General features: G+C 66.3%; 101 protein-coding genes, 1 tRNA gene and 1 pseudogene (2 of these 103 cut by a window edge). 50 read left to right on the top strand and 53 right to left on the bottom strand.

Translation table 11 applies throughout. The features are described 5' to 3' along the window. From FHT98_RS11285 to FHT98_RS11255, 7 genes are all read right to left on the bottom strand, one after another. On the bottom strand, positions 1-137 hold the start of the coding sequence (locus FHT98_RS11285; RefSeq protein ID WP_142114081.1) for a sugar ABC transporter substrate-binding protein. Its footprint begins 808 nt before the window's first position; only the first 137 of its 945 coding nucleotides appear in the window; its start codon is at positions 135-137; its stop codon lies beyond the left edge, outside the window. Positions 138-177: 40 nt separating this feature from the next. Further along, entirely contained in the window at positions 178-1,134 is a 957-nt protein-coding gene (locus FHT98_RS11280) for an ABC transporter permease (RefSeq protein WP_244512128.1), read from the bottom strand. 69 nt (positions 1,135-1,203) lie between these two features. After that, positions 1,204-2,721, bottom strand: a complete 1,518-nt coding sequence (locus FHT98_RS11275; RefSeq protein ID WP_142114080.1) for a xylulokinase — start codon at positions 2,719-2,721, stop codon at positions 1,204-1,206. Positions 2,722-2,899: 178 nt separating this feature from the next. Next, positions 2,900-3,910 carry a Gfo/Idh/MocA family protein gene (locus FHT98_RS11270; protein ID WP_142114079.1) on the bottom strand — a complete coding sequence of 337 codons (1,011 nt, stop codon included), beginning with the start codon at positions 3,908-3,910 and terminating at the stop codon, positions 2,900-2,902. A gap of 13 nt (positions 3,911-3,923) precedes the next feature. Continuing rightward, on the bottom strand, positions 3,924-4,940 hold the full coding sequence (locus FHT98_RS11265) for a Gfo/Idh/MocA family protein (protein ID WP_142114078.1): 1,017 nt from the start codon (positions 4,938-4,940) through the stop codon (positions 3,924-3,926). A 2-nt stretch (positions 4,941-4,942) separates the two neighbouring features. Further along, positions 4,943-6,118, bottom strand: coding sequence for an extracellular solute-binding protein (locus tag FHT98_RS11260; protein WP_142114077.1), 1,176 nt, complete (start codon positions 6,116-6,118; stop codon positions 4,943-4,945). A 148-nt stretch (positions 6,119-6,266) separates the two neighbouring features. Next, positions 6,267-7,451, bottom strand: coding sequence for an ROK family protein (locus tag FHT98_RS11255; protein ID WP_185745130.1), 1,185 nt, complete (start codon positions 7,449-7,451; stop codon positions 6,267-6,269). 116 nt (positions 7,452-7,567) lie between these two features. Here FHT98_RS11255 and FHT98_RS11250 point away from each other — a divergent pair, with 116 nt between their 5' ends. The 3 genes from FHT98_RS11250 to FHT98_RS11240 are packed head-to-tail and all read left to right on the top strand — an operon-like array spanning position 7,568 to position 10,567. After that, entirely contained in the window at positions 7,568-8,314 is a 747-nt protein-coding gene (locus FHT98_RS11250; protein ID WP_113584121.1) for a 6-phosphogluconolactonase, read from the top strand. A 2-nt stretch (positions 8,315-8,316) separates the two neighbouring features. Continuing rightward, complete coding sequence (locus FHT98_RS11245) at positions 8,317-9,339, top strand: N-acetylglucosamine-6-phosphate deacetylase (RefSeq protein WP_142114075.1); 1,023 nt, start codon at positions 8,317-8,319, stop codon at positions 9,337-9,339. 34 nt (positions 9,340-9,373) lie between these two features. Then, positions 9,374-10,567 (top strand): extracellular solute-binding protein, encoded by a 1,194-nt coding sequence (locus FHT98_RS11240; protein ID WP_061966052.1) that lies wholly within the window; start codon positions 9,374-9,376, stop codon positions 10,565-10,567. Between the two features lie 210 nt (positions 10,568-10,777). Here the strand turns inward: FHT98_RS11240 and FHT98_RS11235 are convergent. Then, positions 10,778-12,322, bottom strand: a pseudogene (locus FHT98_RS11235) (ABC transporter substrate-binding protein). A gap of 66 nt (positions 12,323-12,388) precedes the next feature. Beyond that, positions 12,389-13,528 carry a C45 family autoproteolytic acyltransferase/hydolase gene (locus tag FHT98_RS11230; protein ID WP_142114074.1) on the bottom strand — a complete coding sequence of 380 codons (1,140 nt, stop codon included), beginning with the start codon at positions 13,526-13,528 and terminating at the stop codon, positions 12,389-12,391. Between FHT98_RS11230 and FHT98_RS11225 the strand changes: the two genes are divergently transcribed. Further along, positions 13,418-14,518, top strand: a complete 1,101-nt coding sequence (locus FHT98_RS11225; RefSeq protein WP_210244363.1) for a GntR family transcriptional regulator — start codon at positions 13,418-13,420, stop codon at positions 14,516-14,518. The two genes, FHT98_RS11230 and FHT98_RS11225, sit on opposite strands and share 111 nt — an antisense overlap. 100 nt (positions 14,519-14,618) lie before the next feature. Further along, positions 14,619-15,257 (top strand): SGNH/GDSL hydrolase family protein, encoded by a 639-nt coding sequence (locus FHT98_RS11220; RefSeq protein ID WP_142114073.1) that lies wholly within the window; start codon positions 14,619-14,621, stop codon positions 15,255-15,257. 78 nt (positions 15,258-15,335) lie between these two features. Here FHT98_RS11220 and acnA read toward each other — a convergent pair whose 3' ends face one another. The 5 genes from acnA to FHT98_RS11195 form a co-directional block, all read right to left on the bottom strand. Next, complete coding sequence (acnA, locus tag FHT98_RS11215) at positions 15,336-17,966, bottom strand: aconitate hydratase AcnA (RefSeq protein ID WP_142114072.1); 2,631 nt, start codon at positions 17,964-17,966, stop codon at positions 15,336-15,338. Between the two features lie 167 nt (positions 17,967-18,133). Next, entirely contained in the window at positions 18,134-19,048 is a 915-nt protein-coding gene (locus tag FHT98_RS11210; RefSeq protein WP_142114071.1) for a GntR family transcriptional regulator, read from the bottom strand. A gap of 144 nt (positions 19,049-19,192) precedes the next feature. Continuing rightward, positions 19,193-19,615, bottom strand: a complete 423-nt coding sequence (locus FHT98_RS11205) for a cupin domain-containing protein (RefSeq protein ID WP_142114070.1) — start codon at positions 19,613-19,615, stop codon at positions 19,193-19,195. 23 nt (positions 19,616-19,638) lie between these two features. Then, positions 19,639-20,724 carry an isocitrate/isopropylmalate dehydrogenase family protein gene (locus tag FHT98_RS11200; RefSeq protein ID WP_142114069.1) on the bottom strand — a complete coding sequence of 362 codons (1,086 nt, stop codon included), beginning with the start codon at positions 20,722-20,724 and terminating at the stop codon, positions 19,639-19,641. A 301-nt stretch (positions 20,725-21,025) separates the two neighbouring features. Next, positions 21,026-21,844: an IclR family transcriptional regulator gene (locus tag FHT98_RS11195; RefSeq protein ID WP_142114068.1), complete on the bottom strand. Its 819-nt coding sequence runs from the start codon at positions 21,842-21,844 to the stop codon at positions 21,026-21,028. A 95-nt stretch (positions 21,845-21,939) separates the two neighbouring features. Here FHT98_RS11195 and FHT98_RS11190 point away from each other — a divergent pair, with 95 nt between their 5' ends. The 11 genes from FHT98_RS11190 to FHT98_RS11140 all read left to right on the top strand — a co-directional run bounded on the left by FHT98_RS11190 (position 21,940) and on the right by FHT98_RS11140 (position 35,116). Next, entirely contained in the window at positions 21,940-22,701 is a 762-nt protein-coding gene (locus FHT98_RS11190; RefSeq protein ID WP_061965801.1) for an SDR family NAD(P)-dependent oxidoreductase, read from the top strand. Positions 22,702-22,710: 9 nt separating this feature from the next. Continuing rightward, entirely contained in the window at positions 22,711-23,655 is a 945-nt protein-coding gene (locus FHT98_RS11185) for a polysaccharide deacetylase family protein (RefSeq protein WP_142114067.1), read from the top strand. 3 nt (positions 23,656-23,658) lie between these two features. Beyond that, positions 23,659-25,704 carry a hydantoinase/oxoprolinase family protein gene (locus tag FHT98_RS11180; RefSeq protein ID WP_142114066.1) on the top strand — a complete coding sequence of 682 codons (2,046 nt, stop codon included), beginning with the start codon at positions 23,659-23,661 and terminating at the stop codon, positions 25,702-25,704. After that, a complete protein-coding gene (locus FHT98_RS11175; RefSeq protein WP_142114065.1) occupies positions 25,704-27,692 on the top strand; it encodes a hydantoinase B/oxoprolinase family protein in 1,989 nt (662 codons plus the stop codon). The genes FHT98_RS11180 and FHT98_RS11175 overlap by 1 nt, the downstream gene beginning before the upstream one ends. After that, positions 27,689-28,432, top strand: a complete 744-nt coding sequence (locus FHT98_RS11170; protein WP_142114064.1) for an SDR family NAD(P)-dependent oxidoreductase — start codon at positions 27,689-27,691, stop codon at positions 28,430-28,432. The genes FHT98_RS11175 and FHT98_RS11170 overlap by 4 nt, the downstream gene beginning before the upstream one ends. Before the next feature lie 25 nt (positions 28,433-28,457). Further along, entirely contained in the window at positions 28,458-30,026 is a 1,569-nt protein-coding gene (locus FHT98_RS11165) for an ABC transporter substrate-binding protein (RefSeq protein ID WP_091861767.1), read from the top strand. Between the two features lie 34 nt (positions 30,027-30,060). Beyond that, complete coding sequence (locus FHT98_RS11160) at positions 30,061-31,065, top strand: ABC transporter permease (protein WP_091861764.1); 1,005 nt, start codon at positions 30,061-30,063, stop codon at positions 31,063-31,065. Further along, the gene (locus FHT98_RS11155; protein WP_061965816.1) at positions 31,062-31,904 is read left to right on the top strand and encodes an ABC transporter permease; all 843 of its coding nucleotides are present in this window, start codon (positions 31,062-31,064) and stop codon (positions 31,902-31,904) included. The genes FHT98_RS11160 and FHT98_RS11155 overlap by 4 nt, the downstream gene beginning before the upstream one ends. Positions 31,905-31,906: 2 nt before the next feature. Further along, on the top strand, positions 31,907-32,911 hold the full coding sequence (locus FHT98_RS11150) for an ABC transporter ATP-binding protein (protein ID WP_210244361.1): 1,005 nt from the start codon (positions 31,907-31,909) through the stop codon (positions 32,909-32,911). Beyond that, entirely contained in the window at positions 32,904-33,890 is a 987-nt protein-coding gene (locus FHT98_RS11145; protein ID WP_142114063.1) for an ABC transporter ATP-binding protein, read from the top strand. The genes FHT98_RS11150 and FHT98_RS11145 overlap by 8 nt, the downstream gene beginning before the upstream one ends. 71 nt (positions 33,891-33,961) lie before the next feature. Continuing rightward, complete coding sequence (locus FHT98_RS11140; protein WP_185745129.1) at positions 33,962-35,116, top strand: MFS transporter; 1,155 nt, start codon at positions 33,962-33,964, stop codon at positions 35,114-35,116. Between the two features lie 117 nt (positions 35,117-35,233). Here the strand turns inward: FHT98_RS11140 and FHT98_RS11135 are convergent, their stop codons facing one another. The 5 genes from FHT98_RS11135 to FHT98_RS11115 form a co-directional block, all read right to left on the bottom strand. After that, a complete protein-coding gene (locus FHT98_RS11135) occupies positions 35,234-36,898 on the bottom strand; it encodes an ABC transporter ATP-binding protein (RefSeq protein WP_142114061.1) in 1,665 nt (554 codons plus the stop codon). Next, positions 36,895-37,713, bottom strand: coding sequence for an ABC transporter permease (locus tag FHT98_RS11130; RefSeq protein WP_091862023.1), 819 nt, complete (start codon positions 37,711-37,713; stop codon positions 36,895-36,897). The genes FHT98_RS11135 and FHT98_RS11130 overlap by 4 nt, the downstream gene beginning before the upstream one ends. A gap of 50 nt (positions 37,714-37,763) precedes the next feature. Beyond that, positions 37,764-38,708 (bottom strand): ABC transporter permease, encoded by a 945-nt coding sequence (locus FHT98_RS11125; protein ID WP_142114060.1) that lies wholly within the window; start codon positions 38,706-38,708, stop codon positions 37,764-37,766. Positions 38,709-38,824: 116 nt separating this feature from the next. After that, the gene (locus FHT98_RS11120) at positions 38,825-40,366 is read right to left on the bottom strand and encodes an ABC transporter substrate-binding protein (RefSeq protein WP_142114059.1); all 1,542 of its coding nucleotides are present in this window, start codon (positions 40,364-40,366) and stop codon (positions 38,825-38,827) included. A gap of 29 nt (positions 40,367-40,395) precedes the next feature. Then, positions 40,396-41,280: an alpha/beta hydrolase family protein gene (locus FHT98_RS11115; protein WP_248309199.1), complete on the bottom strand. Its 885-nt coding sequence runs from the start codon at positions 41,278-41,280 to the stop codon at positions 40,396-40,398. Positions 41,281-41,471: 191 nt separating this feature from the next. On the opposite strand from FHT98_RS11115, the gene FHT98_RS11110 reads away from it, so the two are divergent. Further along, on the top strand, positions 41,472-42,137 hold the full coding sequence (locus FHT98_RS11110) for a GntR family transcriptional regulator (protein ID WP_142114058.1): 666 nt from the start codon (positions 41,472-41,474) through the stop codon (positions 42,135-42,137). 13 nt (positions 42,138-42,150) lie between these two features. Here FHT98_RS11110 and FHT98_RS11105 read toward each other — a convergent pair whose 3' ends face one another. The 3 genes from FHT98_RS11105 to FHT98_RS11095 all read right to left on the bottom strand — a co-directional run bounded on the left by FHT98_RS11105 (position 42,151) and on the right by FHT98_RS11095 (position 46,525). After that, on the bottom strand, positions 42,151-43,692 hold the full coding sequence (locus FHT98_RS11105; RefSeq protein ID WP_142114057.1) for an ABC transporter substrate-binding protein: 1,542 nt from the start codon (positions 43,690-43,692) through the stop codon (positions 42,151-42,153). Positions 43,693-43,775: 83 nt separating this feature from the next. Beyond that, positions 43,776-45,329 carry an ABC transporter substrate-binding protein gene (locus FHT98_RS11100; RefSeq protein WP_142114056.1) on the bottom strand — a complete coding sequence of 518 codons (1,554 nt, stop codon included), beginning with the start codon at positions 45,327-45,329 and terminating at the stop codon, positions 43,776-43,778. Positions 45,330-45,373: 44 nt separating this feature from the next. Beyond that, positions 45,374-46,525 carry a C45 family autoproteolytic acyltransferase/hydolase gene (locus FHT98_RS11095; RefSeq protein ID WP_142114055.1) on the bottom strand — a complete coding sequence of 384 codons (1,152 nt, stop codon included), beginning with the start codon at positions 46,523-46,525 and terminating at the stop codon, positions 45,374-45,376. A gap of 74 nt (positions 46,526-46,599) precedes the next feature. Between FHT98_RS11095 and FHT98_RS11090 the strand changes: the two genes are divergently transcribed. Together FHT98_RS11090 and FHT98_RS11085 are read left to right on the top strand one after the other, a co-directional pair. Further along, positions 46,600-47,490: a GntR family transcriptional regulator gene (locus FHT98_RS11090; protein WP_142114054.1), complete on the top strand. Its 891-nt coding sequence runs from the start codon at positions 46,600-46,602 to the stop codon at positions 47,488-47,490. Positions 47,491-47,598: 108 nt separating this feature from the next. After that, positions 47,599-48,864 (top strand): aminopeptidase, encoded by a 1,266-nt coding sequence (locus FHT98_RS11085; protein WP_142114053.1) that lies wholly within the window; start codon positions 47,599-47,601, stop codon positions 48,862-48,864. A 132-nt stretch (positions 48,865-48,996) separates the two neighbouring features. On the opposite strand, the gene FHT98_RS11080 is transcribed toward FHT98_RS11085, so the two are convergent. Beyond that, complete coding sequence (locus FHT98_RS11080; protein WP_142114052.1) at positions 48,997-50,034, bottom strand: DmpA family aminopeptidase; 1,038 nt, start codon at positions 50,032-50,034, stop codon at positions 48,997-48,999. A 27-nt stretch (positions 50,035-50,061) separates the two neighbouring features. Continuing rightward, positions 50,062-51,030 carry an ornithine cyclodeaminase family protein gene (locus tag FHT98_RS11075; protein ID WP_142114051.1) on the bottom strand — a complete coding sequence of 323 codons (969 nt, stop codon included), beginning with the start codon at positions 51,028-51,030 and terminating at the stop codon, positions 50,062-50,064. 203 nt (positions 51,031-51,233) lie between these two features. Between FHT98_RS11075 and FHT98_RS11070 the strand changes: the two genes are divergently transcribed. The 4 genes from FHT98_RS11070 to FHT98_RS11055 are packed head-to-tail and all read left to right on the top strand — an operon-like array spanning position 51,234 to position 58,322. Continuing rightward, positions 51,234-52,019 carry an IclR family transcriptional regulator gene (locus tag FHT98_RS11070; RefSeq protein ID WP_061965842.1) on the top strand — a complete coding sequence of 262 codons (786 nt, stop codon included), beginning with the start codon at positions 51,234-51,236 and terminating at the stop codon, positions 52,017-52,019. After that, a complete protein-coding gene (locus tag FHT98_RS11065) occupies positions 52,016-55,864 on the top strand; it encodes a hydantoinase B/oxoprolinase family protein (protein WP_142114050.1) in 3,849 nt (1,282 codons plus the stop codon). Before FHT98_RS11070 ends, FHT98_RS11065 begins: the two co-directional genes overlap by 4 nt. A 55-nt stretch (positions 55,865-55,919) precedes the next feature. After that, complete coding sequence (locus tag FHT98_RS11060) at positions 55,920-57,590, top strand: OPT/YSL family transporter (protein ID WP_142114049.1); 1,671 nt, start codon at positions 55,920-55,922, stop codon at positions 57,588-57,590. 60 nt (positions 57,591-57,650) lie between these two features. Beyond that, on the top strand, positions 57,651-58,322 hold the full coding sequence (locus tag FHT98_RS11055) for an AroM family protein (RefSeq protein WP_142114048.1): 672 nt from the start codon (positions 57,651-57,653) through the stop codon (positions 58,320-58,322). Positions 58,323-58,475: 153 nt separating this feature from the next. Here FHT98_RS11055 and FHT98_RS11050 read toward each other — a convergent pair whose 3' ends face one another. From FHT98_RS11050 to FHT98_RS11040, 3 genes are all read right to left on the bottom strand, one after another. After that, positions 58,476-59,897, bottom strand: coding sequence for a L,D-transpeptidase family protein (locus FHT98_RS11050; protein ID WP_142114047.1), 1,422 nt, complete (start codon positions 59,895-59,897; stop codon positions 58,476-58,478). Positions 59,898-60,095: 198 nt separating this feature from the next. Then, positions 60,096-61,049 carry an acetyl-CoA carboxylase carboxyltransferase subunit alpha gene (locus tag FHT98_RS11045; RefSeq protein WP_142114046.1) on the bottom strand — a complete coding sequence of 318 codons (954 nt, stop codon included), beginning with the start codon at positions 61,047-61,049 and terminating at the stop codon, positions 60,096-60,098. A 103-nt stretch (positions 61,050-61,152) separates the two neighbouring features. Beyond that, positions 61,153-61,920, bottom strand: a complete 768-nt coding sequence (locus tag FHT98_RS11040) for a class I SAM-dependent methyltransferase (protein WP_061966063.1) — start codon at positions 61,918-61,920, stop codon at positions 61,153-61,155. Positions 61,921-62,060: 140 nt separating this feature from the next. Here FHT98_RS11040 and gloB point away from each other — a divergent pair, with 140 nt between their 5' ends. From gloB to FHT98_RS11025, 3 genes are read left to right on the top strand one after another with little or no spacing between them, the layout of a single operon-like run. Beyond that, complete coding sequence (gloB, locus tag FHT98_RS11035) at positions 62,061-62,825, top strand: hydroxyacylglutathione hydrolase (protein ID WP_142115736.1); 765 nt, start codon at positions 62,061-62,063, stop codon at positions 62,823-62,825. An 8-nt stretch (positions 62,826-62,833) separates the two neighbouring features. Continuing rightward, positions 62,834-63,289, top strand: coding sequence for a cupin domain-containing protein (locus FHT98_RS11030; RefSeq protein WP_061966066.1), 456 nt, complete (start codon positions 62,834-62,836; stop codon positions 63,287-63,289). A 1-nt stretch (position 63,290) separates the two neighbouring features. Further along, positions 63,291-64,049, top strand: coding sequence for a GNAT family N-acetyltransferase (locus tag FHT98_RS11025; RefSeq protein WP_142114045.1), 759 nt, complete (start codon positions 63,291-63,293; stop codon positions 64,047-64,049). Between the two features lie 6 nt (positions 64,050-64,055). Here the strand turns inward: FHT98_RS11025 and FHT98_RS11020 are convergent, their stop codons facing one another. Beyond that, positions 64,056-64,553, bottom strand: coding sequence for a DUF2938 domain-containing protein (locus tag FHT98_RS11020; RefSeq protein WP_465246906.1), 498 nt, complete (start codon positions 64,551-64,553; stop codon positions 64,056-64,058). Between the two features lie 169 nt (positions 64,554-64,722). Here FHT98_RS11020 and FHT98_RS11015 point away from each other — a divergent pair, with 169 nt between their 5' ends. From FHT98_RS11015 to FHT98_RS26455, 5 genes are all read left to right on the top strand, one after another. Further along, complete coding sequence (locus tag FHT98_RS11015; protein ID WP_142114043.1) at positions 64,723-65,817, top strand: ROK family protein; 1,095 nt, start codon at positions 64,723-64,725, stop codon at positions 65,815-65,817. 223 nt (positions 65,818-66,040) lie between these two features. Next, on the top strand, positions 66,041-68,629 hold the full coding sequence (locus FHT98_RS11010; protein ID WP_142114042.1) for a DUF3772 domain-containing protein: 2,589 nt from the start codon (positions 66,041-66,043) through the stop codon (positions 68,627-68,629). A gap of 4 nt (positions 68,630-68,633) precedes the next feature. Continuing rightward, positions 68,634-69,158, top strand: a complete 525-nt coding sequence (locus FHT98_RS11005; protein WP_244492739.1) for a CAP domain-containing protein — start codon at positions 68,634-68,636, stop codon at positions 69,156-69,158. A gap of 164 nt (positions 69,159-69,322) precedes the next feature. Then, positions 69,323-70,525: a winged helix-turn-helix domain-containing protein gene (locus tag FHT98_RS11000; RefSeq protein ID WP_142114041.1), complete on the top strand. Its 1,203-nt coding sequence runs from the start codon at positions 69,323-69,325 to the stop codon at positions 70,523-70,525. Between the two features lie 99 nt (positions 70,526-70,624). Beyond that, positions 70,625-71,317, top strand: coding sequence for a DUF930 domain-containing protein (locus FHT98_RS26455; protein WP_248309198.1), 693 nt, complete (start codon positions 70,625-70,627; stop codon positions 71,315-71,317). 3 nt (positions 71,318-71,320) lie between these two features. Here the strand turns inward: FHT98_RS26455 and mutT are convergent, their stop codons facing one another. Genes mutT through argJ form a run of 4 tightly spaced genes read right to left on the bottom strand, consistent with a single transcriptional unit; the run spans position 71,321 to position 74,409 of the window. After that, complete coding sequence (mutT, locus tag FHT98_RS10990) at positions 71,321-71,737, bottom strand: 8-oxo-dGTP diphosphatase MutT (protein ID WP_061965863.1); 417 nt, start codon at positions 71,735-71,737, stop codon at positions 71,321-71,323. Further along, positions 71,734-72,252 (bottom strand): peptidase associated/transthyretin-like domain-containing protein, encoded by a 519-nt coding sequence (locus FHT98_RS10985; RefSeq protein ID WP_142114040.1) that lies wholly within the window; start codon positions 72,250-72,252, stop codon positions 71,734-71,736. The genes mutT and FHT98_RS10985 overlap by 4 nt, the downstream gene beginning before the upstream one ends. Further along, positions 72,249-73,178 carry a DMT family transporter gene (locus FHT98_RS10980; RefSeq protein ID WP_185745128.1) on the bottom strand — a complete coding sequence of 310 codons (930 nt, stop codon included), beginning with the start codon at positions 73,176-73,178 and terminating at the stop codon, positions 72,249-72,251. Before FHT98_RS10980 ends, FHT98_RS10985 begins: the two co-directional genes overlap by 4 nt. After that, positions 73,159-74,409 carry a bifunctional glutamate N-acetyltransferase/amino-acid acetyltransferase ArgJ gene (gene argJ, locus FHT98_RS10975; RefSeq protein WP_142114038.1) on the bottom strand — a complete coding sequence of 417 codons (1,251 nt, stop codon included), beginning with the start codon at positions 74,407-74,409 and terminating at the stop codon, positions 73,159-73,161. The genes FHT98_RS10980 and argJ overlap by 20 nt, the downstream gene beginning before the upstream one ends. Before the next feature lie 142 nt (positions 74,410-74,551). On the opposite strand from argJ, the gene FHT98_RS10970 reads away from it, so the two are divergent. After that, positions 74,552-74,743: a hypothetical protein gene (locus tag FHT98_RS10970; protein ID WP_091861682.1), complete on the top strand. Its 192-nt coding sequence runs from the start codon at positions 74,552-74,554 to the stop codon at positions 74,741-74,743. 45 nt (positions 74,744-74,788) lie between these two features. On the opposite strand, the gene FHT98_RS10965 is transcribed toward FHT98_RS10970, so the two are convergent. Continuing rightward, a complete protein-coding gene (locus tag FHT98_RS10965) occupies positions 74,789-75,646 on the bottom strand; it encodes a peptidylprolyl isomerase (RefSeq protein WP_061965873.1) in 858 nt (285 codons plus the stop codon). Between the two features lie 360 nt (positions 75,647-76,006). On the opposite strand from FHT98_RS10965, the gene secA reads away from it, so the two are divergent. The 5 genes from secA (at position 76,007) to serA (ending at position 82,480) form a co-directional block, all read left to right on the top strand. Then, complete coding sequence (gene secA, locus FHT98_RS10960) at positions 76,007-78,781, top strand: preprotein translocase subunit SecA (RefSeq protein ID WP_142114037.1); 2,775 nt, start codon at positions 76,007-76,009, stop codon at positions 78,779-78,781. A gap of 235 nt (positions 78,782-79,016) precedes the next feature. Then, a complete protein-coding gene (locus FHT98_RS10955; RefSeq protein ID WP_061965877.1) occupies positions 79,017-79,532 on the top strand; it encodes an invasion associated locus B family protein in 516 nt (171 codons plus the stop codon). Positions 79,533-79,659: 127 nt separating this feature from the next. Continuing rightward, positions 79,660-80,643, top strand: coding sequence for an SPFH domain-containing protein (locus tag FHT98_RS10950; protein ID WP_142114036.1), 984 nt, complete (start codon positions 79,660-79,662; stop codon positions 80,641-80,643). Positions 80,644-80,655: 12 nt separating this feature from the next. Beyond that, positions 80,656-81,102: an NfeD family protein gene (locus FHT98_RS10945; protein ID WP_061965881.1), complete on the top strand. Its 447-nt coding sequence runs from the start codon at positions 80,656-80,658 to the stop codon at positions 81,100-81,102. A gap of 118 nt (positions 81,103-81,220) precedes the next feature. Then, entirely contained in the window at positions 81,221-82,480 is a 1,260-nt protein-coding gene (serA, locus tag FHT98_RS10940; protein ID WP_142114035.1) for a phosphoglycerate dehydrogenase, read from the top strand. Between the two features lie 3 nt (positions 82,481-82,483). Here serA and FHT98_RS10935 read toward each other — a convergent pair whose 3' ends face one another. Continuing rightward, positions 82,484-82,690 carry a hypothetical protein gene (locus FHT98_RS10935; protein WP_142114034.1) on the bottom strand — a complete coding sequence of 69 codons (207 nt, stop codon included), beginning with the start codon at positions 82,688-82,690 and terminating at the stop codon, positions 82,484-82,486. A 174-nt stretch (positions 82,691-82,864) separates the two neighbouring features. Between FHT98_RS10935 and FHT98_RS10930 the strand changes: the two genes are divergently transcribed. Both FHT98_RS10930 and FHT98_RS10925 read left to right on the top strand, forming a co-directional pair. Further along, on the top strand, positions 82,865-83,857 hold the full coding sequence (locus tag FHT98_RS10930; RefSeq protein ID WP_142114033.1) for an LLM class flavin-dependent oxidoreductase: 993 nt from the start codon (positions 82,865-82,867) through the stop codon (positions 83,855-83,857). A 155-nt stretch (positions 83,858-84,012) separates the two neighbouring features. Continuing rightward, the gene (locus FHT98_RS10925; RefSeq protein WP_142114032.1) at positions 84,013-84,468 is read left to right on the top strand and encodes a Fur family transcriptional regulator; all 456 of its coding nucleotides are present in this window, start codon (positions 84,013-84,015) and stop codon (positions 84,466-84,468) included. Between the two features lie 9 nt (positions 84,469-84,477). On the opposite strand, the gene FHT98_RS10920 is transcribed toward FHT98_RS10925, so the two are convergent. Continuing rightward, on the bottom strand, positions 84,478-84,750 hold the full coding sequence (locus tag FHT98_RS10920; RefSeq protein WP_061965891.1) for a GNAT family N-acetyltransferase: 273 nt from the start codon (positions 84,748-84,750) through the stop codon (positions 84,478-84,480). 31 nt (positions 84,751-84,781) lie between these two features. Further along, complete coding sequence (locus tag FHT98_RS10915) at positions 84,782-86,395, bottom strand: OpgD/OpgG family glucan biosynthesis protein (RefSeq protein ID WP_091861655.1); 1,614 nt, start codon at positions 86,393-86,395, stop codon at positions 84,782-84,784. A 274-nt stretch (positions 86,396-86,669) separates the two neighbouring features. Here FHT98_RS10915 and FHT98_RS10910 point away from each other — a divergent pair, with 274 nt between their 5' ends. From FHT98_RS10910 to FHT98_RS10895, 4 genes are all read left to right on the top strand, one after another. After that, a complete protein-coding gene (locus tag FHT98_RS10910; RefSeq protein ID WP_142114031.1) occupies positions 86,670-87,230 on the top strand; it encodes a glyoxalase superfamily protein in 561 nt (186 codons plus the stop codon). A 572-nt stretch (positions 87,231-87,802) separates the two neighbouring features. Next, positions 87,803-88,948, top strand: a complete 1,146-nt coding sequence (locus FHT98_RS10905) for a type III PLP-dependent enzyme (protein WP_142114030.1) — start codon at positions 87,803-87,805, stop codon at positions 88,946-88,948. A gap of 229 nt (positions 88,949-89,177) precedes the next feature. Next, complete coding sequence (locus FHT98_RS10900) at positions 89,178-89,714, top strand: GNAT family N-acetyltransferase (RefSeq protein WP_142114029.1); 537 nt, start codon at positions 89,178-89,180, stop codon at positions 89,712-89,714. 153 nt (positions 89,715-89,867) lie between these two features. After that, on the top strand, positions 89,868-91,304 hold the full coding sequence (locus FHT98_RS10895; RefSeq protein WP_142114028.1) for a homospermidine synthase: 1,437 nt from the start codon (positions 89,868-89,870) through the stop codon (positions 91,302-91,304). Positions 91,305-91,351: 47 nt separating this feature from the next. Here FHT98_RS10895 and FHT98_RS10890 read toward each other — a convergent pair whose 3' ends face one another. From FHT98_RS10890 to FHT98_RS10875, 4 genes are all read right to left on the bottom strand, one after another. Next, positions 91,352-92,749, bottom strand: coding sequence for an MFS transporter (locus FHT98_RS10890; protein ID WP_142114027.1), 1,398 nt, complete (start codon positions 92,747-92,749; stop codon positions 91,352-91,354). Further along, positions 92,746-93,417 (bottom strand): LON peptidase substrate-binding domain-containing protein, encoded by a 672-nt coding sequence (locus tag FHT98_RS10885; protein WP_142114026.1) that lies wholly within the window; start codon positions 93,415-93,417, stop codon positions 92,746-92,748. The genes FHT98_RS10890 and FHT98_RS10885 overlap by 4 nt, the downstream gene beginning before the upstream one ends. Positions 93,418-93,440: 23 nt before the next feature. Beyond that, positions 93,441-94,340, bottom strand: a complete 900-nt coding sequence (trxA, locus tag FHT98_RS10880; RefSeq protein WP_142114025.1) for a thioredoxin — start codon at positions 94,338-94,340, stop codon at positions 93,441-93,443. 81 nt (positions 94,341-94,421) lie between these two features. Further along, the gene (locus FHT98_RS10875) at positions 94,422-94,946 is read right to left on the bottom strand and encodes a prolyl-tRNA synthetase associated domain-containing protein (RefSeq protein ID WP_142114024.1); all 525 of its coding nucleotides are present in this window, start codon (positions 94,944-94,946) and stop codon (positions 94,422-94,424) included. A 224-nt stretch (positions 94,947-95,170) separates the two neighbouring features. On the opposite strand from FHT98_RS10875, the gene FHT98_RS10870 reads away from it, so the two are divergent. Then, positions 95,171-95,245 (top strand) — tRNA-Gly (locus FHT98_RS10870). 157 nt (positions 95,246-95,402) lie between these two features. On the opposite strand, the gene FHT98_RS10865 is transcribed toward FHT98_RS10870, so the two are convergent. Next, positions 95,403-96,632 (bottom strand): MFS transporter, encoded by a 1,230-nt coding sequence (locus FHT98_RS10865; protein WP_142114023.1) that lies wholly within the window; start codon positions 96,630-96,632, stop codon positions 95,403-95,405. Between the two features lie 373 nt (positions 96,633-97,005). Between FHT98_RS10865 and FHT98_RS10860 the strand changes: the two genes are divergently transcribed. Continuing rightward, complete coding sequence (locus FHT98_RS10860; protein WP_061965910.1) at positions 97,006-97,719, top strand: orotate phosphoribosyltransferase; 714 nt, start codon at positions 97,006-97,008, stop codon at positions 97,717-97,719. A gap of 3 nt (positions 97,720-97,722) precedes the next feature. Continuing rightward, a complete protein-coding gene (locus FHT98_RS10855; protein WP_210244359.1) occupies positions 97,723-98,361 on the top strand; it encodes a TIGR00725 family protein in 639 nt (212 codons plus the stop codon). 12 nt (positions 98,362-98,373) lie between these two features. Here FHT98_RS10855 and FHT98_RS10850 read toward each other — a convergent pair whose 3' ends face one another. Next, positions 98,374-98,886 carry a MarR family winged helix-turn-helix transcriptional regulator gene (locus FHT98_RS10850; RefSeq protein ID WP_142114022.1) on the bottom strand — a complete coding sequence of 171 codons (513 nt, stop codon included), beginning with the start codon at positions 98,884-98,886 and terminating at the stop codon, positions 98,374-98,376. Between the two features lie 246 nt (positions 98,887-99,132). Here FHT98_RS10850 and FHT98_RS10845 point away from each other — a divergent pair, with 246 nt between their 5' ends. Continuing rightward, a complete protein-coding gene (locus FHT98_RS10845; protein WP_185745127.1) occupies positions 99,133-99,813 on the top strand; it encodes an alpha/beta fold hydrolase in 681 nt (226 codons plus the stop codon). Between the two features lies 1 nt (position 99,814). Here FHT98_RS10845 and hemH read toward each other — a convergent pair whose 3' ends face one another. Beyond that, positions 99,815-100,879, bottom strand: a complete 1,065-nt coding sequence (hemH, locus tag FHT98_RS10840) for a ferrochelatase (protein WP_142114020.1) — start codon at positions 100,877-100,879, stop codon at positions 99,815-99,817. A 183-nt stretch (positions 100,880-101,062) separates the two neighbouring features. On the opposite strand from hemH, the gene FHT98_RS10835 reads away from it, so the two are divergent. After that, positions 101,063-102,583 (top strand): bifunctional metallophosphatase/5'-nucleotidase, encoded by a 1,521-nt coding sequence (locus FHT98_RS10835; protein ID WP_142114019.1) that lies wholly within the window; start codon positions 101,063-101,065, stop codon positions 102,581-102,583. Continuing rightward, positions 102,580-103,278: a uracil-DNA glycosylase gene (gene ung, locus FHT98_RS10830; protein WP_142114018.1), complete on the top strand. Its 699-nt coding sequence runs from the start codon at positions 102,580-102,582 to the stop codon at positions 103,276-103,278. The genes FHT98_RS10835 and ung overlap by 4 nt, the downstream gene beginning before the upstream one ends. Positions 103,279-103,287: 9 nt before the next feature. Here ung and FHT98_RS10825 read toward each other — a convergent pair whose 3' ends face one another. The 7 genes from FHT98_RS10825 to FHT98_RS10795 all read right to left on the bottom strand — a co-directional run bounded on the left by FHT98_RS10825 (position 103,288) and on the right by FHT98_RS10795 (position 111,886). Then, positions 103,288-104,520 carry a phenylacetate--CoA ligase family protein gene (locus FHT98_RS10825; protein ID WP_142114017.1) on the bottom strand — a complete coding sequence of 411 codons (1,233 nt, stop codon included), beginning with the start codon at positions 104,518-104,520 and terminating at the stop codon, positions 103,288-103,290. A gap of 41 nt (positions 104,521-104,561) precedes the next feature. Next, complete coding sequence (locus tag FHT98_RS10820) at positions 104,562-105,407, bottom strand: ABC transporter ATP-binding protein (RefSeq protein ID WP_091861600.1); 846 nt, start codon at positions 105,405-105,407, stop codon at positions 104,562-104,564. A gap of 70 nt (positions 105,408-105,477) precedes the next feature. Beyond that, on the bottom strand, positions 105,478-106,806 hold the full coding sequence (locus FHT98_RS10815) for an ABC transporter substrate-binding protein (protein ID WP_142114016.1): 1,329 nt from the start codon (positions 106,804-106,806) through the stop codon (positions 105,478-105,480). Between the two features lie 102 nt (positions 106,807-106,908). Next, entirely contained in the window at positions 106,909-107,988 is a 1,080-nt protein-coding gene (locus tag FHT98_RS10810) for a branched-chain amino acid ABC transporter permease (protein WP_142114015.1), read from the bottom strand. Positions 107,989-108,001: 13 nt separating this feature from the next. Next, the gene (locus FHT98_RS10805; protein ID WP_061966074.1) at positions 108,002-108,916 is read right to left on the bottom strand and encodes a branched-chain amino acid ABC transporter permease; all 915 of its coding nucleotides are present in this window, start codon (positions 108,914-108,916) and stop codon (positions 108,002-108,004) included. Between the two features lie 172 nt (positions 108,917-109,088). Further along, entirely contained in the window at positions 109,089-109,904 is an 816-nt protein-coding gene (locus FHT98_RS10800) for an ABC transporter ATP-binding protein (RefSeq protein WP_061965930.1), read from the bottom strand. Then, positions 109,901-111,886, bottom strand: coding sequence for an AMP-dependent synthetase/ligase (locus FHT98_RS10795; RefSeq protein ID WP_142114014.1), 1,986 nt, complete (start codon positions 111,884-111,886; stop codon positions 109,901-109,903). The genes FHT98_RS10800 and FHT98_RS10795 overlap by 4 nt, the downstream gene beginning before the upstream one ends. Positions 111,887-112,156: 270 nt before the next feature. Between FHT98_RS10795 and FHT98_RS10790 the strand changes: the two genes are divergently transcribed. Further along, complete coding sequence (locus FHT98_RS10790; protein WP_061965934.1) at positions 112,157-112,555, top strand: VOC family protein; 399 nt, start codon at positions 112,157-112,159, stop codon at positions 112,553-112,555. 88 nt (positions 112,556-112,643) lie between these two features. Here the strand turns inward: FHT98_RS10790 and FHT98_RS10785 are convergent, their stop codons facing one another. The 3 genes from FHT98_RS10785 to FHT98_RS10775 form a co-directional block, all read right to left on the bottom strand. Then, the gene (locus tag FHT98_RS10785; RefSeq protein WP_113586842.1) at positions 112,644-112,829 is read right to left on the bottom strand and encodes a hypothetical protein; all 186 of its coding nucleotides are present in this window, start codon (positions 112,827-112,829) and stop codon (positions 112,644-112,646) included. Positions 112,830-112,908: 79 nt separating this feature from the next. Next, positions 112,909-113,583: a Crp/Fnr family transcriptional regulator gene (locus FHT98_RS10780; protein ID WP_142114013.1), complete on the bottom strand. Its 675-nt coding sequence runs from the start codon at positions 113,581-113,583 to the stop codon at positions 112,909-112,911. A 92-nt stretch (positions 113,584-113,675) separates the two neighbouring features. Further along, positions 113,676-113,935: the final stretch of an indolepyruvate ferredoxin oxidoreductase family protein gene (locus FHT98_RS10775; protein ID WP_142114012.1), read on the bottom strand. 3,298 nt of this gene lie beyond the right edge of the window; only the last 260 of its 3,558 coding nucleotides appear in the window; its start codon lies beyond the right edge, outside the window; its stop codon occupies positions 113,676-113,678.

Below are 113,935 nucleotides of genomic sequence, written 5' to 3'. Positions count from 1 at the left end.
GCAGCCGCATTGGCGACGCGGGCATGCGTTTCCGAGGTGAACTGGAAGCCGATGATGCCGAGCTCGAAGGCGCTCGCGGACTGGCCGAGCGCGACGAGCGCCGCGGCGGCGACCAGCAATTTCCTGAAACCGAACATCAAACCCACTCCCCTCATTCCGATCGTTGTTGTCGCCGCATCAAACCTTGAACGCCGCCTTCTTCATCGCGCTGGCCGAGAAGGCGACCGAGCCGATGATGATCGCACCGAGCACGATGTCCTGGATGTAATAGGGCGCGCCCATCAGCACCAAGCCGTTGCCGAGCACCTTGAGCACCAGCGCCGCAAAGACCGTGCCGGGGATGTTGGGCTTGCCGGGCTCGAACATGGTCATGCCGAGCAGCACGGCGGCGATGGCGTAGAGCAGGTAGTCGCCCGCCATGTTCGGCGCGGCCGAGGACAGGTTGGCGGCGAGCAGCATGGCCATCAGGCCGGCAAAGACACCAGACAACAGCAGGCCGATACGCTTCATCCGGGCGGTGGCGATGCCGGCGAGCCGTGCGGCCTCGTCCGCCTCGCCGGTCGCGACCATATGCGCGCCGGTCCGCGTCCATTTGACGAGGCCGTAAGCGAAGAGCGTCGCTCCCGCCATCCAGAGCACGAGATTGGGAATGCCGAACGAGTAGCCGCGGGCGAGCCCGGTGAAGCCGACCGGCCAGCGCCCGACGAAGGCGACGCCTTGCGTGATCATGAAGGCGAAGCCCTTGGCGATCGCGGCGGTGCCGAGCGTCATGATCAGCGAGGGGATGCGCAGCACGGTAACGCCGTAGCCATTGAGCGAACCCAGCACGATGCCGACGCCAATTGCGGCGCTCACCGCGACAGCCGGCGGATATTGCGCATGGACCAGCCAGCCGCAGACGACCGCCGCGAGGCTCGCCATTTCCGCGACGGAGAGATCGAGTTCGGCCACGGTGAAGGCCAGCGCGAAGCCAAGCGCGAGGATGGCGAGGAAGCTCGTATCCTTCAGCACGTTGATGATGTTCATCGTGCTGGCGAAGTTCGGCGCGAAGATCAGGAAGAACAGGATCAGCGCGAGGCCGGCGAGCGCCGTGCCATAGCGTCCGATCAATTCGCGCGGGTCGATGCGGCCCAAGCTCAGCTTCCCTTCTTCGCGATCATTCGCGCCGGCGCCCGGCTTCGAATCGCCAGCATGAAGCGTCCTTTACGTGGCGCTTGCCGCGTTGGCGAGGCCGGGCAGCGCGGCCGTGTTCTGCGCCAGCGCTACGAGATCGGCCGAGATCGGGGCCAGCGCCGCTTCGCTCTGCCGATAGAGCGCATAGAGCGCGTTATAGGCCGGGCGGCGGGCCGGGTCGGGCGCATAGCAGCGGGCGATGGTCACGAGGGCATCCTGCGCGGCCTCCAGCGAGGCGAAGCGGCCGAGGCCGGTCCAGGCGATGATCGCCGCACCGAGCAGGCCAGGCTCTCTCGCCGTGCCGACCGCAATCGGGCGGCCGCAGATATCGGCCTTGACCTGCGCCCAGACCGGATTGGCGGCCGCGCCGCCGCCGAAGCGGATCTCGTCGACGCGGGTGCCGAGTGCACCTTCGGCCCGTTCCAGCACGAGCCGGTTCAGGCAGGCGACGCCTTCGAGCACGGCATAGGCGAGGTCGGTCGGGCCGTGCCGGCGGCCAAGCCCGATGAAAGCGCCGCGCAGGTTCGGGTCCCAGTAAGGCACGCGCTCGCCCTGCAGATAGGGCAGGAAGATGAGCGGCTGCGAGTGGCGCGGACCTGCGAGAAGGCGCTCGATGGTCTCGCCGACAGGGCCTTGCCCACCGAGCAGGCCGGCGAGCCAGGCGGCGGTGTCGGCGCCGTTCTGGCTCGGGCCGCCGAGATGCCAGAGGCCACGCCAGTCGACGGAGATGAGCCCCTCGGCCTCCGCCTGATCGGGACCGAGCACGCCGAGCACTTCGGTGGTGCCGGAGATATTGTAGGCATAGCCCGGCCGCAAGGCGCCGAGCCCTGCGACAGCCGCCCAGGTATCGTTGCAGCCGCAGAAGACCGGGATGCCGACGAGGCGGTCGAAGGGGGCGGGCAGGCCGGCACAAATGGAGCCGACGATATCGATGGGTTCGAGGATCGCCGGAATGACGCTTGGCGAGAGACCCACTGCTTCAAATGCCGAGTGGCCATCGACGCTTTCAGTGCAAGCGATCAACCGCGCCAGCGAAACCGGGTCGCTCGCCTTCTGGCCGGTCAGTCGGAAATTCAGGTAGTCCTTGGGTTCCAGCACGCTGGCGAGCGCGCGGGCGTGCTCAGGCTCGTTCTCGATCAGCCAGGCGAGGCGCGCGAGCGGGTGAAAGGCGTTGATCCGTCCGGCTTCAGGATGATCGGGCAGCCTCTCGCGCAGGCGAGCGGCGATGTGGTCGGAGCGCGCGTCCTTCCAGGTCATGGCCGGGCGCAATTCCTGCCCTTGATGGCCGAGGAAGACCTGCGTCCGGGTCACGCCGCAAATCGCGATGCCCTGGACGCTTGCGAACAGATCTGGTGCTTGTTCGGCGAGCTTGGCGGCAGCCTCGAGCAACTGTGCCCACCAGGCCGTAGCCCAGACCTCCGAGTGGTCGAGATGGTCGTTCAAAGCGGGGCCGGGAACGGCATGGTCCGCTCTCGTCACACCATGCTCATCGATCAGCGCGGCGCGAAAGCTGCTGCCGCCGAGATCGCAGGCGAGGACGACATTCATCGGGGGCATCTGGACAGCAACATAGGCGTCATTCCGGACAAGCCGCGAAGCGGCGCCGATCCGGAATCCATCATGGGGCTCCGCGCTCTACGATGGATTCCGGGTCAAGCCCGGAATGACGGCGTTTCATCACCGGCAAGACACCCCAAATCATCGGGAAGTCAAGAAACCGATGGGGTCAGGCACTGCGCCTGGCGGTCTTCAGGATGTCGTCGACCAGGCGCTGTGAAGCGAGCGCTTCCTCGCCGGTGACGACGGGGTCGCGGCCCTGTTCGATCGCATCGAGGAAATCGGCGATGACGGCGCGGTGCGCGTCATGGGGGAAATCCATGATGTTGGCGCCGCTGCCGGTCGAGCCCTCGGCCTCGACGATCTCCTCGCGCCCGTCGAGAAAAGCGAGGCGCAGGCGCCCGCCGATGAGGGCGGCAAAACCCTTGGTGCCGGTGATCTCGATGCGCTCGGGATAGCCCGGATAGGCGGCCGTGGTCGTCACCAGCGTGGCGGGGGCGCCGTTGCCGGTCTCCAGCAGTGCGGAGACGTAATCCTCGGTCTCCATGCGGTGGAGGGCGGTCGTGCGGGCCTGCGCCGCGACCACTTTCGATACGCCGACAAGCGAGCGGAACAGGTCGAGCGAGTGGATCGCCTGGGTCAGCAGCACGCCGCCGCCGTCACGGCCGAGCGTGCCGCGGCCGGGCTCGTCATAGTAGCTCTGTGGGCGCCACCAGGGCACGGAGAGGAAGGCGGCTTCGATCGTGCCGAGCTCGCCCGATTGCAGGGCGGCCTTCAGGCGCAGGCTGGCCGGGCGGAAGCGGTGCTGGAGGGTCACGCCGAAGGTCCTGCCCGTCCGGCGGGCGGTGTCGACGAGGCGCTGGCCGCGTTCGCTGGTCAGCTCCAGCGGCTTCTCGACGAGAACATGTTTGCCGGCTTCGAGGCAGAGCGCGGAGACGTCGAGATGGCTCGACGGGGGTGTCAGCACGATGCAGGCATCGACCGCCGGGTCGGCCAGCACGGCGTCGAGATCGGTCGTGGTCGGGAACGGGAATTGCCCGGCATAGGCCTTGGCTCGATCGGGCGTACGGCTCACGGCCCAGCGCGTGTCGGCGCGATCAGCGAGGTCGAGCAGGCTTTTCGAATGCGGCAGGGAGGCAGGGCCGAGCCCGATCACGGCGATGCCGAGCTTGCGTGTCATGTCAGGTGCTTCCTCAATCGCGGGGCTTCGCCGGCAGCCATACCGCCTTGGCCTGCGCCTCCAGCGCGAGCCGGCAGACGGTGAAGACGTGGCGCTGGCTCATCGCGGTTTCGCTGCGCGCGCCGATATCGGCAATCAGGTTGTGGAAGTAGGTCAGCGGTTCGCTGGAGGCGTCGATATGGCGGGTGCCGGCCTTGTCGACGAGGAAGACATGGTCGGTGCCCGGGCGGCCGGCGATGTCGACATATTTGCGCAGCTCGATCGTGCCTTCGCTGCCGAGGATGGTGAGGCGGCCGTCGCCCCAGGTCGGCAGGCCGTCGGCCGTGAACCAGTCGACGCGGATATAGCCGCCGGCCCGGTCGCTGCGCAGCAGGACTTCGCCGAAATCCTCGAAATCGGGCAGGTCGGGCACGCCGAAATGGCCGGTGCCGGAAGCAACGATCTCCGCATCGTCCGAGCCGGTGAAATGCAGGAACTGATCGATCTGGTGCGAGGCGATGTCGGTGAGGATGCCGCCATAATGGCGCTTGTCGAAGAACCAGCCCGGCCGGATCGCGCGGTTGAGCCGGTGCGGGCCCATGCCGAGCGTCTGCACGACGCGGCCGATCGCGCCGTCCGCGATCAATTTGCCGGCGATGAGCGTGGCTGGAACGGTGAAGCGCTCGGAGAAGCAGATCGAGAAGATGCGGCCGGTCTCCGCGACCGCCTGCTCGACGGCGGCGAGTTGGTCGAAATCGGTGACGCCGGGCTTGTCGACCATCACGTCCTTGCCGGCCCGCATGGCGCGGACGGCCAGCGCGGCGCGCTCCGCCGGGATGCCGGCGCAGACGATCAGGTCGATCGACGGGTCGTCGATCAGCCGGGCGGCCGTGCTCTCGGGCAGGTCGGGGAAGCGCTCGCGGAAGCCTGTGAGGACGCGCTCGTCGCTGGTCGCGGGATCGAAGCCGACGCAGGTCGCGCCGGCTTCGAGGAGACCACCGACCATATGGTAGATATGGCGGTGGTCGAGGCCGATGGCGGCGAACTTCATCGCTATTGCGGCGCGCCGTGGCCGACGCCGACCTCCTGGTCCCAGCGCCGGAAGGCGGCGACGAGACGCTCGGGCGTCAAGGGCGGGCGGGTCGGCAGGCTGGTGATCAGCCCGTCATATTCCGTCCGGCCGTACTCGGCGAGGATATCGCGGCTCTCCTGCGGCGCCATGGCGAGCGTCACGCCCTTGACCGCCGGACCGGGGTAGAAATAGCCCTTGTCGTAGGTCACGGCCTGCGCTTCCGGCTTGAGCATGTAGGCCATGAGCGCGACCAGCGCCGGCATCTTGTCGGCCGGGACGCCCTTGGGGATGCACATGAACTGGGTGTCGGGAATCCAGTGCGTGTTGGCGAGGACGAAGACCTTCGCCTCCTTCGGCACGATGCCGAGCACGCGCGGGTTGATGTCCCAGCCCAGTGTCGAGACGATGACGTCGCGGGTGCCTTCGCCCAGCTCCTTCATCGTCGCGGCGGTGCCGCCCGGATAGTAGTCGATGCCGGTGCCGAGCTCCTTGAGATAGGCCCAGCTCTTGTCCCAGCCCTTGATCGGGTCGGTCGGGTCAGCATCGCCGAGGATGTAGGGCAGGCCCATGAGCCAGGTCCAGCCGGGGCCGGAATTGATGGGGCGGGCATAGGTGAATCGCTTCGGGTTCTGCTTGACATAGGCAAGCAGCTCTTCCGCCGTCTTCGGCACGGTCTTGAGGCGATCGGGCGCGTATTCGAAGAGCGGGCCGGAGGGCGAATAGACGACGGCGACGCCCTCGTTCTGGCCGAAATTGCGCTGCATCATCAGCGCTTGCTCGTGATAGACCTCCTCGGGCTTCGGCAGGTCCTTGGCATGGGACTTCCAGACATCAACCCAGAGCCCCTGCTGGATGCCGTCGGACATGGCGCCGGGGCCGGTGAGCACGAGGTCGATATCGACCCGGTTGGCAGCCTGCTGCGCCTTGAGCTTCGCCGGCAGTTCCGGAGAGGGCGCGCGCGAGAAATTCAGGCGCGAGATCAGCTTCGGATTGTCCTTGCCGAATTTCTCGATGGCCGCCTGCGTGAGCTGAAGATTGCCGGCGACATCGATGATGTTGAGCGAGACGGGCGCGCTCTGCGCCAGTGCTCCGCCGGCTTTCAGCGCAGCGAGGCCGGCAGCTCCGGCCATGACGGTGCGGCGTGTCGGATGGTTCATGATCTCTCCCTGGGTTGCGGCTCTCTTTTGCGATGCCATCAGCGGCATCCGGAGCATTTGACTGGGATACTAGTGCACCACTTTGGGGGGCGCCAGCGGATTCGGCGGCATGGCTGGCACCGCGCCGGGACATGGCGAAGCGGGTCGATCAGGCCTGTTCGAGCAGCAGCGCCTCGGCCGCGCGGCTGAGCAGGGGGGCGGCGGCGCCGTGGATCTCGTAGAGATGGCTGGCGGGCACGCCGGCGAGATCGGGCACGGCGAAGCCGTCCATTGTACCCTCTGCCCGGAACAGGGTGTTGAACCGGGCCCAGAGCTGCGGGTTGGCGGAGAAGGGGCCGCTGACCGCGATCCGGGCCGGGAAGAGCAGGCGGCAGGCATTGGCGAGCGCGCGGGCGAGCAGCGCTGCCGCCATCTCCAGTTCGGGCAGGGCCAGCAGGTCGAGCCCGGCGAGCTGGCGGGCGAGACGCACCTCGTCCTGGTCGAGATCGGGCCAATGCCGGCGCAGCGCCGGCAGCAGCGACCAGAGCGCGGCGCCGGTTTCGAGGCAGGCGGTGTTGCCGCAGCCGCAGCGGCGCTGCCCCAGAGCGGCGAGGCGCCAATGGCCGATCTCGCCGAAGGAGCCGGTCGGTGCGAAGGGCTCGCCGTCGACCGCGTAGGCGAGACCGACGCCCCAACCCCAGTGCAGCAGGATCGTCCCGCCCGCGAAATTCTCGGGCTCGCGGGCGGCGCGGGCGCGCAGTTCGGCATCGAGATTGCGGCAGATCGTGACCGGGCCAGCCACGGGTTCGAGCACCGCGGCGATGTCGAGCCCGCGCATGCGCGGCCAGCGCGAAGCCAAGAGCCATTGCCCCTGCTTCAGGTCGATCAGGCCGGAGAGCGAGACGGCGGTGCCGGCATGGCTCATGCCCGGCGGCATCGCGTCGAGGAGGTCCCTTGCCAGCCTGGCCATGGCCTCGGCGATGGCGGCGTTGTCGGCATCGGCGGCGATGGGGCGGCGGCGCTCGGCGACGAGATGGCCGTTGAGATCGACCAGCGCGCCCGACAGCGACTGGCTGGAGACATAGATCACGGAGGCGCCGATGCGGCGGGTATGGGCGACGAGGATCGCCGGTGGCCGCCCGCGCCCGCTCGTCTCGCCGGTGGCCTCGATGACGAGGCGGCGCGCGATGAGATCTCCGACAACGCGCGAGACGCTGGTCGAGCGCAATTGCAGGATACGTCCGATATCGGCGCGGGAATGGGCCTCGCCATTGAGGATCAGCCGGTAGATCCGGGCGCAATCCCGGTCATGGGCGAGCGCGAGGCGGGTTTCGTCGAGCGTCAGCAGGGACAAGGCGGGCTCTATTCGGAACGGTTGCGTTCAAAATTAATCATTGCGTTTCGGCCGAAGCTTCATAAGCTCGCTTTCAGAATATCGGAAATTTTCTGACGCAAAAGGTTCAAAATTCGATGATCGAGATGCATGTCGCTTCCGACAAGGAAGAGCTCGGCCGGCAGGCGGCGGCGGCTGGTGCGCAGGCGATCCGCGACGAGCTTGCCCGCCATGGCGAGGCGACGATCATCGTGGCGACCGGCGCCAGCCAGTTCGAAATGCTGAACCATCTCGTCGCGGCGGAGGGCATCGACTGGTCGAAGGTCACGGCCTTCCATCTCGACGAATATGTCGGCCTGCCCGAGAGCCATCCGGCGAGCTTCCGGCGCTATCTGCGCGAGCGCTTCATGGCCCCGCTGAAGAACGCACCGACCTTCATCCCGGTCGAAGGCGAGGGTGATCCCGCGGCGGCGGTGAAGCAGCTCAACCAGCGGATCGCCGGCAAGCGCATTGCGGTCTGCTTCGCCGGGTTCGGCGAGAACTGCCATCTCGCCTTCAACGATCCGCCGGCCGATTTCGACACGGAAGAGCCGTATCTGGTCGTCAATCTCGACGATGCCTGCCGGCAGCAGCAATTCGGCGAAGGCTGGTTCCCGAGCTTCGACGCCGTGCCGCAACAGGCGATCTCGATGAGCATCCGCCAGATCCTGAAGAGCGAATTGATCGTCCTTTCGGTCTCGGACACGCGCAAGGCCGCGGCCACGAAGGCGGCGCTGGAAGGCCCGGTCAGCAATCTCAGCCCGGCCTCGATCCTGCAGACGCACAAGCGGACCGTGCTGTTCATCGATCCGCCGGCTGCCTCGTTGCTGAGCCGGAAAGGCTGAGGATGCGCACGCCCGGCCTCGTCGACCTGCAGGTGAACGGCTTTGCCGGGGTGGATTTCAACTCCGGCACGATCACTGCGGCCGAACTCGACCGGGCGCTGGAGGCGATGCTGGCGACGGGCGTCACGATCTGCCTGCCGACGATCATCACGGCGCATCCGCATGAGCTTGAACAGCGCTTCCGGGCGCTCGACGCGGCCGTGACAGGAAGCAGGCTCGGGCCGTTGATGTGCCCGGGCTATCATCTTGAAGGCCCGTTCCTGAACCCGTCGGCCGGCTATGCCGGCTGCCATCCGCCCGACGCGATGACGGCGGCGACCGCCGACCTTGTCGCACATCTCGAAACATTGCTGTCGCGGCCGATCCTGATGGTGACGCTGGCGCCGGAGGTCGAGGGCGGTGTCGCGCTCGCCGGCCAGCTGGCAGGGATGGGCAAGATCGTCGCGATCGGCCATTCGGCCGCCGATTTCGAGGCTGTCGAGGCCGCCGCTGCCGCGGGAGCAACGCTCTCGACCCATCTCGGAAACGGCCTGCCGCAGCAGATGCACAAGCTGGTCAATCCGCTCTTTGCGCAGCTCGCCGAGGATCGTTTGATGGCCGGCTTCATCGCGGATGGCATCCATATCCATCCGAAGGCGCTGAAGAGCCTGATCCGGGCCAAGGGCTTCGAACGTTCGATCCTCGTCACCGATGCCGTGGTCGCGGCGGGCGCGGTGCCCGGCCGCTACAGCTTCGCCGGCATGCCGGTCGATCTCGCCGCCGACGGCTCGGTGCGCCAGCCCGGGGGCACCTCGCTGGCGGGTTCGGCACTGAAGCTCGACGATGCCGTCCGCAACGTCGTCGCCTGGGGTATCGCGACGCCCGACGAAGCGGTCGCGATGGCCTCGACCCATGCGCTCGCCTGCATCGCCGGCGCATTGGCCGGGGCCGGTATCAGCTTGCCGGAGAGTGCGATCGACTGGTCGCCGGATCTCCATGTCCGCAACGCTCGCATCGGCGGCGAGCGCCGCGATTTTGCCGCCTGAAGACGTCACCAACCAAAGCAAGAAGGGGAGAATCATGAGCGAATTTCCGAAAGGCGTGGATCGCCGTACCGTCCTGGGCGGGCTGAGCGCGCTGACCCTGGGCGGAGGCAGTGCGCTGGCCGCCGTGCCGGCACTGCCTTCCGCGCCGGTCGGCATCAACATCATCGATGTCGGCGGCGCGCTGGCGCTGATGCAGCAGGCCTTCGACGACTATCGCACGAACAATCCGAAGCTGGTCTCGCGCATCACCTATGTGAAGGCGCCGGCGCCGGAACTGGCGAGCAAGATCAAGGCGCAGCAGGATGCGGGCCGCTCCGATCTCGACCTCATCCTGACCGGCTCGGACGGGCTCGCGGCCGGCCTCGAACAGAATCTCTGGCTCAAGATCTTCCCGGATTTCGCCGAGAAGTTCCCCAATATCGAGCAGAACTACGAGCCGGCTGCGCTCAACCTGCACAAGGCGCAGGGCGCAGGCTTCGGCACGGTGGTGAACTACTATCCGTCCGGGCCGCTGCTCGAATACATGCCGGCGCGCGTCAAGCAGGTGCCGACCACGGCCGAGGAGCTGCTCGCCTGGGCCAAGGCCAACCCCAACAAGTTCATGTATGCGCGCCCGACCAATTCGGGGCCGGGCCGTACCTTCATGATGGGCCTGCCCTATCTCCTCGGCGACAAGGACCCGCAGGACCCGGTCAATGGCTGGGACAAGACCTGGGCCTATCTGCAGGCGATCGGCGAATATATCGAGTATTATCCGGCCGGCACCGGCGCCACGATGAAGGAGTTCGGCGACGGTTCGCGCGACATCATCATCTCGACCACGGGCTGGGACATCAATCCGCGCGCGCTCGGCATCGTGCCGAAGGAAGCGAAGATCCAGACGCTGAAGGGCTTCCACTGGGTCTCGGACGCCTTCTTCATGTGCGTGCCGAAGGGCATCCCGAACGATCGCCTCGCCGTCGTGCTCGACATCATGGCGCATGTGCTGACGCCGAAGATGCAGGCCTATTCCTATGACGAGGGCTATCTCTATCCCGGCCCGGCGGTGAAGAATGTGCCGCTGTCGCTCGCGCCGCAGCGCAGCCAGGAGGTGATCGCGGAGTTCGGCCGGCCCGAATATGCCGACTTGATCGCCAATAACCCGATCGAACTGCCGCTGAAGCCCGACAAGATGGTCGTCGCCTTCCGCAAGTGGGACGAACTGGTCGGCGCCAAGCGCAAGCGCTGATCCATACCGCCATCTTTTCGCCCTGCCCTTGCGGTGGGGCGAAAGGAAAGGCCCGGAAGCCATCGCCGATGGGTTCCGGGCCTTTTCCGTTTCGAAATCAGTAGGCGATTTCCTTGTCGTTTTCGGCTCTCCTCCAGAACAATCTGACGCCGCCTTCCGATGTGGCTTCGAGACCCGGGGCGGCCGTCCTGCATGACGAGGCCGTGAGCCTTACCGCTTGATCGATACGCCCCAAGGGCGGGGCGTGCCGAGTGCCCAGCTCCTGTAACCTTCGATATTGCTCCTGGAGGCGCTGAGGCGCGTGCCGGAGAACAGCGTGATCATCGGAATTTCGGCGCGGTACATGTCCTCGAGCTTGTCGAAGATCGCCTGGCGCTGCGCCGGATCGGCGATCGCCATGCTGCGCGTGACGAGATCCGCCGCCGCCTTGCTGTCCCAGGCCTTGCGGGGCTGGGTGGCCTTTTCGCCGGTGAACATCTCGAAGGACAGCGACGGGTCGAGGCGCGCGGAGAAGGAGTGCGACATCATCTGGTAGTTGCCGGCCAGGTAGCGATCCTGCTGGACGCCCCAGTCGACGACTTCGACCTCGATATTGATGCCCGCTTCCCTGGCCATCGCCTGGACGAGGATCGCCTGGTCGAACATCTCCGGATAGCGCTTGTTCGCCAGCAGCTTGATGACCTGCCCGCGATATCCCGCCTCCGCCAGCAGCTTTTTCGCCGCCGGGATATCCCGGTGAATCGGAGCGGCCTGCTTTGCCTTGTGATAGGCGCTCGAGCGCGGGATCGGCGAATGGCTCGCCCTGGATTGCGAACCGGTCACCTCGTCGGCGATGGTTTCCAGGTCCAGCGAGAGAAGGATGGCCTAGCGCATCCGGACGTCCGACAGCAACGGGTCCTTCGTCTGGATCAGAAGGTCGCTGATGCTCATCGTCGGGACGCTTTCGATGACGATGTCCTTGCGCGCGCGGTATTCCTGGAGATCGCTCGCGGCGATATCCCAGTTGATGTCGATCCCGTTCGACAGCAGCGCGGCCTTCGCCGTGGCCTCGTCGGGGATGACGAGATAATCGACCTGCGCGACGAGAGGGGTCTTGTTGCCGGTGAGGCCGTCTCGCGGGCCGGGGCCGGCGGTATAATGCTCGTTGGCGAGGAGGCGGATGAACTGGCCGCGCTTCCACTCGCCCAGCTTGTAGGGCCCGGTCGTCACCGGCTCGCGCCAGCTCCCGTCCGGGTTGAGCGAACTCGAATGGAAGATGCCCGTCCCGCCGCAATCGGGCCGGGCCAGGGTGGCGAGGAACAGCGCCGAGGGTTTTTCAAGCGTGAAGACGACTGTTCTGTCGTCCGGCGCCGTGACGCCAGTGACCTTGACCGCGCCGCGCCCGTCGACCTCGCTCAGGCAACGCCAGCCCGTCTTCGGGTCGGTATAGCGCTGCCAGGCGAAGAGGACGTCCTTGGTCGTCAGGGGTGCGCCGTTGCTGAACTTGACGCCGTCGCGCAGCACGAAGGTGTAGGTCTTGCCATCCTCCGAGACGGCGACGGATTTCGCGAGCACCGGCCCGACCGAGCTGTCGTCCCTGAAGGCGACCAGCCCTTCGAACAGGTTGGTCTGGATGGCATCGGTGATCGCGTCGCGATTGGTGCCGGGATCGAGCGTGCGCGCATCGGCGCCCAGCCGAATCCGCAGCGCCGGCTGTTGAGCTGCCGCGGGAAGCGCAGCGCCCAGCAGGCCCAGGACGATGACAAGCTTCTTCATGACGCCCCTCATTGTTTTTGATTCAGATTCACTGGACCTGCCGATTGCCGCGGCAGGCGCGGTCGATCAGGCCGCCGACCTGGTGCTGCCCGCCACGTTCTTGGGCGCGAGGGTGTAGCGCGTGAAATTGCGATGGAGCGCGGGGAGCAGGGCCACGTCCATGATCGCCTTCGCCGGCTGCATGACGATCATCGCCACGGTCACGGACTGGTTGTTGCCGGAGAAGCTGGGACGCGGCGGCCGGCAGACCGACCAGGGCGACTGATAGTCGTCGAACAGCGCCGTCTTGACGTGATCGACCGTGATCTGCCCGACATGCGGCTCCAGGCTTTCGCGCACGCGGGTGTCGCGATAGAGCGAATCCGGCATGTTGGCGATGCCGGTATCGGTCAGCTTCGACAGGGCGACGGGGCTCTGGAAGTGATTGGCGTGCACGATCAGGCCATCCTGCGGCTGGATCATGAAGGTCTCGTCCGGCACGCATTCGAAATCGATCGCAATTCCCTCGCTCTGCGTCACGATGATGTTGTTCGAGGCCGATTTGGGCGTCGTATAGACCGCGTGCATCGCCCGGCCGAGCAGGTCCTGCTCGAGAACCTTCCTGCGGATCAGCGCCAGCGGAACGCCGAGACGACGGTAGTCGCGCTCGCATTCGAGATAGTTGCCGGTAATGCTGATGCCGGCGGTGTTGAACCCGAAGCGCGCGAGCACGCCGGCTTCCGTGAAGGTGATGATGTCCGGCCCATCCTCGTTCCTGATTTTCAGGACAACGGCCGTGTCGACGCACTCCGTCTTCCAGTCCCAGTTCTGGGCATGAATCAAGGCGCCCTCCTTGGAGGCCTTGGGCAGCACAACCAGACCGGTGCACTCATCATGAAGCTCGCGGCTTGCCTCGGTCCTGCCAGCGAGCTTGAGCAGTTCCGTCCTGGCGTTCAGCAACATGACCGAGGCGAAATTCACACCGGCGCCTTCAGCGATCCCATGCATCTCCTCGACATAGTTCGCGTCGAAAGCCGCCACGTTGCTTTCGAAGCCGAGCGCGGTCTCCTCGATGACTGCCTGGCTGACGTTCTTCTTGCGGATCTGATCGGTATAATGCTGCACGCCCAGCCTGATGCGGGCGGCGGCCTGCTCACCGTACTGGCGACCCTGCTCGCGCGGCGCGCCGGAAACCTCGATCGTCGGACATTCAACGGGAGCGGCCATGTTCGATTCCTTCGCCGGTGCGATTGCACTAGTGGTCGTCGACAATCATGTAACAGAATGTTTTTCTGGAATCAAATGAACACTGACCGCGCCCTGACCAATCTGCAGCGCAGGCTGATCGACCGGATTCTCGAATTCGTCCGGCACGAAGGGTTGCGTCCCGGCGACCGCATCAACGAGCAGCAGATCGCCTTGCGGCTGGGGGTGTCCCGCACGCCGATCAGGACGGCTCTCGCGCTTCTCCAGGACGATGGCGTGGTGCTGCGGCGCCCGGGCACCGGCGTTGTGCTGGTCAACCTGCCCGATGACAGCGGCACCGGAAGCGAGACCCGCGAGCTGGCGCCTTCAGCCGCCCGGGAGGAGGCGCTGGTTCTCCGGATCGCAACCGAGAGGGATCGGCAGGAGCTGGGCGACGAGTTTTCCGTCGTCGAACTGGCTGAGCGATACGGCGTGGCCCGGGCCGCCCTCGTCCCGATCCTGGAACGTCTGGCGGGGCTCGGCATGATCGAAAAGAAGCCGGGCTATGGCTGGCGCTTCCTGACGGACTGGAACCTGACCATCGTCGATGAAAGCTATCGGTTCAGGATGGTGATCGAGCCCGCGGCCTTGCTGGAGCCCGGCTTCAGCGTGTCTCGCAAGTGGCTCGACGACACGCGCGCCGCGCATGAGATCTTTCTCAAGAAGGCCTGGACGGAAGACATGAGCGTGGCGCTGTTCGAGACGAATGCCGCTTTCCATGAGGATCTCGCAGCCGCTTCCGGAAATCGCTTCTATCGAGAAGCCGTTCGCCTCCAGAGCAGACTGCGCCGGTTCGCGATGTACAACTGGAGAAGCGGGCGTGTGCGCGTTGAAAAGAACTTCACCGAGCATATGGCGATCCTGGATGCGATCGAACGGGGTCGTCTCGACGAGGCCTCGGACCTGATGCGAGACCATCTGCGGATCGCATGGGAATCGACGTCCCGGAGGTTCAGTCCGGCCGCCTCCTAGATCGGCCAGCGCACGGTTCGCTCGACGGGGCCGGCAGCTCGAAGCCAGTGCGCTGGCCGGCCCAGCCTGTTCCGTCACATAGGCAGTTGTCGGGGTCGACATGATCGAGAAGAAGCAGGTTCTGGCATTCGGCGACAGCTTGACCTGGGGCCGAGACCCGGAGGCCAAAGCCAGGCATCGTCACGCGGATCGCTGGACCAGCGTCGTCGAGGCCGAACTTGCCGATGTGCGGGTCATCGCCGAAGGGCTAAGCGGTCGCACGACCTGCTTCGACGATCACGCCGGGCCGGCCGACCGCAACGGCACGCGCGTGCTCCCTGTTCTCATCGGCAGCCATGCTCCGCTCGATCTCGTGATCATCATGCTGGGCACCAACGATCTGAAGCCGCATGTCTGCGGCAGCGCGCTCGGGGCCTCGTTCGGCATGGCGCGTCTTGTGGAAATCGTGCGGACCTATCCGCATGGCCGCCAGCCGCCAGCGATCCTGTTGATGAGCCCGCCCCATTTCGGCGCAAGCCGGGCGCCGGACGGACAGCCCGGCGGCGGCCGCAGCATCGCGGAATCGCAAAAGCTGGCACCGCTCTATAAGGCTGTCGCCGAGCGCGCGGATTGCTCCTTCTTCGATGCCGCGTCCGTTTCCGTGGCCTCGAAGGTCGACGGCGTGCATCTGGATGCCGTCAATACCCGGGCGATCGGGACGGCCCTGACTCCGCTCGTCGCGGCCATGCTGGCGCGCTGATCGTCATCAGCGCCGCGGTCCGGCGGGTGCCGGGAGCTCTGCCACCGCGTTCCCGCGCATCGCGGGCTCCAGGAAGGATCACCGGATATTGGTTCGCGCCAGCCCGGCGCCCTCCAGAAGGCCGCCGAGAACATGCGGGATCAGCCCGCCCGATTTCAGGAGGGTGATCTCGAGCGAGGTCTCGATCGCGGCCCGCAGGGCGATTGCGACGGTTTCGCCGGAGGGGCGAATGAGCGTCAGCGGGACCGCACATCGCGGCCTCAGGTGATCCGGGCGAAGATCGACCGCAAAAAGATCGGCCGAGCCGATGGCGAGGGTACCCGGATCGACGCCTTCAGGCAGCAAGAGCGGCAGGATGCCCATCCCGATCAGGTTGGTGCGGTGGATGCGCTCGATGCTCGCAGCGATCACGGCGCGAACGCCGAGCAGCGCGACGGCTTTCGCAGCCCAGTCCCGCGAGGAGCCCATGCCGTAGCGCTCGCCCGCCACAAGCACGAGCGGGGTGCTCTCGCCTGCATAACGTTCGGCCGCTTCGGTCAGCGGCACGATCTCCCCGGACGGCTCGTGCCGCGTGAAGCCGGCCGGTGCATCCGCCGGCAGCAGGCGGTTGACCGCCATCCGGTTGGTGAATGCGCCCCGGACCATGACTTCGAAATTACCGCGCCGCGAGGCGAAGACGTTGAGATCGGCGGGATCGCCACCGCCGGCGATGATGTGCTGCCCGGCGGGGCTGTCCGGGCGGATCTGGTTGGCCGGCGAAATATGGTCGGTGGTGACGTCGTCGCCCAGCACGATCAGCGGCCGGGCATGCCCTTCCGGCGCCGGCAACCCTTGCGGGCGGACGAAGGGCGGCTTGCGCAGATAGGTCGAGGCCGGGTTCCACGGGAATTGCGGTCCACTCGGCGCATCGAGCTCGATCCAGAGCGGCCGAGTCGCGGCCTCCTGATAGGCCGCGTCGAAATCGGCCACGTCCCAGCCGGAAGCGACGGCCTCGTCGATCTCGGCGCCGGTCGGCCAGATCTCGCCGAGCATCACGGGCTTGCCGGCCCGGTCGAAGCCGAGCGGCTCCCGCGCGATGTCGATGTTGACCGTACCGGCGAGCGCGAAGGCGATGACCAGCGGGGGCGAGGCCAGAAAACCGTTCTCGAGATCGGGATGGACACGACCCGGGAAATTGCGGTTGCCGGACAGGACCGCGACCGGGCGGAAGCCCTCGCGGCCCAGCTCGTTCCTGACGACATCGAGCAAGGCGCCGGAATTGCCGATGCAGGTCGTGCAGCCATAGCCGACGATGCCGAAGCCGAGCCCTTCGAGATCACCGAGCAGGCCGGCGCGCCGCAGGAACCGTTCGGCGGTGGGCGATCCCGGTGCCAGCGAGGTCTTGACATGGGCCGGCGGCAACAACCCGCGTGCCCGGGCCTTGCCGGCGAGGATGCCCGCAGCCGCGAGCATGCTCGCATCGGATGTGTTGGTGCAGCTCGTGATCGCCGCGATCACGACCGCCCCATCGGGCAAAGCGCCTTTACGCGCGGGACGCAGAGCCGGGGTGAAGGCTGAACGGGTCGAGCCCGCGGCGAGTCGATCCTGCGGGCGCCGCGGCCCGGCGACGCTGGCTTCGATCGCGTCGAGATCGATGGCGATGGTCCGCGTGAAACGCGGCTCGGCCCCGGCATCGAACCAGAGCCCGCTCGCCCTGGCATAGGCCTCGACCAGCGCGCAGTCTTCAGGCGAGCGGCCGATCCGGGCGAGATAGGCCAGCGCCTTGTCGTCAATCGGGAAATACCCGGTCGATGCCCCGTATTCCGGCGCCATATTGGCGATCGCGGCGCGTTCGCCGACCGACAAGCTCCGCACGCCCGGCCCGAAGAACTCGACGAAATCGCCGGTGACGCCGATGGCGCGCAGCGCACGGGCCACTTCCAGCGCAAGGTCGGTCGCGAGCACGCCGTCGCGCAACCGGCCGGTGAGCTTCACGCCAATGACGTCGGGAATCCGCAGCACGACAGGCACGCCGAACAAGGCGCCTTCCGCCTCCAACCCGCCGACGCCCCAGCCGAGCACGCCGAGCCCATTGACGGTCGGCGTATGACTGTCGGTTCCGAGCAGGGCATCCGGGAAGGCCCGGCGTTCGCCGCGATGCGTCTCGCTGACGACCACTCTGGAAAGCCGCTCCAGATTGATCGTGTGCATGATACCCGATCCCGGCGGGTGCACCCGGACGCCCGGCATGGCCGCCGCCGCCCATTTCATCAGGCGATAGCGTTCGGCATTGCGCGCGAATTCCTTCTCCAGGTTGCGCTGGAAGGCATCGGGCCGGGCGAAGACATCGACTCCGGAGGAATGGTCCGTCGAGACGTCGACGGGAATACGCGGCATCAGCAGGTCGGGATCGCGACCGTTCTCGGCGAGCACGTCGCGCATCGCCGCGATATCGACCAGCGCCGGGCCGCAGGTCGTGTCATGCATCATGATCCGGTTCGGCAGGAACGGAATCTCGACGAGACTTGAACCCTGAGCGAGCCAGTCACGAAAGGCCTGAGGCAGATGCGCTGTCTCTTCCGCGGGGGCCGAGCGCATCGCATTCTCGAACAGAATCCGCAGGACATGCGGCAGGCGCCGGAAATCCGCACCCAGCAACGACGCGACATCGAGGCGGTAGAACCGTTCGCCCGCCGCTTCGAAACCCGCCCACCGGGCTTTGTCGTTCAACGTCACGATCTCGTTCGGGCCTGAGCCCGCCTTGTTGAAATGCCGGGTCGAAAGAAGACCGGAACGCCATGGCGGAGCCTAATGGCATATATTGGCTTTATCAATATATAAAACCAATATTGGCGTGACCGATTTTCCCTGGAATGCCGGTGGACTTGTCGATGCGGCTAGGCCGTCCGCCCTGTGTCGTTGGAGCGCGGATGCACGACCGGCGATTTGGAGGCGAGCGCCCCGCTGAGATGCCGGCGCATCAGATGGGCCGCCTCCAGATTGTCGCCCCTGGCGAGGAGATCGAGCATCTCCAGATGCTCGCGGCTCTGCACGGCAATGCGCTGCGGGTCCACCTTGAGCCGGTATTCCGCCAGCCGCCGCAGCTGGTTGGCACGCTCCAGCGCGTAGAAGAACATCGGATTGCCGGACATCCTGATGATGCCCTCGTGGAACGCGGCGCCGGCCGCCGTCATCGCCGCAGGCGCCAGCCCGTCGAGGTCGCCCGAGGCCAGCAGCTCCTGCGTCCGGCGCAGGGATGCGGCGACTGTACGGTCGAACCGGAAGCTCGGCTCGAGCAGGGCGGCAGGTTCGATGACTGCGCGAAAACGGTAGATTTCTTCGAAAGCCTCGGCCGTCTTGGCGACCTGGCGCAATTTCCAGCCATAGCCGGGCTTCGGCTCGGCCCAGCCTTCGCGAGAGGCGCGAGACAGGAGGTCCTGCGCCTGCGCGCGCGTCAGGCTGTAGCGATCCCGGATGGCCTGCTCGGTCTGATCGGCGCCAATCCGGTCCTTGAGCCAGTCTTCCGCCAGTTCGTAATAGGGATCGCTTTCGCAAGGGCCGACAGGCTCCAGCCCCGTCTCTCCGGCTGTTCGCCCCGCGGTCGGCAGCACGAAGAAGCCGCGGTTCCGGCGGTTTTCGATGACGCCCCGGTCGCAGAGGATGGCCAGCGCCTCGCGCACCGGCGAACGCGAGACCTCGAAGCGCTTCGCCAGCACCTCCGTCGCCAGATGCGAGCCCGTGCCGAATTCGCCCATGCCGATGCGCGCGATGATGTCGTTGGCGATGCGAAGAGCGAGAGGGCTATGGGGCATGTCCGGCGCCATTGAAACGCGCGAGTGATCGCAGGTCATGGCGGCGATGGCAAATCGCGCGGGGTCGCTCCGGCGTATATTTGGCTTTCTATCATGAAATGGCCAATACCGGGCTTGGCTGAACCGCGAGTGGGAGCGGCATCCTCAGTTCGCGACCGGGGCCTTGTGCTCTTCGTCGATGGAGCGGGTGTCTCCCGTTTCGATCAGCGTGCGGGTCGCATCGATCGACGCGTAGATCCAGAGGATCTTCATGCCTTCGCTGTCGGAGACGTTGCGGAAGCGATGCGGAAGATTCGCCGGGATGAAGGTGATGTCGCCGGCCTGGATCGGATATTCGACACCGTCGATCTCCGCGATTGCCGTGCCTTCGAGGAGCATGACGCTTTCCTCGCAATTGTGCCTGTGCATCGGGATCGCGGCACCCGGCTCGAAGATCGTGATGCCGTTGATGAAGCTGGTGGATCCGGTCCGCCGCGTGACCAGGGGAATGGTCCTGGCACCGCCGCCGCGCTGGCGGGCCGGGATTTCGGACGGCCGCAGAACGGCCGGCTTGGCTAGTGTCGGCATGCCTCTTCCTTTCGCGTTTGAACTCAGAGGGCCGCGACGCGGGTGGCCATGGACGGGATCGCCGCGATCACGGCGCCGGCGAAGGCCTTTGTGCCAAGCGCCCCGCCAATGTCCCGCGTACGCGTCGCCGGATTGTCGAGGGCGTGTTCGACCGCCGCCTCGATCAGGCGAGCGGCATCCAGAAGCCTCCGGTTTCCGTCGCGCTGACCGCGCCACTGCAGCAGCATTGCGGCCGACAGGATGAGCGATGTCGGGTTGGCGATATCCTGGCCGGCGATGTCAGGGGCCGAACCATGCTGGGCCTGGGCGACGCAGATCGTGTCGCCGGCATTGATCGAGCCACCGAGGCCAAGGCTGCCCGACAGTTCGGATGCCTCGTCGGAGAGAATGTCTCCGAACATGTTGGTGGTGACCATGACGTCGAAACGATCGGGTGTCCGGATGAGGAGCGCGGCCGTCGCATCGACGATCAGCTCTTCGAGCTCGATGTCGGGATATTCGGCTGCGACCTTGCGGACTTCTCGCAGGAACAGGCCGTCCGAGAGCTTGAGCACATTCGCCTTGTGAACGGCGGTGACCTTCTTTCTGCGGAGGCTCGCCAGCTCAAACGCAGTGCGGGCGACGCGCTCGCAGGCCCTGGCGGTGATCTTGCGGACCGAGAGCGCCATGTCCGGATCGGGCATGAATTCCCCCGAGCCCGCGAACATATTGCGGTCCGAGTAGAAGCCTTCCGTCGCCTCGCGGATGATGACGAGATCCATGGGCCTGCGCAGGATGCTCATCTCCGGACGCGACCGGCAGGGCCGAACATTCGAATAGAGCTCGAACTTGACGCGAAGCTCGCCCGACGGATTGATCCCGCCCTGGTCCCGCGAGGGGTATTCGTAGTGGGAAACCGGCCCCAGGATCACGCCATCGACCTGCGGGATGCGCTGCATCACTGCGTCGGGCAGGGTGCTGCCCTGTGCCTTCAGGCTGGCGAGACCGATCTCGTGCGGCTCGAATTCCAGCCCCAGCGACAAAGCCCGGTCGGCCGCCTCCAGAACCCGCAGCGTGGCCTCGATGATCTCGGGCCCGATGCCGTCCCCGGGCAGTATGATGATCTTCATCGGAAGCCTTCTTGCGTTCGAAGTCCGTGAACGGAATCCGTCACCGCACCAGGCGCTGACGGCTTCGGATCTGTCCGCCTGCCAGCCCGGCGCTGCAGCGGCACGGCTTCGCCTCAACTAACAAATTGTTTTTCTGAGCGCAAATGTGCATTTCTTTTTACGCGCCCGGGCTGGCGCGAGATGCTCGCATGCGCGTGCAGAGAACACGTCCCGGCCCAGGAACGTGCGAGACGGCTGTGCCGAACGCCATCTCCGGCAGCCAAGGATGAAGGGCCGCTCGTTTCTACGCTGGCAGCCCAGCCTAACCGTCGCTCAAGGCTCGCGGCGGCCTCGGTGCTGTCGTTAGGACGGCCGGATTCGGGCCGCTTTTGTGGCCGAGCCGTTCGCTTATGCGACGCGCGCCATTCCTGAGAAGTTCTGCAAGCTCGTTCGCGCGGGCATGGTATCGCAGCGTCACAACACCAAGGTTGAGAGCGGCTATCACCTTGCCCTCTCTCCCCCAGATCGGCGCGGCAAGTCCCGTTGAGCCGGTGACGTGTTCCTCGTCGCTGACGGCAATGCCTTCCGCGCGGATCGTCTCGAACATTCCCCGTATCGTGCCGGGGTCGGTCACTGTCTTGGGTGTCCTGGGTACGAGATGCGCTCTCGCAAAGTACCCGTCAGTGAGAGCCGGGTCCCAATGCGCAAGCAGGACGCGGCCGGTTGCCGAGCAATAGGAATCGGACAGGCCATCCAGTTCGATATCGTAGCGCACAGCCTGCCGGCTCACGCATTTGGCGATTCGTCGACAGTCGCCCCGCACGGTCAAAACCGCCAGCATGACGGTCTCGCCTGTTTCGTCGCGAAGCTGTTCCATGATCGGATGGGCCGCCGATAGCAGACGGGCTTCGAGGGCCCGCGATGCCGATTGATGCCGACTTGCATGGACGAGTACGTAGCGCTCGGTTGCGTCCTGAATCGCATACCCGCGTGAGACCAGGGTCTGCGCCAGCGCATGAGCGCTGCTCTTCGGAAATCCTAGCGCGGCGACGATCTCCTTGAGCTTCACGGGCTCCGAGCAGCCGGCGAGATACTCCAGCAGGTCCAGCACACGGGCTGCGGATTTGACCTCAGTGTTCATGGACGTGAACCGAATCTCTCTTGGCGAACCAATTTGCCGGCGATAGGCTCACTCTTAATCAAGAGGAAATCAACACTCTTGAAAGAGGGCATGCCATGATTTCAAGCAACGCTGCGTCCGTGGCGATTGTCACGGGTGGCGCGCGAGGTATCGGACGCGCTTGCGCCCTGTCTCTTGCAAAAGCTGGGCTGGATATTGCGCTCGTTGATCTGCTGTCTGACGAGCTGTCTCGCACTGCTGAAGAGATAAAAGCGCTTGGACGCCGCGCATTGACTTTCCAGTCGGACGTCATCTTCAAAGAAGAGGCGAACCGTATTGTCACGGAAGTCGCCGGCCAATGGGGGCGCGTCGACGTCCTTGTGAACAATGCCGGGAAGGGGATGCCGAAGGGCATCTTCGAGATCACCGAAGCCGAGTTCGACCACACGATCGCTCTCAATCTGAAGAGCTGCTTCAATTACATCCAGGCTGTCGCGCCCATCATGCAGCGTCAGGGTCATGGCCGCATCGTCTCGATGTCGTCGCTGAACGCGCATTCGGGTGGCGTGACGGCTGCCGTCAGCCGGTTCGCCTACGCTGCCGCAAAGGCGGGGATCATCGGGATGACCCGGGCTCTCGCCAAGGAACTCGGCCCCGAGATCCTGATCAATGCCGTGTGCCCGGGCATCATCGAGACGGAAGTCGGCAACACGCTGACCCGGGCTCGCGGCCCCGCGATCGCCGATGCCGGCATCGCTCTGAAGCGAATGGGCAAGCCCGACGATGTGGCTGAGCTCGTCACGTTCCTCGCAACTTCGACCCCTTGCTTCATCACGGGCCAAGACATCGTGGTGGACGGGTTCCAGTTCAATCGCTGAGTGATCCCCATGAACGTCACGCTCCCCCCTGATACCAAGCCCTGGACATGGAGTGAGGAGACCTGGCGACAGGTCGTCAGTCATGTCCGGGCGGGGCGTTCGCTCAAGCCTGGAGTCTGGAAGGATGGCGCCCGCTTCGCAGTCGCCCTGTCCTTCGACTCCGATCACGAGACGAACGAGCTCCGGGAGGGCGGGCGCTCCTACTCGAAGCTCAGCCAGGGGCAATACGGCAATCGATCGGGCATTCCGCGCATCCTGGCGACGCTCGCCCGGCATTCCGTCCCAGCCAGCTTCTTCATGCCGGCCGTTGCGGCGCTTCTGCATGACCGGGAGGCGCGTTCGGTTGCGGATGCCGGGCACGAGGTCGCGATCCATAGCTGGATCCACGAGCTGAACTCGGTTCTCGACTACGACACCGAGCGCGATCTGGCGCTTCGTGCCCGCGACACCCTGACGAAGCTGACCGGGCGCGAGCCGAAAGGGATGCGCACCGCATCATGGGATTTCAGCCCGTGGACGTTGAAGATCGTGCGCGAAATGGGGTTGCTTTACGATTCCTCCCTGATGGCGGACGACGAGCCCTACGAGCTTCTCGACGAGGGGCAGCCGACCGGGATCGTCGAGCTGCCTGTCGAGTGGATCCGCGACGATGCCGTCTATTTCGGCATGGATCGCTTCAAGGGGCTGAGGCCTCACAGCGGCCCTCCGATGGTGCTCGATATCTTCCTGCGGGAGCTGGACGTCGCCGCGGAGGAAGGCGGTCTCTTCCAGCTGACGATGCATCCGCACATCACCGGGCACCGCTCGCGGATCTTCATTCTGGACGAGGTGATCAGGGCGGCGAAAGCGAAGGGCTCCGTCTGGTTCGCCACGCATGAGGAGATCTGCCGGTATTGCGCCTCCGAAGCGGGCCTTAGCGCGCCGGCCCCGTCAGTCGACAGCAGCCGGAGCTGAGCGATGGGCTATCGCATCGGCGTCGATATCGGCGGCACCTTCACCGATTTCAGCGTGCTGGACGAGGCGACGCTGAATCTGCGGACACTCAAGGTTCTGTCTCGCCCCGATGCGCCTGGAGCCGAGGTGCTTCAGGGGCTGGACGAGATCGAGAAGCGCTTCGGCATCGCGCCTTCGCAGGTCAGCTACTTCACCCACGGTTCGACTGTCGGCGTGAACAGCATCATCCAGGGCAAGGGCGCCAAGCTCGGGCTCATCGTCACCGCGGGTTTCCGTGACGTGCTCGAATTGGCTCGCCTCAAGATACCCGATCCCTACGACCTGTTCTCGCGCCGGCCGGTTCCGCTCGTTCCGCGAGACCGGGTGGTTCCCTTGCTGGAACGCATCAACGCCGATGGCGTAGCGGAAATCGTTCCGGATCCGGCAGCGATCGCCGCGGCGCTCGAGCAGGCAGAAGCAAGAGGCGCCGAAGCGATCGTCATCGCCTTGCTTCACAGCTACAAGAACCCGGCTCACGAGCGATTGGTCAAAGCGGAGATCAATCGCCTGCGCCCCGACCTGCCGGTTTTCTGCTCCGCAGACGTCTGGCCGATCGTCAGGGAGTACGAGCGGACCATCACAGCCTGTATCCACGGCTCGGTACAGCCGCGTGTGTCCCATTATATCGGCCGCCTCGAGGACGCTCTGATCGAGCGGGGCGTCGTTCCGGCTCCGATGATCACCAAGTCGAATGGCGGCGTCATGACCGCAGCGGCCGGCAAGGTGCGCAGCATCGAGATGCTGCTATCCGGCACGGCTGCCGGCGTGATCGGTGCAGGCTTCACGGCCAAGCTGGCCGGCTTCTCGAGGGTCATGAGCCTCGACATCGGCGGCACGAGCGCCGACGTCGCCCTCCTGAAGGACGGTATGCCCGACTTCCGCTCCGGCGAGCTCGTCGGGGCGTATCCGATCTATCTTCCGACGGTCTCGGTGTCCTCGATCGGCGCCGGCGGGGGCTCGATTGCGTCGGTGGACGCGTTGGGGGTGCTGCGCGTCGGGCCCGAAAGCGCCGGCTCGACACCGGGGCCGGCCTGTTACGGCCGAGGCGGCGAACGAGCGACGATCACCGATGCCTTCGCGACGATCGGCGTTCTGGGGGCCGGCGGGCTCGGATACGGAGCCGTCAATGTCGACCGCTCCCAGGCACTTGCTGCACTTGAGCCGATCGCCAGGGGCCTCGACCGCTCGTCGGCGCTCGCCGCCGAAGCCATCATCCAGCTGGCCGTCGCCAACATGTATCGCGAAACGAGCCGGCTGTTCTCCCAGGTTGGCGAAGAGCCGAGCGGCTACGCGCTGCTGGCCTTCGGTGGTGCTGGCCCGATGCTCGGCTGCCTGCTGGCCGATGCCATGGGGATGCAGTCGGTCATCATCCCCCAGACTCCCGGTGTTCTGGCCGCGCTGGGAGGCCTTCTGGCCGATCTGCGATCGGACTTCGTGCGCGTCGTCTTCCTCGATGTCGGTCCGAACTCAGCCGACGGCTTGCGCCGGGCGATGGACGATCTCACCAAGGAAGCGCGCGCCTGGCTGTTCGAAGGCCAGGGCTATGCAGGCGAGGCCGCGCTGTCGATCACGGCAGACATGCGCTACCGCGGCCAGTCCTACGAGATCGAGACGCCCCTGGAACAGTCCTGGGTCGTCGATGGCGATCATGGCGCCATCGCCGCTGCCTTCCACAAGCGCCACGCCGAAATCTACGACCACTCGGACGACGCGGCGGATGTGCAGATCGTTGCAATCCGCGTCGTCATTGCTGGCGTCACGCCCAAGCCTCACTTCGCGGAACAGCGCGTGACGCAGCAGCAGGTCCAGCCCAGGAAGCTGATCCCGATCGCCCATCAGGGCTCCATCGTCGAGGCCGGACTCTTCGATCGGAACGACCTGTCCCCGGGCTCGTCCTTCGCCGGTCCGGCCGTGATCTTGCAGGACGATACGACGACCTGGGCTCCGCCCGGTTTCGAGGGCCATGTCGATGGCTTCGGCAATCTGATCTTGAAGCGGAGTGCGATCTGATGGCGGCGCTGGATCCGGTAACGCTGCAGATCCTGAAGAGCCATTTCGAGGCTGCGGCCGAGAGCATGGCGTTCACGCTTCTGCGCACGGCCCATTCCGCTTTCGTCAAGGAGACGGAGGATTTCACCAGCGGATTGACGACGCCGTGCGGGCAAACCTTCGCCAGCCCGAAGGACCTCGGCGCGACCTGGTTCATCGGGCTCGACTACAAGGGCGCGATCGACGCCATCGCGGATTACAAGCCTGGCGACATCTGCATCACCAACGACCCGTATTCCGGCTACGTCTGCACTCACGCCCCCGACATCCACCTGTGGATGCCCGTCTTCCATGAAGACAGGCTGATCTGCTTCGCGGTCGGCCATATCCACAATACCGATATGGGCGGCGCCGTGCCGGCCTCGCTGTCCCGCGCGCTCACGGAGGTGCAGCAGGAAGGGATCCGGATTCCACCCATGAAGCTGGTTGAAGCCGGGGTGATGAATGAAAGCGTGTTGCGCATCATGCTGCGCAACGTCCGCATGCCGGATCAGAACTGGGGCGACCTGAAAGCCCAGATCGCCTCGCTCAAGACCGGTGAACGCAAGATCCGCGATGCCGTCGCACGCTTCGGCGTCGATACCGTCTGCGCCGCGACCTATGGCGTGCTCGACCTGGCGGAGAAACAGGCGCGTCAGCTCTTCGCGTCGATGCAGGACGGGGATTACGATTTCACCGACTATATCGACGAGGACAGCCCCGGCGGCATTCCCTGCCGCCTGAAACTGTCCGTCAAGGTGCGAGGCGACGAAGCGGTCTTCGACTTCACGGGCAGCGACCCGCAGCTCCAATCGGCGCTGAACATGCCGACCGGCGGTCTGCCGCGCCATATCCTGCCGCTCGTCGGCTACAATTACGTCGTCTACTCGCTCGATCGAACGGTCGCCCTCAACATGGGGCTTCTGCGACCGGTCCAGTGCATTCTGCCGGAAGGGTCCGTCGTCAATCCGGTCTACCCGGCGGCCACGGGCATGCGCAGCCTGACCTGCGCACGCATTCAAGGCATGGTCATCGGTGCCTTCTCGCGTGCGATGCCCGATCGCCTGCCTGCCGGTCCCGCGGGCGGCGGCGGCATCCTGAACGTGCGCACCACGGACAGTCGCACGGGTCGCCTGGCCATGGCCTCGATCAATCCCATCACCGGCGGCGGTGGCGGGAGTTCGTTCGAGGATGGCCAGGATGGTTCGAACTCCTTCCTGAAGAACACACCGGTCGAGATCACCGAGGCAGAGGTGCCGATCCGCGTCAGGAGCTATGAGCTCGTGCCGGATTCCGGTGGTCCTGGTCGCTATCGCGGTGGCCTCGCGGCTCAAATGACCTTCCAGATGTTCACGCCGAACTCGGTCGTGACCGCCCGGAACCGCGACCGTGTGCGTTTCTCCTGCTGGGGGCTCGAAGGCGGACTGCCAGGCTCGACCTGCAGATTCCAGCGCGCCAACGGCAACACGAAGCCGGAAGACCTGGGGAATACCGACGTGGTTCGCTGCGGTCCGGGCGACGTGCTGACCATTTCGGCTGCGGGAGCAGGCGGCTGGGGCGACCCGTTCGAGCGCCCGGTTCAGGACGTCCTGGGCGATGTCCTCGGGGGCAAGGTCACCGAGGGTGGCGCCAGGGCCTATGGCGTAGTGGTCAAGGACGGTGTCGTCGACGAGGCCGCCACCGAGGCCCTGCGGTCGGCTCCGCGGGAACGCATCAAAGGCATGACCTTCGACCCCGAGAGGCTGAGCTTCGAGCGTATCTGGTCGGATGCGGTTTGGGACCGGCTGTCGCAGCAGTTGTTCGCCCTGCCGGTCGAGTGGCGCTTCTTCGTCAAACACGAGCTCTTTGCGGCGGTGAATGCGGATGGCGCCGCTGACAGGGATCCGGTCGCGGCTTTGGAACGGGCCTTCGTCAATGTTCTGGCGCAGTACCCGCAGATCCTGCCTCGTCAGCTGGAGGATGCGGCGTGAATATCGAGTTCGCCAATCAGACGGTGCTCGTGGCCGGCGCTGCCCGCGGGATCGGCCGCGGCATCGTCGAGGAATTCGCAGCGAGGGGCGCCCAGGTTTTCGCGGCCGACCGGCTCAAGGAAGAGATGGCTGGCCTGCCTGCGCACCCGACGCAGCTCGACCTGCTCGATAAGGCGGCGGTCAACGGTTGGGTTGCGGAGGCCGAGAGGATCAGCGGGCGAGCGCCTGACGTCCTTGTCTATGTGGCCGGCGGGGTTCTCGGGCAAAGCGCGAAGCCGCTCGAGGACGTCGAAGAGGCTGACTGGCGCGCCGTGCTCGACGTCAATCTGACCGGCGCCTTCCTGTCGTCCCAGGCGGTTTGCCCCGGCATGAAGGCCCGCGGCAAGGGGCGGATCGTGCTGATCGCCAGCGGCGCGGGGCTGCGCACCTCGCTGACCGGCATCCAGGCTTACGCCTCCGCCAAGGCGGGCGAGATCGGGCTGGCGCGCCAGCTCGGGCAGGAGCTCGGGCCATTCGGGATCACGGTCAACGCCGTTGCTCCCGGGTTCCAGCGCACGAGCCCGGACTATGAGCGGCAGTGGCAATCATACTCGGCCGAGCGGCAGGAAAACATGATCGCCAACACGGCACGCCGCCGTCCGGGGACACCGCAGGACATTGCCTACACGGTGATGTTCCTTGCTTCCGACTATGCGGACTTCATCACAGGCCAGGTCGTTTCGGTGACCGGCAGTCCTTGAAACACGATAACAATGGAGGGACGGCATGACGACGACACGGAGAGACGCACTTAAAGCGGTTGCGGGATCGGTCGCCCTGGCATCGCTCTCGATCGAGGGAGTTCTCGCACAGGCCGGCGGCAAGTTCGTCTACGCGAACAACAGCCCGTACGACAATCTCGACCCGCACACCATTTTCGACACGGCCCGCGCCGCCTCGCGCTTCAATCTCTATGACGGGCTCTACCGCTGGGTCGACAATCCTCCCAAGATGATCCCATGGCTCGCGGAAAGCCATACCGTCTCGGATGACGGCAAGGTCTACACGTTCAAGCTGCGGCAGAATGCCAAGTTCCACGATGGCAAGCCGCTGACATCGGCCGACGTCGTCTATTCGATCGAGCGCATCCTCGCCCTCAAGAAGGGCCCGGCCAGTCTCTACCTCGCCAGCATCAAGCCCGGATCAACACAGGCGCCCGACCCGCACACCGTCGTCTTCAACCTGAATGCCCCATCGGCGATCTTTCTCACGACCGTGCCCGACATCCTCGTGGTCAACAGCGCGCTGGTGAAGGCCAATGAGAAGGATGGCGACTGGGGCGAGGCCTGGCTCGCCAGGAATGAGGCGGGCTCGGGATCCTATGCCCTGCGCCGGCATGATCCGGCCGTGGGCTTCACCGCACGTCGCTTCGCCGACCATTTCGCGGGCTGGACCGGTCAGCCTTTCGACGATCTGGAATTCCGCACGGTTCTCGAGACGAACACGCGCGTGCTCGGCCTGATCCGCGGTGATTTCCAGGGCGCCGATGGCTACCTTCCCTACGATCAGATCCAGCGACTCCGGCAGTCGAGCAACGTGCAGATCATCGAGCAGGAATCGATGCGGGTGTTCATCCTGGCGCTGAACTGCACCAAGCCGCCGATGAACAACCCGAACTTCCGCCGCGCGCTGGCCTACGCCTTCGACTATGACGGCTTCATCAAGAGCATCATGAAGGATTCGGTTTCGCGCAATCCGGGGCCGAACCCGAACAACATCTGGGGCACGCCGCCCGGCCTCAAAGGCTACAGCTACAACCTCGACAAGGCCCGCGAGGAGCTGAAGAAGGTGACGGAACCGCTGCGGCCGATCACCATCAATGCCCTTGCCGGCTTCAGCGAGTCGGAGCAGGCGGCCACGCTCTTCCAGAGCACCCTGCGCCAGATCGGGGTCGAGGTCGTGGTCGAGGTCTCGCCCTGGTCGCTCGTCTCCACCCGCATGCGCAAGGCCGACACGCAGGCGGATATCGTGCCGCTATGGAAGAGCACCTACTACGTCGATCCGAATAACTGGGTCGGCGAGCTCTATGGCACGCGTTATCACGGCACCCGCACCTTCTCGTATTACAGCAATCCCGAATTCGACAAACGGCTCGATCGTGCGCTCGTCTCGGCAGACCAGGATGAACGGCGCAAGCTCTACGAGGAGATGACCCAGATGGTGAACGACGATGCCGCCGGCATCTTCGTCTACAACACCCGCTGGTACGGACCCTATTCGAGCAAGGTCGAGGGCATCCGCTTCTCACCGGTCAGCAATGGCCAGGATATTCGCTGGGCATCCCTGAAGCGCTGAGCGGTCCTCGACTTCTCCAACCGAAGGCATCGCCATGAACTGGCTGTCAATGGTGGCGAACCGATTGCTTTGGTTCGTGCCGACGCTCGTGGGGCTGCTCGCGATCGTGTTCGTGCTGTCGCGCGTGATCCCCGTCGACCCCGCGGTTCTGGCCGCGGGGGAGAATTCCTCGCCCGAGCAAGTGCAACAGGTGCGCGAGCGGTTCGGGTTCGACAAGCCATTGCCGGTGCAGTTCGTGAATTACCTGCGCGACATCGCGCAGGGCAATCTCGGTGTCAGCCTCTTCACCCAGCAGCCCATCATCGACGACCTGAAATCGCGTCTGCCCGCCACGCTGGAGCTGACCATCTTCGCGGTCCTGATAGCCGGCTTCATCGGCATCCCCCTCGGGGTCCTTTGCGGCCTGCACCGCAACTCGTGGATCGACCACGTGCTTCGGGTCGTGACGGTGTCCGGCCTGGCGGTGGCGTCCTTCTGGCTGGCGATGCAGTTCCAGTTCCTGTTCTCGATGAAGCTCGGGTGGCTGCCGCTGTCCGGTCGCATCGAGGGATTTCCGCCTGAGACGGTGACGGGGCTCATGCTGGTCGATGCGATGATCGAGGGCGATCGCGAGATGATTGGCTCCGCATTCCGGCACATCGTCCTGCCGACGCTCACCCTGGCCCTGCCTGCGGCGGCCACGGTCGTCCGCTTTACCCGAAACGGCGTCATCGGCGTGATCGGCTCGCCCTCCGTAGCCTACCAGACGGCGATGGGGCTGCCGCGCCGCCTGATCGTCTGGAAATACGTGCTGCGCATGGCATTGACCGCCACCGTCACGCAGCTCGGCCTCATCTTCGGCATCCTCCTGGCGGGCGCGGTCGTGGTCGAGACCGTCTTCGACTGGCCGGGTCTCGGCGCCTATGCCGTGCGCTCGATCCTGCAGTCCGACTACAACGCGGTGATGGGTTTTACCCTCTGCACGGGGGCCTTGTTCGTCCTCATCAACCTGCTGGTGGACATGCTGCAGGCCGCGATCGATCCGCGGGGGGCGGCATGATGGATCTCCTCAAGCGCCTCACCAGGGACAAGGCCGCTTTCATCGGGTTGAGCTTGTTGAGCCTTCTGGTGCTGGCTGCGCTGTTTGCGCCGCTGCTGGCTCCCTTTCCCAACGATGTCTTCGATTTCCACATCGGAAACCGACTTCAACCGCCCTCGGCCACCGCTCTTTTCGGCACCGACCGTATGGGCAGCGACATCTTCAGCCGCATGCTGTTCGGCGCCAGGATCACGTTGATGCTGGCCGGGATCGCTATCGGCTCGGCACTGGTCATCGGCGTGCCGATCGGCCTCATCGCCGGCTACTACCAGAACTGGGTCAGCGACGCGCTGATGCGGATTGCCGAGATCTTCCTGGCCGTGCCCCAGATCGTCCTGGCCATCGCCATCGCGCAGACGCTCGGGCCATCGATCGAGAACGTCATCCTGGCGCTCTCGCTGACCTACTGGCCATTCTGGGCGCGGCTGGTCTATGCCGAGACGCGGTCGATGCGAAACGAGGTCTTCGTGGAGTCCGCCGTTGCGCTCGGGGCATCGCCCTGGCGCGTCATCGTCCTGCATATCCTGCCGAACATCGCCTCGCCGATCATCGTCCGGACGTCGATCGGCATGGGCGCGACGATTCTCACCGCGGCAACGCTGGGCTTTCTCGGGCTTGGAGCGCCGCCGCCCACGCCCGAATGGGGCCGGATGATTGCCGAGAGCCGCGAGTTCCTTCCCGAAGCCTGGTGGTACGCACTCGCTCCGGGCATCGCGATCTTCCTGACGGTGCTGGGCTTCAATCTCTTTGGCGACGGTCTGCGCGACATTCTCGATCCGCGCACGCGGCGCAGCGTCTGATCATGAGCAATCTTCTCGATATCCAGGCCCTGTCCCTGGGCTTCCGAACCGAAAAGGGCATCGCCAAGGTGCTCGACCGGATCGATATCAGCGTGAAGCCGGGAGAGATTGTCGGCCTGGTCGGAGAATCCGGCTGCGGCAAGTCAACGCTTGCCCGTGCGATTCTGGGAACGCTTCCCGAAGGCCAGACGGAGATCAACAGCGGACATATCCGACTCGATGGTGTCGATATGCTCTCGGGGGGCAAGGCGGCCGAACATCTGCGCGGCCGCGTCGTGACCTTCGTCCCGCAGGACCCCTTCGCGAGCTTCAATCCGCTGTTCCGGATCGGTACCCAGATCCAGGACCTGATGCGCTTCAAGGCCCCGCGGGATGGAGCGGGCAGTTTTGGCCGCTCGCGGAAGGCCGACGAGGCCAGCGCGATCGCCATGCTCGATGCGGTCCAGCTGCCGCAGCCGAAAGCGATCCTGGCGAAATATCCTCATCAGCTCTCGGGCGGCCAGCGTCAGCGCGTGATGATCGCCATGGCACTGCTCCCCCAGCCCCGGATGATCATCGCCGACGAGCCGACGACGGCTTTGGATGTGACGGTTCAGGCGCAGATCCTCGGGCTGTTGCGCCGGCTGGCCGTCGAACGCGGCGTATCCGTCCTGTTCACGACCCATGACCTCGGTGCCGCCTGGGAAATCTGCGACCGGATCGTGGTGATGTATGCCGGGCAGACAGCGGAGATCGCTCCGCGCGAACAGTTCTTCGGCGATCCCCGCCACCCTTATACCCGCATGCTGCTCGACAGCCTGCCCTCCCCGGGGCGCGATCCCGTCGGAATTCCCGGCGGTGTCCCAAGCCCGCTCAAGGCTCCCGGCGGTTGCCGCTTCAATCCCCGCTGCCCCCGCGCAACGGACATCTGTCACGAGAGCAGGCCGGCGCTGACGACAGGTTCCGATGGCCACGCCGTTGCGTGTCATCATCCCTGGCTGGCCAAGGCGGAGGGTGCGCATGTCTGAGCGCGATAATCCCGCGATCCTGGAAGTGGACAACCTGGCCCGGCACTTTCCGGTCCGGGGTTTCCTCAACCGGCAGGTCGGCAGCCTGCGCGCGCTGGACAATGTCTCCTTCGCGGTCGAGCCGGGCGAGATCCTAGGCATTGTCGGGGAATCCGGCTGTGGCAAGTCCACACTCGGCAAGACGCTCATGGGCATTCACGAACCCAGCGAGGGCGAAGTCCGGATGCTCGGCGAGAGGATCGCCTCGCCGGGCCAGAAGCGCGCTGCGCGAATCCGGGCGCGGCTGCAATATGTCTACCAGGATCCTGGGGCTTCCCTCGACCCGCGCTGGACGCTGCGTCGTTCGCTCCACGAGCCGCTGATCATCCACACGGACTGGCCGAAAGAGAAGCGGGAGGAAAAGGTCAGGGAGATCGTGAAGGCGGTAGGATTGCCCGTCGAGCACCTCGATCTCTACCCCCACGAGATCAGCGGCGGCCAGCAGCGACGGGTCGGTTTGGCCCGGATCCTGGTTCTCGGGCCGGAACTGGTCATTTTCGACGAACCCACGTCGGGGCTCGACGTTTCCGTCCAGGCGACCGTGCTGAGGCTGTTCCGCGACCTCAAGTCGGAGTTCGATCTGACCTACCTCTTCATCAGCCATGACCTCGCCGTCGTGCAGTCGATCTGCGACCGTGTGATCGTCATGTATCTCGGGAGGATCGTCGAGATCGGGCGGACCGCCGAGGTTTTTGCCGCACCACGCCACCCCTACACGCAGGCTTTGCTGTCGGCTGCCCCTGTGATCGGCGGGCCCCGCGTCGCTGAAAACTTTTCCCTGCAAGGTGAGCCGCCCGATCCGTCCAATGTTCCGAGTGGGTGTCGCTTCCGTACGCGCTGCCAATACGCGACATCGGAATGCGCCGACATCGACCCGGAGCTGGATGATGAAGACGGTCACGGCGTTGCCTGTTTGCGCTGGCGCGAGTTGAGCGTGTGAAACCTGGGCATTTGGAGACCGGGTCCGCTCCATCATGGCAGCTCGCTCTCGCCACCATGGTTGCGGTACAGATGGCTACGGCCTTCCTCAGCCGCATCCCTCCCACGATCGCGCCGATCCTTGCTGCCGAGCGCGGCTGGTCGGATTCAGTGGTGGGTTATCTCGCCAGCCTGAACACGCTGGGGTCGATTCTCTTCCTCGCCCTGGGTGCGCCCTATCTGAGAGCTCTGGGCTCCGTGCGGGCGCTCCAGGCCGGGCTGATGATCGGAATCCTGGGGCTGGCGCTTTTTCTTCCGAGCTGGACGATCGCAGCATGTATGGCCTCGCTCCTCATCGGAGTTGGCTACGGGCCGTCCTCGCCCGCGGGTAACGATGTGCTTCATCGGACGGCACCTCATGGCCGTCGCAGCATGATCTTCTCGATCAAGCAGGCTGGAGTGCCCCTCGGCGGGGTCATCGCGGGGCTCGCCCTGCCACCTCTCGCAGCAGCCTACGGCTGGCGCGTCGCCCTCCTGGCATCGGCGGTCTTCGTGCTTGCCATCATCGCCAGTGTCCAGCCGATGCGAGAGGCGCTCGATCGTGATCGGGAGAGGGGCCTGAAATTCGGGCTCGGCGCCATCCTCTCCCTCTCCAATCTGGTGACGCCGATCAGGACGCTGGCAGCGTCCTCGATGTTGTTTCGCCTGGCGGCAGCCGGTGCCTGCCTGGCCATAGGGCAGGGGATCTGGTTCGCCTATCTCATGACCTATGCGGTCTCGCAGCTCGGCTACAGCCTCGAGACCGCCGGCGCGCTCTACGCGTTGATGCAAGCTACGAGCGTCGCGGGCCGTGTCTTTCTCGGTTGGCTATCCGATCACCTGGGAGCTCCGCGGCTCCTGTTGCGCCTGATCGGATTGGCGTCGGGCGCGACGTCACTGACTTTAGCCCTGGCGACGCCGGAGTGGTCCTTCCCCATATACTGCGTCATCGCAGCGATCGCCGGCGTTACCGTATCCAGCTGGAACGGCGTCCAATTGTCCGAAATTGCGCGTGCTTGCCCGCCAAGCCTGGTTCGGGAGGCGTCTGCCGCCGCGACGCTCGTCATCTTCCTCGGTTACGTCGTGGCCCCATCGGCCTTTGCGATGGTGCTGAGCTTCACCGGCCGCTTCGACCTCGGCTTGTTCGCCTGTGCGCTGTCGGGCGTGATCTGCTTCTTCATCGTGCCTCTGGACAAGCGCGGCGCGTAATGTCGCGAAGGCCGCCGCTCCGGCCGCCTTTGTTTCGGGTTTGGATCGTCCCGATTTTACGCCGTCATTCCGGGCTTGACCCGGAATGACGGCGCGTTTCTTTCAGGCGAGGGGCGTTCACCCGACGATTTCCTGGTCGTTCTCCGCCCGCCTCCAGAAGAGCCTGACGCCGCCTTCCGATGTGGCTTCGAGGCCCGGGACGGCTGCGAGGAGCTTCTGGGTATAGGGGTGTGTCGGATTGTCGAAGATGTCGTCGCGGGGGCCTTCCTCGACGATGCGTCCGTCCTGCATGACGATGACGCGGTCAGCGACCTGCTCGACCACGCCGAGATCGTGGCTGATGAACAGGCAGGAGAAACCGTGCTTCTTCTGGAGTTCGTCGAAGAGCTCCAGCACCTGCGCGCGGACCGTGACGTCGAGCGCCGAGACCGGCTCGTCGGCGATGACGAAACTCGGTCGGCGCACGATCGCGCGGGCGATCGCGATGCGCTGGCGCTGGCCGCCGGAGAGCTCGTGCGGATAGCGCTCGGCGAAGCCGTTGCCCAGGCCGACCTCGGTCAGCACCTCCGCGACGCGGGCCTTGCGGTCGGCCGGGCTCATGTCGGGGACGAGCCTGAGCGGCTCGGCGACGAGCTGCCGGATCGTCATGCGCGGATCGAGCGAGGAGTAGGGGTCCTGGAAGACCATCTGGCAGTTGAGGCGATAATCCCAGTAGGCGGCGTCGCTCTTCTCGATCGGCTTGCCGTTGAAGCGGATCTCGCCGCCGGCCGGCCTGACCAGGCCGGCGATCGATTGGCCGAGCGTGGTCTTGCCCGAGCCCGAGCCGCCGACCACCGCGACGACCTCGCCCGGCTGCACGTCGATGCTGATGCCGTGCAGCGCGCGCTTGGCCTCACTCTTGCGGAAGAAGCCCTGCCGGCCGGGATATTCGACGACGAGGTCGCGGACCGCGACGATCGGCGTCCTGGCCTCCGGCAGCGGGCGCGCCGGCGAGCGGTGCGGCATCGCCGAGAGCAGCTTGCGGGTATAGGGGTGCTGCGGCCGGGCCAGGATGTCCTCGGCCTTGCCCTGTTCGACCACGTCGCCCTGGGACATCACGACGATGCGGCTGCAATAGCGCGCGACCATGCCGAGATCATGCGAGATCAGCAGCACGGCGGTGTGGTTGGCCTTGGTCAGCTCGACCATCAGCTCCATCACGTCGCGCTGGACGACGGCGTCGAGCGCGGTGGTCGGCTCGTCGGCCAGCAGCAGCGCGGGCTTCAAGAGCATCACCGAGGCCAGCATGATGCGCTGGCGCATGCCGCCGGAGAACTGATGCGGATAGGCGGTGAGCGCGCCTTCCGGATCGCGCAGGCCGACGCTCCTGAGCATGTCCAGGATCAGCGCCCGGCGGGCGGGGGCGTCGAGCTTGCGGTGCAGGGCCAGCCCCTCGTCGAGCTGGCGCCCGATCAGCATCGAGGGGTTGAGCGAGGTCATCGGCTCCTGGAAGACCATGCCGACCTTGGAGCCGCGCATGGCGCGCAGGTCCTTCGGGCTCATCGCCATGACGTCCTGGCCGTCGAAGCGGATCATGCCGCCTTCGAGCCGCACCGCCGGCGGGATGAAGCCCATCACCGCGCGAGCGGCGAGCGTCTTGCCCGAACCGGATTCGCCGACGATGCCGACGATCTCGCCGGGGAAGACCTGGAAGGAGACGTCGTTGACGACGGTCCGGCCGGAGCCGCCGATCTTCAAGGTGAGGCCGGCGACGTCGAGGAGTGGAGCAGAAGCCGTGTTCATCGCGAGCCCCTCATCCGCGGGTCAAGACGGTCGCGCACGGCGTCGCCGAGCAGGTTGATGCCGAGCAGGGTCAGCGAGATCGCGAGGCCCGGGAAGATGCCGAGCCAGACGGCCTGGCCGATATAAGGCCTGGAACCGGCGAGCATGTTGCCCCAGGTCGGGGCCGGCGGCGGTACGCCCAGCCCCAGGAAGGAGAGCGCGCTCTCGGCCAGCAGGACATAGCCGAACATCGAGGTCGCCAGTACGGTGAGCGGCGCGATGCAGTTCGGCAGGATGTGGCGGGCCATGGTGAAGGCCTCGGCATTGCCCATCACGCGCGAGGCCGCGATGAACTCGCGCTCCCGCAGCGAGAGCACGGTGCCGCGCACGACGCGGGCGACCGACGGCGTATAGGCGATGCCGAGCGCGACGATGATGCCGTATTTGTTGGCGCCGACCACCGCGAGCAGGCCGAGCGCCAGCAGGATGCCGGGGAAGGCGAGCAAGGCGTCGTTGAAGGCCATGATGATGCGGTCGGTCCAGCCGCGCATATAGCCGGAGAACAGGCCGATCAGCGTGCCGAAGACGACGGCCAGAGTCACGGTCAGGATCGAGATCCAGACCGAGGTCGCAGCCCCCGCCATCAGGCGCGAGAGCACGTCGCGGCCGAACTCGTCGGTACCGAGCCAGTGCAGCGCGCTCGGCGCGGCCAGCTTCTCGCGGAAGGAGAGCTTGAGCGGATCATAGGGCGTCCAGAGCGCGCCGGTACCGGCGGCGAGCAGCAGGATGCCGATCAGCGTGCCGCCGACGATCGCATTGGGAGCGGGGAGCTTCATGCGGCGGGGCTTCTTCATGGAGGCGCCACCCGTCGTTGTGCTGTCGATGCTCATTGCGCCGTCACCCTTGGATCGAAGACCGGGTAGCAGAGGTCGATGACGAGGTTCACCAGCACATAGGTGAAGGCGACGAAGAGCATGCAGCCTTGGATCACCGGATAGTCGCGGGCGAAGATCGCATCGACCAGCAGGCGCCCGAGGCCGGGGATGGTGAAGACCGTCTCGACCACGGCGATGCCGCCGAGCAGGTTGCCGAGCACGAGGCCGATCAAGGTCCAGGTCGGGCCGAAGGCGTTCTTGAAGGCGTGGCGCCAGAGCACGGCGCGCTCCGAAAGGCCCTTGGCGCGGGCATGGGTGATGTAGTCGAGCCGGAGCACTTCCAGCGTCGAGGCCCGCGCCATGCGCAGGATCACGCCGATCTCGTGCAGGAACAGCGTCAGGATCGGCATGACCAGATAGAGGATGCCGGCCCACGGGTTCTCGGCGATCGAGACATAGCCGACCACCGGCAGCCATTCGAGCTTGAGCCCGAAGAACAGCAAGAGCAGGAGACCCAGCCAGAAGGTCGGAATCGAGAGCAGCAGCGTCGCGGTCGCGACGAGGCCGAGATCGAGCGCGGTATCCTGCTTCCAGGCGGCGATGACGCCGGCGGGCACCGCGACGCAGCTCGCCAGCAAGACCGCGACGAGCACGATCTGGGCCGAGATCCAGAAGCGCTGCAGGATCAGCGGCAGCACCGCCTGCTGCGACGAGATCGACTGGCCGAAATCGCCGGTCAGGACATTGCCGATCCAGATGCCGAACTGCACCGGCAAAGACTGGTCGAGCCCGAGCCGGGCTCTGAGATCGGCCAGACTCGCCGGCGTCGCGAGATCACCCAGCATCAACTGGGCCGGATCGCCCGGGATCAGACGGATCAGCACGAAGACCGACACCGCCACGATCAGCAGCGTCGGCAAAGCCATCCCTATCCGTGTCAGCGCAAATCGAAACATCAAAGGCCCTCCCAAGCCTCAGAGCATTCCCGCATCTTCTTCTATGCGAATCGGGGCTCGCTTCGCTCGAAAATGCTCAAGGCCGGCTCCACCGGATGGCGGAGCCGGCAATCGCCTCACTTCGCGACGCTGACTTCCCAGAGGCGCAACTGGGACGCCCAGGGCGTCACGCCGCTCACCTTCTTGGAATGGGCGATGATGTCGAGGTCGTTATGGGTGAAGATGGTCGGGACCTCGTCGATGAAGCGCTTGTGCAGGTCGTCGAAGATCTTCTGACGCTCGGCGGTATCGGTCACCACCATCGACTTCTGGATCAGGGCGAGCGCCTCCGGCTCCTCCCAGATCTTGCGCGGCTGCTTGTCCTTCGGGCCGGCGATCTGCTCGAATCCGAGCGCGGGGTCGAAGCGGCTCGAATAGGAGAAGGACTGCATCTGGTAGTTGCCCTTGTTGTAGCGATCGAGCTGCGTCGCCCATTCCAGCACCTCGATCTCGGCATTGATGCCGACCGCCTGCATCATCGCCTGGGCGATGACGGCGGTGTTGAAGCTCGGCACCGAGGAGCGCTTGTTGGCGAGGATCGTGATCTTCTCGCCCTTGTAGCCGGCCTTCTGCAGCAGGGCCTTGGCGGCGGCGGGATCGTATTTGAAACCCTGCTTCTCGACATCGCCATAGTATTTCGAGGTCGTGTAGACCGGCGAATTGTTGGGCTTGCCGAGGCCGTTCGAGACATTGGCGACGAGTTCAGGGAAATCGATCGCGGCGGCGATCGCCTGGCGCAGGGCCTGGTTCTTCATGACGGGATCGCGCGTCTGGATGATCAGGCTGTGGCGCACCGGGTTCGGCGCGATCGCGAGGGTGAGGTTCGGCGCGTTCTTGAGATCGGGAACGTCCGATTCCGGCATCAGCGCCATGTCGAGCGAGCCTGAGAGCAGGCCCGCCTTCACCGTCGCCGCGTCGGGAATGACCATGAAGCGGGCTTCCTTCACCAGCGGGCGCTTCGAGCCGATATAGCCGTCGCGCTTGTCGCCCTTGGGCGAGACATACTGGTCGAAGGCGAGAAGCTGGACCGATTGGCCGCGCTTCCAGTCGCCTAGCATGAACGGGCCGGTGCCGATCGGCTTGTCCCAGCTGCCATCGGCCTTGACCGAATCCTTGTGGATCACGGCGGTGCCGCCGCAATCGGCGCGGGCGAGCGAGTCGAGGAAGAGGCCGTTCGGCTCGTTGATCTCCATCACGACGGTGTCGGCATCCGGAGCCGAGATCTTCTCGACCTTGAGGCCGTTGCGCCCGTCGAAATCCGAGAGGCAGCGCCAGTCGGTCTTCGGGTCCATGTAGCGGTTCCAGCTCCACAGCACGTCGGCCGAGGTCATGGTCGCGCCGTTATGGAACTTCACGCCCTTGCGCAGGCGGAAGGTGTAGGTCTTGCCATCAGGCGAGATCTCGACCTTCTCGGCGAGCAGCGGGCCGACCGAGCCGTCCTCGGCATAGCCGACGAGGCCCTCGACCATGTGAAGCACGACGGAATCGGTATTGCCGTCGCGGTTCACGCCGGGATTGGTCGAGCGGATATCGGCGTTGAGCACGGCCGTCAGCGTCTGGGCCTGGAGGGCGCCGGCCGAGAGGGCGAGCGCGGCGGCGGAGACAAGGAAGCGCTTCATGATGTTTCCCCTGTTGTTCTTATGATCGTTCAGCCGGCCTTGCGGGCGGTGCGGATCCGGCGAAGCTCGCCGGCGAAGAAGTCCTCGACCATCGGCACGACCTTGACGCCGTCATGCGGCGTGTTCGGCACGAGGTCGAAGCGGGCCTTGATGCCGTTCTCGGCGAAGTTGTCGCGCAGGGTGGCCAGCCGCTCCGGCCGGTTGGTGCCGGCATGGTTGGCGTCCGGCATCCAGTTGCGGCCGCCCGGCTTGTGGGTGATCTCCCAGGTCTCGAGATCGGCGGCGCCGACGATCATCTGCACTGCGACCTGCTTCATCGCGGGGATGTCGAGCTCCTGGCCGAAGAGCGCGGCGAAGTTGCGCGTGCCGACCCACCAGTCGCGGCTGGGATCGAGCAGGGTGACCGAGCCCGGCGCGCCGATCGAGACGCCCCAGAGCTTGTTTGGCTGCAGCATCAGGAAGCGATGGGCGAAATGGCCGCCGCCGGAATAGCCGAACAGGCCGAAACGATCGAAGGCGACGCCATAACGCCGAGAGACCTCCTCGACGATGGCGAGCAGCACATGATCATAGCGGAGGTTGCCCTCGCGCATGTACTTGAAGCCGTCCTTGTTGTCGTCGCCCATCACGCCGATCGGGAAGAGCGGCGCCAGGATGATGCAGTTGTTCCAGCGGGCGAAGGCCGAGAAGGCGTCGCGATAGCCGGTGAAGCCGCGGCCGGTGCCGTGCATCGCCACGATCAGCTCGGGCTTCTCACCACCCTGGCCCAGCGTCGGCGGGACATAGAGGCAATAGGCGAAGCGCGGATCGTGCTTCGAGGCATAGATCGGGGTCGGGCCGTAATCGTAGAGCGCCTTCGCGCGCGCGGCCGCCTCGACATCGGGTTTGGCGGTCTGTTCAGCCACGGCGTTCACGGCGTTTCTCCTCTGGCGAAATTATTGGCGCCAATTATGTTGCATGGTATGGTCCGCTTCGCAACCAACTTCTTCCAGCCTGCGCGAATCCTGCTAGAGCATTGTTTTGTCGCATATTCGCTGACGCGGGCCTTCGGTTTTCCACGCGAACCGATGTCCACTCCGCTCGAAAATGCTTTAGAGAGCCTGCCATGACGTCCGAGCGGAAACGCAAGAACACCAGCACGCGGCGGGCGATGCTCGCCAACGAAATCGCGCAGGCGATCCGCTTGCGCGCGTTCAGGCCGGGCGAATGGCTGCGTCAGATCGATCTCGAGGAGCGCTTCGAGGCGACGCGCTTCGACGTGCGCAGTGCGCTGGACGAGCTCGCGGTGCGCAAGACGATCGAGCATGTCCCGAACCGGGGCTATCGCGTCGCCGAGGTCGACCTGAAGACCTATGAGGAGATCCTCGCGGCGCGGATCATCCTGGAGAAAGCGACGGCGGACGGCATCGTCGCGCGGATCGACGCCGCCGCGATCGCGCGGCTGGACGCGCTCGCGGCGCAATTCTCCGCCGCGGTCCTGACCGGGAGCCGCACCGAGCAGAGCGAGATCAACCGCGCCTTTCATCAATTCATGTACTCCTTTTGCGGCAATGCCGTGCTGGAGGAGATGATCTGGGCCCTGCGGGACCGCGGACGCGGCTCGCAGATCACGGTCTGGAGCTCGCATGAACTGCTCCAGAAGAGCGACCGCGAGCATTACGAGATGATGGCGGCCCTGAAGGCGCGCGATGCGGGGCGGCTGGCGGCCCTGATCGCGACCCATATCGTCAAGGGCGCGCCCGTCGGCCCGGCCCCGATCGAGCCGGGCTGAACGACCGCCACCCTTACTTGGCGACGGCGACTTCCCAGAGGCGCGGCTTCGAGGCGACCCAGGGCGCGAAGCCCTGCAGGCGCTTCGAGACCACGGCGGTATCGACCTGGTTGTAGAGGAAGATCAGCGGCGCATCGGCCAGCATCATCACATGGAGCTGGTCGAAGATCTTCCGGCGCTCGGCCTCGTCACTGACGAGCGTCGCCTTCTCGATCAGGGCGTCGGCCTCGCGGTTGTCCCAGACCTTGGAAGGCAATTTGTCCTTCGGGCCGGAGAACTGATTGTAGCTCTGGGCGGGGTCGATGCGGGCGGAGTAGCTGAAGGACATCATCTGGTAGTTGCCCTTCGAGAAGCGGTCGAGCTGGGTCGCCCATTCCAGGATCTCGATATCGGCCTTGATGCCGGCGGCCTGCAGCATCGCCTGCGCCATGATCGCGATGGGATAGCTCGGCACGGTCGAGCGCTTGTTGGCGACCAGCTTGATCGTCTCGCCCTTGTAGCCGGCTTCGGCAAGCAGCTTCTTCACGCGAGCGGGGTCGTGCGTGTAGCGCTTCTTCTGGACCTCGTCATAGTAGGGCGAGGTGACGTAGACCGCCGAGTTGTTGGTCTTGCCGAGACCGTTCGAGACGGCGCCGACGATTTCGTCATGGTCGAGCGCCGCCATGATCGCCTGGCGCATGCGGACATCGCTGAGCAGCGGGTCGCGGCTCTGCAGCAGGATGCCGTGCTTGGTGGCGCTGGGTGCGGTCAGCACCTGCAGGCCGCTCTTCTTCATTTCCGGCACGTCCTCGTCCGGCACGTCGGCGACGTCGAGCGCGCCCGAGATCAGACCGGCCTTGACGGTCGCGCCATCGGCGATGGCGAGGAACTTGACCTCGGCCGCAAGCGGGCGCTTCGAGCCTACATAGCCGTCGCGCTTGTCACCGGGTGGCGAGACATAGCCATCGAAGCGCTTGAGCAGGACGAATTCGCCGCGGCGCCAGTCGGCGAGCTGGAACGGACCGGTGCCGACCGGCTTGTCCCAGCTACCGTCGGGCTTGAGCGAGTCCTTGTGCAGGATCGCGACCATCGCGCAGTCGGTGCGGGCCATGGTGTCCAGGAAGAGCGCGCTCGGCTTCTCCAGCTTCATCACGAAGGTCGATGCGTCGGGAGCGGTCGCTTCCGTGACCTTCAGCCCGATGCGGCCGTCGAATTCCGGCTTGCAGCGCCAGTCGGTCTTCGCGTCCATGTAGCGGTTCCAGCTCCACAACACGTCGGCCGAGCTCATCTCGGCGCCGTTATGGAACTTCACGCCCTTGCGCAGGTGGAAGGTGTAGGTCAGCCCGTCCGGCGAGATGTCGATCTTTTCCGCGAGCAGGGGCGCGACCGCACCGTTTTCGCGATAGCCGACGAGGCCCTCGACCATGTGCAGCACCACGGCATCGGTGTTGTCGTCGCGATTGACGCCCGGATTTGTCGAGCGGATGTCGGCATTGAGCGCGACATTGATGGTCTGCGCCTGAACTGCGCCGCCAAGCAGCGCGAGCGCCAGCGCAGAGGCCGAAAAGCGGATCATTCCCGTTCCCTCGTTGTCTTGTCGTCGGGCATGCCCCGTGAGGCATGCCGTGCTGTCGGAGGTCGCGAAGGCGAGGTGGCGGCTTACTGGCCGGTGCTGACTTCCCAGGCGCGGGGCAGCGAGCTCAGCGTCGAGACATAGCCCTTGGTCTTGCTGCTGATCGCGCCGCCGACGATGCCGTTATAGAGCATCACCATCGGGACATCGTTGATGAAGCGCTTGTGCAATTCGTCGAAGATCTTCTGGCGCTCGGCCTTATCGTTGACGACCATGGACTTGTCGAGCAGGGCCTGCACCTCCGGATTGTCCCAGAGCTTGCGCGGCTGCTTGTCCTTCGGGCCGGTCATCGACTCGTAGCTCAGGGCGGGGTCCATGCGACCCGAATAGGGGAAGGCCTGGATCGTGTAGTTGCCCTTGCTGTAGCGGTCGAGCTGCGTCGCCCATTCCAGCACCTCGATCTCGATGTTGAAGCCGACGGCCTGCAGCATCTGCTGGGCGACGACGGCGGCGTCGAAGCTCTCGGGATAGCGCTTGTTGGCGAGCATCACGATCTTCTCGCCCTTGTAGCCCGCTTCGCTCAGGAGCTTCTTCGCGGCGGCAGGGTCGTATTTCCAGCCCTGCTTCTGGACCGGTCCGTAATAGGCGGACAGCGCCGGCACGATCGAGTTGTTGGGCGAGCCGATGCCGTCGGTGACGGCACCAACCAGCTCCTTGGAGTCGATCGCAGCGGCCATGGCCTGGCGCAGCTTGACGTTCTGCAGCAGCGGATCGCGCGTCTGGATGATCAGACCGACGAGGCCCATGCTGGAGACGACGGAGGTCTTGACCTTGTCGTTCTTCTTGAGCTCGGCGATATCGGTATTGGCGATGTCCGGAACGATATCGATATCGCCCTTCAGCAGCGCGGCCTTGGCGGTTGAGTTGTCGGGAATGACGAGGAAGCGGACCTCGTCGACCAGCGGCTTCTTGGCGCCGGTCAAGCCGTCGATCTTGCCGGGCAGCGAGGCGTAATCGGCGAAGCGCTCGAGCCGGATGTACTCGCCGCGCTTCCACTCGGCGAACTTGAACGGGCCGGTGCCGATCGGCTTATCGAAGGAGCCGTCGGCCTTGAGCGAATCCTTGTGGAGGATGCCGGTCATGGCGCAGTCGGTGCGGGCAAGCGCGGCAAGGAAGAGCGCGCTCGGCTTGTCCAGGTCGAAGACGACGGTCTTGTCATCAGGTGCCGAGATCTTCTCGACCTTGACCTGGCCGCGGCCGTCGAATTCCGAGAGGCAGCGCCAGTCGGTCTTCGGATCCATGTAGCGGTTCCAGCTCCATAGCACGTCGGCCGAGGTCAGGGCGGCTCCGTTATGGAATTTCACACCCTGGCGCAGCGTGAAGGTATAAGTCTTCCCGTCCGGGGAGATGCCGACCTTCTCGGCCAGCAATGGCTTCGGCAGGGCGTCCTCGCCATAGGCGACGAGGCCCTCGACCATCTGTACGACGACGCCGTCGGTATTGGCGTCGCGATTGACGCCCGGATTGATCGAGCGGATGTCGGCACGCAACTGGATCTTGAGCGTACTCGCCCCGGCGGCCGGGACGAGGCCGCCACACAAAAGTGCAGCGGCGAGGACGGTCTTGGTGGTTCGGCGCATCCTATTCCCCTGTTGTTTTTCGGTTGTGACGCGGTGTTGCCGGCTTATTCCGCCGCTTCGGCGAGCAGCACGGGCTCCTCGGTCAGGCTGTAGCGCGTGAAGACGCGGTTCTGGGCCGGCAGCGGCGCGACCTCCATGATCCCCTTCGCCGGCTGCATGATCACCATGGCGACGGTGGCCGAGAGATTGCCGGCCTCGTTCGGACGCACCGGGCGGCAGACCGAATGAGGCGCCAGGAAATCGTCGAAGAAGGCCTGCTTGAGGTCGTCGACGGTCAGCTTGCGGCCGGCCTCGTCGAGCAGCTTGCGGACGCGCCAGTCGCGATAGAAGCTCTCCGGCACGCGCGGGATGCCGGTGTCCTTGATCTTGGTCAGCGCGATCTGGCCGACCCAGTGGTTGGCGTGAACGATCATGCCGTCCTGCGGATAGAGCGGGAAGGCCTCGTCCGGGGCGCATTCGAAATCGATGCCAAAACCCTTCACGGTCGAGAGCATCATGTTGTTCGAGCAGGCCTTCGGCGTCGTCGCCACGGCCTTGATCGCGAAGGCGAGATGCTCCTGCTCCAGCACCTTGCGGCGGATCAGGGCGAGCGGCACGCCGGCCTGGGTGAAGTCACGCTCGGATTCGAGATAGTTGGCGGTGATCGAGATGCCGGCCGCGTTCATACCGCAGCGGGCGAGGCCGCCGGCTTCGACGAAGGTCAGGAAGTCCGGCCCGTCGTCGCGGCGCACGCGCAGCACGATCGCGGTCTCCGCGCATTCCGCCTTCCAGTCCCAGTTCTGGCCGTGGATCAATTCGCCCGAGGCGCTGCGCTCCGGCAGGATGATCGCGCCGGTGCAGCCATCGTCGAGCTCTTCCTGGGCCTCGATCGGCTTGTTCTTGACGAGGCGGGCCTTGGCGATGACCTCGGTGCGGGCATTGACCATGACGATGTCTTCGAGCGCGACGCCGGCACCGTCGGCGATGCCGCGCATCTCCTCGATGTAATGCGCGCCGAAATGCTCGATCTCCCTGGCGAATTCGGCGATCAGCGCCGATTTCGCCGCAGTGTCGTAACCGAGCTCGCCGAGCTGGCCGCCATAGAGCTCGATCGAGCGCTTGACGCGCTGCGGGACGGCTGCACCATGCTGGCGGCCGCGCTCATAGGGCGTGCCCGACACGTCGACGAAGGGGCAGGGCTGGACCATGGCGCTCATCTTTCCGGTATGCTGGCGAGAAATCGTGCTGTAGTGTATTTCATCCCGAACTAAAACAATCAAGGTCTTTTCCGATGGCGGCGCCGACCCGGCTGCAACAGGAGATCGCCGACCGCATCCTGCAGCTCGTGCGTGACGATGCGCTGGCAGCCGGTGCCTGGCTCAACGAGAACGCGACAGCGAAGCGGCTCGGGGTGTCACGCACGCCCGTACGTGCCGCGCTGGACCACCTCGCCGAGCAGGGCGTGGTGCGCCGGCATCTCAACAAGGGCATCGAGCTCATCAGCCTGCCGGCCGCGAGCGAGAGCGCCCGAGCGCCGGAGACGGTCGATCTCGCCATGGTCAAGCTGGCACATGAGCGTGAGAACGGCTTGCTGCCGGACGAGGTTTCGGAGCTTGAGGTGATGCGGCGCTACGAGCTCGGCCGGCCCGAGGCGCAGAAGCTGCTCGCGCGTCTCGCCGATCTCGACATGGTCGAGCGCAAGCCGGGCTATGGCTGGCGCTTCCTGCACGAGCCGCGCGACCAGCGCCTGCGCGACGAGAGCTACCGGTTCCGCCTGCTGATCGAGCCGATGGCGATGCTGGAGCCCGATTTCCAGCTCGATCCCGGCTGGATCGCCGAGATGCGGGCGCGGCATGTCGAGTCGCTCAAGCGGCCCTGGCGGGAATCGTCGAGCATCGCCTTCTATGAAATGAATGCCGATTTCCACGAGGGGCTGGCCGCCGCCACCGGCAACCGCTTCTTCCATTCGGCGATGCGGCGCCAGAACCAGCTCCGGCGCCTGTCGAATTACGACTGGGACCAGGGCATGGAGCGCGTGCGGGTGAACTGCGCCGAGCACATGGCCATGCTCGACCATCTGGAGGCGGGCGAGAACGAGGTCGCCTCGGCGCTGATGCGCAGCCATCTGCTGCGCGCGAGCAAGCTCAGGCGGATGCTCCGGGTGGACGACGCCGAGGGCTGAAAGACCATCGCACGGTCAGCAGATGGCGGCCTTGCCGCCGCGGTGGTTGACCCGGCGACGATTTGGGCCAGCAATGGCGGCAACCCCGAATCCGACAGGTCGAGTGCCATGACTGTTCACCAGCGCCCGCAAGATCAGCGCCCCTCTGCCATCGATCCCGCCAAGCTCGACAAGCTGGCCGAGGTCGCCATCCGCGTCGGCCTCAATCTCCAGCCGGGGCAGGACCTGTTCCTGACCGCGCCGGTCGCGGCGCTGCCGCTGGTCCGGCTGATCGCCGCGCACGCGTACAAGGCCGGCGCCGGCATCGTCACGCCGATGCTGGCCGACGAGGAGGTCACGCTCGCGCGCTATCGCTTTGCGCCGGATGCGAGCTTCGACAAGGCGCCGGCCTGGCTCTACAAGGGCGTCGCCGAGGCCTTTTCCGCCAATACCGCCCGGCTTGCCATCGTCGGCGACAACCCGATGCTGCTGGCGAACGAGGATCCGGCCAAGGTCGGGCGCGCCAGCAAGGCGAATTCGCTCGCCTATCAGCCGGCGCTGGAGAAGATCGCCGGCTTCGACATCAACTGGAACATCCTGGCCTATCCCAGTGCGGCCTGGGCGAAGCAGGTCTTCCCGGATGATGCCGAGGAGGTCGCGGTCGGCAAGTTGGCGGAGGCGATCTTCTCGGCCTCGCGCATCGATCAGGCTGATCCGGTCGCGGCCTGGGCTGCGCATAACGCGGCGCTGCGGACGCGGCGAGACTGGCTCAATGGCCAGCGCTTCGCCTCGCTGCACTTCACCGGGCCGGGCTCCGATCTGACCGTGGGGCTCGCCGACGGCCATGACTGGCAGGGCGGGGCCTCGCCGGCCAAGAACGGCATCGTCTGCAACCCGAACATCCCGACCGAGGAGGTCTTCACCACGCCGCATGCGCGCCGTGTGGATGGCCATGTCTCGAGCACCAAGCCGCTGTCCTATCAGGGCTCGCTAATCGACGAGATCCAGGTGCGCTTCGAGGGCGGGCGGATCGTCGAGGCCAAGGCCTCGCGCGGCGAGGCCGTACTGAACAAGGTTCTCGACACCGATGACGGCTCGCGCCGGCTCGGCGAAGTCGCGCTGGTGCCGAATTCCTCGCCGATCTCGAAGAGCGGCATCCTGTTCTACAACACGCTCTTCGACGAGAATGCGTCCTGCCATATCGCGCTCGGGCAGTGCTATTCGAAATGCTTCGTCGACGGCGCGAACCTGACGCCGGAGCAGATCGCGGCGCAGGGCGGCAACAAGAGCCTGATCCATATCGACTGGATGATCGGCTCCGGCGAAGTCGATATCGACGGCGTCCACGAAGACGGCCGCCGCGTGCCGGTGTTCCGCAAGGGCGAGTGGGCCTGAGGATAATCTCAAGCGACGAGCCTCTCCGTCATGGTCGGGCCTGTCCCGACCATCCACGTCTTTGTTCGTGCAGTGCGGTGTTCAAGACGTGGATGCTCGCCACAAGGGCGAGCATGACGGCGTGCTTCCTCTTCAGCCCCGGTCCGCCCTGATCCAATCTCCCAGCGACGGGCGGCGGTGCCCGTCGCGCCCGGTCGTGGCGGGCGCGGTGACCATCGCGTTGAGCACGGCTTCCTGCGTCGCCTCCGCGGCAGCGCGGAAGAGCGTGTCGATGCGGTTCTCGTTGAGCGCGCGCAGCGGCATGAGGTCGTTGGGCTGATCGTGGTCGATCGGGTCGGCGGTGGTGAAGGCGACGGCGATGTCGCCGCTGCCATTGCCCCAGAAGGCGCCGAGCCGGGCGAGGCCGGCGCCGCCGCGCCGCGCGACACGATGCAACTGCCGCGATTCCAGTGGCACGTCGGTTGCGATGACCAGGATGACCGAGCCGCGCTCGGCCTGCGGTTTCGTCTCCGGCGGAACCGGGCGGCGGCCGTCGGGCAGGACGAGGTCGCCGGCATTGCCGAAATTGGCGAGGGCCAGCAGCCCGAGCCTGTGCTCGACACCGTCGAGGACAAAGCGGCGCGATGCCGTGCCGATGCCGCCCTTGAAGCCGAAGGCGCTCATGCCAGTGCCGGCGCCGACCGCGCCTTCCGCGACGGGGCCGGAGGCGGCGGCGTCGAGCGCGGCGAAGGCATGTTCCTGCGTCAGCGCGCGGGCGCGGATGTCGGAGAGATAGCCGTCATTGCATTCGAGCACGACCGGATTGACCGTCCCGGTCTGCCGGCCGATGTCGGGATTGTCGGCGAGCGCACGCGTCACCAGCGCGTCGAAGCCGGCGCCAACGGCGAGCGTGTTGCCGAGCAGCAGCGGCGTCTCGATCTGGCCGAGCTCGGCGAGCTGCATCAGCCCGGCGCTCTTGCCGAAACCGTTGATGACATCGACCGCGGCGCGCACCTTCCGGCGAAACAGGTTGCCGTCATGCGGCAGCAGGGCCGTGAAACCGGTGCGGAGATCGCCTTCGTTCAGAGTGAAATGACCGAGTTTGACGCCGGGCACGTCGGTGATCGCGTTGAGCGGGCCCGGCTCCATGATGCCGCAGGTGAGGCCGAAATCGCGAAGGCGCTGGGTCATGGCGTGGTCCGGTGAAGTTGGGCGGGATCAGCGCGGCAGGGTGGTGCCGCGCCCCTGCGCGCGGGCCTTCTCGACGACGAGATGGGCGAGCGCGAGATCGGCCAGCGCGACGCCGCGGAAGCAGAAGAAGGAGCGGCCTGCCGATGCCGTCGGATGCGGAGCGCCCGCAAGCTCCGCCATGTCATGGCCGAAGCTGACGGTCGTCACCGGATTGCCGGCGGCATCATAAGGCGCGCGCGACTGTTCGAGGCTGTCGGTGGCGAGCACGTCGAAGGCCGGCAGCGTCTCCGGCAGCCAGCTCCGGCCGGTATCGACCGCCGCGGCGAAGGCGACGGGCTTCAAGCGCCGCGCATCGAGGAAGGGCGTCATGCCGGGGCCGCCGGGCACCATCGAGATCACGATGTCGCTCTCGCCCAGCAGCGCGTCGGCGTCGTCCAGCACCCGCGTCGCGAGACCGCTCGCGCGTGCGGCTTCCATGAGGCGCTCGGCTGAGGCGCGGCTACGACTCATGGCCAGCGCCGTCGTCAGGCCCGGGTAGAGCGCGCGGAAGGCGGCGAGATGGGCATGGGCCTGAAGACCGCAGCCGACGAAGCCGATGGTGCGCGGCGTCGCTGGGGCGAGGCGCGAGGCGGCGGCTGCGGTGATCGCCGCAGTGCGGATCAGGGTGATCTCGTCGCCGTCGAGGATCGCGCGCGGCATGCCCGTCGCATAGTCGTTCACGCAGATCAGCGCGCTGACGGCGGGCAGGGGCGAGCCCGCCGCGACCGGCGCCATCGCCACCCATTTCACCGTGGCGATCTGCTGGGCCGACGAGGCTGCCGTCATCGCCTGGAAGCCGTGGCCCGGCCCGAGCGTCAGCGCCGTCTTCGGCAGGCTCCGGTTCAGACCGGCGGCATAGTCGCGAAAACCCTGCAGCACGGCCTCGCGCGCTTCATCGGGCGAGATCGCCAGCGCGCGGACATCGTCGCGCGAGAGATAGAGCAGGTTGTCGCTCATCCGCTGATCTCCATGACGGCAGGCTCCGATGCCCGAGGCGGTCAGGAGGCCGGGATACAGCCAAGCCGGATCGGCGTCGAGGCGCCCGAATCCCGCTGCGGAAGGAAAGCGGCGGTCACAGGATTGACATCTTCCCTAACTCACGTATTTTTCCTATTATTGCAACTTCAGTTCCATTTAATGGAACTTAAAGGGTTAGCGCGATGTCCATCCTGTCGTCGGCCGTGGATGTGCTTCGCTGTTTTTCCAGCACGCGCCACGACGTCACGGTGACGGATCTCGTCACGCTCCTGGGCATGCCGAAGAGCAATGCCTCGCGCCTGCTTCGGGCGATGCGCGACGAGGGGCTGCTGGAGACGGTCGGGGAGAGCAAACGTTACCGGCCCTCGCTCCTGCTCAACCAGGTCGGCCATCTCTATCGTTTCGCCGCGTCGCTGATCGACCGGGCCGATGCGATCGTGGGGCGGGTTTCCGACCAGATCGGCCATACCGGCTACATCAGCGTGCGCCGCGGCAACGAGATCGTCGGCGTCACCGCCCATCCCGGCCGTCATGCGCTCAGGGTCGTCACCTCGATCGGCGACCGCATCCCGGCCTTCGCCTCGAGCACCGGCCGTGCCCTGCTGGCCCGCCTCTCCGACGAAGAGGTTCGCGCGCTCTATCCCGCCGGCTTCACGCCGCCCTCGGCGACCGCGCCGCAGGATATGGACGAGCTACTGGCGCGTCTCGCCATCGTGCGTCGCGCCGGCTTCGCCGAATCCCATGACGAGGCGGTGCACGGCGTGCGCGCCATCTCGGTTGCCGTCGGTGATCCCACCACCGGCGACGAGGTCGCGCTCTGCCTGTCCTTCCCGGCCGCCACGGTCGAGCCGGCCGAGCGCCTCGCCATCATCCGTTCGCTGGGTCAGGGCGCCGCCGAGATCGCGGCCCTGATCCAGGACAAGCGTTTCATACCCCTGAACCTCTCAATCGCGGAGACCGCTCCATGAGCAATCGTTGGCGTATCGGCTTCGATATCGGCGGCACCTTCACCGACTTCATCCTGTACGATTCGCAGGAGCGTTCGGTCCGACTGCACAAGCGCCTGACTACCCCGCATGACCCGTCTGAAGCGGCGCTGATCGGCCTCGGCGAGCTCACCGAGATGGCCGGCATCACGCTCGCCGATGTCGGCGACATCGTCCATGGCACGACGCTGGTCACCAATGCCGTGATCGAGCGCAAAGGCTCGAAGCTTGGCCTGATCACCACCAGGGGTTTTCGCGACATCCTCGAAATGGGGACGGAGCAGCGCTACGACATCTACGACCTGTTCCTGACCTTCCCCGATCCGCTGGTCTCGCGGGAACACCGCCTCGAAGTGGCCGAGCGCATCGACCGCGATGGTCAGGTCGTCACCACGCTCGATGCGGACGCCGTGCGTAAGGCCGCCCGTGAGCTGGAAGCCGCCGGCTGCGAGGCGATCGCGGTCTGCTTCCTCAACAGCTACCGCAACCCGGCGCATGAGCAGGAGGCTGGCCGCATCGTCCGCGAGGCTTGCCCGGAACTAACCGTTTCGCTGTCGAGCGAAGTCGTCGCCGAGATCTGGGAATACCAGCGCTTCGTCACCACGGCGGCCAATGCCTATGTGCAGCCGCTGATGCGCCGCTATCTGCAGCGGCTTGAGCGCGAGCTCGCGGCCCGCTCCTTCCGCGGTTCCCTGACGCTGATGCATTCGGCCGGCGGCCTCGTCTCGCCCGAGACGGCGCGCACCTTCCCGATCCGCCTGCTCGAAAGCGGCCCGGCCGGTGGCGGCCTCGCCACGGCCCTATTCGGCGAGCTCGCCGGCCATAAGGACGTGATCTCCTTCGACATGGGCGGCACCACGGCCAAGGCCTGCATGATCGAGGACGGCCGCGCCGAGATCGCGCCGATGCTGGAGGCCGGCCGCGTCAACCGCTTCGCCAAGGGCTCCGGCCTGCCGATCAAGGCGCCCGTCATCGATATGATCGAGATCGGCGCCGGCGGCGGCTCGATCGCGGCGATCGACGAGGTCGGTCTGCTCAAGGTCGGCCCGCATTCGGCCGGTTCCGATCCGGGCCCGGCCTGCTACGGCATGGGCGGCACCAAGCCGACCGTGACCGACGCCAATCTCGTGCTCGGCTACTATGATCCCGGCTTCTTCTTGGGCGGGCGCATGGCGCTCGACCTGGAGGCAGCGCGCAAGGCCGTCTCGACGGTGGCGGCGCCGCTCGGCCTCTCGGTCGAGGAAGCCGCCTGGGGCATCCACAAGGTCGTGGTCGAGAGCATGGGCGCCGCCGCCCGCGTCCATCTCGTCGAGAAGGGCAAGGACCCCCGCCATTACGCCATGGTCGGCTTCGGCGGCGCAGGCCCGGCGCATGCCGTCGACGTCGCCCGCGTGCTCGGCGTCAAGCAGGTCATCATCCCGCCGGCCTCGGGCGCGGCCTCCGCGCTCGGCTTCCTCGCCGCGCCGCTCTCCTTCGACATGGTGCGCTCGCTGCCGGTCGAATTCTCCGAAGGCTTCGATGCGACTTCCGTCAATGCCGTGCTCCGCGATCTCGAAGTCGAGGGCCGCAAGCACCTGACCGAGGCGGGCGTGAAGCCCGGCGACGTCACGGTCGAGCGTACGGCCGATATGCGCCTCGTCGGCCAGATGCACGACATCTCCGTGCCGCTGCCATCGGGCACCATCGATGCGGCGAGCCTCGAAGCGATCCGCGCCGCCTTCAGCAAGGCCTATTCCGCCCGCTACACCTCGGTCTATGAGGGCGCGCGGCTGGAAGCGATCAACTTCCGCGTCCGCTGCGCCGGCCCGGTCCCGACGCTCTCGCTGTCCGGCGCGGCCGGCGGCGGCGATGCCGCGAACAAGATCAAGGGCACCCGCAAGGCCTGGTTCGAGGGCGGCTGGAGCGAGGCGACGGTCTATGACCGCTACGCGCTGCGCTCCGGCGACACAGTCAAGGGCCCGGCGATCATCGAGGAGCGCGAGGCGACCACGATCGTGCCGCCCGGCGACAGCGTCGCCATCGACGATGTCCTGAACCTGATCATCCATGTCGGCCAGGCCAACGCCGCCGAGACGACGATCACCGCCGACATGCCGCTGGCCGAAGCCGCGCGCCGGATCGAGGCCGATCCGATCTCGCTGGAGATCATGTGGAGCCGGATGATCAACGTCGTCGAGGAGATGTGGCTCACCGTCTGCCGCACCGCCTTCTCGCTGGTGATCTCGGAAGCGCAGGACTTTGCCTGCGAATTGCTCGACCCCGAAGGCGAGACGCTGGCGCATTCGCCCCGCGCCATGCCGGTGTTCAACCTGACGTTGCCGCGCGCGGTCAAGGCGCTGCTGGAGCGCTATCCGGCCGAGACGCTGAAGCCCGGCGACGTGCTCATCACCAACGATCCCTGGCTCTGCGCCGGCCATCTCTTCGACATCGCGATCGTCACGCCGGTCTTCCTCGGCAATCGCGTCGTCGGCCTGATGGGCACGGTCGGCCATGTCTCCGATATCGGCGGCACCAAGGACAGCCTGCGGGCCCGCGAGATCTACGAGGAAGGCTTCCAAATCCCGCCGATGAAGCTCTACGAGGCTGGCCGGATCAACGAGACGCTGGTCCGCCTGCTCGGCGAGAACGTGCGCAATTCCGAGCAGGTTCTCGGCGATCTGCACTCCTTCGTCGCCGCGAATGCGATCGGCGCCGAGCGGCTGCAGTCCTTCCTCACCGATTACGGCATGCAGGACCTGCGCGCGCTTGCCCATGTCGTGCAGAGCCGCTCCGAGAAGGCGATGCGCGAGGCGATCCGCGCGCTGCCTGATGGAACCTATCACGGCACGGTCTCGAACAACCCGCTGGGCACGCCGATGACCTATCCGTTGGCGCTGACGGTGAAGGGCGACACCATCCATCTCGACTTCGCCGGCGCCCCGCCGCAATTGCCGCAGGGCGGGCTGAACTGCACGCTCAACTACACGATGGCGCATGCGACCTACCCGCTGAAATGCATGCTGACGCCGTCGGTCCGCGGCAATGCCGGCTGCTACCGCGCCTTCTCGGTCGATGCGCCCAAGGGCTCGATCCTGAACTGCGACAAGCCGCTGGCGGTCAACCTGCGCACCCGCACCGGCTGGTACCTGGCACCGAACATCTTCCGCGCCTTGTCGGAAGCGGCGCCGAAGCAGGTCCAGGCCTTCACCGGCCTGCCGGTGGCGGCGAGCGTCTATGGCCGCGACGCGGCCGGCGACACCTATTCCGACATGCTCTTCTGCGGCGGCGGCCAGGGCGGCTCGGCCCAGGGCGACGGCAAGTCCGGCCTGCTCTACCCGACCTCGGCGGCGAACACCTCGATCGAGACCTTCGAATCGCGGGTGCCGGTGCTGGTGGTCGAGAAGACCTATCTCGCCGACTCGGGCGGTGCTGGCCAGCATCGCGGCGGCCTTGGCCAGCGCGTGCGGCTGCGCAAGCTCGCCGATGATGGTTTGCCGACGCTGGTCTCGCTTTATCCAGAAGGCGTCAACAACCCGATCCCGGGCCTGTTCGGCGGCAAGGCCGGCGGCGGAGCCTCCGGCCGGGTGATCGACGAGCAGGGCCATGTCCTCAGGGATGTCGGCACCGGCGAATTGGTCCAGGTGCGGCAGCCGCACGAGATCGTCGAGCTCGTGCTCGCCGGTGGCGCCGGTTACGGCCCGGCCTCCGAGCGCTCGCGCGAGGCTATCGCCCGCGACATCGCGCTCGGGTTGGTCTCTCCGGATGCGGCCAAGCGCGATTACGGCGTGCAGGGCGCGCATGCCACGCAGGATGTCGGCGAGGCCAAGGCCGGCATCCTGATTGCTTGATATCCAGGGACGAAACGCCAACAGCCCGACAAGGGCATCACATGGGGACCGAGGCATGACCAATCCGACTGAAGGGGTGCCTCGGCGGCACCCCAGCCTGTTCGAGCCGGCGACGCTGCTGCTCATCGCTGTGCTCTGCGTCTTCGGCGCGATCATCGGCATGCAGCTTCTGGTGTCGCTCGGCATCACCGCCAACACCTCGCTGATCGGCGCGCTCGCCGCCATGGCGCTGGCGCGCGTGCCGCTCGCCATGTTCGCCCGCTACCGCTCGATCCATGTCCAGAACCTGGCCCAGAGCGCGATCTCCTCGGCCACGTTCGGCGCGGCGAACAGCCTGCTCCTGCCGGTCGGCATTCCCTGGCTGCTCGGCCGGCCGGACCTCGTCCTGCCGATGCTGGCGGGCGCCTTCTTCGCCATGCTGCTCGACGCCTATCTGCTCTACCGGATGTTCGATTCCCGCGTCTTCCCGGCGCAGGGTGCCTGGCCTCCGGGCGTCGCCGCTGCCGAGGCGATCAAGGCCGGCGACGAGGGCGGCCGCAAGGCGGTGCTGATGGGCATCGGCTTCGGCACCGGCGTTGCCGCCTCCTTCATCAAGATCCCGCTGGCCTGGATCGGCTTCGCCGGCTCGACCGCGGTTTCGGGGATTCCGATGTCGGCTTTCGGCGTCGCCTTCATCGGCAACGTCTGGGCGCTCACGATGTTCGGCATCGGCCTCTTGCTGCGCGGCTATTCCGGCCAGATCTTCGGCGGGCCGCTGTTCGAGACCCTGATCCCCAAGGGCGACCTGATGGCGGCTTACATCCCGCACGGCTTCATGATCGGAGCCGGCCTCGTGGCGCTGTTTCAGGTCGCGATGCTGCTGTTCCGCCGCAGCGAGGCCAAGGCGGGCGAAGCGACCGCGGGTGTCTCGGATACCGAGGTGAAGCGCGCGCTCGGCCTCGGCACGGTCGGCTATCTCGTCATCGCCGTGTTCATCGCCGTGGTCGGTGGGTTGATGAGCGACATGTCGATGGGCATGCTGATCCTGTTCGTGCTCTACGCCGCCTTCGCGGCCTATGTGCATGAGCTGATCGTCGGCCTCGCCGCGATGCATTCCGGCTGGTTCCCGGCCTTCGCGGTGGCGCTGATCACGCTGATCATCGGCATGCTCATCGGCTTCCCGATGCCCGCTCTGGCGCTGCTCGTCGGCTTCTCGGCCGCGACCGGCCCGGCCTTCGCCGATATGGGCTATGACCTCAAGGCCGGCTACCTGCTGCGCGGCAACGGCGCCGACCCGGCCTTCGAGCTGGAAGGCCGCCGCCAGCAGCTCTTCGCCGCGATGTTCGCCTTCGTCGTGGCGGGCGCAGTCGTGCTGGTCTCCTACCAGTCCTTCTTCGACCAGAACCTCGTCGCCCCCGTGAACAAGGTCTATGCTGCGACGATCAAGGCCGGCGTGGCTGATGGCGTCGCCTGGCAGCTCTTCCTCTGGGCGATCCCCGGCGCGATCCTGCAGTTCATCGGCGGGCCGAAGCGGCAGATCGGCGTGCTCTTCGCCACCGGCCTTCTGATCAACTTCCCGATGGCGGGCTGGGCGGTGCTGGCCGGCATCCTCTGCCGGTTGATCTGGGAGAAGCGGCGCGGCGCGAGCGGCGAGGGCGACATGGAGGTCTTCGCGGCGGGCGTGATCGCGGGCGATGCGATCTTCTCCTTCTTCGACTCGGTCGCGAAGAACTTCTGGAAGCGCTGAACGAGACAGGCCCCGAGGCGACCGCGCCCGGGGCCTTTCCATTCCTGAGAAGGCATCGCCATGAGCAAGCTGGGAACCCTGACGATCGGCCAGGCGCCGCGCGCCGACATCACGCCGATCCTCGACGAGGTGCTGGATGCGCGGCTGGCACGGTGCCATGCCGGCGTGCTCGACGGGCTCAGCCGTGCAGAAATTGCCCAGGGTTTTGCGGCGGAAGCCGGCAAGCCGGTGCTGATCACGAAACTGCTGGACGGCAGCGCGGTCGTCATCGACCGGGCCCGCACGGAGGCGGCGGCGCAGGACAAGCTCGCGATGCTGGAGGCCGAGGGCTGCTCGACGATCCTGATGCTCTGCACAGGCCATTTCGCGAGCCTGAGGACGCAGGCGGCGCGCCTGATCGAGCCGGACCGCGTCCTGCCGCCGACCGTGGCGGCGCTGGTGCAGGGAGCGCAGCTCGGCATCATCGTGCCGCTGGCAGAGCAGATCGCGTCCGAGGCCGGGAAGTGGGTGCCGCTCGGCCGCGCGCCGCTCTATGCCGCCGCCTCGCCCTATGGCGGGGAAGGTGCGTCGGTCGCGGAGGCCGCGCGCGATCTCGCGGGGCGCGGCGCGCAGGTCCTGCTGATGGACTGCATGGGCTTCGTCGAGCGGCATCGCCGCGAGGCGGCTGAGGCCGGGCTGCCGGTCATCCTCTCCAACAGCCTGATCGCCAAACTGGTCTCCGAGATCGCCTGACGCAAGCAAGATTGGCGTGGCTCTGCCGGCTGCACGCGGCCAAAAAACAAAGGCCCCCGAAACGGGGGCCTTCGCGTTTGCGAAAAGGCTGTTCGTATTTATCCGCGGCCCTGCGGCAATTGCGTCACGATTTCAGGCCTGCTTGCCGCGGCTTCAGCGCTGCGCCGGCTGGCTGGCGTAAGCCGCTGTCGACCGATCCAGACTGGACGTCCTGAGGCCATTGGCGCGACGCGGCGGCAGCGGGGCGCTGGTGGTGGTCGGCGATGCCGGAACCACCGACACGACCGGCGCGGAGGCGGTGGCGACGCCCTGGTCGGCCGTGCCGCCGAAGACCGGCATGAAGCTGAGCGCGCGCTGCAGGAACGGCTTGTCCTCAGCCGGAGCGGCGGGGACGACCGGGGTGGACGAGGCGCTCGCCAGCACCGGCCCCTGCTGGGGATTGCCCGGAACGACCCTGGCGAGCTGCGTGGCGGCGGTGGCCGCAGCCGGGCGCGGGGCCAGGGCGGGCTTGGCTTCAACGGGCTTGGCGGGCTCCTCGACCGGCGCGGACGCGACGGCGGCGAGGATCGCGTCGTTCTCGGCTGAGGCGGCGCGCACGGTCGCCTTGGCCTTGCCGCTGTTGTCGAGCACGACGACGCGCGGGCCGGAGGCGAGCGCATCCTCGCGGCTGATGCCGACATCCTTCGACCCCCAGGAGGCCGAGCGGTTCAGGGCGTCGGCGCCATTGGAGGCGAGCGCGCGCTTGAAGGAGGCGTGCTGGTCGCCATCGTCATAGATCAGCTTGATCGCAGGCGTGCCCTTGGCGACGAGCGAGGCGACCTGAACCTCGTCCTCGCGGCGCTTCTCGGCGACGGCAGCCGGGGCCTGGCCGCCATTGAAGACATAGCGGCCACCGGCGACGGACACGGCCGGCTCGTCCTTCGTGACCTCGAAATAGTCGGAGCCTTCCTTCAGGTTCCTCCAGAAGGCGATGTTGGGGTCGAGCCGGTGCTTGGCCAGGTTCTGCGCCGTCATCCGGAAGGGATAGGCCTGCATCTGCACGGCGCGCTGGCCGGCATTCTGGGCCTCGCGGACCAGCGCATAAATCTCGCCGATCTGGTCGTCCGTCATCGAATAGCAGCCGGCCGAGGAGCAGGCGCCGTGCACCATCAGATGCGCGCCGGTGCGGCCATAGGAGCGGTCATAGGCGTTGGGATAGCCCATGTTGAACGAGACGTAATAGGAAGAATTCGGGTTCATCTGCTGGGGCGCGATGGCATAGAAACCCTCCGGCGCCATGCGATCGCCCTCGCGGACCTTCGGGCCGAGCTGGCCGGACCAGCGGCACATCGGATAGGTCTTCAGCAGGGCGTATTGCCCGTCGGCCTTGCGCTTCCAGACTTCGAGCTCCGATTCCTTCTTGAAGGAGCGGATGATGATCGGCTGGTCCTTGCTCATGCCCTTCTCGGACATCAGCGCATAGGTCGCGCTCGGAATCGGAATGTTATGGCGTGCGGAGCCGCGATAGCGGTCTTCCTCACAGGCAGCCAGCGTCAATGCAACAAAAGCCACGAGCGCGAGTTGCTTGATTGCCACGTCGTCAATCCCATCGAACGGCAGGCCGGGGCGCGACCTGTGACTTCGCATGACGGCCAAATTGTGCCCGTCGACTCGTTTTAGATGCGTTAGCCTTGAGGGTTCCTTACCATAGGCTCACCGAGTCTGGCCACATGGTCAACGCGGGGTAAAGAACCCTGGCTTTCGCGGGCGCGAGATGCTCGCTCCCGAGAGCGCTCAGAGATTGCGGCCGATCGCCAGGAACTTGTCGGCGCGCTGCGCGACGACGTCCTCGCCGGAAAGGCCGGCGAGATCGCCGAGCGCGGCGGCGATCGCGTCGCCCGCGCGGTTGATCGCGGCCTGCCCGTCACGATGGGCGCCGCCGGTCGGTTCCTGGACGATCCTGTCGATGATGCCGAATTTCAGCAGGTCCTGCGCCGTGATCTTCATGCCGGTGGCGGCGTCCTGGGCGCGGGCGGTGTCACGCCAGAGGATCGAGGCCGCGCCTTCCGGCGAGATCACCGAATAGATCGCATGCTCCATCATCATGACGCGGCTGGCGGCGGCGATCGCGATCGCTCCGCCCGAGCCGCCCTCGCCGATGACCAGCGCGACGCTGGGCGTCCGCAGGCCGAGCCAGGCCTCGGTCGAGCGGGCGATGGCCTCGGCCTGGCCGCGCTCCTCCGCCTCGATGCCGGGATAGGCGCCGGCCGTGTCGACGAAGCTCAGGACCGGCAGGCCGAAGCGGTCCGCCAGCTCGGTCAGGCGCACGGCCTTGCGATAGCCCTCGGGCTTGGGCATGCCGAAATTGTGCCGGATGCGGGTCTCGGTCGAATCGCCCTTCTCCTGGCCGATGACGCAGACCGGCTCCCCCCGGAAGCGGCCGAAGCCGCCGACGATGGCCTCGTCCTCGCCGAAGGCGCGGTCACCGGCCAGCGGGGTGAATTCGGTGATCAGCCCGGCGCAGTAATCCTTGAAATGCGGGCGCTGCGGATGGCGCGCGACCAGCGTCTTCTGCCAGGGCGTCAGCGCGGCGTAGAGGTCCTTGAGCACCTGGTTGGCGCGGGCGTCGAGCTTGCCGATCTCCTCCGACAGGGAGATGCCGTCGCCGCGTGCCTCCAAGGCCCGCAGCTCGTCCGCCTTCGCCTCCAGCTCGGCGACCGGTTTCTCGAAATCCAGATAGCTACGCATCGTGATCCAGTTCAGATTCCGCGCCAAAAGCGGGCGGAGCGGCGGTTTTACAGCAAACCGGGCTTGAAAAGCGGCGGACCTTGGCCGCGACCCGGCGAAATTGTCAACCCGTTCCTGGCCTCGCAGGCGGGTTTGCCGCACGCGGTGTCGGCGAGGCCTGCGGCAGGAGGACGGGTCTCAGCGCGAAACTGCGCCGCGTCGCGCGCAGGGGTGCGCGCCGGTAGAACTGCTTGGTGGCGTCGATGATATGGACGCCGGCGAAGGGCAGCGACAAGCCCGCACCGATCTGCTCCCAGGCCCGGGCCGATCGCATCAGCAGCCGCTTTTGCAGTGGCGGGACATAGAGCGCCTCGGTCCAATGCTCCGGCGAGAATTCGGCGCCGCGCATCAGGGCGGAGAGCTGCCTGCGGCTGAAGGGGCGACCCTGGCCGAAGGGCGTGCCGTCCATGCGGGCCCAGAGCCCGCGCCGGTTGGGCACGACGAGAATCATCCGCCCGCCGGGATTGAGCACGCGCGAGACCTCTTCCAGCAGGTCGTCGGGGCTTTCGGTCTCCTCCAGCGCATGGACCAGCACGACCCGGTCGATCGAGGCGGTCGGCAAGGGCAGGAGTGTCGGCTCGACCAGCGCGGAGGCTGAAAGGCCGGGCGAGGGCCAGTTCACCACGCCCTGGGCTGCCGGCATGAAGGCGATGGTCCGCTCGGCCTGCATGCCGAGCACGGAGAGATAAGGCGTCGAATAGCCGAGGCCGAGCAGACGCTGGCGCGCGCAATCCGGCCAGAATCGCAGCATCGCCCGGCCGATGAAGCGCCGGGCCACGTGGCCAAGCGGGCTCGCATAGAAGGCGCGCAGGTCGACGACGTCGAGAGGCATGGCGCCTGACATGGAACGCATGAGGCCCGAGCGCAAGGGCTGCCCCGAGACGATGCCGGGTTGATCGGCGGCCGGGCATGGCCCATGCAGGGCGCATGACCGCTCGCCGTTCCGGTGGGCCGACCCTGCCGGAGGAAGCCATGCCGCTCGACCTTCACGTCTTCCGCACGCTCAGCGACAATGCGGGCGCGCTGCTTCATGACCCCGCCAGCGGTGCCTGCGCCGCCATCGACGTGCCCGATGCCGGCGAGACGCTTGCCGCCGCGAAGGCGAAGGGCTGGACGATCAGCGACATCTTCATCACCCATGCCCATCACGATCACACGCAAGGTGTCGCCGAGGTGAAGCAAGCGACCGGCGCGAATGTCGTCGGCCCGGCGGATGCGCGGACCAGCGCGCCGCTCGACCGGGTCGTCGGCGAAGGCGATACCGTGGCCTTCGGCGGCGAAAATTTCGAGATCTGGCACACGCCGGGCCATTCAGACGGGCATCTCAGCTTCGTCGGGCGTGGCGCGAAACTGGCGCTGGTCGGCGACGTCGTCTTCGTGATGGGCTGCGGGCGGGTCCAGCCCGGCCAGATGGAGCGGATGTGGACTTCGCTCTCGCGCCTGATGGCTCTGCCCGGCGATACCCGCCTGCTCGGCGGGCATGACTACACCCTTGCGAACGCCCGCTTCGCCCGCTCGGTCGATTCGGAGAACGAGGCGCTCAAGGCGCGCTTCGCCGAGGCTGAGAAGGCCAAGGCCGAAGGCCGCTTCTGGGCGTTGACCACGGTCGCCGAGGAAAAGGCGACCAATCCGTTCTTCCGGGCCGGCGAGCCGGCGCTGGCCGCAGCCGTCGGGTTGGCCGGTGCTGCGCCGGGCGCGGTCTTCGCGGCGCTGCGTGACGCCAAGAACCGGTTCTGATCATGGCGATGCAGCTCGACGGACTGACGGCGGCGGAGGTCATTCGACTGCTCGACCTCAAGCCCCATCCCGAAGGCGGGCATTATCGCGAGACCTTTCGCGATCCGGCCGGGCCGGAGGGGCGGGGCTTCTCGACCGCGATCTACTATCTGCTTGATACGGGCGAGACCTCGGAATGGCATCGCGTCGATGCCGCCGAGATCTGGCACCATTATGCCGGGGCGCCTCTGGTGATCACGGTCTCGCCCAACGGCCATGACGCTTCGGCCCATCATCTCGGTACCGAGCTTGCTGCCGGCCAGCGCCCGCAATTCGTGGTGCCGGCCGGCTGGTGGCAGAGCGCGACCTCGCTCGGCGCCTGGACGCTGGTCGGCTGCACGGTTGCGCCGGGCTTTGAATTCAAGGGTTTCGAGATGGCGCCGCCGGGCTGGCGGCCGACACCGCGCAAGCCATCCGGGGGGTGAGATGCTGACCAAGACGGACAACAGCGAATTCGTGCTCGGCTGCGAGCGGCGCATCATCAATGCCTGGCCGGCGCTGTCGACGCTCGTCGTCGGGGACTGGGTGCTGCGCTTCGCCAATGGCTATTCGGGCCGGGCCAATTCGGCGACGCCCCTGAGTTATGGCGCGGAACTCGACGCCACGATGCTCGATCTGATCGAGGAGCTTTATCGTGCGGACGGGCTGACCCCGGCCATCCGCCTGACGCCGCTCGTGGCGGAGGCGACGCGCGCGGCGGTGCTGGAGCGCGGCTACCGGGTCAAGGACAAGTCCTTCGGCCAGATCGCGCCGCTCGCCGGCTTTACGGCTTCGGAGGAGGCGGAATTGCAGATCGAGGCGCGGCCGAGCCAGGAATGGACGGCCGGCGCTGCTGCCCTGCAGAGCGGCAACAAGACCCATGCCGGCAATCTCGCGGCCGTCATCGAGCGGGTGAAGATGCCGGCCGCCTTCGCGACCTGGCTGGTCGAGGGCGAGGCGGTCGCCTTCGGCATGAGCGTCGCCGAGCGCGGCATGGCCGAGGTCGGGCTGATCTGCGTCCATCCCGAGCATCGCGGCCATGGCTATGGCCGCAGGATCGTGCAGGGGCTGATGGGCTGGGCCGGGGCGATGGGCTGCCACAGCGCCTATCTGCAAGTCGAACAGAGCAATGCGGTCGCGATCAGCCTCTATGGCAGTCTCGGCTTCCGCACACTCTACCAGTATGAGACGCGCATTCTCGATTGAAGCGCTTCAACGCGTCAGCAGCGCCGTGCCGTAGAGCCCGAGGCCGAAGATGGTGTGGCTGACGAAGTTCAGCAGCCGGATCTGGCCGGCATTCGGCTTCTTCGAGGCGGCGACGCCCATGCCCATTCCCGGCTGCAGGATGAACCAGCCGCAGCCGATCGTGACCCAGCCGACGATCAGCGCCGGCAGCAGGGTCGGGTTGCGAGCCCAATCGGCACCGGCGATTGCCAATACGATGCCGGCGAAGGCGATGCCGACGAGGTAATGGCAGATCCAGCCGATCGCGAGCTCGCTGGCAACGGGCTCCGACCTGGCGATGTCGTCGTGCCGGATGCGGCCGCGCGGCAGATGCGCGAACCAGCGGCCGGGCATCGCCCAGTTCGGCTTGGGGAAACCGAAGAGGCGCAGGAATTGAGCCCAGATATCGGTGAGCGCGGTCGCGCCGATGCCGATGATCACCATCCGTAAAATCAGATCCGACACGTTCCATCCCCCAGGCCGCATCGAGGCAGCTTCCCTCCTGTTGGAGCGGCGTTCGCGGCGGCGGTCAACCGCCGGGGCGAGCCGGCTGCGCGCAGGCGGGCTGCATGCGGCGCATCGCCCCGTCGGGGGAACCCCGGCAGGCTCCGGCGGGTTGCCTCCGCTGATCCGCATCGACCGAGGGGGGAAAGACATGGCCACGGCGACCGCCGAGACGTCACGCAATGCGGCCAAGGCCGCCACAGGGCCGCATGGCGCGAGCGAGCTGCCTTCGGTGGTGGTCACCAGCTATAATCTGGAGGTGCGCGACGATGACGGCTTCGTCGGCGACAAGGCGAGCCGCGGCGCCTTCATCGAGCATCTCGACGCGCTGCGCAGTCATCTCAAGCGCAACGGCGACGATCCGCTCCAGGGCAAGACGGCCGAGATCAGCAAGAAGGAACTCGACGCCCTGATCAAGGAGGGCGACGCGAAAGAGGCTGCACTGGTGCTCAGTGCCGTCGAAGGCTTTGCCCAGTCGCTCGCCTTTGTCATTCGCCGCTTCGCGCGGCTGAAGAGCTGGGCGGATATCGAGCGTATCGTGGTGGGCGGAGGTTTCCGCGAGAGCCGCGTCGGCGAGCTCGCCATCGCGCGTGCCGCCATCATCCTGCGGACCGATGGGCGCGATCTCGATCTCGTCCCGGTCAGCCATCATCCCGACGAGGCCGGGCTGGTCGGCAGCGCCCATCTCGCGCCGAAATGGATATTCGAGGCCTATGACAGCCTCGTCGCCGTCGATATCGGCGGTTCGAACATCCGCGCCGGGATCGTCGAGCTCAGGCAGAAGAAGGCGCCCGACCTGAGCAAGGCGCGGGTCTGGAAATCGGACCTCTGGCGCCATGCCGACGAGGAACCGAGCCGCGACGAGGCGATCGAGCGGCTGGGCGAGATGCTGCGCGAGCAGATCGGCAACGCCGAGAAGGAGGGGTTGCGGGTCGCACCGTTCATCGGCGTCGGCTGCCCCGGCCTGATCCAGCCGGACGGCGCGATCGATCGCGGTGCGCAGAACCTGCCCGGCAACTGGGAAAGCAGCCGCTTCAATCTCGTCGACAGCATCCGCGCGCTTGTTCCGGAGATCGGCGAGCATGAGACCGAGGTCGTCATGCACAACGACGCGGTGATCCAGGGACTGAGCGAGATGCCGGCGATGCAGGATGTCGAGAACTGGGCCGTGCTGACGATCGGCACCGGCCTCGGCAATGCGAGCTACCACAATCGCGTCAAGGCGAAGGGCAAGGGACGCGACTGAGGGCAAGCCGACAAAAGCGCTGCTCTCGCCATCTTCAGGTCGTGTTTTGCGGCGATGAGGCGGCGGAGTCCGTCTCCTCACCCCGTTCCATCCGCAAGCTCGGAAGCCCTTCGTGCCGGTCGAATTCCGCTCTTCATCTTGCCTTGCGCGTATGGCTGTGCCGAGGGTCGAGTCGGAGCCGAATCATTCGGCCGGACAGGGCCTCACCACCATGGCAGCGCAGATGGCGCACGCATCGTTCAGGGCTCTGCAAGGCCTGCTGACGACTTGCCTCGTTCTTCTGGTCTTGACGCTCTCTGTGGCGGGCCCGTCCTTCGCGCAGGCGCCGGCGGAGCCGGGCAGCCTTCGCGCCCGGCTGGACATCGTTCGCGCGGATCTCGCCCAGATCGAGGCGACGCTGGCCTCGCCCGATCCGAGCGACGCCGAATTGCAGCGGCAGCGCCTGCGGCTGCAACCCTCGCTCGACCAGCTGCGCCTGATCGTCGACGAGCAGACGCCGAAGGTCGACCAGGCCAAGCTCAGGCTCGACCAGCTCGGCCCCAAGCCGGAGGCGAGTGCCCCGGCCGAGAGCGCCGAGATCGTCCGGGACCGCGAGGCGCGCGCCAAGGCCTATGCCGACGCCGACGAGACGCTGAAGATCGCCAGGGCCTCGCTGCTCCAGGCCGAGCAATTGCAGAGCAGCATCGGCGACAAGCGCCGGGACATCTTCGCAAAGCAGCTGTTCGCCGCCGGCCCTTCCGTGGCGAACCCCGAGGTCTGGGGCAACGCGATCGCGACGGCGCCGGAAGACCTGCGCGCCTCCGGCTATATCTTCGGCGGCTGGCTGGAGGGCGTGAGCGATGCCTTTTCCGGCACGCGCGGCACCGTGGTCGCGCTCGCCCTGATGGGCGCTCTCCTGCTCTATCTGGCGCGGGCGCGCTATCTGCCGCGCTTCAAGGCGCGCTTCAGCAACACGCAGGACACCGGCAACCTGCACTGCCTCTATATCGCGCTCGCTCATATCATCGCCGGCGCGGCGCCCCCGGTGCTGGCGAGCTGGCTGATCTACAAGGCCCTGAACACGACCGGGCTTTTGCCGCCCCGCATCCAGCCGGTGATCTGGGCGGTCGTCGTGGGCCTGGCCTTCTTCGCTTTCGTGCAGGCGCTGGCCGACGCGCTGTTCGCGCCGTCGAGCCCGCAGCGGCGCCTCGTCAAGGTGATGGATACGACGGCGCGCAGCGTCGTCTGGATCGCCGGTTCGCTTGCGGCCGTCATGTCCATCGGCAAGGTCTTCGAGGCCTGGCTGCAGGCCATCGCCGCCGGTCTGGCCGTCTCGATCATCGTCAAGGCGTTCTTCGCCATCCTGTTCGCGCTCGCCCTGATTGCCGGGCTCTACCGGATTCGCGACGATGACGACGTCGAGCAGGAAGCCTGCCTCGGTCCTTACGTCCCCGTCGATGGCGCGAGCCTGGGGCCGGTACGCATTCTCGGCTGGATCATCGGCTTCGGCATCATCGCGGCAGCGCTCGGCGGCTATGTCATCTTCGCCGCCTTCCTGGCCGAGCAGGCGCTCTGGGTCGGCATCGTCGCCTGCCTGTTCCTGCTGGTCTTCCAGTTCATCGACCTCGGCATTCCGCGCCTACTCAGCGGCAAGGGCCGCTTCGCCCTGACGCTGAAGGCGGGCATGGGCCTGCGCGCCGCCACGCTCGACAAGATCTCGGTCGTCAGCGTCGGCGTGCTGAAGCTGCTGCTGATCGCGGTGACGGTGCTGCTCGTCCTGGCGCCCTGGGGGTTGGAATCGAGCGATTTCCTCGTTTCGTTGCGCGCCGCCTTCTTCGGCTTCCAGGTCGGCGGCGTCACGGTCTCGCTTTCGACGATCGTCGTCGGCGCGATCGTGTTCGCGATGGGCATCGGTGCGACGCGGGCGATGCAGCGCTGGCTCGAGAACCAGTTCCTGCCGACGACCACGCTCGATCCGGGCCTGCGCAACTCGATCACCACGGCGTCCGGCTATATCGGCTATATCGCGGCTGCGGCGATCACCGTCACGGCTGTCGGCCTCAGTCTGGAGCGCTTGACGCTGGTGGCGTCGGCGCTTTCGGTCGGTATCGGTTTCGGCCTGCAATCGGTGGTGTCGAATTTCGTTTCGGGCCTGATCCTGCTCTGGGAGCGGCCGATCCGGGTCGGCGATCAGGTGCTGGTCGGCGACGTCGAGGGCATCGTCAAGCGCATCAATGTCCGCTCGACGGAGATCGCGACCTTCGACCGGGCGACCGTGATCGTCCCGAACTCGAACCTGATCTCCGGCGTGGTGCGCAACCGCGTCCGCAACGACCGGACCGGGCGCGTGCTGATCGCGCTCACCGTGCCGCGCTCGCTGGATGCCGGCCAGGTGCGGGCGATGCTGTCCGAGGTTGCGTCGAACCATGGCGATGTCATGCAGAAGCCGCCGCCGGCCGTGATGTTCAAGAAGTTGGGCACCACGACGATGGATTTCGAGCTCGTCTGCGTGGTCGGCGATGTCGAGATCACCGGCCGGGTCAACAGCGACCTGAACTTCGCGATCCACAAGCGCCTTGCCGAGATGGAGCCGGCCGCCTCCGTGCCCGAATTGATGGTGCGCGGTCTCGAGGGCGTCGAGCACTCGCTTGGCAGCATCGCCGCGGCGGTCGGCCGGGGAGATGGTCCGCGCAGCCGCGCGAAACGGGAAGCGCCCGCTCCGGTGCGCCGCTCGCGCAAGCCGGTAGTGGCGGAGGAGCCCGAGGACGAGGAGGCCGAGGCTGCCACGCCTGCTCCCGCGCCCGAGCCCGCCAAGGACGACAGCAAGGAATGATCGGATGCCCAGCTTTCTGCGCCACATCGCGACTTCGCGCGCGATGACCTGCCCGGCGGCGCTTGCCGGCGCGCTTGCTCTCCTCGGCGTCGCCGGCTGCGCCGAGCCGCAGCGCCAGGGCCAACCGGCCTTCTATCGCGATCTCGGCTCGGCCTCGGCCCGTGTCGATACCGAGCAGGCGCGGGCGATGATCTCGGCCTACCGCCTCAATGCGGGCCTCGGCGCGCTGACGCTCGACCCGGCCCTCGTCGAGGCCGCCCAGCGCGAAGCGACCGTCATGGCCGGATCGGACAAGCCGGCACAGGCCGATGCGGTCAAGGCGCGCCTCGCGCGGGAAGGCCAGGCCGGAGCCGAAGCCAATCTCTCGGCCGGCTACCGCCGTCTCGCCGAGGCCTTCTCGGGCTGGCGGGATTCGCCCCAGCATGATCGCGTCATGAAGGACGCGAAGGCCAAGCGCATGGGCATCGCCACGGCCTATGCGCCCGGCTCGAAATATCAGGTCTACTGGGCGCTGATCGTCGCGCCATAGCCGGCAACAGCTCTGGTGGCGTCCGCCTTTGCCTGAGCAGCAAGCCTATGGACTGAGCGCCTATCCAGCCCGCAGCTTCATCCGCGACGCTCCCGCCAGTGGCTGTCAGCTGCCAAGCCCTCGGGCTCTTACCGAATGGTGCGGGTGCAGCTAGCCTGCTTCCCATGCCTCCGCGATCCCGCAAGCCGATCTCCCTTCCTGTCGAACAGGCCCGCCGCCTCTGGCTTCATGCCCAGCGGCTCGACCGGCGCGACCCTTTCGGGGCCGGGCCGGACGCCGCGTGCGCCGCGATCGAGCATCTCGGCTATGTCCAGATCGACACGATCAACGTGATCGAGCGCTGCCACCATCACATCCTCTATGCCCGCATCCCCGCCTATCGCCGGGCCGATCTCGCCCATCTGCAATCGGTCGGGAAGAGCGTCTTCGAGTACTGGACGCATGCGCTGGCCTACGTGCCCACCCGTGACATCCGTTATTTCCTGCCGGCGATGAAGGCGCATCGCGAGGAGCCGAAGCGCTGGTCGGCGGTCGGCGCCCGCGAGGAGACGCGCAAGCTGCTCCGCCGCATCCGCAAGGACGGCGCGCTGTCGATCCGCGATATCGAGGAGGACCTGATCGAGAAGGCGCATCTCTGGGCCAGCAAGAAGCCGTCCAAGGGGCTGCTGGAACGGGCTTTCTACGATGGCGAGCTCGCGATTTCGGCGCGAGCCGGCATGGTCAAGACCTATGAACTGTTCGACCGGCATTTCCAGTGGGAGAAGAAGCCGACTCCGGCGAGCGAGCGGCAGATCACGGCCTATCTGCTCGACCGGGCGCTCCGGGCGCAGGGGCTGGTCAGCCTCGATTCGATCTGCCATCTCGATGCGCCCTCGAAGAAGGTCGTGGCCGAACTGATCGCCGCCCGCGTCAAGCGCCGGGACCTCGTTCCGGTCGCCGTGGAAGGTGCCGGCAAGACGCAGCACTGGGCCGCTCCGGCCGCGCTGGAACCGCTTGCTGCGCCGGACGAAACGCTGATCCATATCCTCTCGCCCTTCGATCCGCTGATGATCCAGCGCAAGCGGGCGAAGCTCCTCCTCGACTATGCCCATGTCTTCGAGGCCTATCTGCCGAAGGAGAAGCGCGCCTATGGCTATTTCGGCCTGCCGGTGCTGGCGGGGGAACGGGTCGTCGCGGTGCTCGATCTGAAGACCGATCGGGCAGCCGGCAAGCTCCTGATGCAGCAATGGACCTGGCTCGAAGGCTGCGAGGCGCCGGCGCTGAAGATGGCGATCGAGGAAGAACTGCAGCGTTTCGAGCGCTTCCAGCTCGGGCAGAATGAGGCCGTGGCCGAGCCATTGCCCGAGATCACAGAAATGCCGGCTTGATCGTCGCTGTTGCCCGACAGGGGAGCAGGGGCACAAGGCCGGATGACGAGAATAGCGCGATCGGCGGTGTCTGCCCGCGACAGGGCCGCGGTCTGAGCCATGGAGGTCGCGCTCCCGGCACGGCCCTCGATGCCCGCTCCCGGCCTGCCGGTCGCCGTGATCCTGCATGCGGGGCTCCTCGCGTGGCTGGCTGCTTTCGCGGTTCAGAGCTTCGATCTGGCGCCGGTCACCGAGCAAAGCATCGAGGTCGAGTTGCAGACTCCCGAGGAGTTCGAAGCGCTGACCCGACCCAGGCGGCCGCCGATCGTTGCCATTCCCGCCCCGGCAGCACCGGTGCTGCCGGACGCTCTCCCGAAGCCGGATGAGCCTGCTCCAAATGCCTCGCCTGCTCCGGTCGAAGCAGACGGCATGATCCATCCGCCGCGCATGCTGTCGCAGCGGGTTCTGGCCGATCCGCGCAGCCGCGAGACCGTCGCGCTGCTGCCGCGGCTCGCACCGGACGAGCGCGTCGAACAGCTCTGCGGCCTGGAAGCGATGGGCCAGATCCATGACTGGCAGCGCAGCTTCGAGCCGGACCGGGTCACCGCCTATGCGCAGGCGGGCACGAAGCTCTCAGGCCGGGTCCTGACGGCGGAGGGCGCGGCCTTTCGCAGCAAGCGGAGCTGGTACGGCCTGCGCTTCGCCTGCACCGTCTCGGCCGATCTGAAGCGCGTCACGGCCTTCGCCTTCCATGTCGGCGAGCCGATCCCGAGGGAAAGCTGGGAGGCGCTCGGCCTGCCGGCCGTGCATTGAGCTTCAGGCGCCGAGCAGGTCGATCAGCGGCGGGATCAATGGCTCGTCGGCCGGCGGCATGGCCAGATCGCGCAACTTGCCGGGCCGGACCCATTTCAGAGCCTGGCCTTCGCGGGACATGGCCGTACCCTCCCAGCGCCGGCAGATATAGAGCGGCATCAGCAGATGGAATTCGGGATAGGCATAGCTCGCGAAGGTCAGCGGTGCGAGGCAGTTCTCCTTCACGGTGATGCCGAGTTCCTCGGAGAGCTCGCGGATCAGGGCCGGTTCCGGCCGCTCGCCGGGCTCCAGCTTGCCGCCGGGAAACTCCCACAGGCCCGCCAGCGCCTTGCCTTCGGGCCGCTGGGTGACGAGCACACGGTTATCGGCATCGATCAGAGCGCAGGCGACGACGAGGAGCAGCTTCACAGGAGAACTCAGTTGCCGGAGAGGATGACCTGGACGGGCTCGGTTTCCTTGCCCGTCAGCGTGACGCTGTCATAGACCGAGCCGCCCTCGCGCGAAAAGGCGGCCTCGTCTCCCCAGATCACCTGCGTGGTGAGGAAGTAGGTTCCCGGCGCGACCTTCTCGAAGACGAAGCGGCCGTTGGACTCCGCCTTGGTCGTGCGGGTGTACCGCGCATAGGCCGGGTCGACCTCGTCGTCGCGCGGATAGGCGCTGTGAGGGATGTATTTCCGCTTGCCGTAGAGATTGGCGAAGCGCTCGCGCGTGAAAGCCGTGGCCGGGATCAGGCGGACGACTTCGCCGGCCGCATTGACCACTGCCCCGCTCGGCTTGGTGCGGAAGGCGTGACCGGTGATGACGCCGTTGCCCGGCTTGTTGATGAAGGCCGCTTCCTCTGCCGAAAAGGCCATCGTCGCCGGTTGGCGCGTGGCCTGGCAGCCTGCCATGACGGCGCCGGCCAGGGCGGCCGCCGCGAAAATCCCGATCTTCATGACGTCCCCACCCTGCGTGGCGCCGTCGTGACGAGGAAGACGCCGGCCAGGATGATGCCGCCGCCGAGGACCTGCCGCAACTCCAGCGCCTCGTGCAGGACGACGACGCCGAGGATCACCGCCACGGTCGGGACGAGATAGCCGGTCATCGCCGCCCGGGTCGGGCCCGCGGCCCGGATCAGCCGCATGAACACCGTCACCGGAATGGCCGTGGCGACGACCCCGAGCATCAGCATCGCCGGCAGGTGGTTGCCGAGCGGCAGAAAGGCCGCCGGTCCGAGGATCGCGAGCGTCAGCGTCGTCGCGATCGCGCCGGAGAGCATCTGCTGGCCCAGCGCCAGCCGGGCCGGGTCGCCGGTCGCGGAGGGAACCGTCCGGACATAGATGTTGGCGGATGCATAGCTCAGCGTCGCCCCGATCATCGCCAAGACGCTGAGCGCGGTGCCGCCGCCCTCGAACAGGCGCGGCCCGATCAGCAGAGCGACGCCGGCCATGCCGAGCAGGATGCCGCCGAGCCGACGCCGGATCAGCCTCTCCTCCGAGAAGGCGAAATGAGCGATGAGTGCGACGACGAGAGGTCCCGCCGCCTGGATCATCGCTGCCGGACCGCTGGCGAGCTGCGTCAGCGCATAGGCGACCAGCACGTTCGGCAGCCAGCCATTGGTGGTGCCGAGGAAGATCCAGGGCAGGATCTCCGCCTTGCGCGGCAGCGGATTGCGCCCGCGCCACAGGCTCCAGAGCGACAGCGAGACCGCGCCGAGGATGCCGCGGCTGGCTGCGATGGTGAGAGCCGAGACGTCCCCGCTCATCAGCTTGATGAACAGATAGCTCGACCCCCACAGCAGGGAGCAGGTCAGCAGGTTGAAGGCGATGAAGCCGCGCCCGGGCTCCTGAGCCGGCGCAGCCTCAGGAGCGGTAGTCGCCATTGATCTCGACATAGGCCTTGGTGAGGTCGCAGGTCCAGACCGTGGCCTTGCCGCGCCCGATGCCGAGATCGGCGGTGATGACGATCGTGTCGCCCTTCATATACTCGGATACCGCGTGCTCATCATAAGAAGCAGCACGCGCCCCCTGCCTGGCCACGACGATATCGCCGAAGCCGATATCGAGCCTGTCACGGTCGGCCGGTTCGCCGGCCTTGCCGACGGCCATGACGACGCGGCCCCAATTGGCGTCCTCGCCGGCGATGGCGGTCTTGACCAGCGGCGAATTGGCGATCGAGAGCGCGACGCGCTTGGCCGAGCGGGCGGAGGCCGCGCCGGTGACGCGCACCTCGACGAATTTCCGCGCACCTTCACCGTCCTTGCAGACGAGATGGGAGAGTTCGAGCAGGATCGAATTCAGCGCGCGCTTGAAGCCGGAGAGCCTGTTGTCGTTGATCTCGGTGATCGCCGGCACGCCGCGCGCGGCCGCCTTGCCGGTGGCGAACAGCATGAGCGTGTCCGATGTCGAGGTATCGCTGTCGACGGTGACCGCGTTGAACGAGCCCTTCACGCCCTTGGAGAGCAGGGCCTGCAGCACGGGTGCGGCGATCGGCGCGTCGGTGAAGACGAAGGAGAGCATCGTCGCCATGTCCGGCGCGATCATCCCGGCGCCCTTGGCGATGCCGGCGATGACCACGTCCTTGCCGTCGATCTTGGCCTTGCGGGTCAGCGCCTTCGGGAAAGTGTCGGTGGTCATGATCGCGCGGGCGGCGTCGATCCAAGGCCCGTCGGTGGCACGTTTGGCGCAGTCGTCGAGCACGCCCTTGAATTTGGTCGCGTCGAGCGGCTCACCGATCACGCCGGTGGAGGCGATGAAGACTTCTTCAGGCTTGCAGCCGGCGGCCTTGGCGGCGATCTCGGCGGTGAGCTTGACGGCATCACGGCCTTTCAACCCGGTGAAGGCGTTGGCATTGCCGGAATTGACGACGACGGCGCGTGCCGAGCCCTGTTTCAGGTTCTCGCGGCACCAGTCGACCGGGGCGGAGGGGCATTTCGAGCGGGTGAAGACGCCGGCGACCTGCGTGCCCTGGTCGAGCAGCGCGAACCAGACGTCCTGGCGACCCTTGTAGCGGATGCCGGCCTCGGCGGTGGCGAAGCGCACGCCCGGCACGGCTGGAACCTTGGGCTGGCGCTTCGGCGCGAGCGGGGAAACGGGGACATCCTTGCCGGCCATCGGGCTTCCTCCAAATGAGGAGGCTGATCTGCCGTAGAGATCGTCAGAAAACAAGAGCGGCAGGCGAATCAAATAGCAGTTGCAACCTTCTTATTAATATTGCAACTTTAAGTTGCATGAAAGGCATGCTTAGGGAGGCGACATGTCGGATACTTTGCTGACGCCCGAGATCGCACGAGCACAGAAGAAACTGGAAGAAGCCATAGGCCACGCCGTCGGCGTTCTCGGCAAAGAGAACAAGGACGTTCTGCCGAAGGGGTGCACCTGGCAATGCTGGGTCGAAATCGGGCCAGATGGCAGGCCCGTGGTCAAATGCGGCATCAAATGCGGCTGAATGCTTAAAGACCATGCCGGCCGCGTAGCGGCCGGCATGGGCAAATCAGTTCTTCTTCGGCTCGGCCGGCTTGGCGGCGTCCGGAGCAGGGGTCGCCGGCGCCGCCGGCTTGTCGAGGCGCTCGACCTTGGCCTTCTCGCGCATGGCGAGGACGAGATCCTGCTGGGCCTTGCGCTCGAGATACTGGTCGATCTGCGGCTTCACGGCGGCGAAATCCGGCAGCGGCTTCGAGCGCTTGTCCTCGAGCTTGATGACGTGCCAGCCGAACTGGCTCTTCACCGGCTCGGAAATCTCGCCCTTCTTCAGCTTGAAGGCGGCTTCGGCGAATTCCGGCACCATGCGATCCTTGGTGAACCAGCCGAGATCGCCGCCCTCCTTGCCGGAGCCCGGGTCCTTGGAGAGCTCGGCCGCGACCTTGGCGAAATCCTCGCCCTTCTTCAGCCGCTCGACCGCAGCCTTGGCCTGCGCCTCGTCCTCGACGAGGATGTGGCGGGCATGGGCCTCCTCCTCGGGGGTCATCGCCTTGGTGGTGTCGTCGAAGAGCTTCTTCGCGGCATCGGCCGTGACGGCCTTCTTGCCTTCGCGCGTCAGGTATTCGTCGAGCAGCACCTTCTCGCGGTAATAGGCGAGGCGGGCGGCGAAATCGGGGGTATCGCCGATCTTGGCCTCGGCCGCGGCCCTGGCGCCGAGCTTGAGGTCGACGAGATAGTTCACGACCTCGTCGCGCTTGCGCTCCTCGGGGAGCTGGGCGAGCCGCTCGCCGAGATCCTCGGTCGCGAGCTGGACGTCCTTTTCGGTAATGGCGATGCCATCGACCTTGGCGACGACCTTGTCCGCCTGGGCGAAGGCCGGTGCCGCCAGCAGCGTGAAACCGAGGACGGCGATGAAACGGGCTGAGTTCATGAATGACGGCCTTTCGTCGGAAACCGAGGCGGTTTGGCGGCTGCACTGCCCGATGAACGCGGCAAAGGCAAGGCGGTTCAAGCGATTGCGCCGGCCGATCACGCAGCTTTGCGCTGCCCCCGATGCCGCAGCGGCGGATGATCTGAAGTGCAGGCTCTTGGAAGCGGAGCGAAAAAACCCCACATCCGGAGCCGAATTCACTTGCCGTTTCGCTGCCAATAGGACGAAACGCACGCTGGACCCTGCCCGCGCTCGCGTCTAAACACGCGGTCGCAATTCGAGAATACCCGAGCTTTCGGTTCGCGCGCGACAACGCTACGCGCCGAGCGGAAGCTTGAAGCATCACCTGAAAGGCCCAACATGCTTGGCGCGCTCGCAAAGAAACTCTTCGGCTCGTCGAACGACCGCCGCGTCAAGGGCTACCAGCCCCGCGTCGCCGCGATCAACGCGCTGGAGACAGAGGTCGCCGCGCTGAGCGACGAGGCGCTCAAGGCGCGTACCGAGGAGTTCAAGCAGCAGATCGCCGCCGGCAAGAAGCTCGATGATCTGCTGGTGCCCGCCTTCGCCACGGTGCGCGAGGCGGCCAAGCGCGTGCTCGGCCAGCGGCCCTACGACGTCCAGCTCGTCGGCGGCATGGTGCTGCACGAGGGCGCCATCGCCGAGATGAAGACCGGCGAAGGCAAGACGCTGGTCGCGACGCTGCCGACCTATCTCAACGCGCTCGAAGGCAAGGGCGTCCACGTCGTCACCGTCAACGACTACCTCGCCCGGCGCGACGCCGAGTGGATGGCGAAGCTCTACAACTTCCTCGGCCTGACCGTCGGCATCATCGTGCACGGCCTCGATGACGAGGAGCGTCAGCGCGCCTATGCCTGCGACATCACCTACGGCACGAACAACGAGTTCGGCTTCGACTACCTGCGCGACAACATGAAATACGACGTCGCGCAGATGAGCCAGCGCGGCCACCATTTCGCGATCGTCGACGAGGTCGATTCGATCCTGGTCGACGAAGCCCGCACGCCGCTGATCATCTCCGGCCCGCTCGACGACAAGTCGGACCTCTACGTCTCGATCGACAAGGTCCTGCCGAGTCTCGTCCCGGCCGACTACGAGGTCGACGAGAAGCAGCGCACGGTGGCGCTGACCGAGGCCGGCAACGATCATATCGAGGAGCTGCTGCGCGAGGTCGGCATCCTGACCGAGGGCGATCTCTACGACGCGCATAACGTCACGCTGGTCCATCACGTCAACCAGGCATTGCGCGCCCATTCGCTGTTCACGCGCGACAAGGACTATATCGTCCGCAACGACGAGGTCGTGATCATCGACGAGTTCACCGGCCGCATGATGCCGGGCCGGCGCTATTCGGAAGGCCTGCACCAGGCGCTGGAAGCCAAGGAGCACGTCACCGTCCAGCCCGAGAACGCGACGCTGGCCTCGATCACCTTCCAGAACTATTTTCGCCTCTACGCCAAGCTTGCCGGCATGACCGGCACGGCGGCGACCGAGGCCGACGAATTCTTCCAGATCTACAAGCTCGAGGTTGTCGAGATCCCGACCAACGTCCCGATCTCCCGCAAGGACGAGGACGACGAGGTCTACCGCACCTTCGAGGAGAAGGTGCGCGGCGTCATCCGCGAGATCCAGGCCGCGCAGGCCAACGGCCAGCCGCTGCTGGTCGGCACGACCTCGATCGAGCGCTCGGAGCTCATCGCCGAGATGCTGGAGAAGGAGGGCTACAAACTTCTCGACTTCACCGATCCGACGGCGCTGGAGCCGGTCTATGCCGCGGCTCGCGAAGGCAAGACGGTCAAGGCCTTCGCCGTGCTGAACGCCCGCTTCCACGAGCAGGAAGCCTATATCGTCGCGCAGGCCGGCGTGCCCGGCGCGATCACCATCGCCACCAACATGGCCGGCCGCGGCACCGACATCCAGCTCGGCGGCAATGCCGAGATGCGGATCTCCCATGATCTCGCCGGCCTGGAGGAAGGTCCGGAGCGCGACGCGAAGGCCGCCGCCATCCGCGCCGAGGTCGCCGAATTCAAGCAGCGCGTGCTCAAGTCGGGCGGGCTCTACATCGTCGGCACCGAGCGCCACGAGAGCCGGCGCATCGACAACCAGCTGCGCGGCCGCGCCGGCCGCCAGGGCGACCCCGGCCGTTCGAAATTCTTCCTGTCGCTGCAGGACGATCTGATGCGCATCTTCGGTTCCGACCGGATGGACGGCATGCTGACCAAGCTCGGCCTCAAGGAGGACGAGGCGATCGTCCACCCCTGGATCAACAAGGCGGTCGAGAAGGCCCAGGGCAAGGTCGAGGCGCGCAACTTCGACATCCGCAAGAACATCCTGAAATACGACGACGTCATGAACGACCAGCGCAAGGTCGTGTTCGAGCAGCGTCGCGACTTCATGCGCCAGGCGAGCGTGCGCGAGACGATCGACGACATGCGCCATGGCGTGGTCGAGGATGTCGTCGCCCGCCATATCCCGGAGGAGGCCTATCCCGAGCAGTGGGACAGCGCCGGCCTCAAGCAGGAGGTGATCCAGCACCTCAACCTCGATCTCCCGATCGAGGAGTGGACCAAGGAAGAAGGCATCGCCGACAGCGAGATCCGCGAGCGCATCCGCAAGCTCGCCGACGAGGATTATGCCGGTCGCATCGAGCGCAACACCGAAGAGGTCATGACCTATGTCGAGAAGCAGGTGCTGCTGCAGTCGCTCGACCATCTCTGGCGTGAGCATCTGGTCACGCTCGACCACCTGCGCCAGGTGATCGGCTGGCGTGGTCTTGCCCAGCGCGACCCGCTGCAGGAATACAAGCAGGAGGCCTTCGAGCTGTTCGACGGGCTGATCGGGCATCTGCGCCAGCAGGTCACCGGCCATCTCTCGCGCATCGAGGTGCGTTTCGACCAGCCCGAGGATCAGGCGCCGGGCCAGGTGCAGGACGGCGCCGGCTCGGGCTTCGGGGATTATAGTGGCGGCGGCGTGCAGTTTGCCGCGACGGATGCCGATGTCGCGGTGCTCGACCGCAACCCGGATGATCCCGAAAGCTGGGGCAAGGTCGGCCGCAACGAGCCCTGTCCCTGCGGCTCGGGCAAGAAGTTCAAGCACTGCCACGGCCAGTTCGCCTGAGGCATTACCGCCCTGATACCTCCCGATGCCCGGCCCCGCGCCGGGCATCGTCGTTTTGGGGTTCGCAACGAGGCGTCGAATGCCTCACCCGGTCGCAGATTCCGGTTTCTTCGCTACGCGAAGCCCGGAATGGCAATCGTCCTGCGCCGGATCGACGCACGGATTGTTAGGGTCATGTTTACGCCTCGGTAACACTCTTCTTTCCAATTGGGTCGCGATGAGAGGAGATGAGACCATGTTCAAGACAGCGCTTTCGGCCGCCTGCCTCGCCATTCTGGCGAGCACGGGCGTAGAGGCGGCGAGCCCGAAATCCTTGGGCCAGTTCGGCGACTGGAACGCAGCCACTTACGCGAAGGGCGATCTGGCGCGCTGCTTCATCATGAGCAAGCCTTCGTCCGAAGAGCCATCCAATTTGCGTCACGGCGACGTTTTCTTCTTCGTGCAGACCGGCGAAAAGGCTACCGATACGGAATCGAGCTTCCAGACGGGTTACGACTTCGCCCGGAACTCGGTGGTCACGGTCACGATCGGCGATGACAGCTTCCGCATGCTGACCGAGGGCAGCAATGCCTGGCTCGAACGGCTGGAGCGCGAGCCGGCGCTGCTCGCGGCGATGCGGGGCGGGAGCAGCATGACGCTCGAAGCGCGCTCGCTGCGCGGCAACGTCACCAGCTATACCTTCTCGCTCGCGGGCGTGACCGCGGCCTCGCGCATGCTGGCGCGCTGCGATACCGACGCGACACAGAGCTGACGCCGATTTCGACGGTGAGGCGCCATGGGCGACTCACCGTTGCCGGCGCGGCTTGCATCCGGCCGCCGCAACCGCCAGTTTGACGCCTGCATAGCAGGATGGCGCATCGGCGTCGCTGGGGGACGAGATGGAACTGTCGGGCTTCAACATCGCCGTGATCGTCATCGTGGCGCTGGTCATCCTGACGATCGCGCGCGGCGTCCGCACCGTTCCGCAAGGCTACAACTACACCGTCGAGCGTTTCGGGCGCTATTCGCGGACGCTGAGCGCGGGCCTCGGGCTGATCGTGCCCTATATCGATCGCATCGGCCACAAGGTGAATGTCATGGAGCAGGTGCTCGACATTCCCTCGCAGGAGGCGATCACCAAGGACAATGCCGGCGTGCGCATCGACGCGGCCGCCTTCTACCAGGTGCTCGACGCCGCCAAGGCCTGCTACGAGGTGTCGTCGCTCAACGACGCGCTGATGGTCCTGACCATGACCAATATCCGCACCGTCGTCGGCTCGATGGACCTCGACCAGTTGCTGTCGCATCGCGACGAGATCAACGAGCGGCTGCTGCGGGTGATGGATGCCGCCGCCTCGCCCTGGGGCGTCAAGGTCACGCGCATCGAGATCCGGGACATCCTGCCGCCGGCCGATATCGCCGGCGCGATGAACCGGCAGATGAAAGCCGAGCGCGAGAAGCGCGCCGCGATCCTCGAAGCGGAAGGCCTGCGCCAGGCCGAGATCCTCAAGGCCGAGGGTCAGAAGCAGTCGCAGATCCTCGCCGCTGAGGGCCGCAAGGAATCGGCGCTGCGCGACGCCGAGGCGCGCGAAAGGCTGGCGCAGGCCGAAGCAACCGCGACCGCCATGGTCTCGGAGGCGATCAGCCGCGGCGATATCCAGGCCGCCAACTTCCTGATCGCCGAACGCTATACCGACGCTTTGAAGGCGATCGCGTCGAGCCATAACAGCAAGGTCGTGATCGTGCCGATCGAGGCCGCCTCGCTGGCCGGCACGGTCGGCGGCATCGCACAGCTCACCAAGGCGGTGTTCGGCGAGGATGCGGCTGCGCAGCGCCGTAATGGAGCTGGCTCGGTGCCATCCTCCGGCCGTCCGGGCGCCTGACCGGAGGCTGCCATGCTCGACTGGTTCGTGAATCTGGGCGGCTGGAGCTGGGCCATTCTCGGGCTCGTGCTGGTCGGCGGAGAGATGCTGGCGCCCGGCATCTTCCTGATCTGGCTGGGTCTTGCCGCCCTTCTCACCGGCGTGATCGTCGGACTGTTCGGTATCGGCTGGCAGGCGGCGATGCTGGCCTTCGCCGTGCTCGCCGCGGCAAGCGTGCTTGCGGGGCGCCTGCTGACGCGCCGGAAGGGCGAGGAGCCGGACGCGGCGACCGGGCTCAACGACCGCGGCCGCCAGCTGATCGGCCGGGTTTTCCGGCTTGAGGCCACGATGACCGGCGGCGAGGGACGGGTGCGTGTCGGCGATTCGTCCTGGCGGATCGTCGGTCCGGAATTGCTGGCGGGAACCGAGATCAAGGTGGTGCGGGTCGAGGGCTCGACGCTCGTCGTCGAGAAGGCTTGACGCGCGCCATGAGGTTTTTGCATCCGTCGCGACGTTTTTCGCGATAGCGTTGCGTCCAGGGCGTTGGCCTCTGACGCTGCGGGGACTATAGCAACCGCTCCTCCAAGAGCGCGCCGTCATGACCAGCCCCAGCGAACGCCTTTCCCTTCCGAAGGACCGCATCAAGGTCCTGCTGCTGGAAGGTATCAACGATTCCGCCGTCGAACTGCTGCAGCAAGCCGGCTACAGCAATCTGGAACGGCTGCCGAAGGCGCTCGACCGCGAGGGCCTGCTCAAGGCGATCCAGGGCGTCCACGTCCTCGGTATCCGCTCGCGCACCCAGCTCACGCCGGAGATCTTCGCCGGAGCCGACCGGCTCTTCGCCGTCGGCTGCTTCTCGGTGGGGACGAACCAGGTCCATCTCGACGCGGCGCGGTTGCGCGGCGTGCCGGTCTTCAATGCGCCCTTCTCGAACACGCGCAGCGTTGCCGAACTCACCATCGGCGAGATCGTCATGCTGTTGCGCCGGATTCCCGACCGCTCCCGCTCCGCCCATGACGGCGGCTGGGACAAGTCGGCCAACGGCTCCTTCGAGGTGCGCGGCAAGACGCTCGGCATCATCGGCTACGGCAATATCGGCAGCCAGCTTTCGACGCTGGCCGAGGCGATGGGCATGCGTGTGATCTATCATGATCACACCGACCGGCTGCGGCACGGCAACACCGAGCCGACGAAGAGCCTGAACGCCCTGCTCGGCGCGGCCGACATCGTCTCGCTGCACGTGCCGGAGACGCCGCAGACCGCGGGCATGATCGGCGTGGCGCAGGTCGCCAAGATGAAGAAGGGCGCCTATCTCATCAACAATTCGCGCGGTACCGTCGTCGATCTGGATGCGGTCGCGGCGGCGCTGAAGAGCGGCCATCTGGCAGGCGCTGCGGTCGACGTCTTCCCGGTCGAGCCAGCTTCCAATGCCGAGCGTTTCGTCACGCCGCTGCAGGGGCTCTCGAACGTGATCCTCACCCCGCATATCGGCGGCTCGACCGAGGAAGCGCAGGAGCGCATCGGCGCCGAGGTCGCGCGCAAGCTCGTCGATTACTCCGATGTCGGCTCGACGGTGGGCGCGGTCAATTTCCCGCAGGTCCAGTTGCCGGCCCGCGCCATCGGCACGCGCTTCATCCATGTCCAGCGCAACGTGCCGGGCATGCTGCGGCGGCTCAACGACGTCTTCGCCAGCCGGCAGGTCAACATCGCCGCCCAGAACTACCAGACCGACGGCGAGGTTGGCTATGTCGTGATGGAGGCGGACGGCGTCTCGAGCGCCGTGGCGCGGGACATCCTCAAGGATATTCGCGCGCTCGACGGCACGATTCGCGCCCGCCTGCTCCACCAGCGCGATTGAGCCTCAGGCCGGTTTCTTCGCCTTGGCGCCGGGCTTGATTGGCGTCTGGGCCGCGACGGGGTCGCTGGCCGGGAAGGTGTCCTTCAGCGCGCGATTGAGCTCGGCGTCCTTGCCGTGCTCGCGCGCGGCCCGGCGCTGCTCCTTCTGCTCCTTGCGCAGGCTTTCCTTGGCAGGGTTGGCGGTGGCGGTCATGGTCGTTCCCTTCGGCATGGCTGGTTCCTGCGATCAACGCGGCAGGGCCGAGCCCGTTCCGCCAGAACGTCAGCGCAGGCGCGCCATGACGAAGCGGGCCGCCCTCTGGACCGGGCGACCCAGCCTTCCCATCTGGTGAAGCCCAAGCCTTCCCCGCCGGCCTCCTTCCGGCGCCAGCCAGCAGGGGCCGTCATGGTCGCGATCTCCGTCCTCGATCTCGTTCCCGTCGTCGAAGGGGAGGGGCCGCGCGAGGCGCTCAAGAAATCCATCGACCTGATCCGCCATGCCGAGCGGCTCGGCTACACCCGCTACTGGGTGGCCGAGCATCACAACATGGTCGGCATCGCCAGCGCCGCGACCTCGGTCGTCATCGGCCAGCTCGCGGCCGCGAGCAGCACAATCCGGGTCGGCGCCGGCGGCATCATGCTGCCGAACCATTCCCCGCTCGTCATCGCCGAGCAGTTCGGCACGCTGGAGGCTCTGTTTCCGGGGCGCATCGATCTTGGTCTCGGCCGCGCGCCCGGCACCGATCAGCTCACGCTGAGGGCCCTGCGTCGGAGCCCGATGTCATCGGACAGCTTCCCGCAGGACGTGCTCGAATTGCAGGCGCTGTTCGCGCCGGCAGGGCCTAACCAGGCGATCCGCGCCGTGCCGGGCGAAGGGCTTGAGGTCCCGCTCTGGATTCTCGGATCGAGCCTGTTCGGGGCGCAGCTCGCCGCCGAGCTCGGGCTGCCCTACAGCTTCGCCTCCCATTTCGCACCGGATGCGCTGATGCAGGCGCTCGCGGTCTATCGCGAGCGTTTCAAGCCGTCCGAGCAGCTCGCGACGCCCCATGCGATGCCGGGCATCAATGTCGTGGCGGCGGAGACGGACGAGGAGGCACGCCATCTCGCGACCTCGCTGCAGCAGCGCTTCGTTGGCATGGTCCGGGGCGCGCGCGGCAAGCTCCAGCCGCCGATCGAGGATATCGAGCAGTACTGGTCGCCGGCCGAGAAGGCGCATGTCTCCGGGATGCTGCGCTATGCCTTCATCGGCTCGCCGGAAACGCTGAAGCGTTCGCTCGGGGCCTTCGTGCGCGAGACCAGAGCCGATGAAATCATGATCACGGCGCCGATCTTCGATCACGAGAAGCGCAAGCGCTCCTATGAGCTCGTCGCGGAGATTGCAGCCGACCTGAAGAGGTAGCGGGGACTGCTGCCCACCAACTGCGTGAGGGAGTGGAACGGTCGGCAGCAAGCGAGTCTATTACTATTGAAACTCATTTGCATGATTAATGCAAATGAGAATGATTTTCTTCTTGTCGGTTTTGCAATTGGCGGTCGGCATTGCTATGGCAAGGCATGAGCGAAACCGACCGGCGCATTGCCGTTTTCGAGAGCCAGTTGAAGGGGGCCGGGCTGCGCATGACGCAGCAGCGGCGGCTGATCCTGCGCGTGCTGGCGGAAGCCGACGACCATCCCGATGCGAAGGGGATATTCACCCGCGCTTTCGCGCATGACCCGACCCTGTCGCTCTCGACCGTCTATCGGACGATGAAGGTGCTGGAATCGCAGGGCGCGATCGAGCGCCATGCCTTCGAGGACGGCATCTCGCGCTACGAGCATGCCGACCAGGAGCATCATGACCACCTGATCGATGTCGATTCGGGCGAGGTCATCGAGTTCTCCTCGGATGCGATCGAGGAATTGCAGCGGCGGATCGCGGCCGAGCTCGGCTATGAGCTCGTGCGCCATCGGCTGGAGCTCTACGGACGCAAGAAGCAGCCGGCACGCCGAGGCGGCCGCAAGGCTTCTTGATCCGTCGGCTCAGCCGTCGACGACGTCGTTATATTCGGGGTGCTTCGCGATCCAGCCCTTGAGGAATTCGCAGCGGACCACGGCCTTGCGCTTGCTCGCCCGCAGCAGTTCGAAGACGCCCTTCGCCAGCTTCGAGCCGACACCCTGCCCTGAGAGTTCAGCGGGCACTTCGGTGTGGATCAGCACAAGTCGCTCGCCGTCGCGGCGATAGGCGACGAGCGCAGTGCCGCCGTCGAGCGATAGTTCGAAACGGCTTTGTTCGGCGTTCTCGACCACGTCCATGAGATCGCTCCTTCAGGTCAGCCTTGTGGAGTTACCCTTGCGCTTCAGCGCGCCAGGGATAGCTCCAGGTTTCGGTGAGCGCCTTGCCACCGCTGCGCAGGAAGGCGCGCATCTCGGCGAGCTGGCCGGGCTCGACCACGACGTCGATGAAAGCGCGGAAGCCCTCGGTCTTGCGGTTCGGCACGATGAAGGCGCGGTCGATCCGGCCATAGGCGATCGAGGGCACGATCTCGACCTTCTCGGGCTGCTTGAGATGGTAGTCGAGATCGCCGCCGGCGAAGTCGATGATGAAGCGGCGCGAGCCGTCGGTGACCGGCTCGCCGGAGCCCAGCGCCTTGGGCTTGGCCTGGTAGGTGTTGACGACACGCCCGCCCGGATGCAGGTCACTGGAATCGAGCATCGAGATCAGCTTGTAGCCGAAGGAGAACTCCTTGCCGGGCTCCAGCGGCGTCTTCGGCGCCCAGAGCGCGACGATATTGTCGTTGGTCTCGTCGGTCGTCGGCATCTCGATCAGTTCGACGACGCCCTCGCCCCAGTCACCCTGAGGCTCGATCCAGTAGGACGGCCTCAACTCATAGGAGAGGTCGAGGTCCTGGTAGTGTTCGAAGGTGCGGTCGCGCTGCATCAGGCCGAAGCCGCGCAGGTTGCGCTCGACGAAGGAGGAGACGGCCTGCTGCTTCGGATTGCGCAGCGGGCGCCAGATCCATTCGCCGCTGCTGGAATGGATCATCAGCCCGTCGGAATCATGCAGCTCGCTGCGGAAATCGTCGAAGAAACGGCGGTCGTTCTCGCCGGTGAAGAACATCGAGGTCAGCGGCGCGAGGCCGAGCTTCTCGATGGGTGCGCGCGGATAGAGGGTCGCGGCGACCTCCATGACGGTATCGAGATCGGGATAGATGGTGAAGCGATAGGCGCCGGTCACGGCCGGCGAATCGAGCAGGGTGTGGATGATGATGCGCTCGGCATTGGCTGCCGGCTGCTCGATCCAGAACTCGCGAAAAACCGGGAATTCCTCGGCTGTCGTGCCGGCGCCGATCGCCAGGCCGCGCGCCGAGAGGCCGTAACGCTGGCCGCGGCCGAGCACCCGGAAATAGCTCGCGCCGATGAAGGAGATCAATTCGTCGAAAACGCGGGGGTCGTTGAGCGGATAATGCAGGCGGAAGCCGGCGAAGCCGAGATTGACCGGCAGCGGCTTGTCGAACTTGACCCGGCCGTAGTCGAACAGGTTTGCCGCATAGGGCACCGGCATCGGCACGCCGTCGCGCACGACGTTGACCGTGACCGGCCGGGTGAAGAGGAAGCCCGGATGGAACATCTGCATGCGGAAGGGCGAGCCGTTCTGCGCCAGCAGGGCCCGTTCCGGCCGGAAGCGGATGTCGCGCCAGGAATCGTAGTCGAGCTTCGCCAGCGCCTCCGGCAAGGGAGCGATCGGCTCGTAGGGGACCGCGGAGATCTCGCGGGCGCGGCGCTGCACGTCCTCGAAGCCGAAGCGGGGCTGCGGCGCGGCGTTCTGCGGAGCCGGCGGTGGCTGCGGGCCCTGCTGCTGAGGCTGGGGCTGCTGGGCCATGAGGACGGAGGGCGCCACCGAGAGGCAGAGCGCGGCTGAAAGTCCGCCCAGGACGCGGCGGCGATCTGTCGTGGTCATAAGTGGTCCGTGTTCCCTCGCGCGGCTCGCGAAACATCTGCGGCAGCCGAGACTTAAGGCCATCAAATGGGGCCGGTCTAGGGCATCCGCCATTGACAGGAGATGAACATCCCGCAACCTTTGCGGCCGGCCGGATGCGGCCAGCCGCTCGCGCCCCGAAAGGGCAAGGTGAACGCATCCAGATGAGGCCCATCCTGATCCCGATCGACTCGTGGACGGATATCGGCAAGGCGAGCCCCGATCACGACCGTCCGCAGCGAAAAGGATCACGACGATGCGTAGCTTTCGCGATGCGAAGCTGATGGCCAGGAGCCTGCGCGACACCATGGCCGCCCGGCAGGTGCCGCTTTCCCACGCCGAGACCCTCGAGATCGTGGCGCGCCAGTTCGGCTATGACGACTGGAACGTGCTCGCGGCGAAGATTGGCGAGGGCGCGCCCGCGGCGCCGCCAGAGAAGCCGGCGGAGGCGGTTCGCCTCCAGATGGGGATTCCGATCCTCCGGATCTTCGACGAGGCCAAGGCGAAGGAGTTCTATCTCGGCTTCCTTGGCTTCGCGATGGACTGGGACCATCGCTTCGGGCCGAACATGCCGCTCTATATGCAGGTGTCGCGCTCCGGCCTGCAGCTCCATCTCTCCGAGCATCATGGCGATGCCAGCCCGGGCTCGACCGTCTTCGTCTGGATGGAGGGCGTCGATGCCTATCGCGCCGAGCTGATCGGGAAGCGCTACACCTATTCCAAGCCCGGTATCCAGGAGGAGGGACCGGGCGGCCGGACGCTCGAAGTGCCCGACCCGTTCGGCAACAGAGTCCGCTTCTGCGAGAAGCGCGACTAACTCATAGCCGGCGAAGGGCTTTTTCCGGTTAACCCGTCCCCGAACGGACGCGGATCGGCCTTGCAAAAAAATGCGGCTCCGGGCGCATAAAACACTTGTGGTCGGGGGCGAGCGTCCGTATATCGCGTTCACCCAATTCGCACGTGCCTGTGGCCGCGTGCTGGTCGGTGGGCATCCGGACAAGAGGCCGGACAGCCGCCAGGGGTTGGAGGACGGATGGAGGGGATGGACATCCCTCAAATCACGCCTCCCAGTCTCCGCAAGGAGATTGTTCCCCGACACAGACCGGCAGCCGGAGGCAAAACCGGCGAACCCCGAATCTCCACGGGGGACGCAGCTTAAAGCAACGACGGAGCGGGCTTTTTTGGTCTCGCCGGCTTTCCACAGGCCGGCACCGAAGAGGCTTGTCCTTCATTGCCGGCCGTGCGGGGTCTTCCCCAATCGAACGGTGTTTCGGGTCCGGACGGCTCGTCCGTTGTAGCAGGCGTCTCCACAGCGCCGCGCGACAGCGACGATTCACTCCGGCGATACATCGCATCGACGCCGCTTGCGTCGTAGGGGAGTCGCGTCTCATGACCGACCGCATCCGTGAGTTTCTTCGTACCCGACGTGAGGACGGGCCCTGCGTCGTCATCGACACCGATGTCGTGCGCGAGAACTATCATGCCTTCGCCCGTGCGCTGCCCGACACCCGCGTCTTCTACGCGGTGAAGGCCAACCCGGCGCCGGAGGTGCTCGCGCTGCTGGCCCGTCTCGGCTCCTGCTTCGACTGCGCTTCGGTCGTCGAGATCGAGCTCGCGCTCGCCGCCGGCGCCACGGCTGACCGCATCTCCTTCGGCAACACCATCAAGAAGGAGCGCGACGTCGTGCGCGCCATGGAGCTCGGCGTGCGCCTGTTCGCCGTCGACTGCACGGCCGAGGTCGAGAAGGTCGCCCGTTCCGCCGAGAAGACCGGCACCAAGGGCGCGCGCATCTTCTGCCGCATCCTCTGCGACGGTGCCGGCGCCGACTGGCCGCTCTCGCGCAAGTTCGGCTGCGTGCCCGAAATGGCCGCGGACGTGCTCGAGCACGGCCATCGCATGGGCCTCCTGGCCTATGGCATTTCGTTCCATGTCGGCTCGCAGCAGGCGAACGTGAACGCCTGGGATTCGGCCCTGGCCTCGGCCTCGGCGATCTTCAAGGAATGCGCCACCCGCGGCATCGGCCTGTCGATGGTCAATCTCGGCGGCGGTTTCCCGGCGCGTTACCTGAAGCCGATTCCGGGCGTGCCGTCCTATGGCGATGCGATCTTCCGGGCGCTGTCGAAGCATTTCGGCAACCAGCTGCCCGAGACGATCATCGAGCCGGGCCGCGGCATGGTCGGCGAAGCCGGCCTGATCGAGGCCGAGGTCGTGCTGATCTCGAAGAAGGCCGAGTCGGATGAAGTCCGCTGGGTCTATCTCGATATCGGCAAGTTCAACGGTCTCGCCGAGACCATGGACGAGGCGATCCGCTACCCCATCCGCACCGTGCGCGATGGCGATGCGACCGTCCCGTGCGTGCTCGCCGGCCCGACCTGCGACTCGGTCGACGTCATGTACGAGAAGACCCCGTACATGCTGCCCTTCTCGCTGGAGATCGGCGACAAGGTGCTGATCGAGGGCACGGGCGCCTATACGACGACCTATTCGGCGGTCGCCTTCAACGGCTTCCCGCCGCTGAAGCAGTACGTCATCTGACGTCGGAGGGAACGCGAGTTCCCTCCTGATCCAATCGGGTCCGGCGAAGCGCCCTGCCGCAAGGCAGGCTGTCCGACGCTAAGTCGGGTGGAGCGTTCGTATCTCCAGAACGGAGGTATGGGCGTGGCTCCCGCCGGACCCCTCTTCCCCACATCGTTCCATTGTGGCCGCGCGCGAGCGTGGCGCCGGGTAGGCCCATGAGGATGGGCGCTCCGGCCGGAGGTGCGTCATGATCACGATCCGCGACGAGGTCGCCAACGACATTCCCGCCCGCGAGGCGCTGCTCGACCGTTGCCTGGGCGAGCGCCGCACCGCCAAGTCGAGCGAGCGCCTGCGCGAGGGCCGCCTGCCGGCGCAGGGCCTGGCCCTGACGGCCGAGCGTGCCGGCGAACTGCTCGCGACGGTCCGCCTTTGGCATGTGGAAGCCAATGGCGTGCCGGCGCTGCTGCTCGGCCCGCTCGCGGTCAAGCCGGAGCTGCAGGGTGAGGGGCTCGGCAAGGCGATGATGCGCGAGGCGCTCTGGCGGGCGGCCTGCCGTGGGCATGGCGCCGTCATCCTCGTCGGCGATGCGCCCTACTACGCCCGCTTCGGCTTCGATCCGGCGCTGACGCGCGATCTCGCCATGCCTGGCCCGGTCGAGCGCGAGCGTTTTCTCGCGATCGAACTGCGCGAGGGCGCACTTGATCACGCGCGCGGCGTGCTAGTCGCCACCGGCGTTGCCATCCCCGCAGCCTTCGAAGCGGACGAGGTGGCGCGGGCCGCCTGACCCTTCCGACCCATCGTCATCGCGCCGTCATCGCCCGGCGCTTTCCATGCGTTTCACCCGCATGGGAGGCGTCCCCGGCGATTGACGGCGCGATTTTGCGCCCATACGACCCTTTTGAGCTTTTTTACCCCCAGAACCCAGGAGTTACAGAGAATGACGAATTGGCCCGTCTACGGCGAGATCACCGGCCCGATCGTGATGATCGGTTTCGGCTCGATCGGCCGCGGTACGCTGCCGCTGCTCGAACGGCACTTCAAGTTCGACAAGAGCCGCTTCGTCGTCATTGCTCCCGATGATTCCAATCGCCACCTCCTCGACGAGCGCGGCATCCGCTTCATCCAGGAAGCCGTCACCATCGAGAACTACAAGACGATGCTGGAGCCGCTGCTGACCGCCGGCGGCGGACAGGGTTTTTGCGTCAATCTCTCCTGCGACACCGGCTCGCGCGACATCATGGAGTTCTGCTCCAGTCTCGGCGCGCTTTATATCGACACGGTCAACGAGCCTTGGCTCGGCTTCTATTTCGACGAGAGCAAGGGCCCGGCCGAGCGCTCGAACTATGCGCTGCGCGAGATGACGCTCGCTGCCAAGCGGGCGCGCCCGACCGGCACGCCGACGGCCGTCTCCTGCTGCGGCGCCAATCCCGGCATGGTCTCCTCGCTGGTGAAGCGGGCGCTGACCAACCTCGCCGCCGATATGCGTCTCAACGCGACGCAGCCGAACACCCGCGAGGAATGGGCGGCGCTGATGCAGCGCGTCGGCGTCAAGGGCATCCATATCGCCGAGCGCGACACGCAGCGTTCGAAGAACCCCAAGCCGCCGGGCGTCTTCGTCAACACCTGGTCGGTCGAAGGCTTCATCGCGGAAGCCGTGCAGCCGGCCGAACTCGGCTGGGGCACCCATGAGAAGTGGATGCCGGCGAACGCCCATGGCCACGAGACCGGCTCGCAGGCGGCGATCTACCTGATGCAGGCTGGCGCCGAGACCAAGGTCCGGAGCTGGTGCCCGACGCCGGGCGCGCAGTACGGCTTCCTCGTGACGCATAACGAGTCGATCTCGATCGCGGACTATTTCACAGTGCGCGACGAGGCCGGCAAGGCCGTCTTCCGGCCGACCTGCCACTACGCCTATCATCCGGCGAACGATGCCGTGCTCTCGCTGCACGAGATGTTCGGCAATGCCGGCCGCCCGCAGGAGGAGCACCATATCCTCGAGGAGAAGGAGGTCGTCGACGGCATCGACGAGCTCGGCGTGCTGCTCTACGGCCACGAGAAGGGCGCCTACTGGTTCGGCTCGCAGCTCTCGACCGAGGAGGCGCGCTCGCTCGCGCCCTACCAGACCGCGACCGGCCTGCAGGTGACCTCCTCGGTGCTCGCCGGCATGGTCTGGGCGCTGGAGAATCCGCGTGCGGGGATCGTCGAGGTCGAGGAGCTCGATTTCAATCGCTGCCTCGAGATTCAGCGGCCCTATCTCGGGCCGGTGAAGGGCTACTACACCGACTGGACACCGCTCGATGGCCGTCCAGGGCTGTTCCCGGAGGATATCGACACCAGCGATCCCTGGCAGTTCCGGAACATCCTGGTTCGGTGACAGGCGCCATTTGAAGGGTGTCATCCCGTGCGCTGTGGGATGACACCCTATGACTTGCGGACGACCTTCACGCCCGCCAGCAGCGCTGCGCCCGCCAGAAAGAACACGATCAGCACGGCCAATCCCGCCCGCTGACTGGCGAAGATCGTCGTCGCGAGCGCGACCAGCGTCGGCCCCATGAAGGATGTGACCTTTCCCGAGAGGGCGAAGAGCCCGAAGAACTCGCCGATGCGCCCCTCGGGCGCGAGCCGCGCCATCAGGCTGCGCGAGGCTGCCTGCATCGGCCCGGCGACGAGGCCGATCAGCAGGCCGAGGCCGAGATAGACCCGCTCCGGCAGCGAGGCGAACAGGCCGTCGTCGGCCACTGGCGGCGCAGCCGGAATCACGAACAGGATATGGTCGGCACTCAGCGAGAGGATGCCGATACAGGCGAAGAGCAGGCAGGCGATCGAACCAAGCACGACCGGCTTGCCGCCGATCGCATCGTCGAGCTTGCCGCCGAGCCAGGCTCCGAGCGTGCCGGTGACGGTGAGCAGGATGCCGAAGATGCCGAGCTCGATCGTCTGCCAGCCGAAGACGCCGGCCGCATAGATGCCGCCGAAGGCGAAGAGCGCGACCAGCGCGTCCTGGTAGATCATGTTGGCGAGCAGGAAACGGCCGAGCGAAGGCAGTTTCGGCAATTCGGCGAGCGTATCTCTGAGCCGGCCGACGCCGCCCTTGGCGGCCTCTGAGAGGCTCAGACCCGTCTTGCTGGAATCCGGCGTGAGCAGGAACATCGGCGTGACGAAGACGATGAACCAAAGCGCGGTGAGCGGGCCGGAGAAGCGATCGCCCTCGCGGGCGGCGGCATCGAGCCCGAGGATCGGCGCGATGCCGATGAGCGTCTTGCCGGTCTGCGGATCGGCGGCGAGCAGGCCGAGCGTGATCGCGAGCGAGAGCAGCCCGCCGAGATAGCCGATCGCCCAGCCGGTGCCCGAAAGCCAGCCGAGGCGCTCCGGGGGCACCAGCCGCGTCATCATCGCATTGTTGAAGGTGGTGGCGAATTCGGCCCCCACAGTCGCGATGACGAAGCCGGCGAGCGCGATCGGCACCGCGGTCGGTGCCCCCGGCACGGCGAACCAGAGCATTCCCGCGCCGATGACCAGGAGCGCGCCGAAGGCAGCGATCCAGGGTTTGCGCGGCCCGGTCCGGTCCGCGATGCCGCCGAGCAGGGGCGAGAGCAGGGCGATGCACAGCCCGGCGAAGCCCGTCGCATAGCCCCAGAGCGCCTGGCCGTCGGCGGCGTCCCTGGCCAGCGCCGAGGCGAAGAAGGGCGCGAAGACGAAGGTGGTGATCAGCGTGAAGAAGGGCTGCGCCGACCAGTCAAAGAACAGCCAGGCGGTGACCGCGCGGCGCGGCGGCCAGACGGTGGGCGGTGCTTCGGCAGGCGGCGTCGCTGGCGTCACTGCAGGGTCGTGTCCGGATCGCCGCCGCCGCGGGCGAGCTCGATCTCGGTGATCGCGACCAGCACCTCGGCGCGGTCCTTCAGCGTCTGCGCCTCCAGCAAGGCCTGCTTCTCGCGCGGCCCGAACGGGCACATCATCGAGAGCGCGTTGACCAGGGCCTCGTTGGGCGCCTCGTTGACGCCCTTCCAGTCGATCTTGAGGTCGTTGGCCTTGGCGAAGTCCCTGAGCGCCTTGAGCAGGCCCTTGCGGTCCACCTCCTCCTCGCCCGAGCGGGCGACGAAATCGGAGGCGAAGGCGTCATAGCCGACGCGGCCCTGGCGATAGGGCGTGGTGACCGACAATTCGTCGAGCAGCCGGAAGCGGCTGATGCCGGTCAGGGTGATGATGTAGCGGCCGTCGCCGGTCTCGGAGAACTGAGTGATGCGGCCGAGGCAGCCGACCTTCAGCAGCGGCGGGATCTCGGGCTGCCGCCCGGTTTCCGGCTCGGGCTGGATGATGCCGATGACGCGCTCGCCCCTCAGCGCATCGTCGATCATGGCGAGGTAGCGCGGCTCGAAGATGTTGAGCGGCATCTGGCCGCGCGGCAGGAGCAGGGCGCCACCCAGGGGAAAAAGCGGGATCGCCGTCGGGCAATCCTTGGCTCCCTCATAGACGGCGTTCATGCCCATGCGCGCCTTGTCCTTATCGCCGGTCAGGAGAACAGCAGGGTCGAAAGCTTGCGGCGCCCGGTGACGCTCGCCTCGTCCATCGGGCCCCAGGCCTCGAAGAACTGAAGGAGCTGCTTGCGCGCGCCGTCATCGTTCCACTTCCTGTCGGCCCTGATGATGGCGACGAGATGGTCGACCGCCTCCTCCCGCTTGTCACGGGCGCTGAGCGCCAGCGCGAGATCGAAGCGAGCCTGGTGATCTTTCGGGTTGGCCGCAACCTTCGCTTCGAGCTCGGCGATGTCGCCGAGCGAGGCGGCCTGTTCGGCGAGCTCGATCGCGGCGCGCACGGCCGTGATCGCCGGATCGGCCGCCTTGTCCTGCGGCGCCGTGCCGAGGATGCCCTTGGCGCCCTCGATATCGCCGCTGTCGAGATGCAGCCGCGCCAGTCCTGCGATGGCGGCGAGGTTGTCGGGCTCGATCTCGAGCACGCCGGCATAGAGCTCACTCGCACCGGCGGGGTCGCCGGCCGCGATGGCGGCCACGGCGGCCTCGATCAGCTCGGCGGTCTCGCCCGGACCCATCGGGCCGACCAGGCGCTCGATGAAGACCTTGATCTGGCTCTCGGGCTGGGCGCCCATGAAGCCGTCGATGGGCTGGCCCTGTTTGAAGGCGATGACGGCGGGAATCGACTGGATGCCGAGCTGGCCGGGGATCTGCGGGTGCTCGTCGATATTCATCTTGACGAGCTTGACCTTGCCGCCGGCGGCCTTGACCACCTTCTCGATGACGGGCGTGAGCTGCTTGCAAGGCCCGCACCAGGGCGCCCAGAAATCGATCAGAACCGGCTGGTTCATCGATTCGGCGATGACGTCCTCGCGGAAGCCCTGGGTCGTGGTGTCCTTGATCAGGCCGGGTTGCCCGGCCGCCTCGCCATTGACCAGCATGGGTCGTCCTTCGTGATGTTTCGTAGAGGCGCAGGCGTGCCGATGCGGCCGTCCGCGCGGTTGCCTCATAGATGGGGTGCTTCAGCCGTTCTGTCCATCAGGCGGGACGGGCAAATCGACGATCAGCGGCTCGTGGCCCGTGCTCCGGAAGAAGGCCAGCAGATCGTCCTTGCTGACCCGCAGCGTCGCCGTGTTGATCAGCGGATGGAAATTGACGTCCTCGCCGGTCGTCAGAACGGCGTCCAGCACCATGGTCACCTCGCCCGCGCGATCATTGATCACGGCGAAGGCGGTGACGGAGCCCGGCGTGACGCCGAGCTTCTCCATCAGGAGCTCGGCCGAGCCGAAGGAGAGCCGCCCACTGGCGCCGATCCGCTCGTGCAGGCGCTTGAGGTCGATGCGCGCATGCGCTTCGGCCGAGACGAGGAAGATCCGCCCCTTCTTGTCCTTGAGGAACAGGTTCTTGGTGTGATGACCGGTCATCGCGTCGCGATGCGGCGCGGTCTCGGCGACGGTGAACACAGCCGGGTGGTCCGTGCGGTGGAAGGCAATGCCTTTCTCGGTGAGATAGGCGCAGAGCTGGTCGGGCGTGACGGGCGCGGTCATGGCTGGGCGATCGGCAGGGTTCGGGATAAAAGCGTAAGGCTTGCCGGGGTGGCTGGCACGGCTCCTGGATGCCTAGCCTTGCAGGGCGCCGGCAGCAAGGCGGGAGGGGATAATCCCGGATTTCGGGGAAGGCGGCAAAAAAACTTTCGCCGGGTGCTTGCGCTTCGCGGCGCTTTGGGGCAATAACCCGGCCGCGCCGCCAACACGGCGCGACTGTCTCGGATGCGGGTGTAGCTCAGGGGTAGAGCACAACCTTGCCAAGGTTGGGGTCGAGGGTTCGAATCCCTTCGCCCGCTCCAGACAATCTCAAGGCTTGAGAAGCATGCAAGCGTCGGATCTTCCGGCGCTTTTTGCTTTTTGGGCTGTAATTCTTCGATTTGCCGGAAACCGCAAGGCTTCAAACGCAAGAGGGCGCCGTCTGGCGCCCTCTGCAGGTGTTTTCGAAGCTCTACGCGTTCACGTCAACTCGGCGCCGCGCTTCTCGGGGATGAGGAGCCACATGGCGAGGAGGTCGAGGATGTAGAGGGCGGCGAGCAGCGCGATGGCGGTCTGGAAGCCGTAAGCCGCCGCGATGGCGCCGACCACGACCGGGCCGAAGCCGCCGACGCCGCGGCCGATGTTGAACAGCACGTTCTGGGCGGTGGCGCGGGCCGCCGTCGGGAAGAGCTCGCTGATCAGTGCGCCATAACCGCCGAGCATGCCGTTGACGAAGAAGCCCATCACCGCGCCGGCGACCAGCAATTGCATCGGATCGGTCAACCGCGAATAGACCACGACCATCACGGCGGCGCCGATCATGTAGCCGAAGAAGGCGGGGCGCCGGCCGATGCGGTCGGCGATATGGCCGAAGGCGAAGATGCCGAGCGCCATGCCGCCGATGGTCACCGCGGTCCACACCGCCGACTGGGTGAGCGCGAAGCCGAACCGGGTGGCGAGATAGTTCGGCAGCCAGATCATCACGCCGTAATAGCCGAAGTTCTGGACCGAGCAGAGGATGACCATGCCGAGGCTGAGCTTGGTGGTTTCGCGGTCCTTGACCAAGAGGCGCAGGGCCGATTCCTTCGGCCGGTCCTTGGAGCGGGCGACGAAGACCTCGGGCTCGTGCAGGGAGTGGCGGATGAAATAGGCCGCGACCGCCGGCAGGATGCCGATCGCGAACATGCCGCGCCAGCCGATCGTGGGCAGCAGGATCGGGGTGGCGATGGCTGCGGCGAGCACGCCGACCTGCCAGCCGAGGCCGACATAGGAGGAGGCGCGCGCCCGCTTCGAGGCCGGCCAGGCCTCGGCGACCAGCGCCATGCCGATGCCGAACTCGCCGCCGAGCCCGAGGCCGGCGATGGTGCGGTAGATCAGCAGGTCCCAGTAGCCCTGCGCCAAGGCGCACATGCCGGTGAAGACGGCGAAGAGGACGATCGTCCAGGTCAGCACCCGGACCCGGCCGATGCGGTCCGACAGCATGCCGAAGCCGATGCCGCCGAGCACGGCGCCGACCAGCGTCGCGGTGACCAGCGAGGCGGCCTGGGCCTGGCTGAGCTGGAGGTCGGCCGAGATCGCCCGCAGCATGAAGCCCAGGATCAGCAGGTCGAACCCGTCCATCGCATAGCCGATCGCCGCACCCCACAAGGCCTTCCGCGCCTTGCCGTCCACTTCCGTTGGTGCGGCGGCTGCCGCTTGAAGATCGCTCATGATGAAAGCCCCTTGTCTGCTCCGGCCAAGCCCAGCGGAGCGGCGATGCGGCATGGCGTCGCCCATATTCAGATCGTTTGGCATCTCATGCGGCCTGGGTCGGCGCAATGAGCGTCCGCGTCCCAGCCTGTGGATGTCGTGGGAAACCCTGTCATGAGCGTTTTTCGGGAACGCCGGGGTCATCCTGCGGTCCGGCTGGCGGCTGGAGGGTGATGCAGCGGAACAGGGTTGCAGATCGCGGTGAAAATCGCCGGTTAGAGGGATTGACCTGCCGGGCCGAGGCGATCAGAAGAGACCGTTTGCCAATTCGACCAGCCCTTGCGCCCTTGCCGTTCCCGGCGAGCGGCGTCGCTCAGCCCGGAGAGACCGCGCCATGTCCCACCTGTTCACCCCCACCGACAGGACCGTGATCGCGCGCGAAGCGGCCAAGATGCTGCTCGAAATCAAGGCTGTGCACTTCTACAGCGACAAGCCCTTCTTCTTCACCTCGGGGTGGGCCAGCCCGGTCTATATCGACTGCCGCAAGATCATCTCCTATCCGCGCCTGCGCTCGACGCTGATCGATTTCGCGGCGACGACGATCGTGCGCGATATCGGCTACGAGTCGCTCGACATCATCGCCGGCGGCGAAACCGCGGGCATTCCCTTCGCCGCCTGGATTTCCGATCGGCTGTCGCTGCCGATGCAGTATGTTCGCAAGAAGCCGAAGGGCTTCGGGCGCAATGCCCAGATCGAGGGCTCGGTCGTCGAGGGCGCGCGCACCCTGCTGGTCGAGGATCTCGCCACCGACGGCCGCAGCAAGGTCAATTTCGCCGAGGCGCTGCGCAATGCCGGCGCCGACGTGCAGCACTGCTTCGTGCTGTTCTACTACGACATCTTCCCGAAGAGCCGCGAGCTGATGGCCGAGATCGGCGTCAACCTGCACTATCTCACCACCTGGTGGGACGTGCTGGCCGTGGCCAAGGAGAGCGGTCATTTCGAGCCGAAGATCCTGGCCGAGGTCGAGAGCTTCCTGAACGACCCGGCGAGCTGGTCTGCCAAGCATGGCGGCATCTCCGCTTTCGGCGAGGAGAAGAAGCCGGCCTGAGCCGTGGCTCACGAGCTGCAACTGCGCCTCGATCGCGAGAACGGGCAATTGCTCGACGGGCGCGGCCGGATCTTCGATCCGGCGACCCGGCGTTGGAGCGAGGCGACGGCAACGGCGGGGCGGGGAGAACCCGTCTCTCTGGCCGGCGCCGTGCATTGGCTCCAGCGCGACAGCGGGATGCCGCTGCGGACGCCCGTCGCGGTGATCGGGACGCGCACGCCGACCGCTGCGCAGGAAGCCGCCGCCTTTGCGATGGGGCGACGGCTTGCGGAGCGTGGCGTCACCGTTTTGTGCGGCGGCCGTGCCGGGGTGATGGAAGAGGTCTGCCGCGGTGTGGCGGAAGCCGGCGGCCTGTCGATCGGCCTTCTGCCGGATGACGAGCCGGAGGCGGCCAATCCCTACGTCACCGTCCCGCTCGCGACCGGCATCGGCGTCGCCCGCAACGCGCTGATCGCTCGGGCCGCCTGCTGCCTCGTCGCGATCGGCGGCGGCTACGGCACCTTGTCCGAGATCGCTTTCGCCTTGCAGTTCAAGCGCCCGGTCTTCCTGCTGGAAGGCGCTCCCGCGGTGGATGGTGCGCAGGCCTGCACTGATGCGGACGCCGCGCTCGACGCGGTGGCGGGAGTGATCCTGGCGCTCTGAGCGCGCCGGATTTTACGGCTTTTCGGGGCGGCTCGTTGCCGCGCCGCCACGCGCTTCGAGCGCCTTGCCGACGCGGCGCATCGCCTCGCCGGCGGCATTGCATTCCTCGTCACTCAAGACCTGCATCATCGCCTCGATCTCGGCGACATGGACCGCCATCGCCTTGCGGGTCAGCGCTTCTCCGGCAGGCGTGAGCCAGAGGCGGCGCAGGCGCCGATCGGTCTCGTCATTGCGGCGCTCGATCAGGCCACGCTTCTCCAGCACGGGCAGCAGCATGCTCATCGCGCTGCGCCCGACCAGGAGCTTCTCGGCAAGCGCCTGCTGGGAGAGGCCGGGGACATGGAAGATATTGGCGAGCACGTCGTAATGCGCGAGCTGGATGTCGAGCGGCGCCAGGGCCTCGGTGAAGACCTTCTCCCAGAGGCTGTGCGCGCGGGCGACGGCGATCCAATTCCGGAAACGCGGCAATTCCCAGGGCAGGACCTGCGCTTCAGGCGAAGCAGAAGGGGCTTGTATTTTGTTCATGACTGAACATAATGGTTCAGCGCTGAACAAGATCGGGTCTTCGCCATGACCACTGCCACCCTTCGCTACATGCGCCCGCTGGTCCGGGCCGCGAGCTTCATAGCTCCGCGCACAGCCGGCCGGCTGGCTTTCCGCCTCTTCTGTACCCCGCCGAGGCCGTCGACGCGAAACGGAAACGGCACGATGGGGCAGCCGCCGCGGCTGCGGCAAGCGAGCTTGCGCGCGATACCGTTTCCGTGCGGGAGCGTGCAGGCCTATGTCTTCGAGCCTGAGGAGCGGGCGCCGATCCGGACGGTGCTGCTGGTCCATGGCTGGACCGGCGATGCGGCCTCGATGACGGGCTTCGTCGAGCCGCTCCTGACGGCGGGTTTCCGAGTGGTCGCCTTCGACCTGCCCGGCCATGGCGCCTCGACGGGGCGGGAGCTCAATATTCCGCTCGGCGTCGCGAGCCTTGCGGCGGTCGCGCGGGTGTTCGGGCCATTCCACGCGATCGTCACCCATTCCTTCGGCGGCGCGATCACGCTGGCCGCACTGGCGGGCTCGGTCAGGGGACAGCCGGTGGTCAGCGCGGATCGGCTCGTGCTGATCTCGGCGCCGTCCTCGATCACCCGGATCACCCGGCAATTCGGCCATGCGATCGGTCTCGGCCGGCGCGGGCAGGCGGCGCTGGAGCGGCGCATCCACATTGTCGCCGGCAATCCGGTCGAGGCTTTCGAAGGGCCGCTCCAGCTCAAGGCGATCGGGTTGCAGACGCTGGTGATCCATGATCGGCAGGATCGCGAACTGGGCTTCGCGCATGCCGAGGCGTTGGAGCAGGCCGGCCCGTTCGTCCGGCTGGAAGCGACCGACGGGCTCGGCCATCGCCGCATCCTGAAGGCGCGGCCGGTGGCCGAGAGCGTGGCGCGCTTCGTTGCAGGCGAGGGCTAGCTCAGAGCCAGCCCATCAATTCGCGCTGGACGACTTCGGCGATGGTGTCGATGCCTTCGGGAGAATCGTTGAGGCAAGGCAGATAGGCGAATTTCTCGCCGCCATTGTGCAGGAAGATCTCGCGGTTCTCGCCGTCGAGTTCTTCCAGCGTCTCCAGGCAATCGGCCGAGAAGCCCGGCGCGACGATCGCCATCGATTTCCTGCCGGCCTGGGCCAGCGCCTTCACCGTCTCGTCGGTATAGGGCTGGAGCCACTCGTCCGGCCCGAATCGCGACTGGAAGGTCAGCGGGAACTGCTCTTCGGTGAGCCCAAGCTCGGCGCGCAGCAGGCGCCAGGTCTTCACGCACTGGCAGTAATAGGGGTCGCCCTTCAGCAGGTATTCCTTGGGCATGCCGTGGAAGGAGCAGAGGATGACCTCCGGCGCGAAATCGAGCTTCGCCAGCGAGGCACGCATCGAGCGGGCGAGCGCGCCGATATAGACGGGGTCGTCGTGATAGGGCGGGGCGACGCGCACCGAAGGCTGCCAGCGCATCTGCATCAGCGCGCGAAAAGCCTGGTCGCAGGCGGTCGCCGAAGTCGGCGCGGCATATTGCGGATAGAGCGGCACCAGCAGGATGCGATCGCAGCCCTGATCGAGCAGTGCCTTCAGGCGGCTCTGCACATCGGGAAAGCCGTAGCGCATGGCCCAGTCGAAGACGACGCGCTCTCCGGCCAACGGCTTCAAACGCTCAGCGAGCTGTTCGGTCTGCGAGCGGGTGATGGTCTTGAGCGGGCCCTCGTCACGCTCCTTGTTCCAGATCGAGGCGTAGTCCTTGCCCTTCCGGCCCGGCCGCGTCGACAGGATGATCAGGTTGAGGATCGGCCACCATTTCCAGCGGGGCTCCTCGATGACGCGGCGGTCGGAGAGGAACTCCTTGAGATAGGCGCGCATCGGCCAATAGCCGGTGCCCTCGGGCGTGCCGAGATTCATCAAGAGCACGCCGATGCGGCCGTACTGTACCTTCGGATGGTCGGGTGGCAGGGAAGCGGCCTCGCGGGCCGGCACTGCGGCGATGTCAGCGGTCATGAACGCGTGCACTCCTTGGCGTCGTGATTTAGACGAGTTCGCGCTTTCGTCCAGCCTTGAAGCTCCTCGAATGGCAGGGGTGCGACACTGCTTCCCGCCGTCGGGCGGCCCGAAACCCCTCTGGTCAGCGCCTCGCTCCTCTTGCTAGTCTGGAGCGGTTCTCAGGACATAGGGGCGCTTGCCATGACGAAGCTCACCCGCCGCAAGGCTCTCGGTGTCCTGGCGGCGCCAGTGACGCTCGCTGCGACCGCGCCCGTGGCGATGGCCCAGCAGCCAGCACCGAGCTTCACGCTGCTGCTGCTCAACGACATCTACAAGATGAGCGACGACAAGGGCCGCGGCGGTTTCGCGCGCGCGGCCGGCATCGCCAAGGCCGAGCGCGCCAAGGGCGTGCCGGTGCTGTTCTGCCATGCCGGCGACTGCTACTCGCCCTCGCTGATGTCGGGCTTCGACCAGGGCGCCCATATCGTTGCGATGCAGAACAAGATGGGCATCGACGTCTTCGTGCCCGGCAACCACGAATTCGATTTCGGCAAGGAGAACTATCTCAAGCTGACGGCGGCGCAGAGCTACCCGACCTTCGCTGCGAACCTGCGCGATGCTGCCGGCAGCATCCTGCCGCATCACAGGGATTCGCAGATCTTCGAGCTCGGCGGCATCAAGGTCGGCGTCATCGGCGCCGCCTTCGACCCGACCCCGCAGGTTTCCTTCCCCGGCGACCTGAAATTCTCCTCGACCATGGAGGCGCTGCGCCGCGAGGCCAAGGTTTTGAAGGGCGAGGGCGCCGATATTCTCGTCGCCGTCGTCCATGCCGACCGGAAGACGGATTACGAGATCGTGCGCTCGCGCGTGGTCGATATCGTGCTCACCGGCCACGACCACGATCTCGCCATCGCCTATGACGGCAAGGTGGTGATGGTCGAGTCGAACGAGGAGGGCAATTACGTCACAGCGATCGACATCGCCGTCAGCGTCAAGGGCGAGGGGGCGGCGCGGCAGGTCTCGTGGACGCCGACCTTCCGTGTCAATGATTCCCGTGCCGCGACGCCGGACGCGGATGTCGCCGCCATCATCAAGGGCTATGAGGGCGAGCTGTCCAAGGAGCTCGACGTCGACATCGCGACGCTGGCCGCGCCGCTCGATTCCCGCACCGGCGTCATCCGCACGCAGGAGACCGCGATCGGCAACCTGATCGCCGATGCGATCCGCTCCGCGACCGGAGCCCAGCTCGCCATTACCAATGCCGGCGGCATCCGCGCCAACAAGCAATACGCGGCCGGGCAGAAGCTGACGCGCCGTGACGTGCTGAGCGAACTGCCCTTCGGCAATGCGACCGTGATGGTCGAGATCACCGGCAAGGACGTGAAGGACGCGATCGAGAACGGATTGCGCGATGCGCCGCAGGGCGCCGGGCGCTTCCCGGTGGTGTCCGGCCTGACATTCGAGGCCGATCTCAAGCAGCCGCAGGGTTCGCGCGTGGGTGCCGTCACTGTCGACGGCAAGCCGATCGATCCGGCTGGCAAATACACCGTCGCCTCCAATAACTTCATGCTGGAGGGCGGCGACGGCTACACGGCGCTGAGCCGCGGCAGGACGCTGATCGGCCTCACCGACGGCAAGCTGATGGCCAATGAGGTGATGGTCTATGTCCGCAAGCTCGGCACGGTCGATGCCAGGGTCGAAGGCCGGGCGGTCCTGAAGTGAAATGTGCTGAAGCGCTCGCAGCCTTCCTGGCGAGCGGGAATTCGGCCGGCTGGCGCGAGCTGCCGGTCTTCGCTGCCGATGGGGCTGCCGCTCGTGCCTGCGCGGCGGTCGATGCCGAGCGGGCGGCCGGGCATGTGGTGGCCCCGGTGCCGGAGCGGGTCTTTGCCGCGCTGGCGCTGACGCCGCTCGATGCGGTCCGGGCCGTCATCCTGGGCCAAGACCCCTATCCGACGCCGGGCCATGCCAATGGGCTCGCCTTTTCCTATGTCGGCCCGCCGCCGCTGCCGCGCTCGCTCGTCAATATCTACAAGGAGCGAGCTGAAGACCTAGGAGAGCCCACACCCGCGGACGGCGACCTGACGCGCTGGGCGAAGCAGGGCGTCTTGCTGCTCAACACGGCGCTGACGGTGCGGGAAGGCGCGAGCAAGGCCGGTTCGCATCTCTCGCTCGGCTGGGGAGCGGTGACCGATGCGGTGATCGCGGCGGTCTCGCGCCAGCGGTCGCATGTCGTCTTTCTGCTCTGGGGCAATCCAGCGCAGACGAAGCGGCCCCTGATCGACGAGAGCCGGCATCTGGTCATCGCCAGCGCGCATCCCTCGCCGCTGTCGGCGCGGCGAGGGTTCTTCGGCTCGAAGCCGTTCAGCCGAGCGAATGCGTGGCTGGGCGAGCAGGGGGAGAAGCCGATCGCGTGGTGACGCGCGGCGTCACCCCACGGGGCGTTCGTCGGCGATGACCTTGCCGTCGTTCGGCAGCGCGCCGAGCGGGAGGATTTCGACCGCACCCTTCAGCTTCGTCACTTGCTGCAAGGTCGAGGACACCGCGTCGATCAGGCCGGCGGCCTCGGCGTAGATCTCGGCCTTCAGCGTCATCGTGTCGGTCTCGTTGGCACGGCCGACGACGAGGCGGAGTTTTGCGATCTCGGCATGGCGCCTGGCGATCTCGGCGACCTGCTCGGGCCGCACGAACATGCCCTTGATCTTGGCAGTCTGGTCGGCGCGGCCCATCCAGCCCCTGATCCGGGTGTTGCTGCGACCGCAGGCGCTCGCGCCCGGCAGGATGGCGGTGAGGTCGCCGACCGCGAGCCTGATCTGGGGATGATGCGGGTCTAGATTGGTGATCACGACCTCGCCGACCTCGCCCTCGGGAACGGGGTCGCCGGTGCCAGGCCGGACGATCTCGACGATCAGGTTCTCATTCAGCACCATGCCTTCGCGAGCCGCCGTCTCATAGGCGATGACGCCGACATCGGCGGTGGCATAGAGCTGGTAGGCATCGATGCCGCGCTCCCTGACCCAGGCCTGCAGCGAGGGCGGGAAGGCGGCGCCGGAGACCACCGCGCGCTTGATCGAGGAGATGTCGACGCCGCGCGTCTCGGCCGCCTCGATCAGGATCTTCAGGAAGTCGGGCGTGCCGGCATAGGCGCTCGGGCGGTAGGCGGAGATCACCTCCATCTGCTGCTCGGTATTGCCGGGACCTGCCGGGATCACGGTGCAGCCCACCGCGCGTGCGGCGGAATCCATGATGAAGCCGCCAGGCGTCAGGTGATAGCTCAGCGTGTTCAATACGATATCGCCCGGCCGGAAGCCGGCGGCGTAGAGGCCGCGTGCGGCGCCCCAGGCGTCGGTAGCGGTGCCTTCAGGCTCGAAGATCGGACCGGGAGACGTAAAGAGCCGACCGAAGGAGTTAGCTGCCTCCGAGACGAAGCCGCCGAAGGGCAGGGCCGCCTTCTGAAGGGCCGGGAGTTCCGCCTTGCGCAGGATGGGCAGGCCGGTCAGTGCCTTGCGGTCAGTGATTGCATCGGGGTCGATGCCGGCGAGCCGTTCGGCATAGGCCGGCGCTTTCAGGGCTGCTGCCAGCACCGCCGGCAGCCTTGCGAAGAGGTCGGCCTCGCGCGCGGCAGGCGAACGGGTTTCGAGCGCGTCGTGGTGCTCTGTCATGGCGGGGTCTCGTCTGTCGGGTGCGGTGCCGGATCGTGCGTTCACGACAGCCAGCGCTTGCGGCGCTTGTAGCTTTTCACTTCGCGAAAGGACTTCTTGTTGCCCTCGGCGACGCCGAGATAGAATTCCTTCACGTCCTCATTCTCGCGCAGCATCTTGGCCTCGCCGTCCATGACGACGCGGCCGGTCTCCATGATGTAGCCATAGGTGGCGTAACGCAGCGCCATATTGGTGTTCTGCTCGGCGACGAGGAAGGAGACACCCTCGTCGGCGTTGAGCCCCCGGACGATCTCGAAGATCTCCTCGACGATCTGCGGGGCGAGGCCCATCGAGGGCTCGTCGAGCAGGATCATCTTGGGGTTCGACATCATCGCCCGGCCGATGGCGCACATCTGCTGCTCGCCGCCGGAGGTGTAGCCGGCTTGCGATGAGCGACGCTGTTTCAGGCGCGGAAACAGGGTGTAGATCTTCTCGAGGTCGCGCTTGATCGCGGCATTGCCGTCGCGGCGGGTGAAGGCGCCGGTCAGCAGGTTTTCCTCGATCGAGAGATGGCCGAAGCAGTGCCGGCCTTCCATGACCTGAATGCAGCCGCGCCGGACCAGCTCGTTCGGGGACATCTTGTCGACACGCTCGCCGTCGAAGACGATCGAGCCCTTGGTGACCTCGCCGCGCTCGGCCTTGAGCAGGTTGGAGATCGCCTTCAGCGTCGTGGTCTTGCCGGCGCCGTTGGCACCGAGGATCGCGACGATGCCCTGGCGCGGCACGGTGAGCGAGACGCCCTTCAGCACCAGCACGACATGGTCGTAGATGACCTCGATATTGTTGAGCGACAGGATGGTGTCGCTCGCGGTCGCGGCGGCCTGCTTTTCGAGGGTGGCGGTCGACATCGGCCTCTCCCGGACAATCGGTATCGATGGGGTGCCGGCGGCGGGGGAGCCGCCGCCGGCTGCCGTCAGATCAGGACGACTTTTCGCAGGGCTCGGTGCGCTTCGGCCAATTGCCGGCCTTCTCGATATAGTCCTTGGCGTTGGCCTCGATCAGCGGCCGGACCTCGTCCTTCAGAGGCTCGACCCAGTCGCCCTTCTTGGTCCACTTGGTGCCGTCCCATTCCGAGACGAACATCTTGCTGTGGCCGGAATGGTCGGTGCAGGAGATCGTGGTCGGCGTGACGAAGCCGCCAAGCCCGATCTCCTTGAGGCGCGCCTCGGTGAGATTGAGGGATTCCAGGCCGCGGCGCATGTCCTCGGCGGTGATCACCTTCTTGCCGGTCAGCTTCTGCGCGTTGCGCACGGCCTCGACGACGAGCATCGCGTTGTAGACGCCGCGGTTGTAGAGCGCTTCGCCGACCTTCTCCTTCGGCGTCGTGCTCTTGCCCTTGTCGACCACGTATTTGAGGATGTCCTGCATGGCGGGCGCCTCGGTGCCGGCGAGCGTCCAACTCAGCGACTTGTAGCCCTTGGCCTGCTCGCCGCCGGCGCGGGCGTCGTCATCGCCACCGGCCCACCAGACGCCGACCAGCTTGTTCATCGGGAAGTTGTTCTTGGCCGCTTCCTTGACCGCGGTCGGGTTCATCGCACCCCAGCCCTGGTTGTAGAGGAAGTCCGGCCGGTCGCGGCGGATCGAGAGCCAGAGCGAGCCCTGGTTCTGCATGTCGGCGGCGGCCACCGGATAGAGCTTGAGCTCGAAGCCGTATTTCTTGGCGAGGTTCTCGAGGACCGGGATCGGCTCCTTGCCGAAGGGCGCGTCGAGATGGATCAGGCCGAGCTTCTTGCCCTTGAGCTTGTCCATGCCGCCGAGCTCGGCCGCCATGTGCTTCACCATGACGGAGGCGCCGTCCCAATAGGTGAAGGGCGGGATGAAGACCCACGGGAAATTCGTGCCGTCGGCCGAGGAGGACAGGCCGTAGGCCATCGACAGGATCGGGATCTTGTCGACATGAGCGCGCGGGATCGCGGCCAGCGTCGCGCCGGTCGACCAGGGCGAGTAGACGATGGTGTTCTTCGACTTGGCCTGCTCGTAGCACTCGATCGACTTCTTGGTGTCGTAGCCGGTCTCGCATTCCTCATAGATGACCTTGACGCCGTTCACGCCGCCGTCGCGCTCGTTGATCATCGTGATGTAGTCGCGCATGCCGTCGCCGATCGGGATGCCCGAGCCCGAGAACGGGCCGGTGCGATAGGCGTTGTTGGCGAAATAGACGCTGTCCTGCGCCAGGGCCGGGGCGAGCGCACCGGCGGCGAACAGGGCCCCGAGGGCTGCACCCTTCAACAGATTGCTGGTCTTCATGGACTTCCTCCGTTCGTTTCCTCCGGGCCGGTTCCAGCCGGTCCCGTCTTGTTTTCGCCGGCGCTTCTGTCGTGCCGGTCGTTTCTTGGGCTCTCTCCCGCGTCAGTACGGGAAGGGCCACGTCCGCAATTTCTGCTTCCCGATCTGCCAGAGCCTGGCGAGGCCGTGCGGCTCGACGATCAGGAAGATGATGATCAGTGCGCCGACCAGCATGAAGGTGACATGTTCGGCCGCCGCACCCTGGATCGGGATGCCGAGCGCCGGCAGGCCGAATTTCAGCGCCGTCGGCAGGATCGAGAGGAAGGCCGCGCCGAAGAAGGAGCCGATCAGCGAGCCCAGCCCTCCGATGATGACCATGAACAGGATGTTGAAGGAGAGGCGGATCGAGAACACGTCCGCAGCCTCGCCGCCGCCGTACCAGAGGAAGATCATCATCGCGCCGGCGACGCCGCAGAAATAGGAGGAGACGGCGAAGGCGGCGAGCTTGGCATTGAGCAGCTTGATACCCATCAGCTCGGCGGCGATATCCATGTCGCGCACCGCCATCCAGGAGCGGCCGAGCTTGCCGTGGACGATGTTGGAGGCGAACCAGGTCAGCACCACGACGAGGCCGAGGCAGACGAAATAGCGGGTCTCCGGGGTCGCGGACGCACCCGTCAGGGGGATGTCGAAGAGCGTGCGCTGCGGCACCTCGATCGCGCCCGAGGCGTTGTAGTTGAACAGCCAGGGCACGCGCACGAAAGCCCATTGCAGGAAGAACTGCGCGGCGAGCGTCGCGACTGCCAGGTAGAAGCCCTTGATGCGCAGCGAGGGCAGGCCGAAAAGCACGCCGATGCCGGCCGAGAACAGGCCCGAGACCAGGATCAGCACGATGATGTTCACGCCCGGGAAGATCGTGGTGAGCTTGTAGCAGCTATAGGCGCCGACACCCATGAAGGCGGCGGTGCCGAGCGAGATCAGCCCGGTATAGCCGGTGAGGATGTTGAGCCCGACCGCCGCCAGCGAGAAGATCAGGAACGGGATCATCACCGAGGCGATGAAGAAGTCGCTGCCCAGGAAGGGGATGGCGACCAGCGCGATGCCTAAGATGACGGCGATGCCGATCCGGTCTTCCCTGAGGGGGAAGACCGCCATGTCGGCGGAATAGGTGGATTTGTATTGGCCGGCCTCGCGGTAGAGCATGTCGTCCGGCTCCTCAGATACGTTCGATGATCTTGTCGCCGAACAGGCCCTGCGGCCGGAACAGCAGGAAGCCGAGGGCGATGAAATAGGCGAGCCAGCTCTCGATGCCGCCGCCGATCAGCGGGCCCCAGTAGAACTCACCGAGCTTCTCGCCGATGCCGATGATCAGGCCGCCGACGATGGCGCCGGGGATCGAGGTGAAGCCGCCGAGGATCAGCACCGGCAGGGCCTTGAGCGCCACGATCTCCAGCGCGAAGGACACGTCCGAGCGGGCGCCCCACATGATGCCGGTGATCAGCGCGACGATGCCGGCGGTGAACCAGACGATCACCCAGATCTGGTTGAGCGAGATGCCGACCGAGAGCGCCGCCTTGTGGCTGTCGGCGACGGCTCGGAGCGCGCGGCCGATGCGGGTGTACTGGAAGAAGGCGGCGAGCGCGGCAATCATCAGCGAGGCGATGAGGGCGGCGGCGATATCGATCTTCTGGAGCGAGACCAGCCCACCCAGGATCTGCAGGTCGACCGCGCCTTTCGGCAGGTACAGCTGCTCGGCGATCATCTGCTTGGGATTGCCGCCGAAGAGGGCTTCGCCGAAGCCGATCAGGAAATAGGTGATGCCGAAGGTCGCCATGAACAGGATGATGTCGGGCTGGTTGACCAGCGGGCGCAGCACCACGCGCTCGATGGTGACGGCGAGCGCGAACATCACGCCGAGCGTCAGGATGACCGCGAGGAAGGCCGGTACGCCCTTCTCGTAGAGGCCGACCAGGGTCAGCGCCGCGAACACCACCATGATGCCCTGGGCGAAGTTGAACACGCCCGAGGCCTTGAAGATCAGCACGAAGCCGAGCGCGATGAGCGCATAGAGCACGCCGGAGACGAGCCCCTCCCAGACGGTCTGCACCAGCAGGTCCGGCGCCTGCGCCATCTGCTGGAACGGGTCGACGAAGATCGCATAGAGCGTGTTGGTCGGGTCGAGCCGGACTCCGATCGCGAGCGCCGCTATGACGGCGGCGAAGATCAGGCCGGCCTTGACCAGCGGGTTGGCGAGGAGGTTCGGGGCGGGGCGGGTGGCGATGTCGCTCATGTCTCCACGCTCCTCAATGCGCCACGCCGAGATAGGCGTCGATGACCTTCTGGTTCGCCTTGACCTCGTCAGGCGTGCCGTCGGCGATCTTGCGGCCGTATTCGAGCACGACGACCCGGTCGGAGAGGTCCATCACCACGCCCATGTCGTGCTCGATCAACGCAATGGTGGTGCCGAACTGGTTGTTCACGTCGAGGATGAAGCGGCACATGTCTTCCTTCTCCTCGAGGTTCATGCCGGCCATCGGCTCGTCGAGCAGCAGCAGCTCCGGCTCCATGGCGAGCGCGCGGCCAAGCTCGACGCGCTTCTGCAGGCCGTAGGGCAGCTTGCCGACAGGCAATTTGCGGATGTGCTCGATCTGCAGGAAGTCGATGATGTCCTCGACGACGCGGCGATGCGCGATCTCCTCCTGCATCGCCGGGCCGTGGCGCAGGGCCTGCCAGAAGAAGCCCTTCTTCATCTTGAGCGTGCGGCCGGTCATGATGTTGTCGAGCGTCGACATGCCCTTGAACAGCGCGACGTTCTGGAAGGTGCGGGCGATGCCGCCGGCGGCGGCGCGATGCGGGCGCATCTTGGCGCGGCGCTCGCCCTTGAAGACGATCTGGCCTTCCTGCGGCTGGTAGAAGCCGTTGATGCAGTTCAGCATCGAGGTCTTGCCGGCACCGTTGGGGCCGATGATAGCGCGGATCTCGCCCTTGCGGATGTCGAAGGAGACGTCGGTGATCGCCTTCACGCCGCCGAAGCGCAGCGAGATGTTCTCGACCGAGAGCAGGACCTCGCCCTTGTCGCGGACGGGCACGCCGGTCACGTTGATCGGTTCCGCGTTCATGCCGCCTTCGCCGCGGACGGCGCCCCCTCGACCGTGACGGGATAGATCCTGGCGTCGCGCACCTTGACGCGGGCCGAGATCACGCCCTTGCGGCCATCCTCGAAGGTGACTTCCGTCGAGATGTCGGCGGCGTCCGAGCCGTCATAGAGTGCGGTGACCAGCGGGGCGTAGCGCTCGGCGATGAAGCCGCGGCGAACCTTCTGGGTGCGGGTGAGCTCGCCGTCGTCGGCGTCGAGCTCCTTGTGCAGGATCAGGAAGCGCTTGATCTGGGCGCCGCCCATCATCGGCTCGGAGGCGAGCGAGCGGTTCACCTCGTCGACATGCTTGGCGATCATGTCGTAGACGAGATCGTGGCCGGCGAGCTCCTGATAGGAGGCGTAGACCACATTGTTGCGCTCGGCCCAGTTGCCGACGGCGATGAGGTCGATATTGAGCGCGACGGTGGCATAGTCGCGGCCCTGGCCGAAAGCCACGACCTCCTTGATGTTGGGATAGAACTTGAGCTTGTTCTCGATGTATTTCGGCGGGAAGAGGTCGCCGCTGTTGAGCTTCCCGACATCCTTGGCGCGGTCGATGATCTTGAGGTGGCCGCCGTCGTCGAAGAAGCCGGCATCGCCGGAGCGGACATAGCCGTCGGCGGTCATCGTCTCCGCGGTCTTGTCGGGGTCCTTGTAATAGCCGCCGAAGATCGAGGGCGAGCGGTAGAGCACCTCGCCATTGTCGTCGATGCGGATATCGACCATCGGCGCGGGCTTGCCGACGGTGTCGGCCTTGATCTCGCCGTTGGGCTGCATGGTGATGTAGACCCCGGCCTCGGTCTGGCCGTAGAGCTGCTTCAGGTTGATGCCGATCGAGCGGTAGAAGCGGAAGAGCTCGGGGCCGATCGCCTCGCCGGCGGTGTAGCCGACCTTGATATTGGTCAGGCCGAAGCGGTTGCGCAGGGGTCCGTAGACCAGCATGTCGCCGAGCTTGTAGAGCAGGCGGCCTTTCAGCGGCACGCTCTCGCCGTTCAGGATCTGCTCGCCATAGCGCTTCGCGACGTCGAGGAAATAGTGGAACATCTTCCGCTTGAGCGCGCCGGCATCCTCCATGCGCACCATGGTCACGGTCAGCATGTTCTCGAAGACGCGCGGCGGGGCGAAGGCATAGGTGGTGCCGACCTCGCGGCGGTCGTCGATCACCGTGTCCGGGCTTTCCGGGCAATTGACGCAGAAGCCCGCCAGCATCGCCTGCGCATAGGAAAACACATGGTCGCCGACCCAGGCGATCGGCAGATAGGCTATGACCTCGTCGGTCTCGTTCAGCCCGTCGAAGCCGCAGCCGATCTCGGCGGCGATCAGGACGTTGAAATGGCTGAGCATCACGCCCTTGGGCCGTCCGGTCGTGCCGGAGGTATAGAGGATGATGCCGAGATCGGAGCCTTGCCCCTGTTCCATCTCGCGGGCCAGCGCGGCCTCGATCTGCGGGTCCTTCAGCGCCTTGGCGCCGGCCTCGATCACCGTCTCGATGGCGTGGAGCTTGCTGTGGTCGTAGTCGCGCAGGCCCCGGGGCTCGTCATAGAGCATGTGCCTGAGATGCGGCAGGCGCTCGGTGATCGAGAGCAGCTTGTCGACCTGCTCCTGGTCCTGCACCACGGCGATGACCGCCTCGGCATGGTCGAGGACATAGGCCATCTCCTCGGCCACGCCGTCGGCATAGACAGGCACGGGAATCGCGCCGAGCCACTGCGCCGCGCACATCGACCAGTAGAGCTTCGGCCGGTTCTGGCCGATGATCGCGACCTTCTCGCCGCGCTTCAGGCCGAGCTGCCGCAAGCCCTCGGCGAAATCGCGGACATGGGTCGCGACCTCGGCCCAGTTCCAGGACTGCCAGATGCCCAGGTCCTTGTGGCGGAAGGCGACGCGCGAGGCGCGCTCCCTTGCATTGCGCAACAGCAATTTCGGAAAGGTATCCGCCTCGCCGGCGGTGCCGCTTGCCACGATTGCGTTCTCCCTGTCGAGCCGCCATGCGTCGTGGCGACTTCCGCGGGCCGGTTTCCGGCCTCGTTCTCATGCAAGACTTGCAGGCGGCCATCATCTTCGCAAGGACCCGCTTGACAGACAATTCGCCTTTTGGTGATTATCGTCCCGCCGAAGTTTGCTTCTCACGCAGATGTGTTGCGTCCGCTTTTGCTTCGGCCCTGATTTTCCTCACGAATTCGGCCGATTGAATCGGCGGGCGGAACCGTGCCTGCGACGGTGGCGGACAGACTCATGCTTCATCATCTGTCTTTCGGCGTTGCCGGTATCGAGCGTGCCTGCGCCTTCTACGACGCGGTGCTGGCGCCGCTCGGCTATGTCCGGGTCTGGTCGGACCTGCGGCCCGGCGAGACCGGGCAGGCGGTCGGCTACGGCTGGCCGGGCGGAGGCGACAAGCTGGCGCTGAAGCTCAAGCCGGAGGGGCAGCGGCCGCCGGGGCCGGGCTTCCACCTCGCCTTTGCCGCGCCCGATCGCGCAGCGGTCGACAGATTCCATGAGGCAGCGCTTCGGCATGGCGGGCGCGACAATGGCGCACCCGGACTGCGTCCTCACTACGGGCCGCATTACTACGCCGCCTTCGTGATCGATCCCGACGGCTACGCGATCGAGGCGGTGTTCAACGAGCCTGCGTAATACGCCCTGACGGCGAGAATCGTCATGGCGAAAGCCCGCCATCCGGGGAATGGCGGGCTGTTCGAGATGCGATGGCGGTCATCCGAAACTAGCGGCGCCCACCAGCTCGCGGATCGGTGCTTCGCCGGTCATTGCGGATTTTCACCGGCTGGCATGCCTGGAACGGATCGAGCCAATTGCCCCAGAGGCGACGGGCGATATCCGACTGGACGGCGGCATATTCGGTGAGCTGGTCGGTGACCCGTTTCGAGAACAGGTCGAGGAGGCCAAACATCGCAGCGGTTCCTTTCTCAGCCATTGGCTGTTCGGAATAAGCAACGCGCGAAAGGCGATTTGGTGCCGTTGGCGGCTTTTCACCCTTCGTAGCGGGCGAGCCGGTCGAGGTCGCGGATGGTGACGCTGCCATGGCCGAGCTCGATCAGGCCGAGATCGGCGAGCTTCGCCAGTCCCTGATTGGCCATCTGGCGCGAGATGCCGGCGAGCATGCCGAGCTCCTCCTGCGAGATCGCCAGCGTGCGGCCGAGATCGGGATAGAGGATCGGATTGAACAGCCAGGCGAGATTGCGGGCGAGGCGCCCGGTGGAATCGAGCGTGCGCTCGGTCTCGGCCAGCGAGATGAACTGGGCGAGGCGCTCGTTGAACTGGTGGACAAGGAAGCGGTTGAAGGCGGCCGAATGCTCGAACAGCCAGAGAAAGGTCGAGCGCCGCATCAAAGCAATCCGCGACTCGCGCAGCGCCACCAGCTCGTAGCGGCGCGCCTCGGCCTTGATCACGGTGCCCTCGCCGAACCAGGCGCCGGCGCGCAGCCCGGCGAGGGTCGCCGTCTTGCCGGATTTCGAGGTGGTTGCCATCTTGACCAGTCCGTCCGCGACGCCGGTCCAGGATTCCAGCCGGTCGCCGACATGGCAGATCGAGGCGCCCTTGCCATAGCTCTTGAAGGAGATGCCGCGCCGCGCCTCCTCGAATTCCGCCTCGGAAAGATCATGGGACCAAGAGGCGATGGCGCGCAGTTCCTCGGGGGTGATCACAAGCAATCCTTGAAGCCGGCTGTCGGCTCAATATGGCGTGCGGTGGCAATCGGACTCAAGTTGAACCAAAGAGGCGCTGAAAGCTCCTTGCCTCATTCGGCAGCCTGCGGCAACGCGGCGTCAGAGCCACCCTCGCGCAACTGCCCAAGCAGCATCGCCTCCTCAGCCTTCGCCGCCTTGAGATGCCGCTCCTTGACGTGGCCGAAGCCGCGGATTTTCTCCGGAATCGCGGCCAATGCCACGCAAAGCGCATGGTTCTCGGGCGTGAGCCGGGTCAGCAATTCGTTCAGCAGCACGTCGTAATCCGCGATCAGCCGGCGCTCGGTACGGCGCTCTTCGGTATAGCCGAAGA

The organism is Allobosea sp. AK1, assembly GCF_006714945.1.
GTDB classification, from domain to species: domain Bacteria; phylum Pseudomonadota; class Alphaproteobacteria; order Rhizobiales; family Beijerinckiaceae; genus Allobosea; species Allobosea robiniae.
The sequence above is the reverse complement of the archived record's forward strand: the minus strand, read 5'-3'. Positions and strand labels throughout refer to the sequence as shown.

Coding starts and splice junctions, on each gene's coding strand:
- FHT98_RS11090 (WP_142114054.1), top strand. CDS start 46,600: ATGGCGGCGCCGACCCGGCTGCAACAGGAGATCGCCGACCGCATCCTG.
- serA (WP_142114035.1), top strand. CDS start 81,221: ATGACCAGCCCCAGCGAACGCCTTTCCCTTCCGAAGGACCGCATCAAG.
- FHT98_RS11015 (WP_142114043.1), top strand. CDS start 64,723: ATGGCCACGGCGACCGCCGAGACGTCACGCAATGCGGCCAAGGCCGCC.
- FHT98_RS11065 (WP_142114050.1), top strand. CDS start 52,016: ATGAGCAATCGTTGGCGTATCGGCTTCGATATCGGCGGCACCTTCACC.
- FHT98_RS11010 (WP_142114042.1), top strand. CDS start 66,041: ATGGCGCACGCATCGTTCAGGGCTCTGCAAGGCCTGCTGACGACTTGC.
- FHT98_RS11020 (WP_465246906.1), bottom strand. CDS start 64,553: ATGCGGCCTGGGGGATGGAACGTGTCGGATCTGATTTTACGGATGGTG.
- FHT98_RS10925 (WP_142114032.1), top strand. CDS start 84,013: ATGAGCGAAACCGACCGGCGCATTGCCGTTTTCGAGAGCCAGTTGAAG.
- FHT98_RS10835 (WP_142114019.1), top strand. CDS start 101,063: ATGACGAAGCTCACCCGCCGCAAGGCTCTCGGTGTCCTGGCGGCGCCA.
- trxA (WP_142114025.1), bottom strand. CDS start 94,340: ATGCTGGTCAATGGCGAGGCGGCCGGGCAACCCGGCCTGATCAAGGAC.
- FHT98_RS11070 (WP_061965842.1), top strand. CDS start 51,234: ATGTCCATCCTGTCGTCGGCCGTGGATGTGCTTCGCTGTTTTTCCAGC.
- hemH (WP_142114020.1), bottom strand. CDS start 100,879: ATGACCGCTGACATCGCCGCAGTGCCGGCCCGCGAGGCCGCTTCCCTG.
- FHT98_RS10935 (WP_142114034.1), bottom strand. CDS start 82,690: ATGCCGAAGGGAACGACCATGACCGCCACCGCCAACCCTGCCAAGGAA.
- FHT98_RS11245 (WP_142114075.1), top strand. CDS start 8,317: ATGCGCACGCCCGGCCTCGTCGACCTGCAGGTGAACGGCTTTGCCGGG.
- FHT98_RS11185 (WP_142114067.1), top strand. CDS start 22,711: ATGAACGTCACGCTCCCCCCTGATACCAAGCCCTGGACATGGAGTGAG.
- FHT98_RS10945 (WP_061965881.1), top strand. CDS start 80,656: ATGCTCGACTGGTTCGTGAATCTGGGCGGCTGGAGCTGGGCCATTCTC.
- FHT98_RS11025 (WP_142114045.1), top strand. CDS start 63,291: ATGCTGACCAAGACGGACAACAGCGAATTCGTGCTCGGCTGCGAGCGG.
- FHT98_RS11110 (WP_142114058.1), top strand. CDS start 41,472: ATGACGTCCGAGCGGAAACGCAAGAACACCAGCACGCGGCGGGCGATG.
- FHT98_RS11125 (WP_142114060.1), bottom strand. CDS start 38,708: ATGTTTCGATTTGCGCTGACACGGATAGGGATGGCTTTGCCGACGCTG.
- FHT98_RS11155 (WP_061965816.1), top strand. CDS start 31,062: ATGATGGATCTCCTCAAGCGCCTCACCAGGGACAAGGCCGCTTTCATC.
- FHT98_RS26455 (WP_248309198.1), top strand. CDS start 70,625: ATGGAGGTCGCGCTCCCGGCACGGCCCTCGATGCCCGCTCCCGGCCTG.
- FHT98_RS10820 (WP_091861600.1), bottom strand. CDS start 105,407: ATGTCGACCGCCACCCTCGAAAAGCAGGCCGCCGCGACCGCGAGCGAC.
- FHT98_RS10790 (WP_061965934.1), top strand. CDS start 112,157: ATGCTTCATCATCTGTCTTTCGGCGTTGCCGGTATCGAGCGTGCCTGC.
- FHT98_RS10865 (WP_142114023.1), bottom strand. CDS start 96,632: ATGAGCGATCTTCAAGCGGCAGCCGCCGCACCAACGGAAGTGGACGGC.
- FHT98_RS11175 (WP_142114065.1), top strand. CDS start 25,704: ATGGCGGCGCTGGATCCGGTAACGCTGCAGATCCTGAAGAGCCATTTC.
- FHT98_RS11105 (WP_142114057.1), bottom strand. CDS start 43,692: ATGATCCGCTTTTCGGCCTCTGCGCTGGCGCTCGCGCTGCTTGGCGGC.
- FHT98_RS11140 (WP_185745129.1), top strand. CDS start 33,962: ATGGCTACGGCCTTCCTCAGCCGCATCCCTCCCACGATCGCGCCGATC.
- FHT98_RS10785 (WP_113586842.1), bottom strand. CDS start 112,829: ATGTTTGGCCTCCTCGACCTGTTCTCGAAACGGGTCACCGACCAGCTC.
- FHT98_RS11055 (WP_142114048.1), top strand. CDS start 57,651: ATGAGCAAGCTGGGAACCCTGACGATCGGCCAGGCGCCGCGCGCCGAC.
- FHT98_RS10850 (WP_142114022.1), bottom strand. CDS start 98,886: ATGAACAAAATACAAGCCCCTTCTGCTTCGCCTGAAGCGCAGGTCCTG.
- FHT98_RS11130 (WP_091862023.1), bottom strand. CDS start 37,713: ATGAAGCTCCCCGCTCCCAATGCGATCGTCGGCGGCACGCTGATCGGC.
- FHT98_RS10920 (WP_061965891.1), bottom strand. CDS start 84,750: ATGGACGTGGTCGAGAACGCCGAACAAAGCCGTTTCGAACTATCGCTC.
- FHT98_RS11180 (WP_142114066.1), top strand. CDS start 23,659: ATGGGCTATCGCATCGGCGTCGATATCGGCGGCACCTTCACCGATTTC.
- FHT98_RS11160 (WP_091861764.1), top strand. CDS start 30,061: ATGAACTGGCTGTCAATGGTGGCGAACCGATTGCTTTGGTTCGTGCCG.
- FHT98_RS11075 (WP_142114051.1), bottom strand. CDS start 51,030: ATGAGCGACAACCTGCTCTATCTCTCGCGCGACGATGTCCGCGCGCTG.
- FHT98_RS11275 (WP_142114080.1), bottom strand. CDS start 2,721: ATGAATGTCGTCCTCGCCTGCGATCTCGGCGGCAGCAGCTTTCGCGCC.
- FHT98_RS10895 (WP_142114028.1), top strand. CDS start 89,868: ATGACGAATTGGCCCGTCTACGGCGAGATCACCGGCCCGATCGTGATG.
- FHT98_RS10950 (WP_142114036.1), top strand. CDS start 79,660: ATGGAACTGTCGGGCTTCAACATCGCCGTGATCGTCATCGTGGCGCTG.
- FHT98_RS10900 (WP_142114029.1), top strand. CDS start 89,178: ATGATCACGATCCGCGACGAGGTCGCCAACGACATTCCCGCCCGCGAG.
- FHT98_RS10800 (WP_061965930.1), bottom strand. CDS start 109,904: ATGAACGCGGAACCGATCAACGTGACCGGCGTGCCCGTCCGCGACAAG.
- FHT98_RS11225 (WP_210244363.1), top strand. CDS start 13,418: ATGCTGCACGCCCAGCCTGATGCGGGCGGCGGCCTGCTCACCGTACTG.
- FHT98_RS10860 (WP_061965910.1), top strand. CDS start 97,006: ATGTCCCACCTGTTCACCCCCACCGACAGGACCGTGATCGCGCGCGAA.
- FHT98_RS10915 (WP_091861655.1), bottom strand. CDS start 86,395: ATGACCACGACAGATCGCCGCCGCGTCCTGGGCGGACTTTCAGCCGCG.
- argJ (WP_142114038.1), bottom strand. CDS start 74,409: ATGGCCGGCAAGGATGTCCCCGTTTCCCCGCTCGCGCCGAAGCGCCAG.
- FHT98_RS11145 (WP_142114063.1), top strand. CDS start 32,904: ATGTCTGAGCGCGATAATCCCGCGATCCTGGAAGTGGACAACCTGGCC.
- FHT98_RS11060 (WP_142114049.1), top strand. CDS start 55,920: ATGACCAATCCGACTGAAGGGGTGCCTCGGCGGCACCCCAGCCTGTTC.
- FHT98_RS10930 (WP_142114033.1), top strand. CDS start 82,865: ATGGTCGCGATCTCCGTCCTCGATCTCGTTCCCGTCGTCGAAGGGGAG.
- FHT98_RS11085 (WP_142114053.1), top strand. CDS start 47,599: ATGACTGTTCACCAGCGCCCGCAAGATCAGCGCCCCTCTGCCATCGAT.
- FHT98_RS11000 (WP_142114041.1), top strand. CDS start 69,323: ATGCCTCCGCGATCCCGCAAGCCGATCTCCCTTCCTGTCGAACAGGCC.
- FHT98_RS10965 (WP_061965873.1), bottom strand. CDS start 75,646: ATGAACTCAGCCCGTTTCATCGCCGTCCTCGGTTTCACGCTGCTGGCG.
- FHT98_RS10810 (WP_142114015.1), bottom strand. CDS start 107,988: ATGCTCTACCGCGAGGCCGGCCAATACAAATCCACCTATTCCGCCGAC.
- FHT98_RS10970 (WP_091861682.1), top strand. CDS start 74,552: ATGTCGGATACTTTGCTGACGCCCGAGATCGCACGAGCACAGAAGAAA.
- FHT98_RS11190 (WP_061965801.1), top strand. CDS start 21,940: ATGATTTCAAGCAACGCTGCGTCCGTGGCGATTGTCACGGGTGGCGCG.
- FHT98_RS10985 (WP_142114040.1), bottom strand. CDS start 72,252: ATGAAGATCGGGATTTTCGCGGCGGCCGCCCTGGCCGGCGCCGTCATG.
- FHT98_RS11200 (WP_142114069.1), bottom strand. CDS start 20,724: ATGAAGATCATCATACTGCCCGGGGACGGCATCGGGCCCGAGATCATC.
- FHT98_RS11210 (WP_142114071.1), bottom strand. CDS start 19,048: ATGCCCCATAGCCCTCTCGCTCTTCGCATCGCCAACGACATCATCGCG.
- FHT98_RS11205 (WP_142114070.1), bottom strand. CDS start 19,615: ATGCCGACACTAGCCAAGCCGGCCGTTCTGCGGCCGTCCGAAATCCCG.
- FHT98_RS11220 (WP_142114073.1), top strand. CDS start 14,619: ATGATCGAGAAGAAGCAGGTTCTGGCATTCGGCGACAGCTTGACCTGG.
- FHT98_RS11005 (WP_244492739.1), top strand. CDS start 68,634: ATGCCCAGCTTTCTGCGCCACATCGCGACTTCGCGCGCGATGACCTGC.
- FHT98_RS10825 (WP_142114017.1), bottom strand. CDS start 104,520: ATGACAGAGCACCACGACGCGCTCGAAACCCGTTCGCCTGCCGCGCGC.
- FHT98_RS11260 (WP_142114077.1), bottom strand. CDS start 6,118: ATGAACCATCCGACACGCCGCACCGTCATGGCCGGAGCTGCCGGCCTC.
- FHT98_RS11040 (WP_061966063.1), bottom strand. CDS start 61,920: ATGCCTCTCGACGTCGTCGACCTGCGCGCCTTCTATGCGAGCCCGCTT.
- FHT98_RS11240 (WP_061966052.1), top strand. CDS start 9,374: ATGAGCGAATTTCCGAAAGGCGTGGATCGCCGTACCGTCCTGGGCGGG.
- FHT98_RS11150 (WP_210244361.1), top strand. CDS start 31,907: ATGAGCAATCTTCTCGATATCCAGGCCCTGTCCCTGGGCTTCCGAACC.
- FHT98_RS10885 (WP_142114026.1), bottom strand. CDS start 93,417: ATGGGCATGAACGCCGTCTATGAGGGAGCCAAGGATTGCCCGACGGCG.
- FHT98_RS11030 (WP_061966066.1), top strand. CDS start 62,834: ATGCAGCTCGACGGACTGACGGCGGCGGAGGTCATTCGACTGCTCGAC.
- secA (WP_142114037.1), top strand. CDS start 76,007: ATGCTTGGCGCGCTCGCAAAGAAACTCTTCGGCTCGTCGAACGACCGC.
- FHT98_RS11165 (WP_091861767.1), top strand. CDS start 28,458: ATGACGACGACACGGAGAGACGCACTTAAAGCGGTTGCGGGATCGGTC.
- FHT98_RS11270 (WP_142114079.1), bottom strand. CDS start 3,910: ATGACACGCAAGCTCGGCATCGCCGTGATCGGGCTCGGCCCTGCCTCC.
- FHT98_RS10955 (WP_061965877.1), top strand. CDS start 79,017: ATGTTCAAGACAGCGCTTTCGGCCGCCTGCCTCGCCATTCTGGCGAGC.
- FHT98_RS11120 (WP_142114059.1), bottom strand. CDS start 40,366: ATGAAGCGCTTCCTTGTCTCCGCCGCCGCGCTCGCCCTCTCGGCCGGC.
- FHT98_RS10805 (WP_061966074.1), bottom strand. CDS start 108,916: ATGGCGCAGGCGCCGGACCTGCTGGTGCAGACCGTCTGGGAGGGGCTC.
- FHT98_RS11095 (WP_142114055.1), bottom strand. CDS start 46,525: ATGAGCGCCATGGTCCAGCCCTGCCCCTTCGTCGACGTGTCGGGCACG.
- FHT98_RS11230 (WP_142114074.1), bottom strand. CDS start 13,528: ATGGCCGCTCCCGTTGAATGTCCGACGATCGAGGTTTCCGGCGCGCCG.
- FHT98_RS11080 (WP_142114052.1), bottom strand. CDS start 50,034: ATGACCCAGCGCCTTCGCGATTTCGGCCTCACCTGCGGCATCATGGAG.
- gloB (WP_142115736.1), top strand. CDS start 62,061: ATGCCGCTCGACCTTCACGTCTTCCGCACGCTCAGCGACAATGCGGGC.
- FHT98_RS11265 (WP_142114078.1), bottom strand. CDS start 4,940: ATGAAGTTCGCCGCCATCGGCCTCGACCACCGCCATATCTACCATATG.
- FHT98_RS10980 (WP_185745128.1), bottom strand. CDS start 73,178: ATGGCGACTACCGCTCCTGAGGCTGCGCCGGCTCAGGAGCCCGGGCGC.
- FHT98_RS11100 (WP_142114056.1), bottom strand. CDS start 45,329: ATGCGCCGAACCACCAAGACCGTCCTCGCCGCTGCACTTTTGTGTGGC.
- FHT98_RS10905 (WP_142114030.1), top strand. CDS start 87,803: ATGACCGACCGCATCCGTGAGTTTCTTCGTACCCGACGTGAGGACGGG.
- FHT98_RS11045 (WP_142114046.1), bottom strand. CDS start 61,049: ATGCGTAGCTATCTGGATTTCGAGAAACCGGTCGCCGAGCTGGAGGCG.
- FHT98_RS10815 (WP_142114016.1), bottom strand. CDS start 106,806: ATGAAGACCAGCAATCTGTTGAAGGGTGCAGCCCTCGGGGCCCTGTTC.
- FHT98_RS11250 (WP_113584121.1), top strand. CDS start 7,568: ATGATCGAGATGCATGTCGCTTCCGACAAGGAAGAGCTCGGCCGGCAG.
- FHT98_RS11195 (WP_142114068.1), bottom strand. CDS start 21,844: ATGAACACTGAGGTCAAATCCGCAGCCCGTGTGCTGGACCTGCTGGAG.
- FHT98_RS10875 (WP_142114024.1), bottom strand. CDS start 94,946: ATGACCGCGCCCGTCACGCCCGACCAGCTCTGCGCCTATCTCACCGAG.
- FHT98_RS11135 (WP_142114061.1), bottom strand. CDS start 36,898: ATGAACACGGCTTCTGCTCCACTCCTCGACGTCGCCGGCCTCACCTTG.
- FHT98_RS10910 (WP_142114031.1), top strand. CDS start 86,670: ATGCGTAGCTTTCGCGATGCGAAGCTGATGGCCAGGAGCCTGCGCGAC.